This window comes from Polynucleobacter sp. JS-JIR-II-b4 (assembly GCF_018687815.1).
GTDB lineage: Bacteria > Pseudomonadota > Gammaproteobacteria > Burkholderiales > Burkholderiaceae > Polynucleobacter.
Genome location: NZ_CP061306.1, coordinates 1139971 through 1255313 on the forward strand (window position 1 = coordinate 1139971; position 115343 = coordinate 1255313).

At 46.1% G+C, this 115343-nt stretch carries 103 protein-coding genes and 4 tRNA genes (2 of these 107 only partly in view); 38 read left to right on the plus strand and 69 right to left on the minus strand.

The annotated features are described in order from the left end of the window. Positions 1-12, minus strand: the start of a protein-coding gene (locus tag ICV90_RS05805; protein ID WP_215356948.1) for a YicC/YloC family endoribonuclease. The gene continues 918 nt to the left of window position 1, outside the view; only the first 12 of its 930 coding nucleotides appear in the window; the start codon lies at positions 10-12; its stop codon lies off the left edge, out of view. Between the two features lie 57 nt (positions 13-69). Between ICV90_RS05805 and rph the strand changes: the two genes are divergently transcribed. The 3 genes from rph to hemW are packed head-to-tail and all read left to right on the plus strand — an operon-like array spanning position 70 to position 2589. Continuing rightward, complete coding sequence (gene rph, locus ICV90_RS05810) at positions 70-810, plus strand: ribonuclease PH (RefSeq protein ID WP_215356950.1); 741 nt, start codon at positions 70-72, stop codon at positions 808-810. 8 nt (positions 811-818) lie between these two features. Then, positions 819-1409: an RdgB/HAM1 family non-canonical purine NTP pyrophosphatase gene (gene rdgB / locus ICV90_RS05815; protein ID WP_215356952.1), complete on the plus strand. Its 591-nt coding sequence runs from the start codon at positions 819-821 to the stop codon at positions 1407-1409. Next, a complete protein-coding gene (gene hemW / locus ICV90_RS05820) occupies positions 1402-2589 on the plus strand; it encodes a radical SAM family heme chaperone HemW (RefSeq protein ID WP_215356954.1) in 1188 nt (395 codons plus the stop codon). Before rdgB ends, hemW begins: the two co-directional genes overlap by 8 nt. Positions 2590-2602: 13 nt before the next feature. On the opposite strand, the gene ICV90_RS05825 is transcribed toward hemW, so the two are convergent. Next, on the minus strand, positions 2603-3400 hold the full coding sequence (locus ICV90_RS05825) for an enoyl-CoA hydratase/isomerase family protein (RefSeq protein WP_215356956.1): 798 nt from the start codon (positions 3398-3400) through the stop codon (positions 2603-2605). A 7-nt stretch (positions 3401-3407) separates the two neighbouring features. Beyond that, positions 3408-4397, minus strand: coding sequence for a tripartite tricarboxylate transporter substrate binding protein (locus ICV90_RS05830; RefSeq protein ID WP_072582522.1), 990 nt, complete (start codon positions 4395-4397; stop codon positions 3408-3410). Positions 4398-4473: 76 nt separating this feature from the next. Here ICV90_RS05830 and ICV90_RS05835 point away from each other — a divergent pair, with 76 nt between their 5' ends. Further along, positions 4474-5721 carry a CaiB/BaiF CoA-transferase family protein gene (locus ICV90_RS05835; protein WP_215356965.1) on the plus strand — a complete coding sequence of 416 codons (1248 nt, stop codon included), beginning with the start codon at positions 4474-4476 and terminating at the stop codon, positions 5719-5721. 93 nt (positions 5722-5814) lie between these two features. On the opposite strand, the gene ICV90_RS05840 is transcribed toward ICV90_RS05835, so the two are convergent. Both ICV90_RS05840 and ICV90_RS05845 read right to left on the minus strand, forming a co-directional pair. Beyond that, on the minus strand, positions 5815-7920 hold the full coding sequence (locus ICV90_RS05840) for an alkyl/aryl-sulfatase (protein ID WP_215356967.1): 2106 nt from the start codon (positions 7918-7920) through the stop codon (positions 5815-5817). A gap of 97 nt (positions 7921-8017) precedes the next feature. Further along, the gene (locus tag ICV90_RS05845) at positions 8018-9466 is read right to left on the minus strand and encodes a sensor histidine kinase (RefSeq protein ID WP_215356969.1); all 1449 of its coding nucleotides are present in this window, start codon (positions 9464-9466) and stop codon (positions 8018-8020) included. Positions 9467-9512: 46 nt separating this feature from the next. Between ICV90_RS05845 and ICV90_RS05850 the strand changes: the two genes are divergently transcribed. Together ICV90_RS05850 and ICV90_RS05855 are read left to right on the plus strand one after the other, a co-directional pair. Then, positions 9513-10466 (plus strand): hypothetical protein, encoded by a 954-nt coding sequence (locus ICV90_RS05850; protein ID WP_251367698.1) that lies wholly within the window; start codon positions 9513-9515, stop codon positions 10464-10466. Positions 10467-10572: 106 nt separating this feature from the next. Next, the gene (locus ICV90_RS05855) at positions 10573-11151 is read left to right on the plus strand and encodes a hypothetical protein (RefSeq protein ID WP_215356971.1); all 579 of its coding nucleotides are present in this window, start codon (positions 10573-10575) and stop codon (positions 11149-11151) included. Between the two features lie 104 nt (positions 11152-11255). Here the strand turns inward: ICV90_RS05855 and ICV90_RS05860 are convergent. Both ICV90_RS05860 and ICV90_RS05865 read right to left on the minus strand, forming a co-directional pair. Continuing rightward, positions 11256-11345, minus strand: a tRNA-Ser gene (locus ICV90_RS05860). Positions 11346-11389: 44 nt separating this feature from the next. Further along, entirely contained in the window at positions 11390-12526 is a 1137-nt protein-coding gene (locus ICV90_RS05865) for an NAD(P)/FAD-dependent oxidoreductase (protein WP_215356973.1), read from the minus strand. 100 nt (positions 12527-12626) lie between these two features. Here ICV90_RS05865 and pgi point away from each other — a divergent pair, with 100 nt between their 5' ends. Further along, complete coding sequence (pgi, locus tag ICV90_RS05870; protein WP_215356981.1) at positions 12627-14117, plus strand: glucose-6-phosphate isomerase; 1491 nt, start codon at positions 12627-12629, stop codon at positions 14115-14117. A gap of 44 nt (positions 14118-14161) precedes the next feature. Beyond that, positions 14162-15547, plus strand: coding sequence for a phosphomannomutase/phosphoglucomutase (locus ICV90_RS05875; protein WP_215356983.1), 1386 nt, complete (start codon positions 14162-14164; stop codon positions 15545-15547). Between the two features lie 54 nt (positions 15548-15601). Here the strand turns inward: ICV90_RS05875 and ICV90_RS05880 are convergent, their stop codons facing one another. After that, positions 15602-21967 (minus strand): autotransporter-associated beta strand repeat-containing protein, encoded by a 6366-nt coding sequence (locus ICV90_RS05880; protein WP_215356985.1) that lies wholly within the window; start codon positions 21965-21967, stop codon positions 15602-15604. A gap of 120 nt (positions 21968-22087) precedes the next feature. On the opposite strand from ICV90_RS05880, the gene ICV90_RS05885 reads away from it, so the two are divergent. The 5 genes from ICV90_RS05885 to ICV90_RS05905 all read left to right on the plus strand — a co-directional run bounded on the left by ICV90_RS05885 (position 22088) and on the right by ICV90_RS05905 (position 26586). Continuing rightward, positions 22088-23229, plus strand: a protein-coding gene (locus ICV90_RS05885; RefSeq protein WP_215356987.1) for an IS3 family transposase whose coding sequence is annotated in 2 segments (ribosomal slippage) — positions 22088-22355 and positions 22355-23229 — 1143 coding nt in all. Because the reading frame shifts where the segments join, the coding sequence is not laid out codon by codon here. 657 nt (positions 23230-23886) lie between these two features. Further along, a complete protein-coding gene (gene nadA, locus ICV90_RS05890) occupies positions 23887-25014 on the plus strand; it encodes a quinolinate synthase NadA (protein WP_215356989.1) in 1128 nt (375 codons plus the stop codon). A 35-nt stretch (positions 25015-25049) separates the two neighbouring features. After that, positions 25050-25904: a carboxylating nicotinate-nucleotide diphosphorylase gene (gene nadC, locus ICV90_RS05895; RefSeq protein WP_215356991.1), complete on the plus strand. Its 855-nt coding sequence runs from the start codon at positions 25050-25052 to the stop codon at positions 25902-25904. Between the two features lie 74 nt (positions 25905-25978). Then, positions 25979-26269: a type II toxin-antitoxin system RelE/ParE family toxin gene (locus tag ICV90_RS05900; RefSeq protein ID WP_215356993.1), complete on the plus strand. Its 291-nt coding sequence runs from the start codon at positions 25979-25981 to the stop codon at positions 26267-26269. 8 nt (positions 26270-26277) lie between these two features. Then, positions 26278-26586: an addiction module antidote protein gene (locus tag ICV90_RS05905; protein ID WP_215356995.1), complete on the plus strand. Its 309-nt coding sequence runs from the start codon at positions 26278-26280 to the stop codon at positions 26584-26586. Positions 26587-26592: 6 nt separating this feature from the next. Here the strand turns inward: ICV90_RS05905 and ICV90_RS05910 are convergent, their stop codons facing one another. From ICV90_RS05910 to ICV90_RS05945, 8 genes are all read right to left on the minus strand, one after another. Further along, on the minus strand, positions 26593-27972 hold the full coding sequence (locus tag ICV90_RS05910; RefSeq protein ID WP_215356997.1) for a TAXI family TRAP transporter solute-binding subunit: 1380 nt from the start codon (positions 27970-27972) through the stop codon (positions 26593-26595). A gap of 67 nt (positions 27973-28039) precedes the next feature. Beyond that, positions 28040-29698: an L-aspartate oxidase gene (gene nadB, locus ICV90_RS05915; protein WP_215356999.1), complete on the minus strand. Its 1659-nt coding sequence runs from the start codon at positions 29696-29698 to the stop codon at positions 28040-28042. A 40-nt stretch (positions 29699-29738) separates the two neighbouring features. Continuing rightward, positions 29739-30017, minus strand: a complete 279-nt coding sequence (locus tag ICV90_RS05920; protein WP_215357009.1) for a type II toxin-antitoxin system RelE/ParE family toxin — start codon at positions 30015-30017, stop codon at positions 29739-29741. Continuing rightward, the gene (locus tag ICV90_RS05925) at positions 30017-30244 is read right to left on the minus strand and encodes a ParD-like family protein (protein WP_215357011.1); all 228 of its coding nucleotides are present in this window, start codon (positions 30242-30244) and stop codon (positions 30017-30019) included. The genes ICV90_RS05920 and ICV90_RS05925 overlap by 1 nt, the downstream gene beginning before the upstream one ends. A gap of 112 nt (positions 30245-30356) precedes the next feature. Next, positions 30357-33251 (minus strand): formate dehydrogenase subunit alpha, encoded by a 2895-nt coding sequence (gene fdhF / locus ICV90_RS05930; RefSeq protein ID WP_215357013.1) that lies wholly within the window; start codon positions 33249-33251, stop codon positions 30357-30359. 41 nt (positions 33252-33292) lie between these two features. Then, complete coding sequence (locus ICV90_RS05935; protein ID WP_215357015.1) at positions 33293-35095, minus strand: NAD(P)H-dependent oxidoreductase subunit E; 1803 nt, start codon at positions 35093-35095, stop codon at positions 33293-33295. Between the two features lie 203 nt (positions 35096-35298). Further along, positions 35299-35523 carry a hypothetical protein gene (locus ICV90_RS05940; protein ID WP_215357017.1) on the minus strand — a complete coding sequence of 75 codons (225 nt, stop codon included), beginning with the start codon at positions 35521-35523 and terminating at the stop codon, positions 35299-35301. Positions 35524-35533: 10 nt separating this feature from the next. Beyond that, positions 35534-37954 carry a DUF748 domain-containing protein gene (locus tag ICV90_RS05945; RefSeq protein ID WP_215357019.1) on the minus strand — a complete coding sequence of 807 codons (2421 nt, stop codon included), beginning with the start codon at positions 37952-37954 and terminating at the stop codon, positions 35534-35536. Positions 37955-38031: 77 nt separating this feature from the next. On the opposite strand from ICV90_RS05945, the gene ICV90_RS05950 reads away from it, so the two are divergent. Beyond that, complete coding sequence (locus ICV90_RS05950; protein WP_215357021.1) at positions 38032-38625, plus strand: DUF1080 domain-containing protein; 594 nt, start codon at positions 38032-38034, stop codon at positions 38623-38625. A gap of 1 nt (position 38626) precedes the next feature. Here ICV90_RS05950 and ICV90_RS05955 read toward each other — a convergent pair whose 3' ends face one another. From ICV90_RS05955 to acs, 5 genes are all read right to left on the minus strand, one after another. Beyond that, entirely contained in the window at positions 38627-38977 is a 351-nt protein-coding gene (locus tag ICV90_RS05955) for a helix-turn-helix domain-containing protein (RefSeq protein ID WP_072583575.1), read from the minus strand. After that, positions 38974-39330 (minus strand): DUF6516 family protein, encoded by a 357-nt coding sequence (locus ICV90_RS05960; protein WP_215319995.1) that lies wholly within the window; start codon positions 39328-39330, stop codon positions 38974-38976. The genes ICV90_RS05955 and ICV90_RS05960 overlap by 4 nt, the downstream gene beginning before the upstream one ends. A 60-nt stretch (positions 39331-39390) precedes the next feature. Next, positions 39391-39696 (minus strand): YciI family protein, encoded by a 306-nt coding sequence (locus tag ICV90_RS05965; protein ID WP_215319997.1) that lies wholly within the window; start codon positions 39694-39696, stop codon positions 39391-39393. 103 nt (positions 39697-39799) lie between these two features. Next, positions 39800-39890, minus strand: a tRNA-Ser gene (locus tag ICV90_RS05970). A gap of 57 nt (positions 39891-39947) precedes the next feature. Continuing rightward, positions 39948-41921, minus strand: a complete 1974-nt coding sequence (gene acs / locus ICV90_RS05975; protein WP_215357023.1) for an acetate--CoA ligase — start codon at positions 41919-41921, stop codon at positions 39948-39950. A 187-nt stretch (positions 41922-42108) separates the two neighbouring features. Between acs and ICV90_RS05980 the strand changes: the two genes are divergently transcribed. The 5 genes from ICV90_RS05980 to ICV90_RS06000 are packed head-to-tail and all read left to right on the plus strand — an operon-like array spanning position 42109 to position 46275. Next, positions 42109-43632, plus strand: a complete 1524-nt coding sequence (locus ICV90_RS05980) for a fumarate hydratase (RefSeq protein ID WP_215357025.1) — start codon at positions 42109-42111, stop codon at positions 43630-43632. Positions 43633-43671: 39 nt separating this feature from the next. Next, the gene (murI, locus tag ICV90_RS05985; protein WP_215357027.1) at positions 43672-44478 is read left to right on the plus strand and encodes a glutamate racemase; all 807 of its coding nucleotides are present in this window, start codon (positions 43672-43674) and stop codon (positions 44476-44478) included. Continuing rightward, positions 44475-45161 carry an energy transducer TonB gene (locus tag ICV90_RS05990; RefSeq protein ID WP_215357028.1) on the plus strand — a complete coding sequence of 229 codons (687 nt, stop codon included), beginning with the start codon at positions 44475-44477 and terminating at the stop codon, positions 45159-45161. The genes murI and ICV90_RS05990 overlap by 4 nt, the downstream gene beginning before the upstream one ends. A gap of 5 nt (positions 45162-45166) precedes the next feature. After that, positions 45167-45859 carry a MotA/TolQ/ExbB proton channel family protein gene (locus ICV90_RS05995; RefSeq protein WP_215357030.1) on the plus strand — a complete coding sequence of 231 codons (693 nt, stop codon included), beginning with the start codon at positions 45167-45169 and terminating at the stop codon, positions 45857-45859. 2 nt (positions 45860-45861) lie between these two features. Then, the gene (locus tag ICV90_RS06000; RefSeq protein ID WP_215357032.1) at positions 45862-46275 is read left to right on the plus strand and encodes a biopolymer transporter ExbD; all 414 of its coding nucleotides are present in this window, start codon (positions 45862-45864) and stop codon (positions 46273-46275) included. 3 nt (positions 46276-46278) lie between these two features. Here ICV90_RS06000 and ICV90_RS06005 read toward each other — a convergent pair whose 3' ends face one another. Both ICV90_RS06005 and ICV90_RS06010 read right to left on the minus strand, forming a co-directional pair. Next, a complete protein-coding gene (locus ICV90_RS06005) occupies positions 46279-46743 on the minus strand; it encodes a hypothetical protein (protein ID WP_251367699.1) in 465 nt (154 codons plus the stop codon). A gap of 20 nt (positions 46744-46763) precedes the next feature. Continuing rightward, positions 46764-46852 (minus strand) — tRNA-Leu (locus tag ICV90_RS06010). Positions 46853-46987: 135 nt separating this feature from the next. Here ICV90_RS06010 and ICV90_RS06015 point away from each other — a divergent pair. From ICV90_RS06015 to purU, 4 genes are all read left to right on the plus strand, one after another. Beyond that, positions 46988-49447, plus strand: coding sequence for a penicillin acylase family protein (locus tag ICV90_RS06015; protein ID WP_215357034.1), 2460 nt, complete (start codon positions 46988-46990; stop codon positions 49445-49447). 84 nt (positions 49448-49531) lie between these two features. Next, entirely contained in the window at positions 49532-49936 is a 405-nt protein-coding gene (locus ICV90_RS06020) for a surface-adhesin E family protein (RefSeq protein WP_215357036.1), read from the plus strand. Positions 49937-49997: 61 nt separating this feature from the next. Beyond that, positions 49998-50297, plus strand: a complete 300-nt coding sequence (locus ICV90_RS06025) for a hypothetical protein (protein ID WP_215357038.1) — start codon at positions 49998-50000, stop codon at positions 50295-50297. Positions 50298-50372: 75 nt separating this feature from the next. Then, positions 50373-51227 carry a formyltetrahydrofolate deformylase gene (gene purU / locus ICV90_RS06030; RefSeq protein ID WP_215357040.1) on the plus strand — a complete coding sequence of 285 codons (855 nt, stop codon included), beginning with the start codon at positions 50373-50375 and terminating at the stop codon, positions 51225-51227. Between the two features lie 17 nt (positions 51228-51244). Here the strand turns inward: purU and soxA are convergent, their stop codons facing one another. The 12 genes from soxA to ICV90_RS06090 all read right to left on the minus strand — a co-directional run bounded on the left by soxA (position 51245) and on the right by ICV90_RS06090 (position 62018). Further along, entirely contained in the window at positions 51245-51964 is a 720-nt protein-coding gene (gene soxA, locus ICV90_RS06035) for a sulfur oxidation c-type cytochrome SoxA (RefSeq protein WP_215357042.1), read from the minus strand. A gap of 59 nt (positions 51965-52023) precedes the next feature. Beyond that, positions 52024-52353, minus strand: coding sequence for a thiosulfate oxidation carrier complex protein SoxZ (locus tag ICV90_RS06040; RefSeq protein ID WP_215357044.1), 330 nt, complete (start codon positions 52351-52353; stop codon positions 52024-52026). Next, positions 52350-52826, minus strand: coding sequence for a SoxY-related AACIE arm protein (locus ICV90_RS06045; RefSeq protein WP_215357046.1), 477 nt, complete (start codon positions 52824-52826; stop codon positions 52350-52352). The genes ICV90_RS06040 and ICV90_RS06045 overlap by 4 nt, the downstream gene beginning before the upstream one ends. A gap of 11 nt (positions 52827-52837) precedes the next feature. Continuing rightward, on the minus strand, positions 52838-53278 hold the full coding sequence (soxX, locus tag ICV90_RS06050) for a sulfur oxidation c-type cytochrome SoxX (protein ID WP_215357048.1): 441 nt from the start codon (positions 53276-53278) through the stop codon (positions 52838-52840). Positions 53279-53305: 27 nt separating this feature from the next. Continuing rightward, a complete protein-coding gene (locus ICV90_RS06055) occupies positions 53306-55522 on the minus strand; it encodes a xanthine dehydrogenase family protein molybdopterin-binding subunit (protein WP_215357058.1) in 2217 nt (738 codons plus the stop codon). 10 nt (positions 55523-55532) lie between these two features. Further along, on the minus strand, positions 55533-55982 hold the full coding sequence (locus tag ICV90_RS06060) for a (2Fe-2S)-binding protein (protein ID WP_215357060.1): 450 nt from the start codon (positions 55980-55982) through the stop codon (positions 55533-55535). A gap of 122 nt (positions 55983-56104) precedes the next feature. After that, on the minus strand, positions 56105-57250 hold the full coding sequence (locus ICV90_RS06065; protein WP_215357062.1) for a M20 family metallopeptidase: 1146 nt from the start codon (positions 57248-57250) through the stop codon (positions 56105-56107). 6 nt (positions 57251-57256) lie between these two features. Continuing rightward, positions 57257-57964, minus strand: coding sequence for an ABC transporter ATP-binding protein (locus ICV90_RS06070; protein ID WP_215357064.1), 708 nt, complete (start codon positions 57962-57964; stop codon positions 57257-57259). A gap of 2 nt (positions 57965-57966) precedes the next feature. After that, positions 57967-58761, minus strand: coding sequence for an ABC transporter ATP-binding protein (locus ICV90_RS06075; RefSeq protein WP_215357066.1), 795 nt, complete (start codon positions 58759-58761; stop codon positions 57967-57969). Then, positions 58758-59900 carry a branched-chain amino acid ABC transporter permease gene (locus ICV90_RS06080; protein WP_215357068.1) on the minus strand — a complete coding sequence of 381 codons (1143 nt, stop codon included), beginning with the start codon at positions 59898-59900 and terminating at the stop codon, positions 58758-58760. Before ICV90_RS06080 ends, ICV90_RS06075 begins: the two co-directional genes overlap by 4 nt. 2 nt (positions 59901-59902) lie before the next feature. Continuing rightward, entirely contained in the window at positions 59903-60835 is a 933-nt protein-coding gene (locus tag ICV90_RS06085) for a branched-chain amino acid ABC transporter permease (RefSeq protein ID WP_215357070.1), read from the minus strand. Positions 60836-60866: 31 nt separating this feature from the next. Beyond that, complete coding sequence (locus tag ICV90_RS06090; RefSeq protein WP_215357072.1) at positions 60867-62018, minus strand: branched-chain amino acid ABC transporter substrate-binding protein; 1152 nt, start codon at positions 62016-62018, stop codon at positions 60867-60869. A gap of 217 nt (positions 62019-62235) precedes the next feature. Between ICV90_RS06090 and ICV90_RS06095 the strand changes: the two genes are divergently transcribed. Together ICV90_RS06095 and ICV90_RS06100 are read left to right on the plus strand one after the other, a co-directional pair. After that, on the plus strand, positions 62236-62583 hold the full coding sequence (locus ICV90_RS06095) for a CidA/LrgA family protein (RefSeq protein WP_215357074.1): 348 nt from the start codon (positions 62236-62238) through the stop codon (positions 62581-62583). Then, a complete protein-coding gene (locus tag ICV90_RS06100; RefSeq protein ID WP_215357076.1) occupies positions 62576-63304 on the plus strand; it encodes an LrgB family protein in 729 nt (242 codons plus the stop codon). The genes ICV90_RS06095 and ICV90_RS06100 overlap by 8 nt, the downstream gene beginning before the upstream one ends. Positions 63305-63319: 15 nt before the next feature. Here ICV90_RS06100 and ICV90_RS06105 read toward each other — a convergent pair whose 3' ends face one another. The 3 genes from ICV90_RS06105 to ICV90_RS06115 all read right to left on the minus strand — a co-directional run bounded on the left by ICV90_RS06105 (position 63320) and on the right by ICV90_RS06115 (position 65325). Then, on the minus strand, positions 63320-63634 hold the full coding sequence (locus tag ICV90_RS06105) for a HigA family addiction module antitoxin (protein ID WP_215357078.1): 315 nt from the start codon (positions 63632-63634) through the stop codon (positions 63320-63322). Positions 63635-63642: 8 nt separating this feature from the next. Then, on the minus strand, positions 63643-63921 hold the full coding sequence (locus ICV90_RS06110; RefSeq protein ID WP_215357080.1) for a type II toxin-antitoxin system RelE/ParE family toxin: 279 nt from the start codon (positions 63919-63921) through the stop codon (positions 63643-63645). Between the two features lie 63 nt (positions 63922-63984). Then, positions 63985-65325 carry an aspartate aminotransferase family protein gene (locus tag ICV90_RS06115; RefSeq protein WP_215360404.1) on the minus strand — a complete coding sequence of 447 codons (1341 nt, stop codon included), beginning with the start codon at positions 65323-65325 and terminating at the stop codon, positions 63985-63987. 89 nt (positions 65326-65414) lie between these two features. Here ICV90_RS06115 and ICV90_RS06120 point away from each other — a divergent pair, with 89 nt between their 5' ends. Continuing rightward, a complete protein-coding gene (locus ICV90_RS06120; protein WP_215357082.1) occupies positions 65415-66395 on the plus strand; it encodes a tripartite tricarboxylate transporter substrate binding protein in 981 nt (326 codons plus the stop codon). A 22-nt stretch (positions 66396-66417) separates the two neighbouring features. Then, positions 66418-68004: a gamma-glutamyltransferase family protein gene (locus ICV90_RS06125; RefSeq protein WP_215357084.1), complete on the plus strand. Its 1587-nt coding sequence runs from the start codon at positions 66418-66420 to the stop codon at positions 68002-68004. On the opposite strand, the gene ICV90_RS10340 is transcribed toward ICV90_RS06125, so the two are convergent. The 6 genes from ICV90_RS10340 to ICV90_RS06155 form a co-directional block, all read right to left on the minus strand. Next, positions 68001-69335 (minus strand): ATP-dependent RecD-like DNA helicase, encoded by a 1335-nt coding sequence (locus tag ICV90_RS10340; protein ID WP_215357086.1) that lies wholly within the window; start codon positions 69333-69335, stop codon positions 68001-68003. The two genes, ICV90_RS06125 and ICV90_RS10340, sit on opposite strands and share 4 nt — an antisense overlap. A gap of 3 nt (positions 69336-69338) precedes the next feature. Next, a complete protein-coding gene (locus ICV90_RS06135) occupies positions 69339-70124 on the minus strand; it encodes an SUMF1/EgtB/PvdO family nonheme iron enzyme (RefSeq protein ID WP_215357088.1) in 786 nt (261 codons plus the stop codon). 187 nt (positions 70125-70311) lie between these two features. Further along, positions 70312-70387: transfer RNA gene (locus tag ICV90_RS06140), tRNA-His, on the minus strand. Between the two features lie 66 nt (positions 70388-70453). Next, on the minus strand, positions 70454-71536 hold the full coding sequence (dusA, locus tag ICV90_RS06145; RefSeq protein ID WP_215357097.1) for a tRNA dihydrouridine(20/20a) synthase DusA: 1083 nt from the start codon (positions 71534-71536) through the stop codon (positions 70454-70456). An 87-nt stretch (positions 71537-71623) separates the two neighbouring features. Then, positions 71624-71887 (minus strand): hypothetical protein, encoded by a 264-nt coding sequence (locus tag ICV90_RS06150; RefSeq protein ID WP_215357099.1) that lies wholly within the window; start codon positions 71885-71887, stop codon positions 71624-71626. Between the two features lie 23 nt (positions 71888-71910). Further along, positions 71911-72294: a translational machinery protein gene (locus ICV90_RS06155; protein ID WP_215357101.1), complete on the minus strand. Its 384-nt coding sequence runs from the start codon at positions 72292-72294 to the stop codon at positions 71911-71913. A gap of 162 nt (positions 72295-72456) precedes the next feature. Here ICV90_RS06155 and ICV90_RS06160 point away from each other — a divergent pair, with 162 nt between their 5' ends. After that, positions 72457-74097: an FMN-binding glutamate synthase family protein gene (locus ICV90_RS06160; RefSeq protein ID WP_215357103.1), complete on the plus strand. Its 1641-nt coding sequence runs from the start codon at positions 72457-72459 to the stop codon at positions 74095-74097. On the opposite strand, the gene ICV90_RS06165 is transcribed toward ICV90_RS06160, so the two are convergent. From ICV90_RS06165 to ICV90_RS06195, 7 genes are read right to left on the minus strand one after another with little or no spacing between them, the layout of a single operon-like run. After that, entirely contained in the window at positions 74086-74988 is a 903-nt protein-coding gene (locus ICV90_RS06165) for a pseudouridine synthase (RefSeq protein WP_215357104.1), read from the minus strand. The two genes, ICV90_RS06160 and ICV90_RS06165, sit on opposite strands and share 12 nt — an antisense overlap. A gap of 59 nt (positions 74989-75047) precedes the next feature. Beyond that, complete coding sequence (gene scpB, locus ICV90_RS06170; protein ID WP_215357112.1) at positions 75048-75836, minus strand: methylmalonyl-CoA decarboxylase; 789 nt, start codon at positions 75834-75836, stop codon at positions 75048-75050. A 33-nt stretch (positions 75837-75869) separates the two neighbouring features. Continuing rightward, positions 75870-76085, minus strand: coding sequence for a hypothetical protein (locus ICV90_RS06175; RefSeq protein WP_215320092.1), 216 nt, complete (start codon positions 76083-76085; stop codon positions 75870-75872). Between the two features lie 12 nt (positions 76086-76097). Next, positions 76098-77315 carry a polyhydroxyalkanoate depolymerase gene (locus ICV90_RS06180; protein ID WP_215357114.1) on the minus strand — a complete coding sequence of 406 codons (1218 nt, stop codon included), beginning with the start codon at positions 77313-77315 and terminating at the stop codon, positions 76098-76100. Next, positions 77312-77650 (minus strand): hypothetical protein, encoded by a 339-nt coding sequence (locus ICV90_RS06185; protein WP_215357116.1) that lies wholly within the window; start codon positions 77648-77650, stop codon positions 77312-77314. The genes ICV90_RS06180 and ICV90_RS06185 overlap by 4 nt, the downstream gene beginning before the upstream one ends. After that, positions 77641-78078 (minus strand): cupin domain-containing protein, encoded by a 438-nt coding sequence (locus tag ICV90_RS06190; RefSeq protein ID WP_215357118.1) that lies wholly within the window; start codon positions 78076-78078, stop codon positions 77641-77643. Before ICV90_RS06190 ends, ICV90_RS06185 begins: the two co-directional genes overlap by 10 nt. A gap of 2 nt (positions 78079-78080) precedes the next feature. Continuing rightward, on the minus strand, positions 78081-78740 hold the full coding sequence (locus tag ICV90_RS06195; RefSeq protein ID WP_215357120.1) for a glutathione S-transferase family protein: 660 nt from the start codon (positions 78738-78740) through the stop codon (positions 78081-78083). A 173-nt stretch (positions 78741-78913) separates the two neighbouring features. Here ICV90_RS06195 and ICV90_RS06200 point away from each other — a divergent pair, with 173 nt between their 5' ends. The 3 genes from ICV90_RS06200 to ICV90_RS06210 are packed head-to-tail and all read left to right on the plus strand — an operon-like array spanning position 78914 to position 85864. Continuing rightward, complete coding sequence (locus ICV90_RS06200; RefSeq protein ID WP_215357122.1) at positions 78914-82309, plus strand: DUF2126 domain-containing protein; 3396 nt, start codon at positions 78914-78916, stop codon at positions 82307-82309. Positions 82310-82320: 11 nt separating this feature from the next. Next, positions 82321-84933: a circularly permuted type 2 ATP-grasp protein gene (locus ICV90_RS06205; RefSeq protein ID WP_215357124.1), complete on the plus strand. Its 2613-nt coding sequence runs from the start codon at positions 82321-82323 to the stop codon at positions 84931-84933. Next, entirely contained in the window at positions 84911-85864 is a 954-nt protein-coding gene (locus ICV90_RS06210; protein WP_251367700.1) for a transglutaminase family protein, read from the plus strand. Before ICV90_RS06205 ends, ICV90_RS06210 begins: the two co-directional genes overlap by 23 nt. A gap of 48 nt (positions 85865-85912) precedes the next feature. On the opposite strand, the gene ICV90_RS06215 is transcribed toward ICV90_RS06210, so the two are convergent. From ICV90_RS06215 to scpB (ICV90_RS06255), 9 genes are all read right to left on the minus strand, one after another. Next, entirely contained in the window at positions 85913-88276 is a 2364-nt protein-coding gene (locus ICV90_RS06215) for a Tex family protein (RefSeq protein WP_215357126.1), read from the minus strand. Positions 88277-88386: 110 nt separating this feature from the next. Continuing rightward, positions 88387-90204, minus strand: coding sequence for a translational GTPase TypA (gene typA / locus ICV90_RS06220; protein ID WP_072583488.1), 1818 nt, complete (start codon positions 90202-90204; stop codon positions 88387-88389). Positions 90205-90255: 51 nt separating this feature from the next. Continuing rightward, positions 90256-91167, minus strand: a complete 912-nt coding sequence (truB, locus tag ICV90_RS06225) for a tRNA pseudouridine(55) synthase TruB (RefSeq protein ID WP_215357128.1) — start codon at positions 91165-91167, stop codon at positions 90256-90258. Between the two features lie 3 nt (positions 91168-91170). After that, on the minus strand, positions 91171-91539 hold the full coding sequence (gene rbfA, locus ICV90_RS06230; protein ID WP_215346622.1) for a 30S ribosome-binding factor RbfA: 369 nt from the start codon (positions 91537-91539) through the stop codon (positions 91171-91173). Between the two features lie 5 nt (positions 91540-91544). Then, entirely contained in the window at positions 91545-94304 is a 2760-nt protein-coding gene (infB, locus tag ICV90_RS06235; protein WP_215357130.1) for a translation initiation factor IF-2, read from the minus strand. 13 nt (positions 94305-94317) lie between these two features. Continuing rightward, the gene (gene nusA, locus ICV90_RS06240; RefSeq protein ID WP_215320118.1) at positions 94318-95799 is read right to left on the minus strand and encodes a transcription termination factor NusA; all 1482 of its coding nucleotides are present in this window, start codon (positions 95797-95799) and stop codon (positions 94318-94320) included. After that, positions 95796-96287, minus strand: coding sequence for a ribosome maturation factor RimP (gene rimP, locus ICV90_RS06245; protein ID WP_072583483.1), 492 nt, complete (start codon positions 96285-96287; stop codon positions 95796-95798). The genes nusA and rimP overlap by 4 nt, the downstream gene beginning before the upstream one ends. 173 nt (positions 96288-96460) lie before the next feature. Continuing rightward, a complete protein-coding gene (locus ICV90_RS06250; RefSeq protein WP_215357140.1) occupies positions 96461-98263 on the minus strand; it encodes a pseudouridine synthase in 1803 nt (600 codons plus the stop codon). A gap of 6 nt (positions 98264-98269) precedes the next feature. After that, positions 98270-98998, minus strand: a complete 729-nt coding sequence (gene scpB, locus ICV90_RS06255) for an SMC-Scp complex subunit ScpB (protein ID WP_215357142.1) — start codon at positions 98996-98998, stop codon at positions 98270-98272. Positions 98999-99184: 186 nt separating this feature from the next. Here scpB (ICV90_RS06255) and ICV90_RS06260 point away from each other — a divergent pair, with 186 nt between their 5' ends. After that, positions 99185-100108, plus strand: a complete 924-nt coding sequence (locus tag ICV90_RS06260; RefSeq protein WP_215357151.1) for a patatin-like phospholipase family protein — start codon at positions 99185-99187, stop codon at positions 100106-100108. A 26-nt stretch (positions 100109-100134) separates the two neighbouring features. On the opposite strand, the gene ICV90_RS06265 is transcribed toward ICV90_RS06260, so the two are convergent. The 5 genes from ICV90_RS06265 to ICV90_RS06285 form a co-directional block, all read right to left on the minus strand. Next, entirely contained in the window at positions 100135-100782 is a 648-nt protein-coding gene (locus ICV90_RS06265; protein ID WP_215357160.1) for a C40 family peptidase, read from the minus strand. Positions 100783-100918: 136 nt separating this feature from the next. Further along, positions 100919-102556, minus strand: a complete 1638-nt coding sequence (locus ICV90_RS06270; RefSeq protein WP_215357162.1) for an ABC transporter ATP-binding protein — start codon at positions 102554-102556, stop codon at positions 100919-100921. Then, entirely contained in the window at positions 102553-103578 is a 1026-nt protein-coding gene (locus tag ICV90_RS06275; protein WP_215357164.1) for an ABC transporter permease, read from the minus strand. The genes ICV90_RS06270 and ICV90_RS06275 overlap by 4 nt, the downstream gene beginning before the upstream one ends. Then, positions 103575-104639 carry a microcin C ABC transporter permease YejB gene (locus tag ICV90_RS06280; RefSeq protein ID WP_215360407.1) on the minus strand — a complete coding sequence of 355 codons (1065 nt, stop codon included), beginning with the start codon at positions 104637-104639 and terminating at the stop codon, positions 103575-103577. Before ICV90_RS06280 ends, ICV90_RS06275 begins: the two co-directional genes overlap by 4 nt. An 11-nt stretch (positions 104640-104650) precedes the next feature. Next, positions 104651-106519: an extracellular solute-binding protein gene (locus ICV90_RS06285; protein ID WP_215357166.1), complete on the minus strand. Its 1869-nt coding sequence runs from the start codon at positions 106517-106519 to the stop codon at positions 104651-104653. A 50-nt stretch (positions 106520-106569) separates the two neighbouring features. Between ICV90_RS06285 and fabI the strand changes: the two genes are divergently transcribed. From fabI to ICV90_RS06315, 6 genes are all read left to right on the plus strand, one after another. Next, on the plus strand, positions 106570-107355 hold the full coding sequence (gene fabI / locus ICV90_RS06290; RefSeq protein WP_072583474.1) for an enoyl-ACP reductase FabI: 786 nt from the start codon (positions 106570-106572) through the stop codon (positions 107353-107355). Then, complete coding sequence (gene chrA / locus ICV90_RS06295) at positions 107352-108680, plus strand: chromate efflux transporter (protein WP_215357168.1); 1329 nt, start codon at positions 107352-107354, stop codon at positions 108678-108680. The genes fabI and chrA overlap by 4 nt, the downstream gene beginning before the upstream one ends. 22 nt (positions 108681-108702) lie before the next feature. Further along, positions 108703-109587 (plus strand): MaoC family dehydratase N-terminal domain-containing protein, encoded by an 885-nt coding sequence (locus ICV90_RS06300; protein ID WP_215357170.1) that lies wholly within the window; start codon positions 108703-108705, stop codon positions 109585-109587. Positions 109588-109605: 18 nt separating this feature from the next. After that, on the plus strand, positions 109606-110982 hold the full coding sequence (locus ICV90_RS06305; protein ID WP_215357173.1) for an MmgE/PrpD family protein: 1377 nt from the start codon (positions 109606-109608) through the stop codon (positions 110980-110982). A 38-nt stretch (positions 110983-111020) separates the two neighbouring features. Next, positions 111021-111866: a CoA ester lyase gene (locus tag ICV90_RS06310; RefSeq protein ID WP_215357175.1), complete on the plus strand. Its 846-nt coding sequence runs from the start codon at positions 111021-111023 to the stop codon at positions 111864-111866. 91 nt (positions 111867-111957) lie between these two features. Continuing rightward, positions 111958-112947, plus strand: a complete 990-nt coding sequence (locus tag ICV90_RS06315) for a tripartite tricarboxylate transporter substrate binding protein BugD (RefSeq protein WP_215357177.1) — start codon at positions 111958-111960, stop codon at positions 112945-112947. A 60-nt stretch (positions 112948-113007) separates the two neighbouring features. Here ICV90_RS06315 and ICV90_RS06320 read toward each other — a convergent pair whose 3' ends face one another. Beyond that, positions 113008-113376: a Rap1a/Tai family immunity protein gene (locus ICV90_RS06320; protein WP_215357188.1), complete on the minus strand. Its 369-nt coding sequence runs from the start codon at positions 113374-113376 to the stop codon at positions 113008-113010. Positions 113377-113398: 22 nt separating this feature from the next. Beyond that, positions 113399-114649 (minus strand): DUF3300 domain-containing protein, encoded by a 1251-nt coding sequence (locus ICV90_RS10330; RefSeq protein WP_215357190.1) that lies wholly within the window; start codon positions 114647-114649, stop codon positions 113399-113401. A 79-nt stretch (positions 114650-114728) separates the two neighbouring features. Then, entirely contained in the window at positions 114729-115343 is a 615-nt protein-coding gene (locus tag ICV90_RS06330) for a hypothetical protein (protein ID WP_215357192.1), read from the minus strand. Further along, positions 115340-115343: the 3' end of an exo-alpha-sialidase gene (locus tag ICV90_RS06335; protein ID WP_215357194.1), read on the minus strand. It continues 1235 nt past the right edge of the window; 4 of the gene's 1239 nt are visible here — the last part of the coding sequence; its start codon lies beyond the right edge, outside the window; its stop codon occupies positions 115340-115342. The genes ICV90_RS06330 and ICV90_RS06335 overlap by 4 nt, the downstream gene beginning before the upstream one ends.

Consider the following 115343-nt stretch of genomic DNA (forward strand, 5'->3'; position numbering starts at 1 on the left):
GCTCGATATCATATGGACATTGTAGATTCATTATTGAACTAGACCCCAACCCCACAGGACCCCCTTTCCATGAGCACAGCAAACCCAGTCAACATTGCCCGCCCTAGCGGCCGTAAGCCCACCGATTTGCGCCCAGTAACCATCTCTAGAGCCTTTACTAAGCATGCTGAAGGATCAGTATTGATCGCCTTTGGAGATACCAAGGTTCTGTGTACTGCCAGCATCCTGGAAAAAGTGCCTCCACATAAGAAAGGCTCCGGAGAAGGCTGGGTTACTGCTGAATACGGCATGCTGCCCCGCTCCACCCATACCCGCAGCGATCGTGAAGCTGCCCGCGGCAAACAATCTGGTCGCACTCAAGAAATTCAGCGCCTCATTGGCCGTGCCATGCGTAGCGTCTTTGATTTAAAAGTATTAGGTGAGAGAACCATTCACCTCGATTGCGACGTGCTGCAGGCTGATGGCGGAACACGTACTGCATCTATTACTGGCGCCTATGTTGCGGCTCGTGATGCAGTAAACCAACTTCTTAAAAGTGGCGTCCTCAGCAAGGATCCCATTATCGATAGCGTTGCTGCAATTTCCGTTGGCATTTATCAAGGCGTTCCAGTGTTGGACTTGGATTACCCAGAAGACTCTTCATGCGATACCGATATGAATGTGGTCATGACCGGCAAAGGCGGAATGATTGAAGTTCAAGGCACAGCAGAAGGTGCCGCTTTCTCTCGAGCAGAACTCAATGCACTCCTGGATCTGGCTGAGCAAGGTATTCAAGAGCTCACCCAAATGCAAAGTGATGCATTGAAATAAAGATCGCCATGCAAAAGCTCGTTCTCGCATCTAACAATGCCGGTAAGGTAAAAGAGTTTCAGGCGTTATTAGCGCCCTTGAGCTTTCAAGTGATCCCCCAAGGTGAATTGGGCATTCCTTCTGCAGAAGAGCCACACTTCACCTTTGTGGAGAATGCTCTTACTAAGGCAAGGCATGCAAGCGCTGCATCAGGCTTACCGGCGTTGGCCGATGATTCCGGTATATGTACACATGCATTAAACGGCCAGCCTGGCGTTTTGTCGGCGCGCTTTGCTGGTGAGCAAGGCGATGATGCAGCCAATAATCAAAAACTCATTCAAGATTTAAAAGATCAGGCAGATCGAAGTGCGCATTATGTGTGCGCATTGGTTTTTGTAAATAGCGCAAATGATCCTGAACCCATCATTGTGCAAACACGTTGGTATGGGCAGATTGTTGATGAAGCTGCTGGTAGCAATGGTTTTGGGTATGACCCCTATTTCTTTTTGCCAGATCAAAAATGTACTGCTGCTGAGCTAGAGCCAGAAAAAAAGAATTCAATCAGTCACCGGGGTCAAGCGCTACGTGAATTGATTGCACAACTCAAAAGCCGTGCTTAATTCCAGCCCCAACAAAGTAACGCTGACTACATTGCCTCCATTGGCTTTGTATATTCACTTTCCCTGGTGCGAAAAGAAATGCCCCTATTGCGATTTCAATTCACATCAAATTAAAGAGGGTATTACCAAGGCGGGCTTTGATGAGCAGCGCTATATCAATGCACTGATTGCTGACCTAGAAACTGAATTACCTAATATTTGGGGGCGTCAGGTCCATAGCATCTTTATTGGTGGTGGAACGCCAAGTCTGCTATCTGCCCAATGCATGGATCAATTACTTTGCGCTATCCGCGCTCGAGTAAATCTTGAGCCCGACGCTGAAATTACGATGGAAGCTAACCCAGGATCGATCGAAGCCGATAAATTTGCAGGATTTGCAAAGGCAGGCATTAATCGAGTGTCGATCGGAGTTCAGAGCTTTCAGGATGAACAGCTCAAAGCCTTGGGCCGCATACACAATGGCGAGGAAGCCAAGCGCGCAATAGCAATTGCCCTGAAACACTTCAAATCGGTGAATCTGGATTTGATGTACGGACTCCCAAAGCAGACTTTAGAGTTAGCCAAGGCAGATATTGAGACAGCCCTTTCTTTTAAAACGCCCCATCTGTCTTTTTATAATCTCACGCTAGAACCGAATACCTACTTTGCAAACTTTCCTCCGCAATTACCTAGCGATGATGAAGTGGATGCCATCTTTGAGCAGAATTTAGATTTGCTCACCAAGGCAGGCTACAAACGTTATGAAGTCTCTGCCTATGCGCAGAGAAACCAAGAGTGCAAACACAATTTGAACTATTGGCGCTTTGGTGATTACATTGGCATTGGAGCAGGCGCTCATGGAAAGATTTCTTTTCCAGACAAAATTACTCGCCAAGTAAGAGAGCGCCATCCAGAAAGTTATATGCAAGCAATGGAGTCCAAGGGAAATGCGTTGATTGAATCTCGGGTTCTTGAGGCTAAGGATCTGCCTTTCGAATTCATGCTCAATACCCTCAGACTGACAGATGGCGTTGCCACCAATACTTTCAGCGAGAGAACTGGTCTGCCTTTAAACGTGATTAGCAAAGGCTTGGCAGAAGCTAGTAATAAGCAATTACTAGATGAGAATCCCAGTCAGCTGAAAGCCACACCACTAGGAATGCGCTACCTCAACAATCTTCAAGAGATGTTTTTGGATTGACTTGCCTTGAGTGCTAGTTACCAGTCCAAATCGGTGGCTCGCCCTTTAAAAAAGCAGCAACTCCGTTTTTGAAATCATGACTGCCATAGGTTTCACTGATGAGATCATTGCAGTCAGGCAGATTATTTTTTATTAATCTTGCTAATACTAGCTTGCTTGATTTTTGGGTGATGGGAGCCAATTTACTCAATCGCTCTGCAAGAACATCGGCCTCATGCCCTAACTGATCTTGTTCGTATGTTGCCAATAGAAATCCCTGCTTTAGTAACTCTGGAGCTGAAATCATTTCTGCCAATAGCAACATCCGCTTCACAATATTGATATTCAGATGCACCACCAACCAAGCAACATTACCTGCGGATAAACAGTTGCCAAGTGTTTTAGCAATGGGTACGCCATACTTGGCATCAGGAGTTGAAATTCGGAAGTCGCAGCAACTAGCTATCGCTAATCCGCCACCAACAGCCATGCCATCAATCACGGCAATCGTCGGAATGGGCAAGGTAGCGAGCGGACTTAGGTAGTCATCAATCCCCTTTTCGTAGAGAACGCCATCTTGACCATCTTTAAAACTAGCAAATTGCGCTATATCGCTGCCGGATATAAAAGACTTACCGCCAGCGCCGCGCAAGATGGCTACTCGTATCTTTGGATTCTTGGCAATATCTTCACAGATGGACTTCAGGCTTTGATACATCCCTACTGTCATTGCGTTGCGTGCCGCTACATGATCAAAGGTAATGTGGGCAACATTGCCGCGTATCTCTAGCGAGACTTGTGCAATATTGCCCACCTTATTTTGTTGTGTCATAAAAAGCTTATTCAGCTTTGATATTTAAGCTCTTTACTAAACGCTGGTATTTAGCCAGCTCGCCAGCTAAGAACAAACTAAATGCTGCAGGTGTTGCAGGCCCTTCAGGTTGTAAGCCCTGAGAGTCAAGTGTCTTTTTAATTTGTGGGTCGGCCATGGCGGCTTTAACAGCCTGGTCAATCTTGTTGACTACCGCTGGATCCATACCCTTTGGACCCATGATGGAGTACCAGTTGGTCACATCAAATCCTGTAATGCCAACTTCGTTAAACGTTGGTACGTTTGGAAGTATGGATAAACGCTTTGGGGTAGAGATTGCCAAAGCCTTCAAACTGCCGTCTTTAATTTGCTGCAAGTTCGGCGGCAAGGTATCAAAGTTCATCGTAATTTGACCACCCAGCAAATCAATGATGGCCTGACCGCTACCTTTATAGGGCACATGGTTTAACTGAATGCCGGCAATCTTGGCAAACAATGCACCTGCTAAATGTTGAGTACTGCCAATGCCAGAGGATCCATAAGTCATCTGACCTGGATTTGCTTTAGCAAGAGAAATCAATTGTGAGACTGAGTTCACAGGCAACGAAGCTTTCACCACCAAAACGTTAGGAACGTATCCCAAATAAGTAATGGGTGTGAAATCCGTAGCGGGGTTGTATTGAACGTTAGTCAGCACAAATGGCGCAATTGCATTGGAGTTAGAGTGGCCTACTAACAAAGTGTAGCCATCTGGATTCGCCTTAGAAACTTGATCAGCTGCAATTGTCCCCGCCGCACCCGATTTATTTTCCACAATAACGCTTTGACCCAAAATCTCACCCATTTTTGGAGCAAGGGCTCGAGCAACAATATCGGTACCGCCGCCAGGTGCAAAACCCACGATCAGTCGAATGGGTTTAGTTGGATAAGACTGCTGTCCTAATGCAAAGAAAGAACTCGTGGCCAGCGTAATTGCAAGCAAACTACGAACGGCCCACTGAGGCGATTTAAGCAACATAAAGTCTCCAAAATTGTTTTTATTGTGTTTGATACTATTAAAGGCTAATTCTAAACATATAAAAACAAACGAGACAATGACGAAAACACCTATAAATGACGCTTTAAATGGTGCGCATGATGGATCTAGGCCATTACCTCTCTCAGGAGTGCGTGTACTTGACGTCAGCCAGGTCATGGCCGGCCCTTACTGCTGCATGCTGTTGGCGGACTTGGGTGCGGATGTTATCAAAATCGAGCCTCCGGGCACAGGCGATCAGACCCGTGGCGCAATGGGTTTCAAGATGAAAGGTTCAGATAGCATGGGCTTTCTGAACATGAACCGCAATAAACGTAGTCTCACCTTAAATCTCAAAACTGAGGCCGGCAAGAAAGTATTCTTCGAGTTAGTCAAAACAGCCGATATTTTGGTTGAGAACTACCGACCCGGCGTTATGAAAAAACTCGGGATTGATTACGCATCATTAAAAGATATCAATCCTGGTTTGGTCTATGCCAGCATCTCTGGCTTTGGCCAAACTGGTCCATGGGCAGATCGCCCTGGTTTTGATCTCATGGCTCAGGCAATGTCTGGCGTTATGAGCGTCACTGGCTACCCTGACGGACCTCCAGTCAAAGCTGGTGTCCCGGTAGCGGATATTGGTTGCGCACTCTTTGCGGTCTATGGAATATTGTCGGCATACATTGGTAAAACCAAAACTGGTGAAGGTCAATTTATTGACGCCTCACTCTTTGATTCTGCTTTGGCATTCTCCATCTGGGATACCGCTCAATACTGGGGTACTGGCGTTGAGCCCTATAAGCTTGGAACAGCGAATCATATGAGCGCGCCCTATCAAGCCATGAAAGCTGCCGATGGTTATTTTGTGATGGGCGCAACCAATCAAAAACTCTGGAAGTTACTTTGCGACAAGATTGAGCGCCCTGAATTATTTGAAGATGCCCGTTTTAAAACCAATCCACTGCGCTTAGCCAATCGCTTAGAGCTTGCTTCTGAACTTGAAAAAACATTTGTTACCAAAACTGCAGATGAATGGGTAGACACCTTATTGACCGCAGGCACCCCAGCCGGCCCGATTAATACCTACCCAGAAGCATTTGATAGTGAGCATGGCCGCCATCGCAAGATGCGGATGGACATTGATCATCCGGTAGAAGGCAAAGTTCCTAATATTGGCTTTGCCGTCAAAATGAATGGCACGCCACAGCAGGTCTATCGTCACCCTCCTTTGTTGGGTGAACATACCAATGAGCTTCTTGCCGAACTAGGTATTGCAGGTGATGAACTGAAGTCTCTTGAAGCGGGTGGCGCCTTTGCCCCCTAGTTTTTAGCTTAATAAACAAAAAGATTTAGTAATAAGATAGTTAAAAAGGACTCCGCAGGGTCCTTTTTAACTACTAAGAGGCGTACTCCTTAATTACTCACCAGCAGTAATTGCCATCTCCTGAGCTGAGAATGGATCCTTAGCGGGAGCGGCTGGTTTTGGAGCAGCCTTACCTTTGGTACCTGGCATTAGTTCAAAATCAGGTACAAAGACTGTCAGGGTGCCTCTAAGTTGGTCGAATGATTTGCGATCGCCATCGAACTTCACCTTACCTTCAGCTAGCAACTTTTCAAAAGTTAATTGTCCACCCATCACCTGCTCAAGATCACTCCGATTAAGTGTGATGGTCAGATTTGGGTTCTTGGCCTGCTGACCTTTAATGTTGGTTAAAGCAGAATTGCTCATCTCAATTACAAATTTTTCACCATTGTCTGGAGTAGAAAGATTGATCACAAAGTTCATGTCCGCAGCTTTTTTACTATCCATGCTGATTGCCAAAGCATTGAGCCAGAGTTCGGTTGTCATGCCTTTAATCATGTCAGGACCATTAGATTTTGGAGAAGCGCCTGTTGGCATGCCATGACGTAGTTCATAAGCAGCTCCCAAGAAACTATTGCGCATGCTTGGGCTTTCTTTTTGGTAGCCAATCTGCTCAAAAATATCAGCCAGTAAATCTTTGGCAGCCGTATTGTTTGGCTGTGCATAAACTAATTTATTGACGATCTCCATAGCTTCGCGGTATTTTCCTTGCCTATAGAGATCTTTGCCCTTAGCCATAATCTTGGCAGAGCCGCCCATCATCTCCACATATAAAGGTGCGGAATTTTTTGGTGACAACGGCGCTAATGTTGCTGGGTTGGCATCCCAGTAACCAAGGTAGCGATTAATCACAGCGCGGCTATTGTGCTCCTCAGAGCCATGATAGCTATGGGCAGCCCACTGCTTCTTCAAGCTCTCAGGCTGCTTGTAAACGTTCTGAATTTCATTAATAGTGACGCCATTGTTTGCTAGGTGGAGCACTTCGTTATGCAGGTGAGCATAACTATCGCGTTGTGTGCGCATTACTTCCTGAATGCGTTCATTACCCCAGCGTGGCCAGGTATGCGATGCAAACATCACTTCACTCTCATTGCCATAACGATATAAAGCGTTATTAATATTCTTAGACCATGCCAGCGAGTCGCGAACTAAGGCACCACGTAAGGTGTAGATGTTATGAATGGTGCCAGTGATATTTTCTGCCGCCCAGAATGCTTTAAATTGCGGGAAATAGGTATTCATCTCCGCAGGAGCTTCAGTGCCTGGTGTGTTTTGGAACTCCATTTCTACGCCATCAACCGTCATTTTTTCATACGGTTGGTTGATATAGACGTTAGGCTCGATCAACCCTAAATTACCAGCAGCGGTATTTTTACCGATGGATTGGTCGACGTGACCAAATGGGCTGCGAGGCAATAACACACCATACTGGAAGTACATTCTGCGGGTCATAGCATTGCCTGCATAGACGTTTTCAGCAATCGCATGATCCATAAAACCAGCCGGCGCAATGACCTTGACTTTTCCGCTCTTCACATCGGCCTCATCGACTACACCACGCACACCACCGAAGTGATCACCATGCGAATGCGAATACACCACCGCTACAACAGGACGCTTACCAAGCTTTTCATTTACAAGCTCTAGTGCAGCACGAGCTGTTTCTTTAGCAGTTAATGGATCGAAAACAATCCAGCCAGTATTCGTCCTGATAAAGCTAATGTTTGCTAAGTCAAAGCCGCGTACTTGATAAATTTTTCCTGGCACAACTTCATATAAGCCGTAGCCCATATTGAGGATAGCTTGACGTTGCAATGAAGGATGCACGCTATCAAAGTCTTTACCCTGCAGGAGAAATTCATAGCTACCCATATCCCAGGCAACGTTGCCGGCATCTGCCATGATTGTTTTATAAGGCGGGGCCGCTATGAAGCCCTTTTTAGATTCCTCAAAATCACGCTTATCCTCGAAAGGCAGCGTCTTACGCAATCCATTTTGCAGCTCAACCGTATAGCTTGATGGCGCCTTACCTTTTGGATCGAAATGCTTCCCCTGCATAGCGCCTGGATCCGCAACCACACCACCACCCCCTGCCGCCATTGCTAACCCAGAGGTCATTAATGTTGCTGCAACCGAAAACTGTGTGAGTTTGATTTTCATAAAAGCCCAAAGTAAGAGTGTTTTGATTACTTCAATGATATGTTTGAGCTAATCAATGGCAATTAGCCCCACAGCTAATGTCAGCCTATTCAGGATATTAAATTGCGTAGACTGCAACTACAGGTAAACCAACGAAAAAGGTAGTTCCCTTACCTGGGAATGACTCAAACCAGATAGATCCGCCGTGCCTCATCACAATATGCTTACACAACCAGAGACCAATTCCCATACCGGAGCTTTTGGTGGTTGAAAGCAGCTCAAACATGTGGGCCTGTACTTGTTCATCAATTCCTGAGCCTGTGTCTGCAATCGATATTTGAAAACCAGCACTACTGTGCTCGCCTCGAATCGTAATAGATTTATTTAAATTTTCAGTCGACTTCAATGCATCAATTGCGTTGATGACCAAATTCAATAGGACTTGTTGAAGTTCCCCCTTATTAGCAGTGATAAACAAGTTTTCCTCTAACTTGAGAATCATCTGAATATTCTGATTAACAATTTCTGGGCGGGCAATGGTGAGTACTAAATCAATTAATTCAGCAAGATCAACTTTAGCAGATGCCATCTTTTCATCAGCGAATACCGATCTAAGGGAGCGAATAATGCTTGCTGCACGCTGATTGTCTGCCAACAAAGAATCTAAAACTTCTTTCTGTAAGTCAGGATTTAATTCGCCTTCAGAAAGTTTCTTTTGCAAAAATTGAATATTCAGACTTGAGGCCCCCAAGGGCTGATTAAGCTCATGTGCAATAGAGGCCGATAAAGCTCCGGTACTGGCGGTCTTATTGGCCTTTAATAGCGATGCGATGAGGAGCTCTCGCTCATGTAAATGGGCTTTAGTAGCTTCACTTTCATTCGCTGTTTCGATATTCGCAATAGTAATTTGCTCGGCCCAGTATCCCCCAATCGCAATATATGACAAGGTATTCATCACGAGTTGGGAAATGGTAAACAGGATCAGCAGCTGTGGAATCTGATCAACTTGACGAATGGTAAAGGCCGAGGCAACCATGGTGACGAATCGTCCTAACGCAAAAAACATTTCAGCAAAATTGGCATATTGCATATAAACCAATTGCTTAGATGGGGAAGATTTTCTCTTCTTGCCTAGCTCATAGATTTGCCAGCAATAAAAAAGGCTAGCAAGCCCTGCCATTACTGCAGTACGACTTTCAAAAGATCCATGCAGACGCAGGGAATCAAATACAACAACAAAAATGAGGACAGAAACTGAAGCAGCTATCTTTACTCGTTTAGAAACTTCATGATTGAGAGACTGACAAAATAAAGCTTGCAACATCGTTGCCACATAGAAGAAGGTATTGGCTACCGTGAAATTAAATTCTGGATTTGCAATATTTTGAAGAGTAATAATTCCTGTCCCAAAAATAAATAACCCCACCACATTGACTAGCAGGGATGACATCCAATAAAAACTGGGTCTCAGGAGATTCTGAGAGCGGTAATAGTGATAGATTCCAAAAAATAGGCCCATCTGAATGACGGCCAGAATAAAGAAGTAGATAGAAATGAGCAGCTTCATATTTGCTATGGTACATCCACTGAATTGATTCGCTAAAATGGCTGTCATGCGGCCTTTTAGTAGATCCCAGCTCCTTTTCTTTGTCACCCTATTTGCCGCCGGGATTGGCTTTGCACATGCCCAATCGGCGTTTTATAACGCCGCTAACAATTACCTCAAAAAGCGCGCTGATGCTTTTATGACGATTACGGGTTATTCACTTACTCCAGATGTGACAACAGGCTCGTTATCGATCCGTAACAATGGCGGTGATAACTCCGACTTGCAAATGATTTCTCTAGGAGGTGGTGATCGAATTAGCGCAAACTTTCCACTCTATTTAGAGGGGACCTTGGCAGTTAATCGTTACAACCCAACTTTTAGCGATGGCATCGCCAACACATCTGTTACGGTACCAGTTCATTGGAATAGCGTTACGGGCACCGGCGGTATTGGTTGGGATTTTCCAATCACCAATGAACTCCGCTTTCGACCTATAGCTAATGTCATGCTCGGACATTTAGAGAGCGATATATCTATTGCCTCTAGAGTCATCCAGAATCAGAAAGGTATCGACTTGCAGTTCCTTAATGGCGGTCGCATGAATTCTTATGGTTTGGGTGGCTCGGTCATGCTGGATTATGAGAACTACAAACCCGATCAAGAAATTGATGTGGAGCTGCGTTACACCAATATCCCAGTACAAACATTTGACACCTCAACTGCAGTGCAAGGCTCTGCCGATTCGCAAAGTCTGGCGCTTTGGGCTCGCAGTCGCATTCCAACACCCATCACATTATTAGATAGGCCACTAAGAGCGGTATTTGAAGTGGCGCATACCGAGTTCCTGGGCGACTTACGAGGAGCCCTGGGGTTTAACTCCCTCTCCTCCGTAGGCACCGGCATAGAATTAGACCGAAGCGCATCTGACCCTATATTTACTCGCATTAGAGTCGTATTTAGGTATCAGTTTGGTCAAAACGTGCATGGCACCTCTATTGGCCTAGCTGCCAGCTTCTAATATGGGCAATACAATAGCCACAAATGCTAAATTGCTAGGATTTACTATTTTCCGCATTACCACTCAGTGGTGATGCTCTTTCAACATCCATAAGGATCAAACTATTATGAAAAAAATTATCATTGCTGTCGTCATTGCTGCAATCGCAGTTGGCGGCTACTTATTCCTCACTAAACCAAAGGCTCCTATTGCTGGCGTAACTGCTCAAGAATCCGCGCTTATCTATGATGGTGAAGTAACCAAAATTGATGCTGCAACTCGCACAGTTACCCTCAAAAACCAAGACGGCGAAACTTCTATCGTTGCGGGCCCTGAAGTGAAGAACTTTGCTGAAATTAAAGTGGGCGACCATTTTGATGTTGTGTATGAACTTGCTGTAGCTATTGAATTAGTTAAGGTAAAAAATCCAGGCACAACCAGTGAGCAAGTTAGCACCAGCACTACGACTGCTCCGCAAGGCGATAAGCCAGGCATGATCACTACCAACACTGTTACTGCTACAGCCAATGTTGAAGCAATTGATGCAGCTAAAAATATCGTTTCTTTAAAAGGTCCACAAGGAAATATTTTCAAGGTTAAGGTTCAGAATCCTGACTTGATGAAAGATATTGCCGTAAACGATCAAGTAAAAGTGGTTTACACAGAAGCGATTGCTGCAGTGGTAACTGCACCAGCTAAGAAGTAATCAAGAAATGCAGTAGTTCTTCAGCAGTTCTTTAGTAGCTCTTTTCTAGGAGCTAGAAAGATAAAAGCCCAGCAAGTAGTTGCTGGGCTTTTTCACATTTAACTTGGCGGAAGAGGTGAGATTCGAACTCACGGAGGACTTTCATCCTCGCCAGTTTTCAAGACTGGTGCATTCAACCGCTCTGCCACTCTTCCTTTAATTCTGCTTACTGTGAATCACGGTTGATTCAAGCATCAGATTATAAAGAACTTTTGATTTGCCCTTCTAAATGCTTGGCAATCGCAAGGCTGGAGGTTAATCCGGGGGACTCAAAGCCATATAGATTAAAGAGGCCTTGAAGCCCATGTTCTTTAGGGGTGTTAAAACAAAAGTCGCCTGCCGGGGCATTAGGCGGGACTATTTTAGCCCTAACACCTGAATAATCGGGTTGTAATGCCTGGTCTTTTAGACCGGGCCAATAACGCCTTACTGCCTCATAAAAGCCATCACCCCTTGTGGGATTAACCGTGTAATCAATTTGATTTTCCTCGTGGATTTCAAGCCATTCCACATCGGGACCAAATTTAGCCTGTCCTCCCATGTCTAAAGTGAGATGCACCCCTAGACCACCAGGCTCGGGAATCGGATAAATCAAGTGATTGAATGGTGATTTTCCTGAAAGAGAAAAATAATTGCCTTTAGCAAAATAGGCTCTGGGAATTTGATCTTTACTTAATGATTGAATTTTTTGTGCCACTGCTGGTGCACTCATGCCCGCGCAATTAATCAGTAACTTTGTTTGAATGTGCATTCCATCCGTGCCACCAATTTCTAATTCAAAGCCATCTTTGGCATTGTCACCAATAGGCTTTGCGCTGATCAGCGGCGATTGATAAGCCACCATGCCGCCCGCATCCTCGAAGCCACCCAATAAGGAAAGCATAAATCCATGGCTATCCACAATGCCTGTACTTGATGACAGAATGGCTGCTACACAATGAAGCTGTGGCTCTAACTGTTTAGCTTCTTCACCAGAAATCATCTTGATCTCGGGCACACCATTATTTTGAGCTTTATATAAAAGGGCCTGCAGATCATCAATTTGGTTTGAATCAGTAGCCACGATAAGTTTGCCGTAAGGCTGCGTAGCTACTTGATGGCTCCGGCAGTACTCGTACAACATGCGATTGCCCTCAACACAGAGCTTTGCCTTTAGGGAATCTTTGGGGTAATAGATGCCAGCGTGAATAACCTCGCTATTGCGCGCGCTGCTGATCGTGCCAAAAGCGCTTTCTCGCTCTAGCAAAATCGTTTCTCGACCCTGCAGGGCCATTTCTCTCGCAACGGCCAGACCTACAACCCCGGCACCGATGACAACACAGTCGACTTGATCCATTTATCTGCCCAAGCCTTGAATTTTTGCTATTTGCATCCCGAAATCGTAACATTTTCAGTGTTTTAGTGGGTTTTGGGGTACTTCTTGATAAAATCTATAGATGTCTTCAAAACCAGCTGCAGATAACCCAAAAACCCTATTTAGCGCCCAAGATATCGTTTTAGATAGCGCTTATCAAGGCATTGATGCTGCCGGTTGGAAATCCCTCTTTAAGCAGGCTAAAGATGCGCATTTAGAGCAGTTTATTGCCGACCTATTCGCTGGCAAGCCAGTGAACAACTCTGAAAATCGTCCTGCCCTGCACTCTGCTCTGCGCAACCTTGACCAATCTCCCGTATTGGTAAATGGCAAAGATGTCATGCCAGACGTTGCTCAAGTTTGGCATCGTATTGAAGCCCTATGCAATAAGTGGGTTGGCGTCACTGATGTCATTCACATTGGTATTGGTGGATCTGATTTTGGCCCGCGCCTCGCCATTGAAGCCTTAGCCCATGTTCCCGATATTGAAAGTCGTGGCATGCGGATGCATTTCTTGGCGAATATCGATACCGCTGATTTAGCCCGCATATTGCAACGCGCTTTACCGCACAGCACCAAGGTCATTATTGTCTCCAAGTCCTTCACAACGCTTGAGACGACCATGAATGCACAGGCTGTGGTGAGGTGGCTTAAAAATAATGGTCTTACCGATAGTCAAGTAAGTAAATCACTCTTTGCTGTAACAGCAAACGTTCCTGCCGCAGAAGCATTTGGCATTGACCAAGACCACATCTATCCTTTTTGGGACTGGGTCGGAGGCCGTTACTCCGTATGGTCTGCCGTAGGTTTGCCAATTGCCCTGCAATATGGCTTTGATACCTTCAAGCAGCTCCTAGCTGGTGCTCAAGCAATGGATCAGCACTTTAAGTCTGCCCCTCTTGAGGAAAACATTCCGGTAATCATGGCGCTGAGCCTGCTTTATCAGCAAGAGAAACACAACATTAAATCTTATGCGGTTATTCCATATGCGGATGCATTGGATTGGTTTCCGAAGTGGTTGCAGCAACTTGATATGGAAAGTAATGGCAAGAGCGTCGATCGTGATGGCAAACCAGTCAAGTTCTCATGCCCAGTAGTCTTTGGTAGCTCTGGTAGCAATGCACAGCATTCCTACTTCCAGTTACTACATCAAGGCACCGAAGTCATTCCGATTGATTTCATTGCCGTACGTGAACCGATGAGTCATTTGCCAGAGGCCAAAGAACATCACCGCATCCTGTTGTCTAACTGCTTAGCTCAATCTCAGGCGTTGGCTAATGGCAAGAAGACTAATAATCCAAATAACACTTACCCTGGTAAACGCCCTAGCAACCTGCTGATCTTGCCTAAGCTCAATGCCTTCTATTTAGGGGCGCTTTTAGCGCTGTATGAAAATCGCACTGCTGTACTCGGTTCTTTGTGGAACATCAATAGCTTTGATCAACCGGGTGTGGAGCTTGGTAAAGTCCTTGCCAAGCCAATCGAGGCTGCCTTAAATAATGGTGGCTCTGCTCAGGCGGATTCCGGCATTGATGAAGTAACGGCCGCCCGCATTAATTTATTTAATCAATAGTTTTTAATAGTTCTAGCCTCAGTCTAGACATCGAAAGAACGCTCATGGAACTCTCTCCTTCAATTTTCAAAGCTTATGACATTCGGGGCATTATTGATGAAACCTTAGATCCATCGATAGCCAAACTTATTGGTCAAGCGTTTGGAACGGGGATGCGTGAGCTAGGTGAAACCGAAATTGTGATTGGTCGCGATGGTCGCCTATCTGGCCCTAGCTTAATTGAGGCCTTGACTGAAGGATTGCTTTCTACCGGCATTAATGTCATTGATTTAGGAATGGTTGCAACACCAATGGTTTACTTTGGCGCCAATCAAACACTAAATGGCAAGAAACCAAAATCCGGAATCATGATTACCGGTAGCCATAACCCACCAAATTACAACGGATTCAAGATGGTTCTGGGTGGTGCCGCAATTTATGGCGATCAAATTCAGGCATTGCGCAAACGCATTGAAGCTAAGCAATTTGCTATTGGTCAAGGTGCACGCAGCACATTTGATATTTTTCCAATGTACCTAGAGCGCATTGTGAGCGACGTTAAGTTAGCTCGTCCCATGAAGATTGTTATCGATTGCGGTAATGGTGTTGGTGGCGCATTTGCTGGCAAACTCTTTAGAGCCCTAGGATGTGAAGTACAAGAGCTCTTTTGCGAAGTGGACGGTCATTTTCCAAACCACCATCCAGATCCAGCCCATGTTGAGAACCTGCAGGACTTAATTAAGAACTTACAAACTACCGATAACGAATTGGGTCTTGCCTTTGATGGTGATGCAGACCGCTTAGGCGTGGTAACCAAAGACGGTCAAATCATCTTCCCAGATCGCCAAATGATGCTATTTGCCAAGGATGTACTTTCACGCAATCCTGGTGAGAAGATTATTTATGACGTGAAGTGCACACGCAACCTAGCCACCTGGGTTAAGCAACATGGTGGTGAGCCACTCATGTGGAAAACGGGGCACTCCTTAGTTAAGGCCAAACTTAAAGAAACGGGGGCTCCTCTTGCAGGTGAAATGAGCGGTCACATATTCTTCAAAGATCGTTGGTTTGGTTTTGATGATGGACTTTATACTGGTGCGCGTTTACTTGAGATCCTAAGCAAAGAGAAAGATCCAAACAAAACCCTCAATGATTTGCCGAATGCAATTTGCACCCCAGAGCTACAGCTTACCTGCATAGAAGGTGAACCGTTTACCATTCTTAAACAAATCAAAGCCAATGCCAAATTCCCAACATCTGAGTCCATTAATACTATTGATGGTGTACGGGTTGAATATGCCGATGGTTTTGGTTTAGCTAGACCCTCCAATACCACCCCGGTTGTAGTCATGCGCTTTGAGGCTGATAGCGAAGATGCGATTAAACGCATTCAAGGCGAATTTAAGGCGGCCCTTTTAGCGGCTAAGCCTAGTGCAAATCTGCCATTTTAATTAGCCTCAATACTCGAGAAAAAAATAACTTACTGCGCCACTTGGTGCAGTAAGTTACCTAGGTGATTGATCGCAGTTTGTTGTTGAATTGTTGCAATTCTGCTCTTTGGTGCTCTTATCTGCTGGTTTATCAGACTTGGATGCATTAGAACTGCCGGCCTCTGCTGATGCGCCGCTTGCTCTCTGGGCCGATTGCTCATCGCCTGAAGCATTTGTAACATCAGATGCTCCAGAAGTGGTATTCCGAAGAGCCTTTTCATCCTTTGCCACCTCAGTGAGTGATCCAGCCTTATTGGATAGCTTCTCACCCACCTTATCGTCCTTGACTACTTCAGAGTAGCTTGCAGCACGAGTTGAGCCGCCCATAGCAACCTCTACAGTGCCAGCAGAGCCAGCTTTAGGAACCTCAAAGTTTGTATTGTTCATAATGCCTGAGAGAGCCTTGGCCACATCTGCAATACCCGAAGAAGCATTATTGCTAGCTTTTTTCGCAATGGCAGCTGGTGGAGCAACTGCTACTTTCTGCTCTGCTAATTGTGCCGCCGCCAGTTGATCTGCTGCCATCTGCGCTGATAACTGTGCCGCTGCCAGCTGATCTGCTGCCAACTGCGTTGCAATTTTCACAGCAGTCAAAGAGTTTGCAAATGCGACTGACGTCCATTTTCCTGCGGGCAATAAGGGGGATGCTGTACTTCCATTAAAGAGTGCTGGCCCATTAAAGATCAATGTATCCAAACCATTGCCATTGGTGAGAGAGTACGTGCCATTAGTTGCCTTAAACAGATCAAATGAAATTTTTGCGTTGACATCATCAACTGTAAATGTCATTACATTAGAAGGCGCATTTGGGTCCGCAGTGAGAGTTGCTGAGCGATAGTCTTGATTAGAGAAGGTGTTGACCTCCCCCTTAAGATTAATGGCGCCGATGTAAACACTTGGATTTGTACTCTGCATAGTTAATAGGTTAATCGAATAGAGCGGCTTGATTTTTCCGATTGCAGCACTAAATGTAATCTCAGGTGCAGTAAATCCAGCATCTGCAGGTGCGAGTTGTGTAATTGCGGCTGTATATAGAGAGTGAGTATTTAGAACTAAATCATCTACGGTACCAGTAAAGGTTATGCTCGGATCAATAGAGATAAATGTTCTGGCAAAAATTGGATTTAGAAGAATTGGCGCAGGCTTTAGCGGATCAATAGCAACGAATCGAGACAGATAATATTCATATAGAGCGCCTTTGACTCCATTGTCGCCAATACTTACCGCTCCATTATAAGTTTGAGTTGAGCGTGTTAAAGCATCAGCAAGCATGTAGATCTTTCCTGCATTGATAGTTAAATTATCGAGCGCAGAAGTTAATGGCAAACCAGAGACTGCAGTGGTGATAGTGGTTATACCGACGCTACCATTGATCGTAACAAGGCCCGTACCAGCATTAATAGTCAATGAAGCAGGTGTTGCAGCGGAGCTGATAATCATTCCATTGAAGGTAATTGGACTATTTGTTGTGGTGATCGTAATTGTTCCTGGGACAATGACGTTACCCGTAGGATTCAGGCTTACGGTATTGTTAAAAAGCTGTGAGCCTATAGAACGAATATCACCTACAAGGGTGATGGCGCCATTTACAGTCAAATTATTCAGCGCCACTGTTAGATCCGCAGTCATACCAAGAGATCCACCAGCAGTATTTAACACACCACTACCTAGTGCAGAAGCGTTGCCCAAAATCAAGGTGGCTCCAGTTGCAAGTGTTGTATTACCTTGGTATGTATTGACGCCAGATAAGGTTTGTACGCCACCGTTAATAAGAACGCCCCCCGTTCCAGAAATAACGCCGCTAAAGGTATCTAGCGCATTAGTGAGGGTTAAATTTTTAGCGCCTAAGACGAGTCTACCGATATTAGCACCCGACAAACTGACAAGTGAAGCGCCAGATGTTGCAGAGATATCTAGCACAGCATTCAGAGATAGCTTGCTTGAATTAGCAATGCTTCCAGCGCTTCCTAATATTAAAGATCCCGCAGAGACTATAGTTACACCAGAGTAAGTATTTGCGGAGGTCAATGTGAGGCTGCCAAGTCCTAGCTTGGTTAAAGAGCCTCCAACGCTATTTAAACTTGTAACAAAAGTAATGTTTTGACTATTTGTGTCGATCTTGTATTGCTGATTGGCGGTAGTGCTAAAACGCAATGAGTAATCGATAGTATTTTGAAGTGTGTACTGCAATGTGCCACCATTGAAGCTAATAATACCAACTGAGCCAATTGCACCTAACGATCCTAAAGAAAGCGTACCACCGTTAATAGTTGTTGTACCAGTGTAGGTATTAGCACCAGACAGAGTCTGAGTGCCTGTTGTTAATACGAGGTTGCCAGTGCCAGAGATGATGCCGCTAAAGGTATCAGCAGCATTGCTGATGGTGAGAGTCTTGGTACCCAATACGACTGAGCCGGCATTGCTACCCGCTAGGCTAATGATTGAAGCCCCGCTCGTTGTAGCGCTGATATTGAAGATGGCGTTATCAATGATGCTAGACGATGCTGCGATGGCGCCTGAACCACTTAAGGCCAAGGTACCACCGTTAATAGTTGTTGTACCAGTGTAGGTATTAGCACCAGACAGAGTCTGAGTACCAGTAGTTAATACGAGGTTGCCAGTGCCAGAGATCACGCCGCTGTAAGTGCCGGCTGCGTTACTAATGGTTAAGGTGTTGGCGCCTAAGATGGTATTGCCACTGCCAGTCAGAGCGGTAACGGTAGCACCACCGCCAGTAGAGTTGGTGATATCAAAAGTAGCATTATTGATCACACCACTAGAGCTGGCAATCGAACCTGAACCACTTAAGGCCAAGGTACCTGCTGAGATAGTGGTAGTACCAGTGTAAGTATTAGCGCCTGTGAGTACAACAGTACCAGCACCAGTCTTGGTAATGTTAAAGCCACCAGAGATCACACCTGATAAGGTGAGCGTATCACCAGCATTAGTCAAGAAGATGCTGTCTGCAGTTAAGGTGATATTGCCTGCTAAGGAGCTGGTGACATCTTTGAGTGTTCCGCCATTGAGCGTAATGGCTTTAGCGCCGACTGTGACACCTTGTAGATCCAAGGTAGCGCCATTAGCAACCGTTACCGCCCCGCCACTCACGCTACCTAAGCCAGTGTTATTGGTGATGATTAAAGTACCACCGTTAATAGTTGTTGTACCAGTGTAGGTATTAGCACCAGACAGAGTCTGAGTGCCTGTTGTTAATACGAGGCTGCCAGTGCCAGAGATGATGCCGCTAAAGGTATCAGCAGCATTGCTGATGGTTAGGGTGTTACCGCCCAAAGCCAAGGAGCCAGCACCAGTTAAGCTAGCTAAGGTAATTGCATTACCAGTACCGCCTAGGTTATAGCTAGCACCTGATGCCACAGTGACAGCAGTACTGGTTGATAAGCTACCAGAGACCGTTAAAGTGCCGCCATTGATTGCAGTAGCACCAGTGTATGTATTGTTACCCGATAATGTGTAAGTGCCAGCGGAGATGGTCAAGCCGCCAGTACCGGAAATCACGCCACTAAAGGTACCTGCGGCATTAGCTAACGTTAAGGTATTTGCGTTTAGTGTGACATTACCAGCACCAGTTAAAGCAGCAATTGCATTACTTGCAGCTAAGTTATAAATAGCGCCATTGGCTACGGCTACGGTGGTGCTATTCGATAAGCTACCGGAGACAGTAAGCGTACCGCCATTGATATTGGTGTTACCAGTAGCGGTATTGGCGCCTGATAAAGTCAGAACTCCGGTGTTAACTCCGGCATACCCAATAGCACCGTTGTAGTTCAGAGCAGCAGATCCACCAATGACGCCAGTGATGCTGCTGGAGGCGGATTTGGAGTTGATGGAGAGAGTAGTTGCAACAACTGATCCGCCGATATTGACTGCGCCGTTACCAGTAGTAATCGTAACAGCGGTTGCTCCAACTCCACCGCCAGTCAAAATAAAGGCAGAACCTTGATTGCTGCTCAATGTATATAGCTGCGCACTTGAGCTAGCATTTGTGAACGTGTTAATCACTGAACTACCAACGCCATCTTGGTAAACCGTGGTGGAAGCGCCAGCAGAAAGTAGTAAGGAAGTCGCCTGATCATTGAAGCCATTGGAATACAACAAGGCCCAGGTTGGACTAGACGAATTGCTTGAATTAGCAAATGTCACTACACCGGTATAGGTAAATGTTCCACCGCCTGCATTGTAGAAAGTCACGGATGGAGGTGTTGAGCTGCCACCAACAGCTCCTGCAATAGTGATTGCTCCGTTAGCTATTGTTCTAAGGTTGGTATCTTGATTTAAGGTGAGGTTCCCGCCGAAGGATTGAGCACCCGCCGTTGTGACGTTGCCGGTCAATGTTGTAGTTTGTGCTGTAGCTAGGGCGGCACCAGTAATAGTGAGTGAGCCCAATGCGGTTGAGCCGCCCACGTTATTAGCAAAAGTAACTGCGCCACTGCCGTTGGTAATAGTCAAACTCTCGGCACCAGTTGTTCCATCAACAGTGGAATTGAATATCACCGCAGCATTAGTATTAGCTCCGCCAGCATTTAAAGTGCTTAAGGCGGTGTTAGCGCCTAAGGTCAATGCTCCGTTATAAGTTTGGTTACCAGCAGTATTAATAGCTCCATTTAAGGCACTAGTTCCCGTGACATAGAGGTTCGATGTATTGGCACTATTAGTAATAGCTGCACCAGTAGCCATGCTTAGGCTTGAGCCCAAGGTGACGGTTCCGTTAAAGGCTAGATCAAGAGTTCCAGATGAACCAATACCAACCGCACCTGTACCTAGCGCATTGCCACTACCGGCACTAATTGTTCCGGCAGTAATCGTAGTACCGCCGGTATAGGTATTGTTACCGGAGAGTGTTTGTGTGCCTGCTCCATTTTGGATCAAGGCAACAGTACCAGATCCATTTTGAATTACACCGCCATAATTGGTTGCAGCATTACCGCTACCTACAGTAATGATCTGTGTGCCAGCAACTGAAGTAGTAATTGTGCCGCTTGTGCCGGCCAATGAAGCTAAGCTTGGTGAATAGCCATTAAGATCTAAACTACCATTTATAGTAGCTGCAGAGCTTATACCTACAGCGCCTGCATTTCCTAGCTTCAGGCTTGAACCAGAATTAATCGTGGTAGCACCACTATAAGAATTAGCCGCGCCGAGGGTCAAGCTACCACCACTACCGCTAATCGTGATGGCACCAGTACCCGAAATTGGGGTCGAGAACGTCACAGCATTGGTATTAGTAAAGTTGATAGTGCCGTTATCGGTAATCGCAACAGCGGCAATTGGAGTAAGACCAGACATAGCATTGCTATAGGCAACGGTAGCGCCAACCGGAATAACGATGGTTGCTACGTTACCCAAGGTTGGTGTAGCACCAGTGATATTGGTTATTCCTAGCGTGCTTGTAGTTGTCCAGTTTGAACCTATAGACCATAAACCCCCTGCACTACCGGTGTAAGTAACTGAAGAGAGCTGCCCAATGGTTACTGGTGCATTAGTAGCATTTAGAGTTGGCAACTGATAGTTGCTTGCAGTACCAACACAGCCGATACCAGAGCAATTACCCAAAGTGATAGCTGTGATGTATTTATTAGCAGTAACCACATTGATATCGCTAACGGTCGCAGAGCTATAAGTTAATGTTTGGCCAGCGATGCCAGTATTAATAGTGACAGCACCTGCACCAAGAGTGTTGTTGCCGTCATAGGTTTTAGTGGCAGATAAAGATACTGTTAAAGCATTAATAGTAGCCGGCGCATTAGTTGCATTTAAAGTTGGTAACTGGTAGTTGCTTGCTAAACCTACGCAACTTACACCGGTACAGTTGCCTAATGTAATAGCGCTAATATATTTATTAGCTGTTGCAACGTTAGAGTCGCTTGCAGTAGCTGAGCTATAAGTTAATGTTTGGCCTGCGATACCAGTATTAACAGTGACAGCACCTGCACCAAGAGTGTTGTTGCCGTCATAGGTCTTCGTGGCAGATAAGGTCACTGTTGCAGCGTTAATAGTCAGGCCGTCATTCGCGCTAAAGCTAGAGCCTGGTAATACATAGTTACTTGCTGCTGTTGTGCCAGTACCACCAGTCAGGGCCAAGGTACCTAGGCTCACATACTTATTGGCAGTAGCGACGTTGGCATCACTAGCTGCTGCAGTACCTAAAGTAAAGTCGATCACTGCCCCACCGACACCAGTAATACTAATTTGTGGTTTAGTCAGTGTGGTGGTGCCATCGTAGGTCTTGGTTGCAGCGACTGTAGCAGTAGCAGCGTTAATAGTCAGGCCGTCATTCGCGCTAAAGCTAGAGCCTGGTAATACATAGTTACTTGCTGCTGTTGTGCCAGTACCACCAGTCAGGGCCAAGGTACCTAGGCTCACATACTTATTGGCAGTAGCGACGTTGGCATCACTAGCTGCTGCAGTGAACTGACCTGATTTTTAGTACCACTCCAGAAGAGAGGATTGTTGATAATCTCTCACCTTAAAGGAGTGCTAAATATGGCAAAAGGTCAACGTCTTAAACCCGAACAAATCGTCACCTTATTGCGTCAAATCGATGTTTTAACCACCAATGGCAAAACCTTAGCTCAAGCTTGTAAAGAAGTGGGAACGGTTGAGCAAAGCTACTATCGCTGGCGCAAGATCTATGGTGGTATGAAGGTCGATCAGGCAAAGAAGTACAAAGATCTGGAACTGGAAAATACCCGGCTTAAGAAGCTCGTAGCGGACTTATCACTACGAGAGGTGATGCTCAAGGAAGTCATTAAGGGAAACTTCTAAGCCCTACTAGGCGTAAAAATGCAGCGCAGCTGCTCATGGACCAGCATTCTATCTCTGAGCGGACTGCCTGCAGTTTAGTGGGGCTATCCAGAGCAGCTTATCGCTATATGCCACTGCCTAAAGATGACGAAGAGCCGCTGAGAGCCGAAGTCATCCGCATGGCTAGCACCTATGGCCGGTATGGCTATCGATTTATTGCTGGGATGATGCGTAATAGCGGCTGGGGACAAGCGACTACTGCAAAGGTCGCTCGCATCTGGCGGCAAGAAGGCCTAAAGATCCCACAAAAGCAAGCTCCTAGAGGCAGACTCTGGTTTAACGATGGCAGTTGCATGAGGCTAAGAGCTACTGCCCCCAATCATGTTTGGAGTTACGATTTTGTCTTTATTAGAGATGCCTATGGGGGCAAGATCCGCATGCTCACGATGATTGATGAATACACCCGAAAGTGCCTAACGATCCACTGCGCTAGAAGGATTGGATCGGTCCAAGTGATTGAACAACTGGCAAACGCCATGATGATCCATGGTATCCCGCAATATATTCGATCGGACAATGGCCCAGAATTTATTGCTAAAGAGCTGCGGAGTTGGTTATCTGGTATTGGAGTGAAAACCGCTTACATTGAACCAGGGAGCCCTTGGGAGAATGGCTTTTGTGAAAGCTTTAACGGCACCTTCAGAGACAACCTTTTGGATGGGGAGATCTTTTACAACCTTAAAGAAGCCCAGATCATCGTGGGGGAGTGGGTCAAGCACTACAACCATGTCAGGCCGCATAGTGCATTAGGTTACAGGCCACCAGCACCCCAAACCCAAGTACCCAAACTATTGCAGAATCAACCCATGTTGCTGCAATGATTTACTATAGAAAAACTCTCTTTGGTAGTGGATCTAAATTGACAGCAGTTCAAAAATATATGCGCAATATATGTGAAGATAGTTTTTAACTCATCATTTCAACGCAATAAATTAGTGTGAAAAATTTCATGATTTCTCAATCAAATTAGAGCGTATTTTTTGTTGAAATTTAATTCATTTTTCTGTATCGAAAAAAGGGGATATGAGACATCTCATTGGGTGAATTTTTCATCTTTTATTAGCGAAAATTTAGATACGAAAATAAGATAAATTTACCTTCAAATTAATATGAATTTTTTTGTAATTTTTTGATGAAAAATGGATCAATATTGAGATGAAATGAAGTCATCATTTTTTACAATTTATTGATGTAATTTAGGGTCTTTTTTCCAGGTCATTATTTATGTTTAATTAGCAAATAATTTCGTACTATTTATTGATATTTTTTGAAGAAGTAATCCACAAAAATTTTGGTTTTTATAAACGCAAAGCTAAGATTTATGGCTAATAAAAACTATGTGTTTAGCATTAATTGTTTGCTTAATATCTGAAATGAATTCCAACTCATTCATATCCCACCCTCGATGGATTCTGGTGGTGAAATTACCTCTAAATAAGAGTTTGAGAGAAAACTGAGCAGACAGGTTAAGATTTCGTATGAATTCAACTGTCAGCACCCCAATTGCCTTTGATTACCCACAGCAAAATGCTGCTGGAGCTACATGCACTGCCCAAGCTTGGGCTAAGACACCCCCTCAACTGCACGGAGACGAAAAAGCGGCTGTCATTGCTCGCATTAAAAAGCTCTTAGTTGAAAAAGACGCCACCTTAGTTGCCCACTATTACGTAGATGGTGACATTCAAGATTTAGCCTTGGAGACTGGTGGTTACGTTGCGGACTCTCTAGAAATGGCTCGCTTTGGCAAGAATCACCCTGCCAAGAACTTAGTAGTAGCGGGCGTGCGCTTTATGGGTGAATCCGCCAAGATTCTAAGTCCTGAAAAGCGCGTGTTCATGCCAGACTTAGATGCAACCTGCTCTCTGGATTTAGGTTGTGATGCCACTGACTTTGCTGCATTTAGAGCTCTACACCCTGATCGAACAGTTGTGGTCTATGCCAATACTAGTGCTGCAGTAAAGGCTCAAGCCGATTGGATGGTAACGAGCTCCTGCGCTTTGGCGATCGTCCACCAACTGAAGTTAGAGGGTAAAAAGATTCTCTGGGCACCTGATCGTCACCTAGGTCGCTATATACAAGACCAAACTGGTGCAGATATGCTCCTCTGGAATGGCGCATGCATTGTTCATGATGAATTCAAGGCCGTGGAGCTCGAAATGCTCAAAGCAGCCCATCCAAATGCCATGATTTTGGTTCACCCTGAATCGCCACAAGCAGTAGTTGACCTTGCGGACGTTGTAGGCTCAACCTCTGCCATGATTAAGGCGGTAGTAGAGGGCACTGCGAGGGAATATATTGTTGCAACGGATAACGGTATCTTGCATCGCATGCGTCAACTAGCTCCCGATAAGAAACTGATTGAAGCTCCTACCGCTGGCAATAGTGCAACCTGTAAGAGCTGCGCTCACTGCCCTTGGATGGCTATGAATGGCTTACAAGGAATCTTAAGTTGTCTAGAGAATGCTTCCGGGGAAATTTTAATTGATGAGTCTATTCGGGTAGAAGCATTGGGCTGCATTGACCGCATGCTCGACTTCACCAAAAATCATCCTGACCTCTTAGCCAAAGCGCAGCATGGTTTCGTGAAGAATATTGGTGCAGCTTAGTTTTTTAAATTCTTTTCATTTTTTGATCGATCTTCATGTTTGAATACAACGAAACCTTAGAGCAAGCACGTCAACGCAATATTCATGACGCACTCATGGAAGATATCGGCACAGGAGATTGGACTGCTAAGCTGGTACCAAGCAAACCTGTTCATGCACAGTTAATTGTTCGCCAAGAAGCAGTCCTTTGTGGTGTAGATTGGTTTGAAGGCACACTCAAAAAGCTTGACCCTAAGGCAAAGGTAACTTGGCATTACCTTGAGGGCGATTTAATGAGGCCCGACACCAAGGTCTGTGACATTGAAGCCGATTCTCAAGCCCTACTCTCTGCTGAGCGCACCTGTATTAATTTTTTACAAACCCTTTCTTGGACTGCCAGCATTACGCGACAGCACGTTGATGCAATTGCGGGGGCTAGCCCCAATCCTAAAGGCTGCGCTGTACTGGATACACGCAAGACGGTTCCGGGATTACGCCAGGCTCAGAAGTATGCAGTACTAGTGGGTGGTGGTAAGAATCAACGTTTAGCTCTCTGGCACGGCATTCTCATTAAAGAGAACCACATTGCTGCTGCTGGTAGCGTTACTGCAGCATTAAAGAATGCACAAGCATTAAATGCCGGGGTGGATATTCAGATTGAAGTGGAAAATTTTGCTGAGCTTGAAGAGGCCTTAGCTGCCGGGGCTAAGAGCATCTTGGTCGATAATTTCAAAACCGATCAAATGAAGCAGGCTGTTGCGATTACTGCTGGTCGCGCTTTACTTGAAGCCTCCGGCGGCATCAATTTAGATCAAATGCGCGCCATTGCCAGCACTGGCGTTGATCGCATCTCTCTTGGTAAGTTAACCAAGGATGTGCATGCGGTTGATTTCTCGATGCGTATTCTTTAATTTTTTCAGTAAATTGACAACTAAATTATAGATTTTCCTACAGAGTTAATGTATCCTATGGGCTACATTAATGCATGCATGAAATAAGGAAAACAGAAGAATTTAAGTCCTGGTTAGATTCCCTTAATGATTTGATGGGGAGGGCAAAAATTCAAGCCAGAATTAAACGTTTGGCTGAAGGCAATTCAGGAAATACAAAATCCGTTGGCAGCAAAGTCTTTGAGATGAAGATTGATTTTGGACCCGGCTATAGGATTTATTACACAAAACACCAGAGCGCGATATATCTATTACTTATCGGTGGCGATAAAAGAACTCAGAGCAAAGATATTCAGATAGCAAAATATTTGGCAAAACACATATAGTGAATGAGATGAAAAAAACAGTTACCAGCCCTTATGATGTAGCAGAACATTTGCGCACCCCCAAAGAAATGTCTCTTTATCTACAGGCGTGTATTGAGGAATCCAACGGAGACGCAGCGTTTATAGCAAAAGCGCTTGGTGACATAGCGCGTGCTAAAGGAATGGCCCAAGTCGCCAAGGAATCTGGACTCTCAAGAGAAAGCTTATACAAAGCCCTATCTGGTGATCGCATCCCGGGCTTTGATACGGTATTAAAGGTACTTACAGCCCTTGGCCTTAGCCTGCACACAAAACCAATTAGTAAGATTCGTGCTTAACTTACCTTAACCTTCTCTGCCCCTGTATATCAACTGCTTCTCGAGCGCATTACGAATAAATTCAATATTGTTTCTCAGACTATAGCATTCAGCAGTTGCTAGCTTTGCTGCTTTTGATTTGAGAATCCTGCGTTCCATCTCATTGAGCACCTCAATATATTCGCCACGGCGAGTTGGATCAAAACTTTCAATCGTATTTTTCTCAAATTTATCCAGCTCTTTATAGATTGAATTAATTTGCTTCTTGGCAAGATTGGTTCTGTAAGTAGGAATCGATTTGATAATGGGATAAGCAAAAGCAGCAAAAGGAAGTAGCAGGAAGAACATACGCTCCAAGAACTCTGCTAGCCAAAATGGCAAATACTTCATCAAAGTCGGAGTGCCCTTTTCATAGAAAAAATTTGCCTCATCACTTAAAGGGGCTTCAGTATTCATATAAGCTGGAAATTCTCCTGTTTTAGCAAAATAGGATTTATTGCCGTTAATTTCTCGAGCAGCCTCTAGAAATAAAACTTGAATCGCCGGATGCATGCGGTTATCAATTAAGAGATTAGTTGTAGTAGAGATCAGCTCAATAGGATGATCCGGTATATTTTTCCCGAGATCAAAACCGCCCATGGGCACGGTTACCTCCTCAAAGTAAGGCAATAAACGTGTGTAGGCGTCAGCACGCGTGAATGAAGCTAGTTTAATTCCTGGATTTTTAATGAGTCTTTGCACATTTGGTGAATCAAAACCATCCACCAAAATCACAGCATCAATTTCGCCACGCTCTAAGGCACTAACGCCTTCAGCATTCCCAAGGCTAAGCAAATTAGGGGCATCACCTTTTAGGCCATTGAGTTTAAATATTCCGAGAGCCTGCGTACGTGTTCCACTCCCCACCGGGCCAATATTGATTTTGAGCTTAGCGATATCTCTATCGGAAACATGAATACTTTCGTTGAAAGCATTCTTTCGGTAAAACATCCAAACTGGCTCATAGTCAACACTACCAAGGGATTCCACGCCAGAGAGATTATCAACGGCAATCATTCCACCCTGAACAAGGGCTGCTTGAATTGGATCTTTTCGATCAATAAGATGTTGAAGATTTTCTTTCGAGCCGTGGGTCTCCACTAATTTAAGTTCAATCCCTTTTTTCTCAAAGTAGGCCTTATATTTTTCACCCAATACTTTGTAGGAGCCACCGGTACCGGTTGCCATTAATACTTTATTGGGTGGCGCAGGCTTTGCAAACCAAATCAGAACAGAAAGAGCAAGAATTAATAAGATAACAAGTGGCCAGACCTCTCGCAAAGCGCCGAACCAATTCTTGATTTCATCTGCCGCCGTTTGATAAACGGCAGAGATATGTTCGCTGACTTCTTCTTTAAAACTGGCCATATCATTCCTCTGGAGATGTGGCTAGCTTATCACCAAAAACTCTGCTTAGAGGAATTAGAGCAGCCTTTTAGGCTTGTGAATCGCCCTCAGCGCCCTCTGCTTGAGGGGTTAAGATGGTTGGATAGGACACCGCCCAAGTACCAGGGTAGTCGCGGCTGTAATGTAGTCCGCGACTTTCTCTGCGCATCAAGGCTGAGCGCACGATTAGCTCAGCACATTCCAGTAGGTTTCTGAGCTCGATCAGGTCACGTGTTACTTTAAAGTTAGCGTAGTACTCTTGGACCTCGTAGCGTAGTAGCTTGATCCGATGTAGTGCTCGCTCTAAGCGACGATTCGTTCTCACGATACCAACGTAATTCCACATCAGAGAGCGCAGCTCATCCCAGTTATGGGCAATAACGACTTGTTCATCGGCATCCTCAACCTGGCTCTCATCCCATAAAGGTAGGGGCGGCATCACCGGGGTCTTAAGATTGGAGATGTCTTCTGCGGCAGCCTTGCCAATGACTACGCACTCTAACAATGAGTTGCTTGCCAAACGATTGGCGCCATGCAACCCAGTGTAGGTTGCCTCACCAACTGCATAGAGTCCTGGTAGATCGGTGCGGCCCTTAAGGTCGGTCACTACACCACCACAGGTGTAGTGTGCAGCAGGCACCACTGGAATAGGTTCTTTAGTGATATCTAAACCAAGACTCATACAACGTGCATAAATCATCGGGAAATGCTCTTTAATAAATGCTTCACCCAGATGTGTGGCATCTAGATGAACATAGTCCAAGCCGTGCTTCTTCATTTCAAAGTCGATGGCTCGGGCAACGATATCGCGCGGAGCCAACTCATTTCGGTCATCATGCTCTGGCATAAAGCGGGTGCCATCAGGCAACTTCAGCAAACCACCCTCTCCACGCATTGCTTCGGTTATCAGGAAGGTGCGATCGCTTGGGTGGTACAGGCAAGTCGGATGAAATTGAATGAATTCCATATTGCCTACGCGACAACCCGCTCGCCAAGCCATGGCAATACCATCGCCAGTAGCAGTATCTGGATTACTGGTGTAGCGATAAACCTTTCCAACGCCACCTGTAGCCAATACTACTGACTTTGCTTCAATGGTTTCAACGCGATTATTTTTGATATCGAGTGCATATACACCATAGCAACGATTGGGTTTAGTGCGTTGCGTCTTAACATCTAACTGACGATTGGTAATGAGATCGAGTGCAATCCAATGCTCCAAGATCTGGATATTTTTATGGGCTCTCGCTTTATCCAAGAGCACTTCATGAATGGCTTTACCGGTTGCATCTGCAGCATGCGCAATACGGCGATGACTGTGTCCGCCCTCACGCGTTAAATGTAAACCCATAGGTCCAGATTTATCCTCTGTGAATGGAACACCCTGCTCGACCAACCAACGAATCGCATCAGCGCTTTCTTCAGCGATATAGCGCGCAGTAGACTCGACCACGAGACCGGCACCCGCATCCAAAGTGTCGGCCACATGAGAATCAATGCTGTCATGCTCTTTGTCGACAACGCCAACAATGCCACCTTGTGCCCAAGCTGTAGCAGCCTCACCTAAGCCTCGTTTGGCCATCAGAATGACCGGCTGAGATTCGGCCATATGTAAGGCGACAGTCAGTCCAGCTAATCCAGCCCCAATAATCAGGACAGGAAGCTCAGGGTTTGCAGTGGTGTTTTGGGAGGGTTTAGAACTTGCCATAGGGGGTTCATTCTAAAGGTCGTCAGGGATATTCGCTTATTTATCGCTTAATGTCTCGGTAGAAGTTTTCATGGGAGCCTATGGACTCCAAGTAAATTAGCCTTAGACCGTCATCTATTGAATATCCAAGTAAATAAAGCTGATTGCTACTTCTAAACTTAAATACCCATAATTCAGACAAGTCGCCCTTCTTTTTTTCCCCTATCGTGGGTTTTTTAGCCACCTGGACTACAGCGTCATCAACATCCTTAGCGGTTTTGTCATTTAATTTTTTGTATTGTCTTAGGAATCGGCGTGTTTGATAAACGTCATACGCCATTAAAGCTTCCTGGTGCGAGGGATAAATGGGGTTGATTGCTCCCTAGGCTCAGCCAATGACGCAAGCGACTCCATAATGAAAGCAACCGGCAAGTCTGGATTATCAATTGCTGCCCTACCCACTTTTGCCCAAAACTCGATTTGCCCAGCAATAGTTCGATGCTCTACCTTGGCCTCAACCTTGGCCATCTCATAAAGATCATCATCAATTCTTACTGGCATACCCATTTTGACCCCCTTTCCTCAATTTTACTACAAAAGTAGTAAATAAGAAAGTAGGGTCTAAATACAAAAAGGCTTCTTGTGGAAGCCCTTTTATGATTTAGTAGAACCGTAGTCGCTATACGTTAGACGTTACCTTGGATCCACCTGGGGCATTCGTGCCGTATCCCATAATCTTTGCTGCTTCACCGCCTTTGGCCAGCTTCACAGCGCAATACTTAAACTCTGGAATCTTGCCAAATGGATCTAATGCTGAATTGGTGATCAAGTTAGCCGCCGCCTCGTAGTAAGCAAACGGAATAAAGATCACGCCCCTTGGTGTGCCGTCATCTCTTCTCACGTGGATGCCCACATCACCACGACGGGACTGAACGGTGATCACATCGCCAGCCGTAACGCCTAACTGGGTCATATCCTCGCCATTCATCGATACAGTAGCCATAGGCTCAATCGCATCGAGCACTGTAGCGCGGCGTGTCATGCTGCCAGTGTGCCAATGCTCCAACTGACGACCAGTAATCAATACAAATGGGTACTCAGCATCAGGACGTTCATTCGCTGGAATGATGTCAGCAGGAACCAGTTTTACCTTGCCATCTTTGGTATCAAACTTGTCATCAAACACGATCGGACGACCTGGATCTTCAGCAGATAAGCATGGATAAGTAACGCTGGATTCTTTTTCTAGGCGATCCCAGGTAATACCGTTGATGGCACCATGCATTGCTTGACGCATTTCGTCATAAACCTCAGCAACACCGGCATCAGGACCTTGGTAATTCCAGTTCAAGCCCATGCCTTTAGCGATTTGCTGAATAATCCACAAGTCAGGCTTTGCATCGCCAGGGGGATTAATGGCTTTCTTGCCCATTTGGACCATACGGTCAGTATTGCTTGCGGTACCAACCTTCTCTGGCCAAGCGCTAGCTGGCAATACGACGTCAGCGAGCAATGCTGTTTCCGTCATGAAAATATCCTGTACAACTAAGTGCTCTAAAGCTGCCAACGCATGACGTGCGTGATTCAAATCTGGATCACTCATCGCAGGATTTTCACCTTCGACATACATTCCACGAATCTTATCCGGATCGGAATCGGGTGCAGTGATCTTATGCATGATCTCCACCACGGTATAGCCAGGTTTTTTATCTAATGGCGTACCCCAGAATTTCTCAAACCAAGCATGTGCTTCTGGATTATCAACACGCTGATAATTCGGGAACATCATCGGAATCAAACCAGCATCACTGGCACCCTGTACGTTGTTCTGACCACGCAATGGGTGCAATCCAGAACCAGGCTTACCAATTTGACCGGTGATGCTAACCAAGGCGATTAAGCAGCGGGCATTATCGGTACCGTGCACGTGTTGACTTACGCCCATGCCCCACAAGATCATCGCAGATTTGGTGGTGGCGAACTCTTTGGCCACTTCACGCAGGGTTTCTGCTGGAATACCGCAGATTGGCGCCATTGCTTCAGGGCTATAGCCTTTGATATTTTCTTTTAACGCTTCAAAATTGTTTGAACGATTTTGAATAAAGTCTTTATCAACCAAGCCCTCTTCAATAATCGTGTAGATCATGGCATTGAGCATCGCCACATCAGTGTCTGGCTTAAATTGCATTGTGCGCCATGCGTGCTTGCTAATTTCTGTCGCGCGAGGATCGCACAAGACGATTTTGGCACCACGTTTGGCAGCATTCTTAAACCAAGTAGCTGCAACTGGATGATTTGCAGTTGGATTGGAGCCAATCAAGAAAATTAAGCTGGAATGCTCAACATCATTAACCTGATTACTTACCGCACCAGAGCCAACACCTTCGAGAAGTGCTGCTACAGATGATGCATGACAAAGACGTGTGCAGTGATCTACGTTATTGCTACCAAAACCGGTACGAACCAACTTTTGGAAGAGATAAGCCTCTTCATTACTGCCCTTGGCAGAACCAAAGCCCGCCAATACTTTTAAGCCGTGTTGATCTTTTAACTTCTTGAGGCCTCCAGCAGCAAACTCCAAAGCCTCCTCCCAAGTAGCCTCGCGGAAGATGTCGGACCAGTCTTGTTTGCCTTCAAGGATAGACTCATCCTTTGGAACACCCGCTTTACGAATTAATGGTTTGGTGAGGCGTTGTGGGTTGTGGATGTAGTCCATGCCAAAACGGCCTTTAACGCAAAGGCGATTGTGATTGGCTGGGCCATCGCGACCTTCAACGCTGACAATTTTTTCATCTTTAACGTTGTAAGTAATTTGACAACCAACACCACAGAATGGGCAAACGGAGTCTACTTTGCGATCAACCGTTTGGGAACCAATCAAGCCTTTTGGCATCAATGCGCCAGTTGGGCAAGCTTGTACACACTCGCCACAGGCAACGCAAGTACTGTCGCCCATCGGATCGTTTAAGTCGAACACGATTTCACTATGACCGCCACGCATAGCGTAACCGATCACATCATTTACTTGCTCTTCACGACATGCGCGTACACAACGATTACATTGAATACATGCATCCAAATTCACAGCCATCGCTGGATGTGAAATATCGTTACTCACTTTGTCACGACGCAACACCTTGAGTTCTGGGCGAACAGTGACATCCATTCGGGCAGCCCAAGTACTAAGCTCACCATGTTGGTTCTTTTGCTCTTCTTCTTTGCTATCGCCCACCCACTTAAAACCTTCATCAGGCATATCGGAGAGCAACATCTCGAGAACTAACTTTTGACTCTTTACAGCACGCTCACTATTGGCCTTAACTTCCATTCCTGGTGTGGCACTTCTGCAGCAGCTTGGCGCTAAAGTACGTTCGCCATTAATCTCCACTACGCAAGCACGGCAGTTACCGTCTGGACGATAGCCATCTTTAAAACACAGATGCGGAATATCAATCCCGTGTCGCTTAGCAGCTTTGAGAATCGTTTCGCCTTCATACGAAATGATGGTCTTGCCATCGAGCTTGAACTCAACGGTTTGTAATTCGAGTTCTTTTGGATTTGTTGGTGCGTTCATGTTTGTCTCGTTATTCCCTGAATATTGTTTAAGCGACTTCCTTATGCAACTTCTTCAGGGAAATATTTATGAATACAACGAATAGGATTTGGGGCAGCCTGACCTAGGCCGCAAATAGACGCATCTACCATCACAGTTGCCAAGTCTTCTAAAGTTTCTTGATCCCACGACTTTGCTTGCATCAACTTAGCTGCCTTACCAGTACCTACGCGGCAAGGCGTACATTGACCGCAGCTCTCATGCTCAAAGAAATGCATGACGTTGAGCGCCATATCGCGCGCCTTGTCTTTATCACTAAACACCATGACAGCGGCAGAGCCAATAAAGCATCCGTATGGCTGCAAAGTATCAAAGTCCAGAGGAATATCATTCATGGTCGCAGGCAAAATACCGCCTGATGCACCACCAGGCAAATAGCCGTAGAACTTGTGACCATCTTGCATGCCGCCACAGTACTCATCAATCAATTCTTGAATCGTGATACCGGCAGGTGCCAACTTCACGCCAGGCTTGTTCACGCGTCCGCTAACGCTAAAGCTACGCAAGCCCTTGCGATCATGACGACCGAATGAACTGAACCATTCTGGTCCGCGCTGAACAATGTCACGCACCCAGTACAGAGTTTCAAAGTTGTGCTCGAGCGTCGGTCTACCAAATAAGCCGACTTGAGCGATGTACGGTGGACGCATACGCGGCTCACCGCGTTTACCTTCAATACTTTCAATCATCGCGGATTCTTCACCGCAGATGTAGGCGCCAGCGCCACGACGTAGTTCAATGCTCGGTAATTTGAATGGCGGATTGGCTTTGAGTTTTACTAATTCAGCTTCAAGCAACTCACGGCAGCCGTGGTACTCATCACGCAAATAGATGTAGCAAGCATCAATACCAACCACGCTTGCGGCAATGAGAAGCCCCTCTAAAAAACGATGTGGATCGCGTTCTAAGTAAGTGCGGTCTTTAAATGTTCCTGGCTCACCTTCGTCGATGTTCACTGCCATCAATTTAGGGGCAATCTGATCTTTAACAATGCGCCACTTACGACCCGCTGGGAAACCTGCGCCACCTAAACCACGTAAGCCAGAGCTTTCCATCGCCTTGATGATGCTTTCAGCATCTTTCTTGCCTTCGAAAATCTCTTTGGCCAAAGCGTAACCGCCTTGAGCACGATAAGACTCGTAACCAACATAGTCAGGAGAAACAGCCTGCATCTCACCCTGGGGAGATATGCCCTGCTCCGCTAAAGCAGCAGGATCAAAGACGGCATCATCTTTAGCCATTGGCTGAGTGGTCAACTTGTTATTAACGGCTGCTTGTACTTTGTCTGTAGTTGCAAACAGAACTGGATATTGATGAACTACTGCAACAGGGGCTTGCTCGCAACGCCCTACACAAGGAGCTGCAGCAACTTTGATATTAGGATTACCTAAAATGCTTGGCAACTTGGCTAATAGATTTTGTGCTCCAGCTAACTCACAGGCAATGCCATCACAAACACGAATAAGAATGTCTGCTACTGGATCATTGCCACGCACTACTTCAAAGTGATGATAGAAAGTTGCTACTTCATACACCTCTGCCATCGGCAGATTCATTTCCTTAGCTAATGCCACTAAATGACGATCATGCAAAGCGCGATACTCATCATTAAGCTTGTGAAGATTTTCAATTAATAGATCACGACGATGTGGCGCGTTACCAATAAGCTGACGAACTTCAGCAACGGAAATATCATCAGCCTGGCGACCTTTTAACTTACTTTTACGGCGAATGGTTTCCCTCAAATCATCTGCGGTTGCAACGGCAACTGCTTTGACTTCTCCAGAAGGCTTTGGATGATTCATAGTTCGTAGTCTCTAATTTTCTATTTATTGCTATTTTGTACTCAGCACCAATGCAGAGCCTTATCCCACTTTGCGCATCAAAAAACCCTGCTAAGCCAAATACTTAGCCGGTCATCAATACGCAAAATAACGCATAATTTTGGGTTATTTAAGGTCCTATGTCCTTGACGGCGCTCAAGGACTTTAACTAAGGGTTTACCCTACTATAGGAGGGATGGTGAAGGCTTATCGCCAGGAGGCATTGAGTAGTCCAACTTGCGCTCATACAGTCGGGCTTTGTAGCAATCCTGGTAGCCCTTACTACCGATTTGCCAGCCAATCGAAGTACAGTCGTCCTGAGCAGCTGATTCAATGGAGCCGCAGCCTACTAGGCCAAGGCTAGCAATCAATGAGATGACGGAAATAATGCGCAATTTTGTTGAATTCATGACCTCAAGTCTACTTGATTCTGATCTCAACATCGAGAGGTATACCCTCTTTTCCTGCCTCTACAGTCTTCACGTCTCCCAGCTGAATACGCTCCTTAAGGCTGGGGTCAGCCTTAACCATGAATCCAAAGGCCGTCTTCGCCCTACTTTTTGCCAATTCTTTAAGCTCGGCATCAGTGATCTCTATTCCAGCAATCAACTCCTCATGCAGTTGCTCATTGCGCTTCTCGCCATCTGGGAGTGTCAAAAGACGTTGGCCAAGCTTAATGCGCCCTATGTATTGGGCATATGCCGCCTTCAGGCCTGACTGTACTTTCGGATCTGTAAATGATGGGGTGGGTACTGGCTCACCGGGGGCCAACTTAAATCCAGCATCAATCAATATCGCTGCATCGGCTTTAGCCCGGGCAAGCGCCTGTTTATCTTGTACGGGGTCGTAAGTGCCGATGATCTCTAAGCTCGAATTCGGGCGCTTTACTAGATACTCGCCAAATTTTTCTAGGCGATCTTGATCTGCAACCAGAAAGACTGCTTCTCCAGGCACTGCATTAACACCCTCTTCGCCACCCATTCCTAAAATAGATGCAAGGGCTCTAAACGGTGCTGTTGCTACGTTTGTTAGAACATTACTAATGGCCTGCCAAACCAACCCACTGGCACTAAATTCTGGGGAGTCAACATTGCCTGCGATGCGAACCGTGACGTCAATCGTGTCATCAGAGTCTTCTAACAAAGCAATTGCTAAGCCTAGTGGTAATTTTTTGCCAGTAAAGTCCGTCACCTCATCACCCAGCACCACCTTCTTAATAATGATCTGATTACTTCCGTTGAGTTCGCCATCTTTGGATTTGTAATTGAGATTGAGGTTTAGTCTTCCACTGGTAATTTGATAGCCTGCGAATGTCATGACTGCAGGATTGAAGGCAGTCAGCGGAAGGTTTCTAAAACTCATCAAGATGTCATGATTACGTCGTGGGTCATCAAATGATGCCTGACCTTTTACTCGCATACTTCCCGAGCCAGCAACAACGCCATCCATCGCCACAGTGGCAAATCGACCAGGAGTATTGCTGACCCCCAAAAGGGTGGCATTGAATTTCTTCACATCCACCTTAAAATTAGGACGCATCGCCATATCCGAAAAGTACACTTCCCCATTTTTCAGAAGAGTAGATCGAATATCTAAATTAAATGTGGAGGGAGTACTTACCTTAGACCCAGCTACAGGCTCGGACTTTAATTCTGTTGTTGGCTTAGCAAATAACCTTCTAAAGTTTGAGAAGCCTTCTTCATTAATTTCAAATTGCAGGGTTGGCGCATCAATGGCCAACTCATCTATCGCGAGACTATTTTTGGAACCTTGTTTTGACTTAACGGATTGATATTCAAATTGATGAATATCTGCCATCTTCCAAACAATCAGTGGATTTTTTTGCCCTTTTTCTAGTATTGCTAAGTCTGCAATATGAATATCGCCCGCAACCGAATCAGTCTCACCGCCTATCTTCACGATTAGATCGCCATTCATCAAGCCACTGGTACCGATGAGCTCTTTATTAGCTGGCAATAGAGCGACGATTGGCGAGGTTGCAAGACTGTGAATCTCTAACTTGCCATTAACTGACTTCGAGCTGGTATTGAAATCCCAGTGTGAGCGTATCTCACCCTCATCTAGCCTCAAGTTGAGCTGCGCACCTAAGTTATCTGGCTGAGGATTATCTAATCCACCTGTAATAGCAACATGGCGATACGCAATATTTTTATTGATTCCAGGTATTAATAACTGCAAGGCACCAAGATTAAAGTCGTATTGACCACGGACCCCGGTTACCAAACCATTCTTATCGTAATTTGCTACATCAAGCAACCTCATCGTAAACGGGTTGAGTGATTCTTTTAATTTGCTCGAATCATCCACCAAACTTAAAGAAGCTGAGCTGACGATAAATTCATCGATCGATATTTTGAGAGGCTTCTTGAGCTCCTTGGGATCTGTAGGAGGCATCGCCTTTTCAATGGCAGCAATTAATTCCTGCCAATTCCAGGACCCTGCGTGCATGCCCTTAGGTAGATTCTTCTCGACCAACACTTTAGGCTCTTCCAGCAAAATCTCATCAAAGCCCAGCTCCCCTATAGCCAGCTTTGTCCACTTGAGGGTAATTGCTAGCTTTTTAAATTCCAGTAATTTAGAACCACCCTCTTTTGCCAAGTGGAGGCCATCAAGCTCCACCCTCAGCCGCAATGGAGAAAGACTGAGGTCTTGATAGGAGATCTCATAACCAATCGTGTTGCCATATTCAGTTAGGGACTTTTTAATCAACCCAGGCAACAACAATTGGCTTCCCAACCAAAATAAGGCGGCTATCAGAATAAAAAGCCCCACTAGACGCAGAGACCATCGCTTTATTCGGGGGTTTGTGAGGGAAAGCATCTACTTGTCTTTATAGGCCAATATCAGTAACAATTAAAATGAACGCAGAATAATAAATATACCCCCTCAGGAGACCCATGAAAACATTCCTCAAAAAACTGGCCTTATCTATTGCGTGCCTTGCCGCCCTATCAATCGGTGGTGTTGCTAACGCCCAAAATGCAGACGGGTTTACTGATCTGATTGATGGCGTGAGTTTGAGTGGGTGGAACATTATTGGAAGTGCCAACTGGGTCATTGGTAACGGCATTGTCGAAGGCAATAAGCCCAATGGTTTTTTAGTCAGCACTAAGACCTACAAAAACTTTGTCATCAAGGCTGAGTTTTATGCTGAGTCTAATACGAATAGCGGTATTTTCATTCGCTGCCAAGACCCTAACAAGGTGAGTCAATCCACTTGTTATGAAATCAATATTTGGGATACCCGCCCTGAACAAGCGTACGCAACCGGCGCAATTGTGGATGTTGCTAAAGTTGACCCGGTACCTAAGGCCGGTGGACGCTGGAACACCATGGAGATTGTTGCAAATGGCTCCAACTTTAAGGTCTTGATGAATGGTGTAGTCACGGTAGCTAATGGCCAAGATAGCAAATATTCTGAAGGCCCCATCGCACTGCAATCTGCTGGTGGCGTCATTAAATTTAGAAAGCTACAGATAAAGCCGCTTTAAATTATTGAATACTGATTTCGTAGCGATCGCCACATGCCACGGGCCTCAGGGCCTTGGCCTCTTGGAGCATTTTGACTAAGCCGTAATGAGACATTGTTTTTAGCGTGCGTGATAAGTTCCCCTGCTTTCTTCCGGTAAGCTCTGCCAACTCAGAAATCGATACAGGCTTAGTTGCTCTAATGACATGTAAAAGAGCCCTGTTTTCGTCGCTCAATACCTGCGCCAGTGAACGCATCGAGGTAAACCATATCTTCGGATCAGATGCTTTTGGTTTTAGATCGCCTTTAGCAATGGCCAAGACGCGTGCCCTAATATCTTTTTGTGATGCAATCCCTATTTTGATGACTTTCATATATCTTTATCTACCTTTAAGACTTTATCAACATCGACAAAAAAATCACTTAGGAGTTGGTGCGCATCCCTAAACTCATAGACAACGCCTGGGTCACTTGAACTACGATGCCTGTGATCGAATGCCAATTTTCTACCTGAATAGCCTGCTCTAAGCCTTACCGCATGAGCATTGTCATAACCCAAAATTCGCAAGCCTTTGGGGTTGTGTAAGGTTAATGAATAGCGCACCCCGTGCGGTACTGCCTCGCTAACAGCTACCTCCCAAGCCTCAATCTTTACCCAGTAACCATCGCCTTGATCAATGACCTCTTGGTGCAGATCTAAAAGAGTGATAACTCCACGATTTCCCATCACTCATGATATATCACCAGATGATATACCAAAAGTAACAGCCCCGCTTAAATTATGGGTTTATTTTGCTGGCGGAAAGCCTGCTTTTTGCTCCCACATATTATTAAATACATGGATGATTGGCTTTTCATAAACACCCGCCTTGGTATAGGGCTCATCCTTTAACCAAGCTTCCACATCTGCCCTGCTAGGAAAGTCGATTGCGAGCAAGCTACCAACTGTAGTCTTACCGTCATCAGAAGTCATCGGTCCAGCAAAAGCCATGCGGTCAGAAAGTTGCGCCAAGTAAGCGCGATGCTCTGGTCGGATTTGCACTCGCAAGTCAGCAGTACCAGGCTTATCCATCAACAAAATTGCATAGATCATGTTTTCTCCATCTTTTAATTGGTTTTATTTTTGAATCTCAATTAGGAAGATATTACGGTAAGTTCCAAAGAAAAAACCACCCGAAGGTGGTTTTCTTGATGCTTGGCGGAAGAGGCGGGATTCGAACCCGCGGTAGGCTATTAACCTACGCACGCTTTCCAGGCGTGTGACTTAAACCGCTCATCCACCCTTCCGGAACCGATGATTATACGATTCCCGAAGGGGTTTGGTCTAAATCATGATTTAGCTTATTACAGAGACTCTTTGAGCTGGTCCAAGATATGTGGATTTTCCAGGGTTGAGGTGTCTTGAGTCACTTCTTCCCCTTTAGCGATTACACGCAAGAGACGGCGCATGATCTTACCGGAACGGGTCTTAGGCAAGTTATCACCGAAACGAACATCTTTAGGCTTAGCGATCGGACCGATCTCCTTACCTACCCAGTTACGTAACTCAGTAGCAAGTTTCTTGGCCTCATCACCAGTTGGGCGACCACCCTTCAGAACGACGAAGACGCAAATGGCTTCACCAGTCAGCTCGTCAGGACGACCCACAACTGCTGCTTCAGCAACCAATGGGTTAGCCACTAAGCAAGATTCAATCTCCATGGTTCCCATGCGGTGACCAGAAACGTTCAATACGTCATCGATACGACCAGTAATGGTGAAGTAGCCAGTATCTTTATTACGAATTGCGCCGTCACCAGCAAGATACAAGGTGCCACCCAACTCTTCTGGGAAATAAGACTTCACGAAACGATCTGCATCATTCCAAATCGTACGAATCATGGAAGGCCATGGACGCTTCACAACCAGAATACCGCCTTGACCATTAGGAACGTCTACACCAGCCTCATCCACAATCGCCGCCTGAATACCTGGCAATGGCAATGTGCATGAACCTGGAATCATTGGGGTTGCGCCTGGCAATGGTGAAATCATGTGACCACCAGTTTCTGTTTGCCAGAACGTATCTGCGATTGGGCACTTTGAATTACCAACATGCTCGTAGTACCACATCCATGCTTCAGGATTGATTGGCTCACCAACAGAACCCAAGAGACGCAGTGATGATAAATCGTAGCTCTTTGGATGCACTGCTTCGTCATTGCTTGATGCTTTGATCAATGAACGAATTGCAGTCGGTGCAGTGTAGAAAATGGAGGCTTTGTGTTTTTGGATCATGTCCCAGAAACGGCCAGCATTTGGATAGGTTGGCACGCCTTCAAATACGATCTCAGTGGCGCCAACTGCGAGTGGGCCATAAGTAATATAAGAGTGACCCGTTACCCAACCAATGTCGGCAGTACACCAGAACACGTCATTAGGCTTGATGTCGAAAGTCCACTTCATTGTGAGAATGGCCCACAAAAGGTAGCCACCTGTTGAGTGCTGTACACCCTTTGGCTTACCGGTTGAACCAGATGTGTACAAAATGAACAATGGATGTTCAGCGCTTACCCACTCTGGCTCACAAGTTGTCGCTTCATTGGCTACGATCTCTTGCATCCAAACGTCACGCCCTGCTTGCATCGTGATATCAGTACCAGTACGCTTGCTCACGATGACATGCTTAACTTTAGGGCATTCGCCTGTGGAAAGCGCTTCGTCACAAATTGCTTTGAGTGGCAATGCTTTGCCACCGCGGAACTGGCCATCAGCAGTAATCACTGCAACCGCACCCACGTCCATAATGCGGTCACGCAACGCTTGGGCAGAGAAACCACCAAACACTACAGAATGAATTGCGCCAATACGCGCACATGCCTGCATAGCAACAATGCCTTCAATCGTCATTGCCATGTAAATGATGACGCTGTCGCCAGACTTAACGCCCATCTTGCGCAATGCGTTTGCCATTTTGCAAACACGCTCGAGCATCTCTTTGTAAGTTACTTTAGTAACTGTGCCGTCATCTGCTTCAAAAATAATGGCTGTCTTATCACCTAAGCCAGCTTCAACTTGGCGATCCAAACAGTTGTATGAAGCATTAGTGGTGCCATCTTCAAACCATTTGTAGAAAGGCGCCTTGGATTCATCTAAAACCTTGGTAAAGGGCTTTTTCCAATAGAGGTTCTCTTTTGCAAGACGACCCCAAAAACCATCGTAATCTGAATTGGCTTCAGCACAGAGCTTGTTATAAGCCTCCATACCTGGAATTGCCGCACCCTTTACAAAGTCTGCAGGTGGGTTAAAAACGCGGTTTTCTTGCTTTAATGGTTCCATGCTTCACAGCCCTCTATCTAATAATCAATAATCTAAAATCAACAACAAATGCGAGAAAATGTCGCAAAATGGCATATTTAGAGTCTCAAGACCTTAGAAGATAAGTGAAAACACTTGGGATTTGCTCTATGGCAAACCCTTAAAATAGGGCAAACCTTACTAATAATGTGGAAATAAGCAGATAACCATGACCAATATCAAACAAAACGACCTGATTCAAAGCGTTGCGGACGCATTTCAATTCATTTCCTACTACCATCCCAAGGACTTTATTACCGCCATGGGCAAGGCTTATGAATTGGAACAAGGTCATGGTGCCAAAGATGCGATTGCCCAAATTTTGACCAACAGCCGTATGTGCGCCGAAGGTCACAGGCCAATGTGCCAAGACACCGGGATTGCTGTGGTCTTTCTCAAAATCGGCATGAATGTTCAATGGCCTGATGCGACCATGAGCGTCACCGATATGGTGAATGAAGGCGTGCGTCGCGCGTACCTCAACCCTGACAATATGTTGCGCGCTTCTGTGTTGACAGATCCGGCAGGTAAACGCAAAAATACTGGGGATAACACTCCTGCTGTCATCCACTATGAAATCGTCCCGGGTGATGATGTTGAAGTGATTTGTGCGGCTAAAGGTGGTGGCTCAGAAAACAAAGCCAAGATGGTCATGCTCAACCCTTCCGATTCCATTGTGGATTGGGTTTTAAAGACCGTTCCTACGATGGGCGCAGGTTGGTGCCCTCCAGGCATCCTCGGCATTGGTATTGGCGGCACACCAGAAAAAGCGATGCTCATGGCTAAAGAAGCCTTAATGGGTCCCGTTGATATTCAAGAACTCATTGAGCGAGGACCTAAAAATCGCGTTGATGAACTACGTCTCGAGCTCTATGAAAAAGTAAACAAACTCGGCATCGGCGCTCAAGGCCTAGGTGGTTTAGCCACTGTGCTCGACATCAAAATCTTGGATTACCCAACGCATGCTGCTTCATTACCAGTAGCCATGATTCCGAATTGCGCAGCGACTCGTCACATTCATTTCCATTTGCATGGAGATGGCCCTGCAAAACTCGAAGCTCCTTCACTCTCAGACTGGCCAGATGTAACTTGGACGCCCGATGTTCAAAAATCCAAGCGCGTAAATTTAGACACCCTCACTGCTGAAGAAGTGGCTGGTTGGAAGCTAGGTGAAACACTATTGCTGAACGGCAAGATTTTGACTGGTCGTGATGCCGCTCATAAGCGCATTCAAGACATGCTCGCTAAAGGCGAAGAGTTGCCAGTAAGCTTTAAAAATCGCGTGATCTATTACGTTGGCCCAGTTGATCCAGTACGTGATGAGGCAGTTGGCCCAGCAGGCCCTACTACTGCAACTCGTATGGATAAATTTACTGAGATGATGCTTGCCAAAACTGGCTTGATCTCGATGATTGGTAAAGCTGAGCGCGGACCAGAGGCGATTGAAGCCATCAAGAAACATAAGTCAGCTTACTTAATGGCTGTTGGCGGCGCTGCATACTTGGTATCTAAAGCCATTCAAACTTCTAAAGTAGTTGGCTTTGCCGATTTAGGCATGGAAGCCATTTATGAGTTTGATGTCAAAGACATGCCAGTCACTGTTGCGGTAAATTCAGAAGGCATCTCGATGCACAATGAAGGTCCACGTGAATGGCAAGCGAAGATTGCTGGTATTCCAGTGAAGATTGCTTAACACCCTAACAACTTCATTACAGAGTAAGCATAGTCCACATTGGCACTCATCGGGGTTTTTGATTCTGGCGTTGGAGGCTTGTCCGTATTGGATGAGGCTCTGCGTCAGCTGCCCCAGCATGACTATATTTATCTTGCCGATTCAGCCAACGCGCCTTACGGCGAAAAATCAAGTGACTGGATTGCAAGGCGCAGCCTCGTCCTTTGCAACTATCTAGCCAGCAAAGGATGTAACGCCATCGTAGTTGCCTGCAACACCGCAACTGCTGAAGCGATTAAACAAATTCGGGAGTCAATTTCTGTTCCGATCATTGGGGTTGAGCCGGGCATTAAGCCAGCAGCCATGCAATCGCAAAATAATATTGTAGGCGTCCTCGCTACTGAGGCGACTCTCAAGAGCGATAAGTTCAACGCTTTATTAAATACCCTACCAGTTGATTGTCAGTTCATCAAACAAGCTGGCGCAGGATTGGTACCGTTGATAGAGTCTGGTAAAGCGGATAACGAAGAAACCTTAGAGTTGCTAGCAAAACATCTTGAGCCCATTCAGGATGCCGGCGCCGATACCTTGGTGCTAGGCTGCACGCATTACCCCTTCTTGAGAAAAGCCATTCGTAAACTGCTAGGCGAATCTATTACGCTGATTGATACCAGTGATGCTGTGGTTAGGCAGCTCAAAAGACAACTTGAGAATCTTAAAGTTACAAGCTCTAGTAATGAACATGGAGCAATACTATTCCTGAGCAGCAAGAATGAAGAGTCACTATTGCTCATGGCGCAAGATTTAATGTCTGCCGATTTAACTTCGCATGCTGTTGAAGCGCGCATCTTGGGTGAAATAAGATGAGCGCCTTTCTGAAAAAGATAGACGATTTTCTACCGTTCAATAAATCTGAACGCATCATTATTGGCATCGTAGTGCTACTACATGCGCTTCCTGCGCTCGAGTTTTTGCACTTTAGTCAGCGACCGCCTCAAATGGATGATGAGCGCGTCATGGCCAATTTGGTTAGTCCAGAAGCTTCTAAAACCCAGCAACCTCCTGCTGCTACCCCGCCCAAACCAAAAGAAGAAAAGAAAGCAGTTCAGGAGAAACCCAAAGAAAAGCCCGTAGAAAAGCCTAGCCCTACCCAGGCACCACAACAAACACAGCAAAACCAGGCTCAAAGCAAATCTGACGCCCAACAACAAAATGCATCTGTAGCCCCTGCTACTAGTGGGGGTGCTAGCGGTACACCTATTCAGACTGACATTGGTAAACTGGTTGTGGTTTATCAACCTGATGCAGATGCCTATTACCCATCATTCTCAAAGCGTTCTGGGGAACAAGGTGCAGTGGTAGTGCGCTTAATTATTGATGAAAGTGGCAACGTAGAAGATGTAGCATTACTTCAATCGAGCACCTTCCCTAGACTAGATCGCGCTGCAACCGATATCGGCAAACGTTATCGCTTTAAACCTTTTTTAGTAAATGGTTCACCCCAAAGAATTTCCACCAATCTTTTAATCAAATTTAACCTCAAGAATTAATCAATATGAATACACCATTTGGCATAGCAAATCTCTGGCTTGAAGGCGATGCGATTACTCGATTTGTAGCAATTGCCCTGCTCATCTGCTCTATTGTGACTTGGGTCATTTTGCTCACTCGACTTTGGGATTTACGTAATCTACGCAAACTCAAACCTGAACTTGAGCAATTCTGGCGTGCCACTTCATTTGATCAAGGCTTACAAGCATTTAGCAATCATGCCGTCAATCCTTACTATCAAATTGCCAAGTCTGCGACTAAAGCATCTGCGCATCATCAAAGTCAATCGACCAACCACCGTGAATTACTGCAAACACTGAACTACTCTGAGTGGATGGCAAGAAGCCTTAAAAATAGCGTTGACAGCATTGCAGCGGGATTGCAGAAGGGCTTAACCTTCTTAGGATCTACAGGCGCTATCGCTCCATTTATTGGTTTGTTTGGCACCGTCTGGGGTATCTATCACGCCCTGATCGCGATCAGTAGCTCTGGAAGTGCTCAACTGGATCAAGTGGCTGGCCCCATTGGCGAGGCACTCATCATGACCGCCCTTGGCTTGGCTGTAGCGATTCCTGCGGTTCTTGCCTTTAACGCCATTAATCGCGCCAATAAATTGTTTGTAGCTGACCTTAATCGCTTTGGCAATGATCTATTAGCCTACTTTGTTACTGGTGCCCGCGTTAATTCCGGAGAATAGTCATGTCTTTTCATATACAAGACGACCAAAACGACGACAACATTATGTCGGAAATCAACATGACACCGATGGTGGATGTCATGTTGGTGCTATTGATTATTTTCATCATCACACTGCCCGTCATTCAACAAGCAGTGAAGATTGAGCTTCCAAAGGCCAATAGCGTTCGCAATGAAGTAAAGCCAGAGTCAGTTCAACTCTCGATTGATGCTAATGGTCAGATCTTCTGGAATAGCACCCCGATTGATTTGAAGACCTTCGATGGCTATGCAGAAAAAGCTGCCCAGAAAGAGCCTCAACCAGAGATTAATCTGCGCGCTGATAAATCCGTGAAGTATGAATATGTTGCGCAGGTCTTGGCTGCATCGCGCCGCGCTGGCTTAACTAAGCTTGGGTTTGTGACAGAGCCAAACTAAGCTTTACTTAGTCCTGTATGGCGCTTTCGAGGGAAAACAAGTTTCTTCACTAGTGTGCGTGCCGTTTCCAATAGTTGCGCCCAAGATACCACCCTGTATTTTCTCGACCTTCCTGAACTTGCCAGTTACTGGGTCAAGGGTAATGTTGGTGATGACATTACCTGCAGGATAAGAAACCCCCATAATTTCTTCAGGCTGAAAATTTGCCTCTATCAATATCAAAATATTGGGTCGCGCCAAGGTGATGCTCTTGACGACTTGTGCTCCATACATATCTGACTGATCTAGGTCGCGATCATCTAAAAAGATCTTGGCCTTTTGGGCGCCCGAAGCAAGAGTCATTTTCATCTCATACTCTTCGGTGTAGCCTTTTTCTGTGCGCTTGCAATTAAATTCCAGAACGTCTACGCCCCATGCGAGAGATGAAAAGATCAAGCTTGAGCAAATGAGAAGTTTGGGTAAATTCATAAACGAGGTAGAAGTGTCTTTGGTGCCCGAGGCCGGAATCGAACCGGCACGACTTTTTTGAGTCGGCAGATTTTAAATCTGCTGTGTCTACCGATTTCACCACTCGGGCTCGCATCAACAATAAAGCCGTGCTAAATAAATCAAGACAAGCGAAATTTTAGCACGCAAGCCCCATATAGGGCCCTGGAGCCCTATATGCCCCGCCACCCAAGGGTAAGATGAATAAAACATCTAGAATATATCCATGAATTTACCGGCAAAATCATCGGGGCTTAGGAAACTTGTACGGGCTGGCCTATGGCTAATAGGACCCTGCCTCATCATTGGTTTAGCAGTCACTCTTGCCTATTTATATTCTGCCCAATCCAATATCTCCGGCAAACGCGCAATTAAAAGTCTGGGTGATTCTGTTGCCATTACCTTTGATGCGTCTGACATTCCGCATATCAATGCAAAAAGCCAAGCAGATGCCTACTTTGCTTTAGGCTACCTACATGCTAGTGAACGCTCCTGGCAAATGGAAATGAATCGACGCATTGCGAGCGGTCGACTTTCAGAAATCTTGGGTAATGACACCGTAAAAATTGATCGCTTTGTACGCACCCTCGGCATTAAGCGTGCAGCTGAACGCCAATTCGATCGTTATCCTGTTTCTGCCAAGCGTCTACTACAAGCCTATGCCGATGGCGTCAATGCTGGTAATGCGCAATTGGGTTGGGCGCTCCCAGTTGAGTATTTCCTAACAGGTTCAAAACCAGGTCATTGGTCACCAACAGATAGCGTCGCCTGGATGCTCATGATGGCGTATGACTTAGGTGGAAATTGGCAGAAAGAATTACAAAGGCTTGAGTTATCCCAATACCTCACAACCAAACAAGTTTGGGAGGTGGTGCCGCCATATGAGGCAGATGAACCCGTCAGCAATGTAGATTTTTCTAAGTTGTATAGACAGTTGAGTGTTTTTCACACCTCTCCCGGTCCAGCAGAAAGCAAGCCTCAGAATTTGCCTGCAACCGAGTTGAGCCAGTTAGATCAAATGGGAGCAAGGGATGGTATCGGCTCGAATAACTGGGCTTTGAGTGGCAAGCTAAGCACTTCTGGCAAGCCATTATTAGCTAACGACCCCCATCTAGGGCTGTCTGCTCCTGCTGTCTGGTACTTTGCTCATCTAGAGGCCCCCGGTTTAAATGTAATCGGCGGAACCCTTCCCGGAATACCTGCAGTAGTTTTGGGTAGAACAGATAAGTTTGCATGGAGCTTTACCAATACCGGGCCTGATGTTCAAGATTTATACATTGAGCAAATTGACTTGAAGAATCCGGGCATGTATCGGGGTCCTGATGGACCACTTCCATTCAAAGTACATCAAGAGATTATTGATATCAAGGGATCTCCATCGCTGACTTTCTTAGTAAAAGAAACTCGACATGGTCCTGTCATCTCTGATTCCTATGCAAAAGCCAAGCGTACGATTGATACGGATCGCTTTGCTCTTGCTTTCCGCTGGACGGCGCTCGATATTGAAAACCAATCTGTTGCTGGATTATTGGATATGAATCGCGCAGCCGATCTAGATCAATTCAAGCAAGCACTAAGAAAAAATTACGCTCCGATGCAAAACGTGGTCATGGCGGATATCGAAGGTAATATTGCCTATCAAGCAGCGGGAATGGCTCCCAAAAGAATTCTGCACCATGGTCTTTATGGTGTAGCGCCAGCGCCTGGCTGGGAACGGCAGTATGACTGGAACGGCTATGTGCCTTTTGAACAGCTTCCTGCCAGCAATAACCCAGAGCAAGACTGGATAGCAACAGCCAATCAAAAAATTATCGCAGCCAATGATCCCAATCCTTTAACGGGTGATTGGGACTTGCCAACACGTTATAACCGTATTGTTGATCTCATTAAATCTAAAAATATTCACTCCGCTGATGATATGAAAACTATGCAGGGCGATACCCTATCGCTTGGGGCAACACCATTATTAGAATTATTCAAAACCAGCCAGAGCCCCCATCCATTGAGCGCGCAAGCAATGGAAATTGGCAGAAGTTTTGATGGTGATATGAAAAAAAATAGCGCAGGCGCACTGATTTTTAATGCCTGGGCAGACCAGTTAACACGCAATCTTTTCTCCAGATTAAGTTATCTATTTACCGAAACTTATGGTTCGCGCAATTACCGGGCACCACTCATTAATCAAATCAAGAATCCCAATAGCCCCTGGTGTGACGATCCTAAAACGCAGCAGGTTGAATCTTGCCAGGACTCTTCCAACAATGCACTTGGTAAAGCTTTGGAATATTTAAATAAGGAATATGGTGACGACCCCAAATCTTGGGTTTGGGGCAAAGCGCACATTGCCATCTCCGAGCATCGTCCATTTAGCAAGGTGCCTTTACTGGGCGAACTATTTAATATCAGAACCCCCTTCGCTGGAGATAGCTTTTCTATCAACGTGGGGCGACTTGAGCTGATGCAGTCCGAGAATCCCTATGAAACACTACAGGCGCCAAGCTTACGGACAATCTATGATTTAGCGGATCTGGAGAAATCACTCTTTGTTTATCAGACAGGCCAATCTGGATGGGTACAAAGCAAGCTATATCGCAATATGAACTCGTTGTGGGCGAACAATGAATACCTTCCCTTGCAGATGAAACCCGAAAAGTCTAGTCGCCAGTTGGAATTAACCAATAAGTAAACCATTACTACAATGGCACATGGTGGCATAGGCGCTTAAAATAGCATGTATATCTCAAAAGCAATTAATAAGGACTGAATTCTCATGAAATCCATCACAACCCTACTCGCAATTTCAGCCACATTATTGACAAGTGGAAATGTCATGGCTGCCTGGCAAGAAATTGGTACGGTCGATTCATTCACTGTTTTTGTAGATCCAGCAACAATTCAAAAACAGGATGACAAAACTCAAATTTTGTCGATGCTAGATTTTAAAAAGCCAGGTCAAAATCCACAAACCAAAGAAATTGTAAATTCGATTATTGGTCTTAATGAATTTGATTGCAGCACCGCCAAATATCGCCCAATTGAATTTAAAGCATTTGCTGGCAATGGCGGCAAAGGTAAGGTGGTTGAGGAGCAGAAAACTCCAGATAGCCCTTTTGAGGCTATTGAAAACAAAACATGGGCTGCAGGCGTGTTCAATGTTGCCTGTCGCAGCAAATAATTTTTCCTATTTGCGATTCACCCTTTTTCGCTGGCTTGGCTTAAGTTGCCTAATAGGATTATTGAGTGCTTGCGTCGCACCATTAGCAACCCTTAGTAGCTCTGGTACAGCAGCTGCCAGTACTATTGGAACCGCTGCTGTAGCAAACCCTGGCACAGCAGTAAGCCTTGCATCTTCTGCGGCGACAGGTAAATCTCCCTTAGAGCATATGGCATCTGCCGCCACCAAAAAAGAGTGCAGCTTCTTTAATGTGATTGACTCAAAACCTATCTGTATTGAGGTTGTTCTACCCACCGTTACGGATAAAAGTGAGCCCTTATTGGGGCCTGGAGATACGACTAAGAGTTCTGCCAAGCAATAACTCGGGCACTTAGCCCCAAGCAGGGGGATAAGCGACTAAAATTAGTGCTTATAAGCAATCTACTAACGAATTAATATGGCCACTGAAAACTATTACCTTACTCTTACCTGCCCGAATAAACCCGGCATTGTTGCTGCGGTCTCTACTTATATATTTGAACTAGGCGGTGACATTGAAGAAGCTCAACAGTTTGATGATAAAGCGTCAAAGCGCTTTTTTATGCGCGTCAGCTTTAGCTGTCCTGCGAATGTAGAGTCACTCAGAGCGGGCTTTGTCGAAATTGCAAAGCGTTTTGAGCTCACTTGGGAATTGCGTGCAGTAAAGGATCTTAAACGCGTATTAATCATGGCTTCCAAGTTAGACCATTGCCTGGTTGACCTTCTCTATCGCTGGCGCATTGGTGAGTTACCGATGATTATCTGTGGCATCGTCTCCAACCATCCTCGTGACGTCTATGCCAGCATTGATTTTGCGGATATCCCGTTCTACCACCTACCAGTCACACCTGAAACCAAGCCAGCCCAGGAAGCGAGACTTCTCGAAATCGTTGCAGATTCTAAGGTAGACATGGTGATTTTGGCGCGCTACATGCAAATCTTGTCAGATGATTTATCGACTAAGCTATCTGGCCGCTGCATTAACGTGCACCACTCATTCTTGCCTAGCTTTAAGGGTGCTAAACCATACCATCAAGCGCATGCTCGCGGTATCAAGCTCATCGGTGCAACTGCCCATTTTGTGACTAGTGATCTGGATGAAGGTCCGATCATCGAGCAAGATGTGACTCGCGTTACGCATGGCGATACACCAGAAGACTTGGTGCGTAAGGGTCGAGATTTAGAGCGCGCAGTTCTCTCAAGAGCTTTGCGTTACTACCTACACGATCGCGTCCTCATAAATGGAGCAACTTCAGTAGTCTTTTCTGATTAACTGAAGAAAGACCCTTGCTAAGGCCTCACCCCTGGAGATTCTAGGGGTAGGCCTCTAGCTCGCCACATCAGAAACAGCTCTAACTGCGCCATCTCTGGCGAGCCATATTCAAATTGTTGCGCCCTCACACCGCTCATGCAGTTGCGTAGCCGTCTTTGCAATGAACCCAAGGTTTGCCACTCTAAGCGATAGATGGGATAGGCATTGGGATGTCCTTGAGGTATTGGGCTACCGCCAAGCTTTAGGCCCGCCCTATCCTCGTGACATTGCGCACAAGATAAATTAAGCTGTCCCATACGCTCATTAAATGACTGCCTGCCCTTTTTTAAGAAGGGTGCGTTAGCAGAATTTTCATTCACCGCAATTGGCATGCCCTTGGACTGAAATGCGATGAAGGCAGTTAAGGCTAAGAGATCTTTGCTCTCGTAGAGCAAGGCGGGGGCTGATTGAGTGCCGATTCGACACTGATTGATTTGGCCTTCCAGCGTTTGGAGTTTGCCTTTAATCACCTTAGGATATTGAGTAGCTACACCGCGCATGGATTTTTTTGCATCCCCATGACAAGTGCTACAAGCATTATTTTGTGGACCAAGCTTCTGTTGCCATAAACTTTCACCATCACCAACCCAAAACATTGCTGGATTGAGTGAAGGGTCATCTTGCATTGCCTTGTTCTCGGCAGACATCAACTCATAACTCGACTGCTGCAATGGCGGTACTGCTTTTGGAGCCCCCATGAATATAAGGCTAGCAAGTATTAGATAAATGCCACTCAGAAAAAAAGAAGTTTTCTTTTTCACGAAACAGTAATGTGAGACTGGTTGACTGCCTCATACCCATCATCCCCAGCCCATCTGAACTCGAGGGTTCCGGACTCAACAGCGATAGTGGTGAAGATGATTAAGGGATTAGCCCCTATTCCTGAATAGAAATCCGCTTTAAACACTTCCACAGTGTTGTAGGTGCAGGTAAAGGTACGAATAATATCGCGGGGAATGAGCTTGCCGCCCTCGGTATAGCGAAAACCTGACTCCATATCATGCTGCGCAATAGCGCGAATCTCAATAATGGAATCTTTTTTGGCCGTAGCTGGCATTGTGATGGATGTACGGGAAGTTTTACTCATACCATCTCCGTGCACGCTGAAAGGGTTACCAAAGTTTCGGCGGAGCCTTGCCAAAAACTACCATTACTCATTTGTGCAATAGCCCATACCTTCTGGCTATCAGCCAAACGGACACGCGTCGTAATGTTTGCAGTGCCCGAACGTGGAGTAAGGTAAACAGTAAAGATATTAGGCAAAGGATTGCCCTCGGCAATCACATGTATGGTCTTGACATAATCATTGGCTGTCATCGGACTATCTACACTAACCTTGAGCACGACTAAATTACCATTTTCCACTAGCGGTGGAATAACCAGAGTGACTTTACCCTCCCGAATAGCAGCGCCACCGGTAATTTTTTTAATCGCTTCATCTGCCTCTTCTTTTTTAGCAAGGGCAGCTATCGGATTTAAACAAAAACCCAAGGCCAAAAGCCCAAGACCCTGGACTTGCTTTAGCCATTGCCTGCGATGGTTATGAATGATTTTCTTCATCTCGATTTCAGTTAATTTGTATTATTCAAAGTCACCAAGAAAGCAATAACATCTTCGATCTCTTGTCCGCTTAGTATTGTCTGCCCCGAAAACTTAGGGGCTACACGATTGAGGTGTTTAGTTTCATAATAAGCCGGCATGATCGTTTGTGGATTGAAGTGTGCTGCATTCACAATACGCGCCCTTAGTTGTGGGGCATTTAAGCGAGCCACGCTCATCTTCAGTTCAGGAGCTAAGTTCCCCTGAAAGCGCTCTTCTGGAAACGGGCCGCTGTGACATAGCAAACATAAACCTGTTTGACGACTTGCCACAATCACTCTACCACGCACCGGATTGCCAGCCTCAGAAGAAAGGGATTCGAAAATCGAATCACCCACGATTACTTGAGCGTGCACAGCATTGAGATTGAGGATGACTAGCAATGAAAATGCTAGTGCAATCCTCTTTCTCATCGACACAATGTCACTGTGAACTAACGCTTAAACTAGCTTGATACCGCTGTTTTTCAAAGGCACTGTGCGCAAGCGTTTGCCTGTTGCACGATAAATGGCATTGAGAACAGCTGGTGCAGCTACCGCAATCGTTGGTTCACCTACGCCACCCCACTCTTTACCGCCACCTTGAATGATGATGGTTTCGACTTTTGGCATCTGATAGAGACGAATCGAGTTAAAGGTATCAAAGTTCTTCTGAACAACAGCACCTTTTTCAATCGTGATCTCTTCTTCGAATAAAGCGGATAAGCCATAAACAAAGGAGCCGGAGACCTGACGTGCAATTTGCGCAGGGTTAACTGCATAACCAGGATCGGTAGCGGCAACAATGCGATGAATCTTCACTTCATTGCCGTTAGTTACTGATAACTCGCAAGCTGCTGCTACGTAACTACCAAAGGAGCGCATTTGCGCAATGCCACGGTATACACCTGGTTTAGCTGGCTTAGTCCAGCCAATGCCATCAGCGACTGCATTGAGAACCGCTACAGCACGCGGGAAATTTTCCATATGCTTGCGACGGAACTCTACAGCATCCATACCAGTTGCTTCAGCCAACTCATCCATAAAGGTTTCAATAAAGATCGCATTTTGGTTTACGTTCACACCACGCCAAAATCCGGGTGGTACATGGGTGTTACGCATTGCATGATCGATATTTAAATTTGGGAAGCTATAAGTAATGCCATGCTCACCTGTAGGCTCAACCCCTTGGAATGCCAACGGATCTTTACCTTTGTTCGCAGCGACTACAGCTGGACGCACCGCAGCCAGGATGGATTGACCTGACAAACGCATGTTAATACCAGTGACGTTTTTCTTGTCATCAATCGCTGCAGTCATCTTACACATCATTACGGGATGGTAACGACCCTGGGTCATATCCTCTTCACGGGTCCAAATCAGCTTGATAGGAGTGCCCGGCATTTGCTTAGCAATATTGACCGCTTGTGTTGTGTAATCCTGGAAGGCTCCACGGCGACCAAATCCACCGCCAAGGTTCACCTTGTAGACATTACATTTTTCTGCAGGAAGTCCAGATGCAGCAATTACCGCTGCTAATGAAGCTTCACCGTCTTGGGTTGGAACCCAAGCCTCACAAGAGTCAGCAGTCCACTTCGCAGTCGCCGTTTGCGGCTCCAAAGTGGCGTGATTTAAAAATGGGTAGAAATATGTGGCCTCTAATTTCTTAGATGCGCCAGACATTGCCGCTTTAACATCACCATTAGTGTTGTGAACAAAAGCATCATCTGCATTTAAGCCCTCTTCCAACATCTTCTTAATGGAAGCACTGGAAACATTGCCATTAGTACCGCTATCCCAAACGATATTCACTTGGTCTAAAGCGGTTTTAGCTTGCCAGAAGGTATCTGCTACAACTGCTACCGCTGAGTCACCTACCTGAACTACTTTCTTTACGCCTTTCATGCTTTGCGCTTTAGCCGCGTCGTAGCTCTTTACTTTGCCGCCAAACACTGGAGACTCTTTAATATTCGCCACCAACATACCTGGCATCTTCAAGTCAATTGCATAGACCTGTCGCCCAGTGACCTTGTCGGAAACGCCATCAATACGATTGACAGGCTTACCAATTAATGTCCACTCCCTTGGATCCTTCAATGGCACTTCTTTTGGCACTTCCAACTGTGATGCCGCTACAGATACCTTACCGAAAGTTGTCTTTTTGCCAGACGGAGTATGAGTAATCACGCTATCTTTTGCTACGCATTCAGAAGCGGGAACGCCCCATTGATTTGCCGCAGCCTGAATCAACATCATGCGCGCAGCAGCTCCGCCCTTACGCACATATTGCTCAGAAGTACGAATGCCACGGCTACCGCCAGTGGAATAGCTACCCCATGCCAGCTTACGCTTTAAATTCTCACCAGGTGATGGATAGTCATAAGAGACTTTTTTCCAATCACATTGCAATTCTTCTGCAACCATCTGAGCTAAGCCAGTAATAGTGCCTTGACCCATTTCTGAGCGGACAATACGCACAACAACATCATCATTCGGCTTAACTACAACCCAGATACCAATTTCTGGTGTGGCTAATGGAGTCATGGCAGTAGTGCCAGTACCCATAGCCGCATTTGCAGCAGACATAAAAGAAAGATCGAGGCCAATGGCTAAGCCAGTAGCAATGGCACTAGAGCCAATGACAAAATGGCGGCGGGAAGTATTTGTATTTGTAGTCATGTTTTTCCCCTTAAGCCTTGCTAGCTGCATGAATCGCTGCACGCACTTGCTGGAATGTGCCGCAGCGGCAGATATTAGTAATGGACTCGTCGATTTGTGCATCAGTAGGCTTTGGATTGTTTCTTAACAAAGCGGTGGTTGCCATCACCATGCCGGACTGACAGTAACCACACTGAGGCACTTGATTGTCGACCCACGCTTTTTGAACTTTAGAAAGCTGACCACTCTTCTCTAAACTTTCAATAGTCTCGATTTTTTTTCCTTCAGCTGCAGCTACTGGAATAGAGCAGCTACGAATGGCCTGACCCTCAAACAACACTGTGCACGCACCGCATTGACCAACTCCACATCCATACTTAGTGCCGGTTAAACCGACCTGTTCGCGGATTACCCAAAGCAATGGGGTTTCTGGATCAACGTCCACCTTGTATTTTTTACCATTGACATTCAATTCAGCCATGAGTGCTCTCCTAAAAATTCTTTTTATGGTGTCAGGGGCAACTTCATTACCCCCACTTATCGTGTGCTTATCTTAACTAAGAATTAATATATTGCAATGCAACATTTATTGGGGGCGAAGAACTAGTGAGCCTGCCAATCAAGAATTAGCTCAGAAAATAACTGAGTCGCGTCTGTAATTTTGTCGACGTAACAAAATTCGTCAGTTTGATGAGCCATTTCTGGCTGGCCTGGCCCCAGAATCACGGTGGGTGGATTGCCAATTGCGGGCTTTAATGCTGATGCATCGGTAAAGTAAGACACCGTCTTTTCGACCGGACGAACCCCATTAATCTTTTCACAAAAATCAAATACGCTTGCCATCCAGGGATCTGTAGCGGGCGTGAACACCCCTTCAATATCAATAATGGTGTCCAGGCGAACCGTAGGGCCCAGCGCTTTACATAGGCAGCCATAAATATGTTGATGGCTTTGCCCTGCAACCGTACGAATATCCAGCGTCATTTCCGCCGCATCAGGAACTGAGTTGATATTGATGCCTGATTTGGCAGTACCCACATTAAGAGTGCCTTGACCCATCAACTCATGGACAGGAGTATCAAAAGCAAATTTTTCTAAAGTTAATGCGGCCTTAGCCAACTTATAAAACGCGTTGTCGCCACGCTCAGGCATCGAGCCATGAGCGGTAACGCCATCAGTAGAGGCTTTCAACCAGTAGGCCCCCTTGTGACCTAGCAAAGGTTCATTGGCGGTAGGTTCAGCCACAATAAAGCATCCAGCAGGACCCAGAAAATCCAATATTTCCTGGTTAGCTGCCAAATGAAATGCGCCCTCGCAGCCCGTCTCTTCTCCTGCGGTAATGATCATGCTCACGCCAGCGCCTTGCTTTGCGGAGTCAGCCATTTTCATAGCTGCAACAACAAAAGCAGCGACGCCACTCTTCATATCACTAGAGCCGCGCCCATATAGCTTGCCATCTTCAATAATGCCGGCAAAGGGTTCATATTTCCAAGTGCGAGCACCCAAAGGAACAACGTCTACATGCCCAGTAAAGCAGATACTAGGCTTTTGATCGGAACAGGCGCCAATTTTGGCAACTAAACTCATTCGATGTGGGGCAAATTCAATCTTGCGACATTCATAGCCTACAGACTCTAAGAGTTTCGCTAGATATTCACAGACTTGATCTTCATTGCCCGGGGGATTAATCGTATTAAAACGAATCAGCTCTTGAGTTAATGCAATTGGATCAGGAATGTTGGTTGTCATCTGTATTTATCCAAAATAAGCTGCTTGTACTTCCGCATTCTCAGCCAATGCTGTGGCGCTTCCCTCAGCCACCACTTGGCCTTTGGTAATGACATATCCACGATGGGCGATTGCCAAGGTTTGACGAACATTCTGCTCAACCAATAAGACAGTGGTACCCATTTGATTGATTTCTTTAATGATCTTAAAGTTTTCTTTTACAAACAAAGGTGACAGGCCCAGTGAAGGCTCATCAAATATCAGCAACTCAGGCGAACTCATGAGGCTGCGACTAATCGCCAGCATCGCCTGTTCACCACCGGACATAGTCCCCGCTAACTGATTAGAGCGCTCGGCAAGGCGCGGAAATAAATGCTTTACATGCTCACGACGCTCTTCAATCACTTTTTTATCAGTTACCAGATAAGCTCCAGCAGATAGATTTTCATCCACCGTCATACGCGGAAACACGCGACGTCCTTCTGGAACACATGCAATTCCTGCTTCAATAATGCGATGTGTTGGCAAATGGGCAATATCTACGCCATTAAAAATGATTTTTCCACGATTAGCCGGGGTCAATCCTAGGACGGATCGAATTAAGGTAGATTTACCGGCGCCATTGGCACCAAGAATGCAGGTAATTTCACCCTTCTCGACTTTGATGGAGACGTCTTCCAAAACATCAATGCGATCGTATGCGGTATAGATGTGTTCAATCTCTAATAAGGCCATGATTATTCCTGCCCCAAATAAGCGACTTGTACTTCGGGATTGTTCACGATCTCATCGTAAGTGCCCTCAGCAATTTTCTTGCCATAGTTCAGAACAATGCAACGCTCAGTCATTCTTTGAATCAAACCCATTTCATGCTCAATCAAAATAATAGTGAATGGCTTAATCTTGCTACGTACCTGCAAAATGTCATCCATTACTTCAGCGGTCTCATCGTGAGTCATGCCGGCTGAAGGCTCATCTAGAAGAAGTAAATCAGGTTGACTAATCAAGGCTCTGCAGATTTCAATGCGGCGGCGATCAATCATTGGCAAGCTTGCCACTGGCTCAAATATTTTGTCAGCTAACTTAGGATTAAATGTAAGGAGCAGCTGCCTTACCTGCTCAACCAAGCCTTCGTATTCTTGCTTAAATTTCTCTCTTTGAAACAAATTAAAGAAAAGCCCAGTATTTAATCGACGGTTATCTCCAATCGCGATGTTATCGAAGACCGTTAGAGGCAAAGACAAACGCGAGCGTTGAAACGTACGAGTAATTGCATGCAGATACACTTGCTGAGCAGCAGCATCAGTTAAATCCTCACCACGAAATAAAACACTGCCTGAGCTGGCCCGATACAAACCGGTAATGACGTTAAAGAAAGTGGTCTTGCCTGAACCATTTGGACCTAGCAATCCCAATACTTCGCCCTCATTCACATGAAGGTCCAACGAATCTAATGCTGTTACACCACCAAAACGCATGGTGAGTTTTTCTGCGACTAGGATTTGCTTCTTGGATGATGTCAATGAACTCATTTTTGACCTCCCGCTTTGTTGCCCGGGAAATACTCTCGAATCCGCCTTGGCAACAAACCATCAGGACGGAATAGCAAGATCAAGATCACCACAATGGCATAGAGCAAGAAACGATATTCCTGAATGAATTGAAGCTTCTCAGGAAGAATCACCACAATGGCTGCTGCAGGAATGATTCCCCATGGGTTGCCAATACCACCCAAAATCACAATTGATACCAATATCAAGGAGTCAGCAAAGGTAAAGTTATTTGGGGCAACATAGGCCGTCATCATTCCGTAGAGTGCTCCTGCCATACCAGCAATGAAGTTGCCTAATGTGAATGCCACTACCTTCCAGTGCGCAATATTCACACCAAAAGTAGAGGCTGCAATTTCATCGGTACGGACCATATCCATACTCAATCCAATCCATGAGCGCTCTAAATTGCGGGTGATTCTAAAACTAGCAATTAGCAGAACTAATGCGATCAGGAGGTATGGGATGTAGAAAGACAATTCAAAACCACCTATGTCCAAACCATCCGATAAATTCCAGCCAAAAATAGTGAGCGGAGGAATCTTTAACCCCTGCGGACCACCCAAGGTGTCATTCACCTCCAAGAAGTTGCGGAACAAGATACCGAAAGCGATGGTGACTAAAGCCGCATAGTGCCCACGTGTTCTCAACACTGGGTAGATCAATATGGAACCAATCAGGGCAGAGATACCTGCGGCTATAAATAGAACCAGCAAATGCGGGATCGCGGTGTGGGTCGACAATATTGCAGCGGTATAACTGCCGATACCAAAGAAAGCGGCACCTGCAAAGTTCACGATGCCGACATAACCAAATTGAATGTTTAAACCAAGGCAAACAATGGAATAGATCAGCACTGTAGCGAGCATCAAGAGTGCAAAGTGTGAATTATGGAACACCAGCATGGTTATGAGCACACCTGCAATCGAGGCGTAAGCGGGAAACTGAGGATGTTCTCTCACGGCATTTGCTAGCTTATCCATCAACCCTAATTTTTTACCAACCAAACTGGTTACAAACGCGAGGATTACAAGAGCGCCAACTTCTAACTGGTTTTCAGAGCCCAACAATAGAATGCAATAGACCAGGCAGGCAATGAAGGCAGATATTAATAACTTCATACTTAAACTCGCTCGCTGGATTTTTCAGAAATCAAGCCTGTAGGCTTCAATCCCATGATGATGATGATTACCGCAAAGGCAAAGACGTCTTTGTATGCACTAGGAACACTGGGCAATATGGCTGGCAGCAAAACAGCGCCAATCGTTTGGAGTCCTGCAAATAAGAACCCTCCAACAATCGCACCATAGAAATTTCCCAAGCCGCCTACTACCGCAGCAGAGAAGCCAATCACACCTAGTAATAAACCCATGCTGAAATTGACTTCGTTGTAATACAGGCCGTTCATCAAGCCAGCTAGCGCAGCCAAGGCCGAACCCAACATGAATGTAATCAAGACAATTCGATGGAAGTTAATGCCCATAATGCGTGCTGTCTCGCTATCTTGTGCAACCGCACGAATAGCTAAGCCAATCTTGCTTTTGGTGATCAGGCGTTGAACCGCAACAATGATTAAGACTCCAGTAATGAGCAGGATGAGACTATCAGCGCGCAAAGTAAATTCGCCAAGAGCAATGCCATCAACAGGCAGTAACTTTGGAAAAGGTTTGGGATTGGATCCATTTGGATAAAACAAACGGACCAATTCACGCAGTGCAAGACCCAACATCAAGGTTACCAATAAGGTATTGATTGGGGGCGCTTTCTGCAAAGGCAGGATGAGGTAGCGAGCAATGACTGCACCAAGAAAGGCTGCAACAGCCAGACTTACTACTATTAATACTAAAAGCTGTAGCCAAGGAGAAGTAAAAGTCTCGGCTATACCAATATAGGCGGTGAGGCCAGCAAAGGCCCCCACCATGAGGATGTCACCGTGAGAAAACTTAATGACATCCAAAACACCGAAGTAGAGGGTAAATCCAACTGCCACGATTGCATAAATTACACCCAACATCAAACCATTGAGCAAGTACTGCAAAAAAATATCAAATGACATGCAAAAATACCCTCTTCTACTACGATTTCAATTACTGCCCTAACTTACGCTGCTTCTTAGCATAGAGACTGTCTTCCCAGAGAACCCATTTGCCATCTTGCGCAACATACTTAGAGATCAAGGGAACAATGTTTTGGCGATGATCATCAAAACTGACCTTCCCAATAATCGTTTCTACGTTTTGGGTGTTATTTAAAAGATCCATGACTTTCTTGCGATTAGGCCCTGCCTTTTCAATTGCAGCCATGATCAGATTAGTCGCGGTATAGGCAAAAGGACCATAGGCTTCAGGCGCATCTGGATACTTTTGTTGTGAATACTTGGCAATGAACTCAAGTCCACCTGGGAGTTTTTCCCATGGCGCACCCTCGATGAAAGACAAAGAGCCTTCAGACAATTTACCCAAGCCCTCGATGTATGCATCAGACTTAATTCCAGAAGTTCCTTCAAATACCGCCTTGATACCCAAGCGATCCATTTGTGTGCGGATACGAATACCGATTGGTGTGAGGCCGCCAAAGTAAACCACTTCAGGGTTCAACTGCTTGATTTTGGTTAATTCGGCTGTGAAGTCTTGCTGATCAGCGGTGACACCAAAGGTGCCCAAGATCTGGCCGCCATTTTTAGTCAGGAACTGAGAAAAATACTTATTGTGACCTTTGCCGTAATCGGTAGTGTCATGAATGATGACCCACTTCTTATAGCCTAAGCCAGTTAAGAATTTAGCTGCTACTTCATTTTGATTAATCATCGTACCGTTTACACGATGAATCTCTTTATAGTCATTGCCATAAGTGATTTCAGGAAGAACGGCACCCCACACCATCACTGGCAATCCAAACTTGTGATAAACATCGACAGTACTCATTGCGACTGCTGAACAGTAATGGGTTACACCTGCGATGATGGAACTATCTGACGCAATTTTGGTAGCGACTTGAACGCCTACGTTTGGCTTGCACTCATCATCTGCAGTAACCAATTCATACTTATATTTAGCATTCGGGTCTTGATTTTTGAGGCGAACTGCTAGATCAGCAGAGTTACGACCACCAATACCATTTGCAGAAACACCTCCGGTCAATGGCCCAATGTAGGCAATCTTGACCGTATCTTTAGCCGATACAGAAAAAGAAAGGCTGGAACACAAAGCAAGAAGCAAGCCAGATACGAGTGACTTCATGTTGAATCTCCTATTTATTAATATGAACTGCTATTTTCAGACCAGTGTAGCAAGGTTTTGTATACAAGATATTGACTGGAATCCTCAGGGCATCCCTGAATAACTCAAATCTAACTTAGAAAGTCATGGTGAAGCTTTAGAAAACCCCTCCTTTGGTGCCTCTGGCACTGGGATGGCTATCTGGGCACTCTATTCACGCAGGCGGTAAGATAGCTACATGATTTTTGGCCTTGTACAAATCCTTCTCTTTCAAAGCCTGGGTGAACTCGTTTCTAAGTTCCTTTTGCCGACGCTCCCTGGACCGGTCATTGGATTGGTTCTCTTGGTGCTGTGGCTGGTTTTGCGCAAAGGGATTAATTCCGACTTAGCCATGGTGGGCGATGGCTTTAGTCAGTACCTCGGACTTCTCTTTGTTCCAGCCGCTGTTGGCGTGGTGCTTTTCTTACCCCAGCTCAAAGCAAATGCATGGGCCATTATTAGCGCCCTCATTGGTAGCGTCATCCTCACTATTGCCTCTAGCGCGTTAGTCGCCCGTTTATTGAGCAGGAAAGAATCTCATGAGTGAAAAGCACTCTATCGTCGAGATTTGGGTTTACTTATCGGGTAGCCCGCTTTTTGCCTTATTTATTACGCTAGCAGCCTATCAAATTGGGCTCAGCATTTATAAAGCCAGTCATCAGAATCCATTGGCCAATCCAGTAGCAATTGCCATTTTGATTGTGGCAAGCACGATTCAATTTATTGAAATGCCCTACTCAACCTATTTTGAGGGAGCTCAGTTTATTCACTTTTTATTAGGTTCCGCGACAGTTTCTTTAGCTATCCCCATCTACAGAGGATTAAATAGCCTTAAAGGGAGATCACTCCCTTTAATTGCTTCGCTATGCACGGGTGGATTGGTATCAATCATTAGTGCGGTAGGTATTGCTACTGTACTTGGGGCAGACTCCAGCATCACTGGTGCCATGTATCCCAAATCTGTTACCGCACCAATTGCGATGGGTATTGCAGAACGTATTGGCGTCTCACCAACTCTAACAGCCATCTTTGCCGTGAGTACCGGAATACTAGGGGCTATTTTGGCACCCTTTGTATTGAACGCATTGGGTATGAAAGCGTGGTGGCAAAGAGGTTTTGCTATTGGTATTGGCGCTCATGGCATCGGCACATCACGTGCATTTAGCATTCATCCTGAAGCAGGAACATACGCTAGTCTAGCGATGGGCATGAATGGCGTTGTCAGTGCAGTAGCAATACCCGTGATTTACCACTTATTTAATCGCTAATTGAGTCGCCAATAATTAGGCAGCCAGTAAATCCGGTATTTGTATGTGCTTCACTTTAGGTTTAATAGTCTTTCTAGCTTTCCACAAATCATAAGCAGACTGTTGGGCCAACCAAATACTTGCACTGCCACCATTTTCAACGCCTAACCATGCCTCAATTCTCAATGCCATCTCAGGCGAAATTCCAGCTTTAGCATTTAATACTCGAGATAAAGCAGCTCTAGTCACACCAAGCTGATCAGCTGCGGCTGTAACAGTAATCCCTAGGGCAGGAAGAATATCATCACGCAAGGTGAGTCCTGGATGCGGGGGGTTGTGCATTTTTCTCATTTTTATCATCAATGGTAGTCCTGATAATTTACCAACACTACGTCTTCACCTTCAAACCTAAAAGTAATTCTCCAGTTTCCACTAACTGAAATTGAAAAGTGGCCAACCAGTTTTCCACCTAAGGAATGTAATCGCCAGCCAGGAATATTCACATCCTCCCAATTACGGGCCTCATTCAATCTGGATAATTGTCTTGAAAGACGAGGAGCATGAGAACTTTGAATGCCAGCACGGCTTCCAGTTTCAAAAAATAACTGCAATCCTTTATGCCTAAACGATTTAATCATACCATATTGTATAGCGTAGCTATACAATAATTCAAGCCAATTAAAAGCCTAATATTTACGCGGTTAATTAACCTTCATCGCCTCATCAATAGCATCACCTAAAACGCTACACAGAAATTCCACTTCTTCAGGCTTGGATATAAATGGGGGGCCTACGGCAATAGCGTCACCAGCCACCCTTACTAATGCACCTCTTTCGATACAGGCCTCGAGCACCTTCATTGAGCGCAAACCTGGCTTTCCTGGCACAGGATCAAGCTCAATAGCGCCAGATAAACCAAAGTTACGAATATCCAAAATGCCAGACTTACCCTTTAGGGCATGAAGTCCATTTTCTAAAACAGGTTCTAGTGCTCGAGCCCGATTGACCAAATCATCAGACTCAAAAATATCAAGCACTGCATGGCCTGCAGCCGCAGGTATCGGATGACCTGAGTAGGTATAGCCATGGAAAAATTCAATCACTTGCTCTTGCCCACCATTCGAAATAATATTGTCGTAAATATCTCCACGCACAATCACGCCACCCATTGGAATCACGCCATTCGTAATCCCTTTTGCAAACGTAATCATGTCGGGTGTTACACCAAAACGATCGGCACCGAAGTTTGCGCCTAAGCGACCAAAGCCGGTAATCACCTCATCAAAGATCAGCAAAATACCGTGCTTAGTACAGATCTCACGAATCTTTTGTAAATAGCCATCGGGTGGAACTATGACTCCGGTCGATCCCTGCACAGGCTCCATGATGACAGCGGCAATCGTATTGGCATCATGAAGAGCAACAATCTTTTCTAACTCTTCTGCCAAATGCGCCCCCCACTTTGGTTGCCCTTTTGAGAAAGCCATCTGTGAGAGATTTAATGTATGAGGCAAATGATCCACACCGGGCATCATCATGCTGGCAAACATTTTGCGATTGGCGACCATACCACCCACCGATATTCCAGCGATACCAACGCCGTGATAAGCGCGATCTCGTCCAATTAGTCGAATACGGGATGCATTGCCCATTACTCGGTGGTAACCAATGGCGATCTTCAATGCAGTATCAACCGCCTCAGAACCAGAGTTGGTAAAAAATACCTTATCCAATCCCTCCGGCGCCATCTTCGCAATTCGACTAGCCAAGCTAAAAGTTGTCTCACTGGCCATCTGAAATGCAGGGCAATAATCCATCGTTTCAAACTGCTTTTGAATCGCTGCACCAATACGTGGATCAGCATGCCCCAATGGAGAGCACCACAGCCCAGATAAACCATCAAATAGCTTACGACCCTGATCATCAAAGTAGTAAGCTCCCTTTGCTGACTGCATGATCTTCGGATGGTGCTGAAAGTAGCGGTTAGGTGTGAATGGCAGCCAATAAGCTGACATATCAATTCCGCCGCTTGTTTTGTTCATTGTTGTCATGCGTCTCTCTATTTGATCTTTTTAAAACTAGATTCTGAATTTCCAATACTATATTACTCATCTCACTATCGGATCATTAAATGCACTATTTCAAATCTCTCATCCTTGGCTCATTAGGACTGTTGACTTTAAGTAACTTGGCTCTTGCCGCCTCCGATACAGATTGGCCTAAAAAACCGATTGTTGCGATTGTGTCCTTTCCTGCAGGCGGATCTACTGATATTTTTGCGCGTAGTGTGACCGCGCCTTTAGCTGAAGCATTGGGTCAATCCATCGTTGTCGAAAATAAACCTGGCGCTGGTGGAATGATTGGCTTACAAGCCGCTGCTAAAGCCGCCCCTGATGGCTACACCATCAACATTAGTGCGCTGACAAATCAATCGATTTCTTCAGCCCTATTTAAAAATCCTCCGGCTGACTTACAGAAAGATTTTGTTCCAGTTGCATTAATTGGAACAATTCCGCATTTAATTGTGGTGAACCCAAGTGTTCCAGCAAAAAATCTTCCTGAACTCATTGCATTCATCAAGTCTAAAAAGGGTGACTTTAATTACGCATCCCAAGGTAATGGCAGCCTCTCCCACTTGGAATCCACTTTGTTTATGCAGCGTATTGGAGCAACGGGAACGCATATCCCTTATAAGGGCAGCAGCTTTGCTTTGCCTGATTTGATTGCAGGCAATACTCTCATGATGTTTGATAGCGTGACCGCTTCATTGCCCCATATTCAGAGTGGCAAGCTACGTCCGATTGCTATCGCCGCAGCAGAACGCTCTCCTTTAATGCCCAATGTTCCCACTCTCGGACAAGATGGCATGAAGCAGTTTGATGTAGAAAACTTTTATGCGGTTTACGTTCCTAAAGGAACTTCTCCAGTAATCATTTCAAAATTAGAAAAAGAAATTCGTAAGATTCTCACGAATCCCGATTTCAAAGCACGTATGGCAGCCCAAGGTATTCACCCTCAGTTTGCAAACTCTGAAAAGTTATCTGAAATTACTGCAAGCGAAGCTAGTAAATGGGAGAAGGTAGTAAAGTCAGCGAATGTTAAAGTTGATTAAGTCGTTAAATAGATAAGTCCTTATGTTGATATCCCCTCCTTTTGGTAGTCGCGCCCCTGTTCTGGCTAAAAATACGGTTGCGAGTTCTCAACCACTGGCCACTCAGGCAGGCATTGAAGCTCTACAGAGTGGCGGCAACGCAGTAGATGCAGCACTTGCAACTGCAATCACGCTCACCGTTGTTGAACCTACGATGAATGGCATAGGTGGAGATGGCTTTGCAATTCTTTGGGATGGTAAGAAGATACATGGCTTAAATGCTTCTGGTCGCGCTCCTTCAGCTTGGAAGCCAGAGTATTTTGCCGGCAAAGAAGGTATGGATTTAATTGGTTGGAATACAGTCACTGTCCCTGGCATGGTTGCCGGCTGGATCGAACTTTCCAGAAAATTTGGCAAGCTGCCCTTTGCGCAATTGTTTAAACGAGCTATCGACTATGCGGAAAATGGTTTTCCGGTTTCACCTGTTATCGCTCGTCAATGGCGTGAAGCCATTCCAATCCTGAAGAACCAACCTGGTTTTGTAGAGTCATTTTTAATTGATGGCAAGGCACCTCAAGCGGGACAAATCTGGAAATATCCTGCGCAAGCTAAGACTCTAAGAGAAATTGCTGCCACGGAAGGCGATTCTTTTTATAAAGGTCCACTTGCACAGAGTATGGTGGACTTTGCTCGGGCTACTGGTGGTTGTTTCACCATGCAAGACTTTGCTGATAACCAGCCAGAATGGGTTGAGCCTTTAGCCTTCGATTATGGTGATTACACTCTCCATGAAATTCCGCCAAATGGATCTGGTATTGCCGCTCAAATTGCCTTAGGTATTTTGCAGGCAGCCAATGTGAAGCAATACCCCGCTAACTCAGCGCAACGTATTCATTTACAAATTGAAGCTATGCGGATGGCGTTTGCTGATGTTTATGCCTACGTTTCCGATGCACGCTCTATGCAAATGCCAGTGAGCTCTCTTTTAAATAGAGATTACTTGGCCAGTCGCGCAGCCATGATTGATCACAACAAGGCTGGTAGCTATGGTCCAGGAGATCCACATTCAGGCGGCACTGTTTACTTATGCGCCGCCGATGAATCCGGCATGATGATTTCTTATATTCAATCTAACTTCAAAGGCTTTGGTTCTGGTGTAGTCGCCCCAGGCGGCATTGCTTTTCATAATCGTGGCATGAGCTTTAGATTAGAAGCTGGGCACCCCAATCAAGTTGCTCCGGGTAAGCGCCCTTTCCACACCATTCTTCCCGCCTTCCTCACCAAGGATGGCAAACCTACTATGGCATTTGGTGTGATGGGCGGCAATATGCAGCCGCAGGGTCATATTCAATTCGTGATGCGCTTTGTGGATGAATACCTCAATCCACAAGCCTGTTCTGATGCGCCCCGTTGGCGTATCGATGATGTAGGCAAACTCACTGTGGAAGCGGCGATGCCCCAGGGTGTGGTTGATGGATTGAAAGCAATCGGACATGAGGTTGCCGTACAACCAGCAAACAGCTTGGACTTTGGCAGTGCGCAAGCAATTGCCACGCTCTCAGAAGATGCCGATTCTGCTTATATTGCTGGCAGCGATCACCGTAGAGATGGATTAGCGGCCGGGTTTTAATTATTTGAATTGGGCAAGCAATTCAGATAGAAACGCTTGATCTCTTGATCGCAGCTCACATCTCTGGGCTCAATCGGCCTCTGTAGAGAAATGCCTTCAATTGTTTTACAACGGCTTAGGGCAACATAAACCTGTCCCGAGGCAAATGCACCTGACGATAGGTCAACCTTAACTTTATCGAGGGTTTTGCCCTGGCTCTTATGAATCGTTACGGCCCAAGCCAGCATGAGCGGTATCTGAACATAAGTGCCGATGATGCTTGGGGAGATCTTTCCTGACATCATGTCGTGATCATAGCGATAAGATTCCCACTGATGGCCTGTGACTTCAACAGTATTTGAATACGGCCCGTTTTGCACCATCACCTTCACCTTATCTGGCAGTAACTCACGCACTACGCCAATAGTGCCATTGACCCAGCGCTTAGGAAATCCTGGATCCGTTGCAGTAAACATCACTTTGGCACCCACCTTAAGCACTAAATTATTGGGTGATGGCAAGTTGCGCTCATCAATATTAAATTTTCCAGTAGATGTACCTGCGTAGACTTTGCCCTCAACGGTAATTGCGCGCAAGCCAGCGCCATTAATTTGATCTGCTCGTGCATTTGTAGTGGTAAGGGTAATGGTCTGCTCATCCATCTCAGCATCTTTGCGATAGCACTGTGCATTAAGAGTATCGAGAACTTCATCAACATCATGGTTAATGCGAATGCGATTTAATAAGCCTGCGAAGTACTCATCCTTTTGACGGAAGATCTTAGAGAGCTCAACCATTGTGACGTCTTTGCGATGTAAGGCCATGGCACAAAAGAAATAAGGCCCCTCGTAACCACGCTCCGATAGGACTTGCATATCAGATCCAGAAACTACTGGTGGTAGCTGAAATAAATCTCCTACAAACATTACCTGAATGCCACCAAAGGGTTTACCTTTTTGCGGACCGTTCTCGCGCAGAAATAAATCCATTGCATCTATGAGATCTGCACGCACCATCGAGATCTCATCAATGATGAGTAATCGGATATCTTTATAAAGACGTTTATCGCGCAGCGGCTTGATATCTTCCTCAGGAAAAATGAGCCGCGGAGGTAATCTAAAGAAAGAATGAATTGTCACCCCTTTAACCTGGAGCGCGGCAACTCCTGTTGGGGCGACTACTACGACGTTACCGGGTATGGTTTCTCGTAAGAAGCCGATTAGAGTCGTTTTGCCGGTGCCAGCTTTACCGCTAACGAAGATGTAAGGATCGTGACGCTCAATAGCCTCAATTACCGCTTGGTAATCAGGGGTGATTTCAATTTCAGAAGAATCTACTGCGGAATTAGTCATTCCCTATTGTTTCACGGCATCGGCTACACAACGAAATCCGATATAAACCACGGCAATATCACTAGGCTTGGATTCCACATCGCCTTCCTGCTGTCTATCGGGACCATACCACCATGATGCTCCACGATTAATGTAGCCGCCATTACGCTCTGTAGCAGTCCACTCCCAAACGTTACCACCCATGTCATACATGCCATTAACGCCAGGTTTAGTTGAGCCAGTGATTACGTGCCCAGTACCTCGGTTCAGAGTGCCGGCCGGTGCAAGGCCTTTGTAGTCACCACAACCACTTAGACAATGAGATGCCGCAGGAGTGCTGCCACCTGGGTATGGGTAACGCTGACCCTTGATATATCCAGTCGGCGGATTGCCTCTTTGCTCCAAGAATGCGGCGCTCGTCCATTCTGTATCTGTTGGCAAACGTTTACCGTAATAGCGACAAATAGATTCAGCCTCTTTATGGTTTAGATGAACTGCAGGCTCAGCATTTTTTGCTAGTACACCGTATGGCGCCTTCCAAGTCCACCCTGGCTTTTGAACAAAGCCGGACTCATAAGACAATCCGCCCCCCATCTTTTCAGCAGCACTTACAAACTCCGTAGATGACGCATACATCTTCACATCAGCAATATTCATCTCGGTTTGATCCCAAATCAAATTTCCAATCTGTACCGTAGGAATAGTTGAAATAGAAGCGCCTTGACTTAGGGTAGATCTGAGCATGAAATACGATGCCACAAAACTAAGCAAGACACCAAAGATAATTGGAAAGACATCAAATTTTTTCATATGCAGTAAAGATTTTTTAAGCACACAATAATGCGAAAACTATACTTAGGTCAGATTTTGATAATGGCACTAAATTATCAAAAGTTTTGCTGTCAGGGGCAAAAGGATGATCCATAAAAGTCGCGATTGGTAAGCAGGATTGAAAAGTAAATAGCCCCTATTTCAGGGGCTATTTACTCGAATACTATGGGGCGAACGACGGGGCTCGAACCCGCGACAACCAGAATCACAATCTGGGACTCTACCAACTGAGCTACGTCCGCCACTGAAGAGTCCAAATTATAGCTTTTCAGCTAAAAACCTGTCAAAAACACAGTATTTCCAGGTTCTTAGGCTGTTTCGAACTCAAAAGCGGCCCAATCTCCAAGGCACAGACTAGCATCGATAAAGAAATCCAATATGGCTGCCTTACTCTGAACCTTGGCTAAAGCATGGTGATCTGAGAGACGCTGGCGCCAATATCGCGACCCTGCCCTGCCATGAGCTAAGCCCAAAATATGCCGTGTAAATGCGCCAATATAAAAAAGTTTTCCTTTGGCTTGACATTCATCAAACCAAGCCTGAACTTGCCTCACTAGGGCAATCTGAATGCGGTGCCACTCAGTTTCACTAAAGAGATAGCCGGCAGCATCACCATCGGTATTGATCATGTCATCCCAACCTAGAAGCAATGCAGGAAAATGATATGCCGCCCTTCCCACCATGAAGCCATCAAAATCATTCCAATGGCCAGCGATTTGCTCATTGGTTTCCAGGCCGCCATTGAGCAGTACTTTGAGATTCGGAAATTGCTTTTGCGCATCCAATCTAAGCTGGGCAGCAACTTCATAACGCAATGGTGGCTTACTGCGATTCTCTTTAGGCGATAAACCTTTTAATACGGCATTGCGCGCATGAATAGTGACTTGACTTGTACCTGCATCAGCCACTGCCAGAATGAAGTTCAATGCAAATTGATAATCGGCTTCAGAATTTGCTGCATCCATCGTATCTAAACCCAAGCGATGCTTGACAGAGATTGGGATATCGACTGCACTCTTCATCGAGCGCACACAGTCTGCAACTAAATTAGGCTCGGCCATTAAACAAGCGCCAAAGGCTCCGCGTTGAACGCGCTCCGATGGGCAACCACAATTGAGGTCTATCTCATCGTAGCCCCACTGTTGTGCCAATTCAGCAGACCTTGCCAAATCAGTTGGCTCCGATCCTCCAAGCTGAAGAACAACAGGATGTTGCTCTTGTGAATAATCTAAATGGCGTGGGACATCACCATGCATCAGCGCACCAGTAGTCACCATCTCGGTATAGAGAACGGCCTCCTTGGTAAGCGTGCGATGAAAAGAACGGCAATGGCGGTCTGTCCATTCCATCATGGGAGCGACTGCTAACCGTTTCTTTGGGGTATTCGTCATGAACTTCAATTAAATTGCGAGTGATCGCTATTTTAAATGCATTAGGGCAACCTAAGTTGCCCTTGCAGTAAAACAAATAATTCTTGATTAACGCAATTTTTCGAGCCTAGCTTCTAACTCCACCGCAAGATCCAAAGCCCCCATATAGCCAGACTTTAGATGATTCGGTAAATCGGGGTCGCCCACCATTGCACCTAGAGTTTCCACTAAGCTGAAAATAATTCCTTTAGCAGCGCCAGGTGCAATCGTATTGTTTTCCACAGCTTCATCAATATGATTTACTGCATCTAAAAAATAGTCATGCCCTGGAAGGCCATCAGACCCTAAGGGTTCTTGAGTTTCATTCTTCATTTTTCGTTTCCTTAAATGACTCTTTAAATCATCTGATCTACTTTATAGAAAAACTTGCGTGCATATGCAAGAATTTCTTTATCAGTAGGATGATCAACCGTTTCTACGCCAACAATTTTTTCTGCGATATTGGCATCATGCTTATGCGCATGCTTGATGAGTTCTAGTTTTGCAGAGCCTGGGCCAAGAATCAAAATCTCTTTAGATTCATTCACGGCATTAATAACTGAATGCAAGTATTTGGAATCTAAAGCCAGTTTGCCGCTACCGACTTCATTGGCTTTGTGATGCAGATGCGTATGAGTACTCTTGCTACGAATCACTTCGGCTTCGCTAGCCCCTTCGCTCAAGAACATTACGTGAGCTTCTTTATGGTCGATCCAGATTACTGCATGATTTAATGACATATTCTTCCTATGATTAGTATTAACTACCCCTTCAGAATACTCCTGCAATGCTTGAGGATTAGTGAAAAATCACTGAGGAATCGCTATTAGGCTTAATTTATATCAAATTGTTTCTATTAGTATTAAATTCGTATACTCAGACCATTCACATTTAAGCTCATTATGGCCATGTCCCCCAATAAATACCTACCTATTCGATATATTCCATTTTGCCTTTGCATCCTAGGGGCTATTGTCAGTTTTTCCTCTTTGCCACTACACCCACAAGCTTGGAATTTTTTCCTACTATTTGGTTTTTTATCATTCGTGGGTATGTATGACGTCTCGCAAACTAAAGCAGCCATTCTTCGCAACTATCCCGTTATCGGTCACTTGCGTTTCATGCTCGAATTTATTCGCCCTGAAATTCGCCAGTACTTTATCGAGGGCGACAATGATGAGACCCCTTTCTCAAAAGAACAGCGCACACTAGTCTATTCACGTGCTAAGGCTGTACCGGATCAAATTCCTTTCGGCACCACTCTGGATGTCATGGCCCCTGGCTATCAATGGATTAATCAATCATTGGCACCTACCCGCTTACCTAGCCACGATTTCCGGGTCGAGATTGGCGGCAAAGATTGCACACAGAAATATTCAGCCAGTATTTTCAATATCTCGGCAATGAGCTTTGGGTCACTTAGTGCCAATGCTATATTGGCTTTAAATCTTGGCGCTAAAAAAGGTGGCTTTGCTCATGACACCGGCGAAGGCTCAATCTCTCAATACCATCGCGTGCATGGTGGCGATCTTATCTGGGAAATTGGTTCGGGCTACTTTGGCTGCCGTAATTCCGATGGTACTTTTAATGAAAGTAAATACGCGGAGAATGCTTTAGACCCTCAGGTCAAAATGATTGAGATTAAACTCAGTCAAGGCGCTAAGCCTGGTCATGGCGGCATCTTGCCAGGCTCTAAGGTAACGGCTGAGATTGCTGCTGCACGTGGCGTCAAGGAGGGTGAAGCCTGCATCTCGCCTGCCTCACATAGCGCATTCTCAACCCCGCTTGAGCTCATTCACTTTGTGAAGAAATTACGCGATCTGTCTGGCGGTAAGCCAGTTGGTTTCAAGTTTTGTGTTGGCCACCCATGGGAATGGTTTGGCATTGTTAAGGCTATGCTGGAAACTGGTATTTATCCAGACTTTATTGTGGTCGATGGCTCTGAAGGTGGAACCGGTGCATCACCGGTTGAGTTCACCAATCATGTGGGTACACCGCTTCAAGAAGGTCTACGTCTTGTGCATAACACCCTAGTAGGAGTTAACCTACGGGATCAAATTAAGATTGGCTGCGCTGGAAAGATCATTAGCGCGTTTGATATGGCCGTAGTTTTTGCCCTAGGTACTGACTGGTGCAATAGTGCACGTGGCTTTATGTTCTCAATTGGGTGCATCCAGGCTCAGGTATGCAATACGGGCAACTGCCCTACTGGCGTCACCACACAGAATGCATTGCGCCAGAAAGCTTTAGTGGTGCCCAACAAGGCAGAACGAGTATATAACTTTCATAATGAAACCTTGAAGACCTTGAAAGAACTTGTCGAGGCGGCCGGCTTACATCACCCTAGTGAAATTGATGCCCCTCATATCATTCGACGCATTAACAAGCATGAAGTGCGCCTTCTATCTTTCCTATTGCCAGAGATGCCTGCCGGCTTGTTACTCAAGGCAGAACACATAGATCCAAGTCTGAATCTGCCCAGGGTATTTGAGCTGTATTGGCACAAGTCCCAAGCTCAAAGCTTTGCTGCCTTAAAGAATTAATTCTTGAAGGCTCTTGAAGGCTCTTAGATCTCCAGTTATTGGATCTTTAAATGTAATTTCTTTGGCCAATAGCTGTAATGGTTTAGAGAAATCTAAATCGTATTCTTGATACGGCGTGAGAACAGGGTAAATCTGGTCATGCTTTATTGGAATACTTAGAGCATTGAGATGACAACGCAATTGATGCTTTTTACCGCTACCTGGTGTTAATCGGTATTTAGCCCATGACTTATTTTTTTCTATGAGCTCGATAAATGTGTCTGCGTTTGACTCACCTGCCGCCTCCCGCATCTGCAGAAAATGTTCTGATTCTTCAAGGCGGCTTTGATAAGTCAAGGGGAGTTTTTTCTCCAGGTCCTCGGAGTATGGTGCTATTGCCTCATAAACTTTGTTGACCGCCCTATCCCTGAACAAATTTTGGTATTGAGCTCTTTCATCAGGCTTTACAGAAAAAATGACCAAGCCAGCAGTGTCGCGATCAATGCGATGTATTGGACTGAGTGTTTGGATGCCCGCTCTTTTCTTAAGTCTATTTAATAAGGTTTGATGCAGGTAAAGTCCACTTGGCGTTACTGGCAGGAAATGAGGCTTATCTGCAACCAGAATATGCTCATCCTGAAAAAGAATCCGTTCCTCAAAAGGAATGTTAGGCTCACGAGCGAGGCGCCGGAAGTACAGTAGATGAGTATTTGGCAGGTAAGGACTATTTGCGGCCAGGGCTTGGCCGTCTTGATCTAAGATGAGGCCTTCATCGAAACGTTGCTCCCACTCATCTCCTGGAATATGGGGGAATTGCTCTATAAAGAATTGCAGCAAATTCAGGTGAGCTTGATCAGCAGGCAAATACACCCGCGATGCTGAGACTCCTTCTGAATTAACTTTTGTGCTCATAGCGCCCCATAGATAGAGGCCCTATTTTATGCTTTTCCCTGAGCGTTATTAGCGTTGCTTTATTTGGCCTGACCAAATACTGGGTCGCGTTTTTCCAGGAAAGCAGTAATACCCTCTCGGTAGTCACTCCCCATATACACATTCTTGCGCAAGGATTGTAGGTGTTCAAATACGGCGGGATTCATTACAGCAGCATCTGATAGCATTTGCGCCTGAGCTTTAAGTACTGAGTTAGCCTGAGGCGAACGTGAAGCAATGGTTCGGGCCATTTGGTAGGTTTTGGACTCTAGTTCGCCAGAGACATATAGATGGTTGAGAATGCCAATCTGCAAGGCACGATCCGCGCCAATAGGATCAGCAGTCAGAAACATTTCTTTGACAACATTCAAGGGCATGCGGGACATGAAGTGCAAAATGCCGCTCGCGGTATAAGGTAGGCCCAACTTGGCTGGTGTAATCGCAAAGGTGGAGTCATGATCGCCAATAGCAATATCGCAACTCATAATCAAATCAGTTGAAGCGCCCCATACCGAACCATCTACCATGGCTATCACCGGCGCTCTAAAGGCTCTGATGGATTGCAGCAAAACCATGACAGGGTCATCAGCGGGCAAGGGATCCCGCTCTGATCTAGGCAATTCCATCACATCATGACCTGCAGACCAAACTTTATTCTTTTGATCCGACCTCAAAACCAAGACCCGCACATCTTGCTTGCCAAACTCTTCTAGCGCGTGGTGCATCTCTTCTATTAAGCACTCACTTAATGCATTACGCTTGTCGTAGTGATTAAACCGAATTGTGGCGATTAAATCAGCTTGCTCTGTTTTGATATATTGATAGTTCAAAATACTGTCTCTAATTTTATATTTACGTCGTTGTTAGGCTGCAATCAAAATATCACCCAGCTCCATCTTTTCCCACCAGATAAAGGGCAAAAGATAGACTGGCTCACCAGCATCCTGAAGAATTTCCAGCGCACCATCATTGGTCTTGTTGGCCTCATACTTTCCAGGGTTTAGAGGTCTGCAGCCATTATCCGTACCATCATTACGACGCATTCTGGCAATGATATTTCGAGTGATATAGACGACCATATTTCCTCCTAATTAAAGTGCTGACTGAATGTGGTTGCGAACTACTGGATAAATCTGGCTTTCCCAGCGTTTCCCATTAAATACCCCGTAATGGCCGACGCCCGCTTGTAAGTGATGTGACTTCCTGTATCCAGGGAGACCAGAACAGAGATCTTGCGCTGCTAAAGTTTGTCCAATACCACAGATATCATCTCGCTCACCTTCAACGGTGAGCAGAAATGTTTTCTTAATCAGTTTTGGATTCACTAGCCTACCTTGGTATGTCAAAGTTCCATTAGCTAGATCGCGATCCATAAATACTTTCTTAATAGTTTCTAAATAGAAAGGCCCTGACAAATCCATAATTGCAAAATATTCTTCATAAAAATCATGAATCACATCCGCCTTCTCATCGTCACCATTAACACGATACTCATATAGCTTTCTGAAGGACTCTGCGTGGCGATCGGGATTCATACTCATAAATGCCATCAGCTGCAAGAAGCCCGGATAGACTTTGCGCCCAGTACCATTGAATTGATTTGGAATAACCCCGATGAGCTTTTCTTCAAACCAAGACATGGGTTTGCTGGTAGCTAATTCATTGACCTTTGTTGGGCTTTGACTGACATCAATCGGCCCAGCCATCAAGGTCAAGCTTGCCGGGACATAGGGACTCTTGTCTTCAGACATGATGGCTGTGGCTGCTAAGCAGGCTACTGTTGGCTGACATACCGCCATCAGGTGGGTTTGAGGTCCGATCACCTGCAAGAAGTTAATGATGTGCTCGACATAAGCATCAAAGTCAAAGTCGCCACAACTCAATGGAATGTCACGAATGTTCAACCAATCAGTTACATAAACTTCATGATCAGTTAAAAGTGTCTTAATGGTTCCAGCCAACAAAGTAGCAAAGTGTCCTGACATTGGAGCAACTAAGAGGATTTTAGGTTGACCAGAAATGTTGGGCTTTGAAAATCGAATCAAGTTACAAAAATGCGTTGAGTAAATTAATTCCTCTGTAACAGGCTGCTCCACCCCAAATGAATCCATAACAGATTGAATTTTAAAGTCAGGTCTTGTATGCGTAAACCCAAGCAAAGAAATTTGCTCATAGTGCGCAGCCAATCGCTGCATAGGGTTAAGAGAAAAGTTTCCAAACCAATTAGTAGAGACGCGCTCTGACGCTTTTGCAAACATCCGAACCGGATTATGCAAATTAGCAAAGGTTTGATAAGCTTTGTACATCATCTATGGGCACCGCTTTCTATATGACGCAATGCTCGTTCTGTAGTTTTGAGTGCTGGGTCAAATACCCTACTCAAAGACACATCATTGGCAATAATGGCTGCGGTTTGTGCTGCACGTGCTGCAACGATGGATAAATTCACGAAACCAGCAACATTAAAAGTTTTGAGAAGGTCGGGTAACTCTTCGTCGTCTGAAGCAACTTCGCCAGCCTCTATCTTTTGATAAAGCTCGCGGTAGTAACTCTTCATACCATCGAGCTCCTCAGCAATCGTCATAATCCGCTGAAACAAGACCGCAAAGTCTGATGCCAGCGCATTGTTTTTGACTACTTCCATGGAGTTACTCCTGGGACCTCGGCTGGAGCAACAGAAACTGGGATGGTTCCAAAGTCCGCAGGGCCCACTATCTCGAGATATTCCATGTCGGGTGAATAGTCAAAAAGGAAATGGGTGATGCCCGGCATTTGATGAACAACATCGCCCGCCTCAACTAAGGTGACCTTATCTTCATACATAAACTTGGCCCAGCCTTTAGTCATAATGACAATCTGGAACTCTGCTACGTGATAGTGCCAACCAGTACCATTCTCTGGTGGCTTATTGGCCTTCACGAGATGAGCGATGACCTTACCCTTGGTGGCCTTCGCTACACCCAAGTCTTTGTAGAGAAAAAAATCTCTCAGACCGCCTGGTAAAAACTGAGTATCGGCAGGTTTTACATGAGAAAACTCGGTATCACTTTTAAATTTTACGGGTGCGTTCATTTTTAAAACTCCACTTCAAGTTCTTCAATGTCATCGGGTTCTTCGAGGGCGCCCATCACCCATTCCTTCATCTCAGGCATCGCCATGATGTGCGTGCAGTAATCCCTGCTCGCCTTGTCCAGCTCTACGTGATACGTCAAGAATCTTGTGACCACTGGCGCAAACATGGCGTCAGCTAATGTGGGCTCCTTGCCAAATAAGAAAGGTCCACCGTATGTTGTTAAGCAGTCCTGCCAGATGACTAGAACGCGATTAATATCAATTTGCGCTTTTGACCAAACCTTGAATGACTCAAACTTTGCTTTGACATTCATAGGCAAAGAAGCGCGCAAGGCAGAGAAGCCGGAATGCATCTCGCCACAGATAGACCGACAATGCGCTCTTGCTACCGGATCCTTGGGTAGCAAATGGGCTTTAGGGTTTAATTCATTAAGATACTCGCCAATGGCCATGGTGTCCCATACTTTGCAGCCGTCATGATCTAAACGAGGAACAAGAATGGATGGTGACAAGAGTAAGAGTTCAGCCCGGTTATCCACATCATCCGGATGCACCTGCACTTCCTGGAAAGGGAGGCCAGAAAGCTTGAGCATCAACCAACCGCGTAATGACCATGAAGAGTAATTTTTGCTACTAATCGTCAAGGTAGTCTGCTTAGGCATAAGAGCTTTCAAATGAGGTACAACTACAACTTATTCCTCCTCAAACAGCGATAGTTAGCTAAATGCCCTGTTTTTGACGTGTTCTGCCCAAATCTGGGCATACCTCACCTTTACGCACCCATCTTGTGCGTCGTAATAATGCACCCTTGTGGTGAACTTATAGACTTTGAGTCATGTCTATACACGCCGCCCTACACCACGTCACCGAATACATATATGACCGCCCAGTAAAACTGGGACCGCAGGTAATACGTCTGCGACCGGCACCTCATTGCCGTAGCCATATTCTTTCTTACTCTCTCAAGATTGAGCCTGAAGGTCATTTCATTAACTGGCAACAGGATCCATTTTCAAACTATCAAGCGCGTTTGGTTTTTCCTGAACCAACGACACGCTTTAAAGTAACGGTCGATCTTGTTACGGAGATGGCCGTATACAACCCATTTGATTTCTTTTTAGAGCCAGATGCTGAAGACTACCCCTTTACCTACGGCCAAGATCTGAAGAAAGAGTTGCGCCCTTACCTAGGTAAAAAGCGAAATGACGGCATCAACAAATACTTTAAAACGGTTGATCGCAGCAAGATGCGCACTATCGATTTTTTGGTTGCGCTCAATCAAAAAGTTCATAAGGATATTAGCTACACCATTCGAATGGAGCCTGGAGTACAGACCCCAGATGAGACTTTAAAACTTCGCAGTGGTTCTTGTCGTGATTCTGCTTGGTTAATGGTGAATCTCTTGCGTCTTTGCGGACTCGCGTCGCGCTTTGTTTCAGGCTATCTCATTCAGCTCAAGCCAGATGTGAAAGCGCTGGATGGGCCGAGTGGAACAGAGGTAGATTTCACCGACTTGCACGCCTGGTGTGAGGTGTATTTGCCAGGTGCAGGATGGATTGGTTTAGACCCGACTTCGGGCCTATTTGCTGGCGAAGGCCATATTCCTGTTGCCTGCACACCTGAACCTTCAGGTGCAGCCCCGATTGAAGGTGGTGTTGACGAATGTGAAGTGCAATTTGCTCACTCCATGGAAGTCACTCGCATTTATGAAGCACCCCGAGTAACCAAACCGTACACCGAAGAACAGTGGCAAGCGATTGTCGATCTGGGTCATCAAGTTGATAAGCAATTGGTTGCGGGCGACGTTCGCTTGACCATGGGTGGTGAGCCTACTTTTGTATCCGTTAATGGGCGCGATGAACGTGAATGGAATGTAGATGCATTAGGACCAACAAAGCGGGGTTACGCAACCGATTTAGTAGAAAAACTGCGCAAAGAATATGGCGATGGTGGCTTCCTTCATTTTGGTCAAGGCAAATGGTATCCAGGAGAGCAACTCCCTCGTTGGGCTTTGTCAATCTACTGGAGGGCTGATGGACAGCCTATCTGGAAAAACCCAAAACTATTTGCCGATGAACGCCACCCTACGAACTACACCAGCAAAGATGCTGAGAAATTTGTCTACACACTTTCCAAAAAATTAGGTTTAGCGGATAAATTTATCGAACCCGCTTATGAGGATGTTTTCTATTACCTCTGGCGGGAATCCAAGTTACCTGTCAACGTTGACCCCTTCAAATCAAACCTAGACGATGAGATGGAGCGCACTCGCTTAAAGCGGGTCTTCACGCAGAAATTAGATTCCGTGGTGGGCTACGTCCTCCCTATCGAAGCGAATGAAGGAAAGAACTATCTAGACACCGCTTGGAAAACGGGTCCCTGGGAATATCGTGATGATCGTCTCTATCTGCTACCAGGTGACTCCCCCATGGGCTATCGACTCCCCCTGGAGTCCCTACCCTGGGTTAGTAAAGCCGACTACCCTTATCTCATTGAGCAAGATCCATTTGCTCCTAGACCGCCATTAAATAGTCAAGCGTCAATTGTTCACCAACAACAACCCGCTCGTAAAGAATTTCCAGCGTCTGGCAAAACGATTTGGAGTCAGTCGCAAGAAGTAAGGCATCCTAAACGTCAAGAATCAGCTGCATGGGTTACTAGAACAGCGATGTGCGTAGAAGCGCGTGACCCAATGCGCTCCAATGGACCTAAGGCTGAGAATGAGCATGGCGGTAAGTCAGGCGTGCTGTATGTCTTTATGCCCCCACTTGCTCGTCTTGAAGACTATCTCAATTTACTGGAGGCGGTAGAAGCAACTGCTGAAGAACTTCAGTTTCAAATTGTGCTGGAGGGATACACCCCACCACGCGACCCACGCTTGAAGTTATTACAGGTGACACCAGATCCAGGCGTTATTGAAGTCAATATTCATCCAGCCCATAACTGGGGGGAGCTAGTTGAGCATACGGAATTCTTATATCAAGCCGCTTTTGAATCTCGCCTTTCTGCTGAGAAATTTATGGCAGATGGCCGTCATACCGGCACAGGTGGTGGCAATCATTTTGTGATGGGTGGTGCAACACCGATTGATAGTCCGTTCTTACGCAAACCTGAGCTCTTGGCCAGCCTGATTTTATATTGGCACAACCACCCGAGCTTGAGCTATCTCTTTAGTGGCATGTTTATTGGACCAACCAGTCAAGCACCTCGCGTGGATGAAGCACGCAATGACCAAATCTACGAATTAGAAATCGCACTGAAAGAAATTCGTGAGAATCGCAAGAAGTTTGGCCAAAGCATGCCGCCGTGGCTGGTCGATAGAACTCTACGCAATATCCTGATTGACGTCACCGGCAATACGCATCGCAGCGAGTTCTGTATTGATAAGATGTATTCACCAGATAGTCAAACGGGTCGCTTAGGCCTACTAGAATTACGTGCTTTTGAGATGCCTCCACATGCGCATATGAGCATTGTTCAGCAATTACTCATTCGTGCTTTGATAGCTCGTTTTTGGGATAAGCCTTATGAAGCACCAATGACGCGCTGGGGAACTGAACTCCATGACCGCTGTCTCTTACCAACATTTATCAAAATGGACTTTGATGATGTCATTCAAGAGATGCAAAAGCATGGTTATGACTTTAAGCCGGAGTGGTTTGCGCCTCACCTCGAGTTCCGCTTCCCACTCATTGGACAAGTACAAACAATGGGCACAGAAATTACCTTACGCAATGCGCTTGAACCATGGCATGTTATGGGTGAAGAAAATGCAGCAGGCGGAACTGCACGCTATGTTGACTCCTCATTAGAGAGAATTGAATTACGTGTTACTGGCTTAAATCAAAGCCGCTACACCATCACCTGCAATGGCGAGCCTTTGCCACTCCAGCCAACAGGTGTTGCGGGAGAGTATGTAGCAGGCGTTCGTTATAAGGCCTGGAATCCTCCATCTAGTCTGCATCCGAGTATTGGTATCCATGTTCCATTGATTTTTGATGTGATCGATACCTGGAATAAACGCTCCGTGGGAGGTTGCCAATATCACGTTGCCCACCCTGGGGGCCGAAACTACGACAACTTCCCTATCAATGCCTATGAGGCAGAGAGTCGCCGTCTTTCCCGCTTCTTTAGGATGGGTCATACCCCAGGAACTATTGAAGGGGCTCTGGCGAATATTGACCTCCCGGCTAGTAAGGAATTTCCATTTACGCTGGATATGCGGCGGTGAGACAATAGTTTGTGGATAACGCTCAGACCCATTCTTTGAAAGACGCCAGCAACCCTTCGCTGTTGGAGGATATCAACCGCCTATCACCCACACCCAAAGAGGGACACTTTGATGAGTTACGAGGGAAATCGGCGGCGCTACTGCCCGAATGGCAAACTTTTTTTGAATCTCTTGGCCCCTCTGGGTTAAGCGATCTTGATCAACGCACCCAAGAACTCAACAGGCAGATTCGGGATAACGGCATTACGTATAACGTCTATGCCGACGAGTTTGGTCCGCAGCGCCCTTGGTCAGTAGATTTATTCCCGCTCCTCATTAGCCCTGATTCTTGGCAAAAAATTCAGTCTGGAGTTTTGCAGCGAGCGCGTTTACTCGAAGCCATTATGGCGGATGTGTATGGGCCGCAAAATTTGTTGAAGGAAGGATGGATTCCACCAGCATTAATTCATGGGCATCCTGGTTACTTGCGCTCAATGCATGGTGTCGATCTTAAGGATAGAAAATATCTTCACATCATGGCTTTTGATTTAGCCAGAGCGCCTGATGGATCATGGTCAGTTCTGTCGCAACGCACCCAAGCACCTTCTGGTCTTGGGTATCTTTTGGAAAATCGCAATCTGATTGCAAGACAATTTCCCAAAGCATATGAGCTCATGCAGATTGCTCCACTAGCCAATGCCTATAGAGACTTAATCGATGCATTGAAGCTTGAAAGTCCGGCTGGTGCTAATGCCCATATTGCACTTCTTACCCCGGGACCTTATAACGAGACCTACTTTGAGCACGCCTATCTAGCTCGTTATCTCGGCCTAACTCTGGTTGAAGGTGGTGATTTAACGGTACGCGATCAACATTTATTTTTGAAAACAGTACGCGGTTTAGAGCCTGTACATATTTTGCTAAAACGTTTGGATGATGAGTTTTTAGATCCATTAGAACTGCGCTCTGATTCCACCCTAGGCGTCCCCGGTCTATTACAAGTGATACGTGCCGGTAATGTTGTATTAGCAAACGCTCCTGGCTCAGCCTTCCTAGAATCACCTGCACTATTGGGATTCTTGCCGTCGATTAGTGAGAGGCTTTTAAATGAAAAAGTTCAACTTCCAGCAATGGATACTTGGTGGTGCGGTGAACGCGCTGCACTAGAGGCTGCCATTCCGAATTTAGGGCATAGCGCCATTAAGCCAACCTTTCCGAATGGCACAGGTCATCAAAGTTATGAATCCACTTTAGGTTGCGATCTAAATCAGGCTCAGCTAGATGAATGGGTTGGACGCATTACCAGGCAGCCCGATGAGCACACTGTGCAAACCTACATTCCATTGGCACAAATGCCAACCTGGTTAAATGCCTTCAACCTCAATGATGCTTCTTTGATTGAGCCCCACTCATATATGTTGCGAGTCTTTGCCCTGAGTGATGGTTCTAATAGCTGGCAAGTATTGCCTGGTGGACTTGCCCGTATCGCAAGCACTGATTCAGGCATTGCTTCTATGCAACGAGGCGGTAGTAGTGCAGATGTTTGGGTTCAAAGCCCGCAGCCCTCCCAAGAGCAAGGGCAACAACCACAGCATCCAATGCAAATCCCAGAAAAAGTGATGCGTAAGCGCTTAGTTACCAGCCGTGCAGCTGAGAATCTCTATTGGTTTGGGCGCTATACCGAGCGCAGTGAAAATATTCTGCGTTTGGCCAAGCTTTATCTTGAAAATATTAATAGCGAATACACCCCTTCCCGTTCTTTGTGGTCTTGGCTAGAAAACCTATGCCACTACTACGGGCTTGTGCCTGAAGGTGTACCAAGTAATTTTGATCAGAGTGATATGCGTCACCGAATTTTTGAGCGCACTTTAATTGACTCTCTCAATGCCAGCGACAGCGTCACCAGCGTGGGCTACAACCTGAACGCCATGAAACGCACGGCTTCTAATGTGAGAGAACGACTCTCCCCGGAGCAATGGAGCACTATCAATCATTGCATTGAGCAATTTCAATCTGATTGCCATAAAGCTAATACCTTTAATGATTTTTCTGCCTCGCTCGCTATCGACGCTTTAAATGGTGCGAGTAGTTGCTTAGCGGCGATCACTGGCGCTCAAACTGACCGTATGACACGTGATGATGGTTGGCAACTACTTTCCATTGGAAGGCATATCGAGAGACTTGCCTTTCTAACAAACGCATTAGATTCAGCCATTGTTTCTGGCTTACTTAATAATCCAAATGCAGACAGCTCAGGTTATACCGCTCTACTCAATTTATTTGATAGCACGATCACCTTTCATGCGCAGCATCAACAAAGTCGCGAGATAGCTCCTTTAATTAGCTTACTAGTGATGGATGATGAAAACCCACGCTCCCTAGCCTGGGTTAGCAAAGCGCTCCGCGCCAGACTCTCTAAACTTGCGGGCACCGAGCGAAATAACCCGGATGAGTTAACTCGTAGTGTCATTAATCTACTAGATTACGACCAATATACCTTATCGACTGCCGATGGGTTTGGCAATCTCTCCAACTTGAGAAATTGTTTGAGCAATTGCTCTCAATCCGCTTGGAATGTTTCAGATGCAATTAGCGCACGCTATTTCAATCTGATTCACTCCAATGAATACAGTTTCCAAATGTAATGCGCCAATTATGTTGCTAGAAATTACTCACGACACCCGCTACGCTTACGATCCTGATGTTGAGATTGCGCAGCATTTTGCCCACCTCAAGCCGGCAGATCTAGAAACACAACGGGTATTAAAGTCCGAAGTTCAGGTGAGCCCAAGGCCCTCTTGGAGCGAAGAGAACATAGATAGCCATGGAAATGTTTGCACCTTCTTTTCTTTGCAGAATAGGCACAGTGAATTACTCATCACAGCCAAGTCACTAATCGAGACTACAGCTACTGAATATGGCCCTAAGCCCCAGGAAACTGCACCCTGGGAGCTGGTACGTGAATACTTCCGCTATCACTCCAATACTCAATGGGATGCTGCCTCAGAATTTCTATTTACATCTCCATTCATTACTTTGAGACCAGAGTTCGCAGAATTTGCGAGGGCTAATTTCACGGCTGGTAGGCCTATATTAGATGCGGCAATTGATTTGATGAAACGCATCTATAGTGAATTTCATTACGTTAGTAAAAGTACCGATATCAACACCCCTGCACTAGAGGCGCTAAATAAGCGTGAAGGTGTTTGCCAGGACTTTGCACATATTTTGATTGCGTCGCTCCGCAGTATCGGCATTCCAGCAAAATATATGAGCGGCTATATTCTGACGAACCCTGCGCCTGGTCAAGCAAGACTGATTGGCGGCGATGCTTCGCATGCTTGGGTCTCAGTTTATGTTCCCAGCATGGATGAAAACGGTATTTTAGGTAAGGGCATTTGGTGTGATCTAGACCCAACTAATAATCGCTGGGGCTACGGAACTCCTGGGGAAGATTATGTTCACTTGGCCCAGGGAAGAGATTACTCCGATGTCTCTCCTATCCGTGGAGTGATTCATGGCGGAGCAGACCATACGCTTGATGTAGCTGTAACGGTAATGCCTATCAATCCCTAAGGATCGATGTAACTTTAAGGATTTTCCACTCATACATAAAGTAAGCTGCTATTTTTTTAACTTAGCTAATGCCATAGCCATGGCGTTATTAATAGGTGCAGCCGACCTTCTATCTTCCTGTGGTTTTCTGTTTTCTGTTGACCTAGGGCGATTGGGGGCTCTTTGCTCAGTTTTGGCTGCCGCCTTAGTGCTTTCCTTTGGGGCTTCATCACTTAAGCGCATCGTTAATGCAATACGCTTACGCTTTTCGTCCACCTCTAGCACTTTGACTTTCACAACCTGCCCTGCTTTAACAACGCTATGAGGATCTTTTACGAAGGTATTGGATAAAGCGGAGATATGCACCAAGCCATCTTGATGTACACCAATATCCACAAAGGCACCAAAGGCGGCAACGTTAGTCACTACACCTTCTAAAATCATATCCGCCTTAAGATCGCTAATTTTCTCGACACCATCTTTAAAGGTGGCGGTAGTAAATTCTGGACGCGGATCGCGACCTGGCTTTTCTAATTCTTTAATGATGTCAGTAACAGTAGGCAAGCCAAATTGACCATCAGCATACTTTTCTGGTGAAAGCGACTTCAGCAAGCTGGCATCACCAATCACTTCTTTCACGCCTTTCTTGATATCCTTCAGAATCTTTTCTACCAAAGGGTAAGATTCGGGATGCACTGCAGAAGCATCTAATGGATCATCGCCATTCATGATGCGCAAGAATCCAGCCGCTTGCTCGTACGTTTTATCGCCAAGTCGCGGAACGCTCTTGAGATCGGCTCTCGATTTAAATGCACCCTTGCTATCGCGATAGGCCACTATTCCCTCAGCGACTGTTGAGCTTAAACCGGAAACCCTTGCTAGCAATGGGGCCGAGGCGGTATTCACATCGACACCGACGGCATTCACGCAATCCTCAACTACTGCGACTAATGATTTAGCCAACTGGGTTTGCATCACATCATGCTGGTACTGACCCACACCAATCGATTTAGGATCAATCTTCACTAACTCAGCCAAGGGATCTTGCAGGCGACGTGCAATCGATACTGCGCCGCGAAGCGATACATCCATCCCTGGTAATTCTTTTGAGGCATATTCAGATGCAGAGTAAACAGAGGCACCCGCTTCAGAAACAACAATCTTGGTGAGTTTGAGTTCTGGCTTAGCCTTAATCAGTTCTTGGGCTAATTTATCAGTCTCGCGAGATGCAGTACCGTTACCAATCGAGATTAAGGTGGCATTGTGCTTCTCAGCTAATTTAGCCAAGGCATACAATGAACCAGCCCAATCATTTTTTGGTTGATGCGGGTAAATTACTTCGGTGTCCACTACTTTTCCAGTGGCATCCACTACGGCCACTTTCACACCAGTGCGCATGCCGGGGTCGAGACCGATAGTTACCCTTGGGCCAGCAGGCGCTGCCAGCAAGAGGGCTTTAAGGTTGCGAGCAAATATATTAATTGCTTCAGTTTCTGAGCGCTCACGTAACGCTGTCATCAGCTCAGACTCCAAATGGAGTGAACACTTAATGCGCCAAGTCCAGCGAACAGTATCGGCTAACCAAGCATCGGCAGGTCGCCCCTCGTTTTTGATCTTGAAGTGATTGGCGATCCGGTTTTCACAAGGATTGTGGGGAGAATCCCATTTGGGCTTTTCTTCTTCAGTATCTAGGCGCAGGTTGACCATTAACATCTGTTCCCGACGACCCCTGAATAAAGCTAAGGCACGATGAGATGGAATGGCTTTAATCGGCTCAGAGTAATCAAAGTAATCAGCGAACTTCTCTCCCTCTTGCTCTTTACCAGCAATCACTTTGGATTCGACTACACCGTGATCTTGTAAGTACTCTCTAAGAGATTGCACTAATGATGCATCTTCTGCAAAGCGCTCCATCAAAATTTGACGCGCACCTTCAAGCGCAGCCTTGGTATCTGCAACACCAGGATTATCTGTCCCGTCGACCTGAAACGCATCCTTCAGATACCTTGCAGCCTCTGTTTCAGGATCAAGCTTGGGGTTATTGAGCAGATCATTTGCCAATGGCTCTAAGCCGGCCTCTAAGGCAATTTGCGCCTTAGTCCTTCTCTTAGGTTTATATGGCAGGTAGAGATCCTCCAAGCGAGTCTTATCCTCTGCCAACATGATGGCCTTCAGCAACTCTGGCGTCATCTTGCCCTGCTCCTCAATGGAGGCAACGATTGTCTTGCGGCGATCCTCTAGCTCACGAAGATAGCTAAGACGTTCCTCTAATAAACGTAACTGCGTATCATCCAAGCCACCGGTAGCTTCTTTACGATAACGAGCGATAAATGGCACTGTAGCGCCCTCATCCATCAGGGCTATAGCAGCAGCTACTTGAGCAGGTTTAGCAGCAAGTTCTTGGGCAAGGCGTTGTTCAATCGATGGCAGCATGTATATCTAGTTTTATTTATTTAACTTACAAATGGTTAATTTATAGTTTTGATTTCAATGAAGAACAAAAGCCACCCGGAGGTGACTTTTGTTGTGTAGCTGGAAAGAGCTTACTCGCGAGATGCTTTCTTACGATCATGCTCTTTCAGGTGACGCTTACGGATACGTACGCTTTTCGGCGTTACTTCAACCAACTCATCATCACTAATGAATTCAACCGCATACTCCAAGGTCAAATCAATTGGTGTTACCAAGCGAACTGCTTCGTCAGTACCTGAAGAGCGAACGTTGGTTAATTGCTTACCCTTAATTGGGTTAACAACCAAGTCATTGTCACGACTATGGATACCAATAACCATTCCCTCGTATACAGGATCACCATGGCTAACAAACATACGACCACGATCTTGTAACTTCCAAATAGCGTAGGCAACTGCTTCGCCATCATCTTGACTAATCAATACGCCATTATGACGTTCACCCAAGATGCCATCTTTCGCTGGAGCATAAGAATCAAATGTGTGACTCATCAAACCATTGCCGCGAGTCATGGTCATGAAGTCACCTTGGAAGCCAATCAGACCACGTGCAGGAATGCGGTACTCAAGACGGGTGCGGCCTTTGCCATCACTCACCATATCTTGCAACTCACCCTTACGCTTACCCAAGTCTTCCATCACAGAACCTTGAGTGGCATCTTCAACGTCCACCGTTAAATTCTCATACGGCTCCATTTTGACGCCATTCTCTTCATGAAAGACAACGCGTGGACGGGAAACTGCCATCTCATAACCTTCACGACGCATAGTCTCCACCAAGATGGTGAGATGCAACTCGCCACGACCTGATACTTCAAATACGGTGTCATCATCAGTTTCTTTTACGCGCAGAGCCATATTGGCCTTTAATTCGCGGTCTAAACGCTCACGAATTTGACGGCTAGTTACAAACTTACCTTCACGACCAGCTAATGGACTAGTGTTCACCATAAAGTTCATGGTCAAGGTCGGCTCATCAATCTTGAGCATTGGTAATGGATCTGGCTTATCAACCGCACATACTGTTGTGCCGATGGCCAAATCTTCAATACCATTGATTAGGGCGATATCGCCAGCAACTGCCTCGTCAACGATTTCTCGCTCGAGACCTTTAAATTTCAATACTTGGTTAATACGGCCTTTGAATGGCGTGCCATCGGGACCATTCATACAGACCACTTCCATGCCTGACTTCACGCGGCCCCGGCTAATACGACCAACACCGATCTTGCCAACATAGCTGTTGTAGTCAATTGAAGAAATCTGGAATTGCAATGGGCCTTCTGCATCGTCATCACGCACAGGAACGTGCTTCAGAACAGCATCAAACAAGGGGCGCATAGTACCTTCACGCACATCTTCTGACTCTCCTGCATAACCATTCAAGCCGGATGCATAGATCACCGGGAAATCTAACTGCTCTTCTGTAGCACCTAGTTTGTCAAACAATTCAAAAGTTGCGTTGATCACGTAGTCGCAACGTGCGCCTGGACGGTCAACCTTATTAATCACAACGATTGGCTTCAAACCTAATGCCAAGGCTTTCTTGGTAACGAAGCGGGTCTGCGGCATTGGACCTTCAACCGCATCAACCAAGAGCAATACACCGTCAACCATCGAGAGAACGCGCTCTACTTCACCACCGAAGTCCGCGTGTCCTGGAGTATCAACGATATTAATATGTGTACCGTCATATTCCACTGCACAGTTCTTGGACAAAATAGTAATGCCACGCTCTTTTTCCAAGTCGTTTGAGTCCATGACGCGTTCGGTCATTTTTTCATTTGAACGGAATGTGCCAGACTGGCGCAAGAGTTGGTCAACCAAGGTAGTTTTTCCGTGGTCAACGTGGGCGATGATGGCGATGTTACGAAGTGCGCGTTTAGTCATGTGAAGCTTCTTGAGTTAAAGATAAGTAAAAGGGTTATAAATAATGATTAATTAATGAGCCTGCGAAATCAAACGCTTTGGATGCAACACACCAGAGCGCCAATCAGCAGTACCAATAAAGTTATGAGGAGCAGCGGTAGCGCGATAAATGCGTACCAATGCTTCAATGGAAGGTAAATTGAGTGGCACACGTTGCCCCATCTCAAGACGTTTAGCCTGTTGCTCATCCACCGTTAAATGGGGCAAAGTTTGTAAGAGCGCGTCAACCGGCAAAATATACTCAGCAGTATTTTTCAAGCCGCTCTGAATCGATTCAATCGTAAAAGATTGCTCTAGATTTAGGTGCCCTACTTCGGTGCGGCGCAAACCAACTAAGTGAGCACCACAACCTAAAGCATTGCCAATATCTTCAGCCAGAACTCGAATATAGGTTCCTTTACTGCAGCTAACTTCTAATGTAGCTTCTGGCCAAGCAATATTCGTCCAACGAATGGAATGAATAGTGATATCCCGCGCAGTGCGCTCTAACTCAACCCCTGCACGAGCATATTCATACAACGGCTTACCGTCACGTTTGAGTGCAGAATACATTGGCGGCACTTGAGAAATCGGACCCGTAAATTTTGGGAGCAAAGCATCTAATGCAGATTTGAGGTCAACTTCACTGGCAAATACTGGCAAAGGTAACTCTTCAATAGTGAGACCCTCAGCATCACCGGTATCAGTACGAGAGCCAAACTTTACTTGCGCGATATAGGTCTTATCAGCCTCAAGTAGGTCTTGTGAATACTTAGTTGCTTCACCTAAGCAAATAGGTAATAGGCCTGTAGCCATTGGATCCAAAGTACCGGTATGACCCGCCTTGTCGGCATTAAAGGCGCGCTTGACAGCGGTAACCGCACCCTGTGAACTCATTCCAGCAGGTTTATCTAGCAGCACTACGCCGTCGATCCGTATAGACATGAATTACTTAGTCTCGTCTTTATGATCGCTCTCTACTGCTTGATCGATCAATCGAGACATCTCTATACCATGCTCTACTGAGCTGTCATAGTGAAAATGTAAAGTAGGAACAGTATGAATATGCAAACGCTTAAACAAGAGTGAGTGCAAATATCCTGCTTTTTCTTGAAGCGCTTTTAAAGCATGCTCAGGCTCAGCACCCAAAACCGTAAAGAACACTTTGGCATGGGCCAGATCCGGTGTGAGCTCAATACTTTGTAAGGTGATTAAACCCAAACTCGGACTACGCAATTCACGAGGAATAAGTTCGGCCAGGTCTCGCTGAATTTGATCGGCGAGACGCTGGTTACGATGCGGGCTAGTTTTATGCATATTGCTTAGAGTGAACGTGCAACTTCAGTAACTTCAAATACCTCAAGCTGGTCACCTTCTTTGATGTCGTTGTAGCCTTTTAATGACAGGCCGCACTCGACACCGGCACGAACTTCTTTAGCATCATCTTTGAAGCGCTTGAGAGAGTCCAATTCACCAGTCCAAACAACGACGTTGTCACGCAAGAGACGAACGCTAGATGTGCGTTTAATGATTCCATCAACCACTAAGCAACCTGCAATTGCACCAACCTTAGATACCAAGAAGACCTGACGAATCTCAACGAGACCAGTGATTTCTTCTTTCTTATCTGGAGTCAACATGCCGCTCAGAGCCAACTTCACTTCATCCACTGCGTCATAAATAATGTTGTGATAGCGAATATCCACACCATTGTTCTCGGCTAGCTTACGAGCTGCTGCATCTGCGCGGGAGTTAAATCCAAAAATAACTGCTTTAGAAGCAACAGCCAAATTAACGTCAGTTTCAGTAATACCACCAACGCCTGCGTGAACAATTTGAACTTTAACCTCTGGTGTAGATAGCTTCATTAATGACTGTGCCAAAGCTTCTTGAGAACCTTGTACGTCAGCCTTAATAATCAGCGGCAACAACTTCGCTTCAACCGCACCCTCTTCCATGTTTTCCATCATGGTTTCAAGCTTGAATGCCTGCTGTTTCGCTAACTTCACATCACGGAACTTGCCTTGACGGAACAATGCGATTTCACGAGCTTTACGCTCATCAGGAACAACCTGCACTGACTCACCAGCTGCAGGAACATCGGCTAAACCTTGAATTTCTACCGGAATAGATGGGCCTGCTTCGTTACATGGCTTGCCGTTTTCATCCAACATAGCGCGTACGCGTCCGTAGGTTGAACCCGCCAACAACATATCCCCACGTTTGAGCGTGCCTGATTGAACCAATACGGTCGCAACTGGGCCCTTACCTTTATCCAAACGAGCTTCAATGACTAAGCCTTGAGCTGGCGCGTCTTTAGGCGCTTTCAATTCCAAGATTTCAGCTTGTAAGAGCACATTCTCTAGCAAGGCATCAATGCCCTCACCAGTTTTTGCGGATACCGGAATAAATGGCACATCGCCACCGTATTCTTCGGGAACCACTTGCTCTGCCACCAACTCAGTTTTGACGCGCTCAGAATTGGCTTCTGGCTTATCAATCTTGTTAATTGCCACCACAATTGGAACGCCACCTGCAAGTGCATGGTGAATCGCTTCTTTTGTTTGCGGCATCACGCCGTCATCTGCCGCAACAACCAAGATCACAATGTCCGTTGCCTTAGCACCGCGAGCACGCATTGCCGTAAAGGCTTCGTGACCCGGAGTATCTAAGAAGGTAATCATGCCGCGTGGAGTTTCCACATGGTATGCACCAATATGCTGAGTAATGCCACCAGCTTCACCGGTAGCTACTTTAGCTGCACGAATCTTATCAAGCAAAGAAGTTTTACCATGGTCAACGTGGCCCATCACTGTAACGACTGGAGGACGTGGCAATAACTCTGCATCATGACCATCAGTACCAAGATCTAAATCTGGATCATCCAGTTTTGCAGCATGAGCTGTATGGCCCATTTCTTCTACAAGAATCATTGCGGTATCTTGATCAAGTACTTGATTGATGGTGACCATCTGGCCCATACCCATCAACAACTTAATCACTTCAGCACTCTTCACCGCCATTGCATGGGCTAACTCAGCAACAGTAATCGTTTCTGGAACATGAACGTCACGTACCACTGGCTCTGTTGGAACTTGGAAATTCGTATCAACGTTCGCTTCAGCGATTTGACGCTGTTTCTTGCGTCCACCGCCTGAACGCCATCCACCAACACCACCAGAAGAATCGCCACGAGTCTTTAGGCCGCCAGGCTTCTTAGCGCCTTCTTCTTGCCAAGTGGATGATGTCTCAGAAGATTTAATAGTCTTGCCGCCAACTTTAGCAGCGGCCTTCTTTTTATCGTCAGCACCTTCAACTTTTGCAGGTTTGTGCAAAGTACCTTTTTTCGCTTCTTCAGCAGCAATTTCACTTGGTGCTTTGAGAACACGTGCAGGAGCGCTCATCATGTCGCGAATCGCCAAAGCCTCAGCTTCAGCGGCAGCACGACGGACACGAATATCCGCTAATTCTTTTTCTTTGCTAGCAGCTAAATCTTTAGCTGCTTTATCTGCTGCCGCCTTTTTCTCTGCTACTGCTGCAGCAGCAGCCGGCGCTGCATCTACAGGCGCCTCTTCTTTAGCAATTACTGGAGCTGCAACTTCTTTTTGACGCGCTTCTTCAGCGGCCTTCATTTCTGCTTCTTGACGAGCCAATAACTCAGCCTGGCGTGTTGCTTCAGCTGCGCGCTTCTCTAATTCTTCTTCAGAAATAACCGGCTTTGCCGGTGCTACTGGAGCAACTTCTTTAGCCGCTGGAACTGGAGTCTCTTCAGGCGCCTTATCACCGGCCTTAACGAGCACACGCTTTTTGCGAACTTCAACCTGCACAGTACGAGTGCGTCCAGCAGAATCCGCTTGACGAATTTCTGAGCTCTCGCGCTTGATTAGAGTAATCTTTTTGCGCGCGCCAGTATCTGCGCTGCCATGCTCTTTTTGCAAATGCTCAAGCAGGACAGTTTTGTCCTTTTCGGTAATGCTATCGTCCTCAGAACCTTTTTCGATACCGGCCGCCTTCAACTGCTCCAAGAGGTCTGGCGCGGTACGTTTTAATTCTTTAGCGAGTACTTTTACTGTTGTTGCCATGCACTACTTCCTCTCATGAAGTAAACCAATGTTCGCGCGCTTTCATGATGAGCGTTTTCGCAGTTTCTTCGTCAATTTGTGTCGCCTCAACCAGCTCATCAACAGCTAGTTCAGCAAGGTCGTCACGGGTATGTACCTGATTGTCAGCAAGCTTAGCAATCAGTTCTGTAGTCATTCCCTCTAAGGAACGTAAGTCTTGTGACACTTCGCCAATACGCTCTTCTTTTGCCAACTCCATGGTTAACAAAGAATCACGAGCGCGTGTACGCAACTCATTCACAGTATCTTCATCGAATGAATCAATCTCTAACATTTCAGACAATGGTACGTAGGCCACCTCTTCTAATGTGTTGAAACCTTCTTCAATCAAAATATCAGCCACTTCCTGGTCTACGTCCAACTTGTCCATAAACAATTGACGTACAGAAGAAGCTTCTTTTTCTGTTTTCTCAGCAGACTCTTCAGGAGTCATGATGTTGATCTGCCAACCAGTCAAATCACTCGCCAAACGAACGTTCTGTCCACTGCGGCCAATGGCGATTGCTAAATTCTCTTCGTCAACCACTACATCCATTGCATGACGCTCTTCATCAACCACGATTGATGAAACTTGCGCTGGAGCCAAAGCACCAATTACAAATTGGGCTGGATCTTCTGACCACAATACGATATCCACTGCTTCGCCAGCAACTTCGTTACGAACCGCAGTCACACGGGTACCACGTACGCCAACGCAAGTGCCAATTGGATCGATGCGCTTGTCATAAGTAATCACCGCAATTTTTGCGCGGATACCAGGATCACGGGCAGCGCCTTTGATCTCCAATAAACCCTGCTCCATCTCAGGAACTTCGTTCTCAAACAACTTGATCAAGAAATCTGGGCAAGTACGGGAGAGTTCGATTTGTGGACCACGTGCTTCACGATCCACTTTAAGGATATATGCGCGAACACGGTCGCCAGAACGTAAGTTCTCTTTCGGAATCATTTGATCGCGGCGGAGCAATGCTTCAACACGACCAGATTCAATAATCAGGCCATTCTTGTCTGCACGTTTGACGGTACCGGTCATGACTTTTTCGCCACGCTCAAGGTAGTCGTTCAAAATCTGTTCACGTTCAGCGTCACGAATGCGTTGCAAGATCACTTGCTTAGCAGCTTGTGCACCGATACGACCAAACGCTAAAGATTCGATTTGCTCTTCGATGTAGTCGCCAACTTCCATGTCAGCGAGTTGCTCTTGGGCTTCAAATTGCAGAATCTCTTTGTCCGGCTCTTGCAAACCAGCTTCATTGGGCACAACCAACCAGCGACGGAAGGTTTCGTATTCACCAGTTTCACGATCAATCGCAACGCGGATATCCACATCTTCTGTAGCGTAGCGCTTCTTAGTCGCAGAGGCTAAAGCCATCTCCAACGCTTCGAATACGATAGCTTGATCAACGTTCTTTTCACGCGCTAACGCGTCTGCCAACATGAGAACTTCTCGGCTCATGACTTTCTTCCTTTGAAATCAATAACAGGGACCAACCGAGTCTTATCGACCTCGGCTAAAGAGAACTCCAATTGAGAGGGCTGACCATCAGCACCCTCAAATACCAAACCAAACTTTGCATCCGGTGAATTCAACTCACCACTCAGCAAACCTTGCAACTCACCACGAAAATTCTTGCGACCGCCAACTGCCACGCGCAACTTCAAATCTACTTGCATTCCAGCAAAGCGCTCATAATCAGCGGCACTTTTCACTGGACGATCCAATCCTGGAGATGAAATCTCTAAACGCTCATAAGGAATGTTTTCAACTGGCAAGGTGTAGCTCAACTGATGGCTTACCTTCTCGCAATCCAAAACAGAAATCAAGCGTTCGTAATCTGGGTTTTCAATCGTGACGCGCAGCAATCCTCCGGCTTCACGCTCTATCTCCACTAGCGTGTAACCCAAGTTTTCCAGCTCTGCAGAGATAACCTGCTGATCCTTCACGACACCCCTTCATACCAAAATGGCAAAAAAAAATGGGCTTCAAAGCCCATATTCTCGAAATTCAGAACAGGCCGACTTACGTTGATCGCAACATCAGTCGGTAACTACTAAAAACAGCAGAATCCTGCTGTAAGACCGAAATTATAGCCTATTTGGCAGAAAACTGATACAAATCAGAAGCTTTCGCCCGGATTACGGGGTTTTCTAGGTCCTTTATTGAAGGGTTTGCGCCCTTTTGGTGCGCTACGTTTAGGCCCATTTCCAGGACTCTGGGGGTTACCCGTCACAAAAGCAGACTGCCCGTGGTGAACTTTGCCACCTTTACTGCGGTTTTGGCCCTGACCACCTTGACCACCCTGTCCGCTTTGCCCGCCTCGACCGCCTTGACCACCCTGCCCAGGTCTGCCACCTTGAGTGCGACCACGGAAAGGTCCGCGCCCTTCGCCAGAACTACTGCCGCCACCAGGTTTTCCACCTCTACCCTGATGCGTTAAGCCATTATGGCCGCTAGCAAGGGTTAAAGCATCACGGGATCCCCAGTAAGAAACGGAGGTTTGCATTGGATCCGGCTGGAAATCTTCTCCAACTGGACGACGATCACGGTTATTCGAATTAGCGTTAGGGTTGCGACCCTTATCTTGAGGCTGTGGCATTTTTAAGCCAGCAGACTTCATCAAGTTATAGATGCCGCCGGCCTCAATCTCTTCCCATTTGCCACGACGTAAGCGTGGAGGTAATAAGAAAATGCCATAACGAGTTCGGATTAAGCGAGATACCGTATGACCAACAGCTTCAAACATACGACGCACTTCGCGATTACGACCTTCACTTAATGCAACGTGATACCAACGGTTAGCGCCTTCGCCGCCGCCCATCGCTAGGCGCAAGAATTTAGCTTGACCATCATCGAGCGTAATGCCACTCTTTAAGAGCGAAGTATTTTCTTGACTCAAGTCACCTAAGATACGCACGGCGTATTCACGCTCGACACCGTAACGTGGATGCATCAAACGATTGGCTAATTCACCAGAAGTGGTGAATAACAAAAGACCTTCGGTATTAAAGTCCAAGCGACCTACCGCAATCCAACGCCCTTGACGCGGTTTAGGTAAACGATCAAATACAGTTGGACGACCTTCAGGATCAGACTGACTCACGATCTCCCCAGCTGGCTTGTGATACATGATCACGCGTGGCGGCTTAGTCTGAATCTTGCGATGTACTGGCTTGCCATTGATGCGTACTTGATCTGTTGGTCCAATACGTTGACCAATGTGGGCTGGCAATCCATTAACTGATACTCGCCCTTGAATAATCAAGTCTTCCATATCGCGACGGGATCCCATACCAACATCAGCCAATACCTTGTGCAACTTAACGGTATCTTCATCATCAGCATCATCATCTAAACCATCGAGGTCAGACCAAACTTCATCACGCAAACTGAGCGGGAGGTCATCAACGTTCGCAAACTGCAGACTACTCATTTCCTCATCGGTTGGCACATCTGAATCTTCATCTTCGCGTGAGCGTTGTGCACGTTGCGCGCGACGCTCTGCACCAGTTTGATGAGATACCTCGTTCTCATTCACGCCATCGGGATTTTTTAATTCCTCAACTTCTGGAGCATCTAAAGCCGCGTCAAACTCACCAGAGACAACTGAAGCAAACAAAGCCTCACTCTCAGCTGGATTGGGGGCTAATTTAGAAGATTGGTTATTGCCTTGATTGTTACCACCTTCGCGCGGACCATTGGCATCACCACCTTCACGGCGTGGTCGATCTTTATTGAATGGGCGCTTCTTATTAAACGGGTGTTTACTGCCTCCGGCACCTTGGCGGCGCGGGCGACGTTCACCACGCTCTCCACCTTCAGACTTTTGGCCATCGGAGTTCGATGGTGCAGCATCTGCATTAGAAGGGGTTGCCGATGGATTTACTACCGGGGATGAATCGTTTTCGTTAGAGCTTGTCATTAATTATTATTTTGTTTCGTCTGGGTTGTCTTCAGACTCAGGGGTAACTTCTTTAGCCTCTTCTTCAGAAACCTCAATACTGGTTTCTTCTAAAGTTGCTTCGGTTGTGTCTTCGTCAATCTCGCTCACCTCTTGAGCATCTGCATCAATCACTACTGTCTCAACAGTGGCAGATGGATCAAACTCCATCACCGCTTGACCTAATTGCGCTGCAGCAGCCATTGGCGCCGCATCTTCCAAAATCGGCAAGCTTTGCAAATTGGTCAGACTGAGATCATCTAAAAATTGTTTCGTGGTGGCATATAAGCCTGGGCGACCAATGGTTTCTTTATGACCAATTACCTCAACCCAACCACGATCTTCTAATTGCTTCATTACGTTACTACTCACAGCAACACCACGAATTTCTTCGATCTCACCACGGGTTACAGGTTGGCGGTAAGCGATGATGGCTAAAGTTTCCATAACAGCACGTGAATACTTCGGCGGCTTTTCTGGAGTCAGGCGATCAAGGTACTCACGCATCGAAAGACGGCTTTGAAAACGCCAGCCAGTTGCGATATGCACTAATTCCATACCCTTGTCATCCCAAGCGCGTTGCAGCTCGACTAATGCTTCATCGATATCTGCCGTAGTGATGTCTTCTATAAATAAGCGAGACAAATCAGCAACGGTGAGTGGTTCCTGTGCGCACAGGAGGGCTGTTTCAATAACGCGCTTATTGTGATCGTCCATAAAATTCGGGCTACCAGGAGTGATCCTGACTAGGCTTTAAAAGGTATTTAGTAATGGGTTTTGGTGTTCTCAAGCTACTACGGGCAATCCATCTCATCAATTCTTCTTGGGATATGCCCGCGCTGAAACGAAGTACTTTTCGTTCACCTTGCGCCCATTATAAGGTAGGCTCAATACAATAGCCACATGCACAAGAATTCCACCAAACCCCCTTTATCCCTGCCTGAGGCCATCCATTCCTTGGAGCGCCGTCGACTCCTCAGCCTCGGAATTGGCATGGGCGCCCTCCTTGGGGGTGCAGGTTTGAGCTCTTGTAGCCTTGTTGGGGCTAAAAAGCCTGTAGTTGGCTTAGTTCTAGGCGCTGGAGCAGCTCGAGGTTTTGCTCACGTGGGTGTCATCAAGGCATTAGAAGCCCAAGGCATCAGACCCGATATTGTTGTTGGTAGTAGCGCTGGCAGCGTGATTGCCACCCTACTCGCATCAGGCGCTACTGGGAATGATCTCAATCGCTTAGCCCTCAATCTAGATGAGGCCACGATTGCCGACTGGGGCCTCCCATTTGCCGGCCGATTTGGCGGACTCATCAAGGGAGATGCCCTGCAAAATATGGTGAATCGAGAAGTGCAAAATAAATCGATTGAACAAATGCGCATCCCCTTAGGAATTGTTGCTACTGAATTGCAATCTGGCCAAGGGGTTCTATTTAGAACAGGCAATACCGGTTTAGCCGTTCGCGCATCTTGCAGCGTACCCGGAGTATTTCAGCCGGCAGTGATCAGTGGCAAAGAATATGTCGATGGTGGTTTGGTGGCGCCAGTACCAGTCAGTTATGCAAGACAGATGGGGGCAACCTTAGTCATTGCAGTAAATATTTCTTCCGAACCGGTTCATCAAGACGCCAGCGGAACCTTAGGCGTCTTGCAACAAACCATCTCTATCATGCAGAGAAGCATCAATCAGTACGAACTCAAAAGCGCTGATATCGTGATTCAGCCGCAGTTAAAACAAATGGGTAGCGGTGATTTCAAATCCAGAAATGCCGCCATACTCGCCGGTGAAGCTGCGGCGCAAGAGCAAATGGGTTTGATTAAAGAGAAGCTGAAAGGCTAGCAACCATTAAGCTGCAGAGCACTTGATTAAAGACTGCGTGATTTGCGCTTGAGATTTTTGACTTCGTTGAGAAGCTCTTGACGCTCAGAGTCATCCAGATTATCACTGCCATCTAAACGACGTGCTCCGTCAAAACGTTTATCCCAATAGAGACTGCCGAGATCATCCACACGGACATTGGTACCTTTAGAAGGTGAGTGAATGAATTTGTTATCGCCCACATAAATTCCGACGTGAGAAAAAGTGAGTCGCATCGTATTAAAAAATACAAGATCTCCTGGCTGCAATTCTTCACGGGTAATCGGCTTACCAACACGACTCATTTGCGTTGACTTGCGTGGCAATAAGAATCCCAGCTTATCTTTAAAGACATAGCCAACAAAGCTACTGCCATCTAATCCAGACTGCGGTAATTCTGTATCCCAGCGATAGCGCACGCCAATAACTTCCATAGCGCGGTTAATTAATTCCTCTGATTTGCCAGTCACGGTATCGGCCAAGCGGTCTGATACTCGGGCGATATAAGAGCGCCCTGCTTGGAACATACTTTCCTTAGGAACTGCCGTATCGGAGGATGCCTCTACCGCCGTATCAACCGCATAGGCAGATACAGAGATGATGGCGCCTAAACCTAGGCCCAGCAGTTTCAAAAGAAGTGCTTTTTTCAATGACATCGGATCAGTTTAACAAAGAACCCTCAATTAACCAAGTCTTCACTCTATGCTTAAGTCTTTGTTTATAAAGATAAAATTGCTTTATATCAGGGCAAATGCACCAAATTAGCCCATTCAAGGGGGGTTGATCCACTATCTAAGTCAGCTCTGCAGCCGCAAATAGCTCTTTCGTATAGGTCTGACGAGGATGCTTAATCAGGGTTTCGGTATCACCAAATTCCACCACCTTGCCCCCTTTGAGAACCATCACCTCGTGAGACATTGCTCTAATCACTGCCAGATCATGACTAATCATGAGGTAGGCTAAGTTGTACTTTTTTTGCAGCTCGGTCAATAAGGCAAGTACCTGTTTTTGAATCGAGACATCCAATGCCGAGGTGGGCTCATCTAATACCAAAATTTGTGGGCGCAAAATTAAGGCGCGCGCAATCGCAATTCTTTGGCGCTGCCCTCCAGAAAATTCATGGGGGTAGCGCAGAAGCGCAGAACGATCTAAACCCACTTCTTTGAGCATATCCACTACACGTGTCTCACGTTCTGCAGTAGACAGTTTCGGAAAATGCACATCCAAGCCCTCAGAAATAATCTGCAATACGTTCATGCGCGGTGAAAGCGAGCCAAAGGGATCCTGAAAGATCACCTGCAAGCTAGAACGCATCGCACGTCGCTCAATAGGCTTGAGTGTTTGCCAATCGCTGCCAAGTACATCAACATTGCCAGTCACTTCTGCCATTGAATCACCCAGCAAACCGAGCACAGCCATACCCAGTGTGGTTTTGCCAGAGCCTGATTCGCCAATGACACCGATAGTCTGACCTTGCTTTAATGCAAAGCTGACTTTTTTCAATACTTTATGTGATGGCGCTTTTTTAAACCAAGAGACCGACTCTGCGCTCGGGTAAGCAACCGAGAGGTCCTCTGTTTTCAACAACACTGGAGCTAATGGCATCAGAGGTGCAAGGTCGCGTACCGGCTCACTATTGACCAAGGCGCGCGTATAAGGATCCTCTGGGTGTTCAAATACTTGTTTGGTTGGCCCAGTCTCCATCAAGTTACCTTGATTGAGCACAGCGACACGTTGTGCAAAATGCTTCACCAAATTGAGATCATGGGTAATCAACAAAATGCCCATACCACCATGATCTTTGGATTCCTCTTGGAGCTCTTTGAGTAAATCCAAGATTTGCAAACGCAAACTCACATCTAAGGCTGTCGTAGGCTCATCTGCAATCAGTAGTCGTGGCTTACACGCCAAAGCCATCGCAATCATGGCACGCTGTCTTTGGCCGCCTGAGAGTTGATGTGGATAAGAATGAAAGCGGCGCTCAGGCTCAGGTATTCCCGTCTTACGAAGCAAATCAATCGCGGCATCAATCGAATCCGCTTTAGATATCAAAGGTTGATAGATTTGTACTGCCTCGATGATTTGATTGCCCACAGTAAAGAGCGGGTTCAAGGCCGTCATCGGCTCCTGAAACACCATCGCAATTTCGCGACCACGAATCTCCCGAATATCTTGGATAGACATCGAGAGCAAATCTACCGTGCCCTTCCCATCTTTTTTATTCCACAGAATCTTTCCAGAGACTTTGGCGCCCTCGGGCTCTAAACGTAATGGCGCCAATGCAGTCAGCGTCTTACCTGAGCCGGATTCCCCAACCAATGCCACACGCTCACCAATGCCGATTTCTAAATCAAGATGATTGACCGCAAACTTTTCACGGCGACCCGTTCCAAATGAAATGCACAAATCCTCATAACGAAGCAAACTCATGAGCGACCTCCACTCATTACGCCAGCCTTACGAGAATCAAAAGCATTACGCAATGCTTCACCCATAAACGTTAATAGCAACAGAGTGGCGACCAAGACAACAAAGGTTGATAGAGAGATCCACCAGGCATCAAGATTACTTTTGCCTTGAGAGAGTAGTTCGCCCAAGCTTGGAGTGCCCGGGGGTACACCTAAGCCTAGAAAGTCCAAACTGGTTAAGGACAAAATGGCGGCACTCATGCGAAATGGCAAAAAGGTAATCACTGGGGTCAAGCTATTAGGCAGGATGTGACGCCACATGATTTGTAAATTGGTTAAACCCAATGCTCTTGCTGCACGCACATATTCCAGAGCTCGATTACGAAAAAACTCAGCCCGGACGTAATCCGATAGGCCCATCCAACCAAAAGCGGCTAACAAAATAATCAGCAGAGAAACGCTAGGATTAAAGATCGAGGCAAAAATGATGAGCAAGTACAACTCTGGCATAGCTGACCAGATTTCTATGAGGCGCTGCGAGACTAAATCAAACTTACCCCCAAAGAAACCCATTAAGGATCCGGTGATGATGCCCACACTCACACCAACGATTGTTAGTGCAAGACCAAAAAGAATGGATAAGCGGAAACCATAGATCAGGCGCGCCAAAACATCGCGCCCACGATCATCGGTCCCTAACCAGTTCTCCCATGAAGGTGGTGCTGGATTAGGCGCTTGTGAAAAATAATTGAGCGTCTCATAGCTATAGTGAATCGGCGGGTAGATTGCCCAGTTTCCATTACTGGTAATGTTCTGACGAATATCGGGATCTAAGAAATCAGTTGGAGTCGCAAAGTCACCACCAAAGACAGTTTCTGGCTGACTCTTCACAATCGGAAAATAGAAATGACCTTCATAGCGAACCACTAAAGGCTTGTCATTCGCAATCAATTCGGCACACATTGATAAGCCAAATAGGACCATGAAGATCCATAAGCTTGCATACCCCATGCGACTATTCTTGAAGCGCTGCCAACGACTCATGAGCCGCCTCCTGCACCAAACTGAATACGTGGGTCCACATAAACATAGCAAAGATCAGAGATTAACTTGGTGAATAAGCCAATCAGGGTGAATAAATACAGAGTGCCAAAGACTACTGGGTAGTCACGTCGCATCACTGATTCATATGAAAGCAAGCCAAGTCCGTCTAATGAGAACAGCGTTTCAATTAATAGTGAGCCAGTAAAGAATGCGCCGATAAATGCGGCCGGGAAACCCGTCACTAAGGGCAAGAGTGCGTTACGGAATACATGCTTCCATAGCACCTGCTTTTCGGTAAGACCCTTTGCGCGCGCAGTCAAAACATACTGCTTACGAATTTCTTCCAAAAAGGAGTTTTTAGTCAACATCGTGACTACGGCAAAGCTACCTAAAACAGAGGCGGTAATCGGCAGCACTAAATGCCACAAGTAATCAGTGATCTTGCCAAGCAAACTCAGATCACTCCAATTATCCGAAGTAAGGCCTCGTAGCGGGAATAGCTGTAAGAAACTGCCTCCGCCAAACAGCACCAACAATAAAACGCCCAGTACAAAACCAGGAATCGCATAACCCACCAAGATCATGCTGCTGGTGACGGCATCAAAACGCGAACCATCACGTACCGCTTTGGCTATACCTAAGGGTATGGAAACTAAATACGTAATGAAGAAGGTCCATAGTCCAATGCTGATCGAGACTGGCAACTTAGAAACCACTAATGTCCAAACGCTTTCGTGCTGGTAATAGCTTTCACCTAAGTCAAATCTGGCAAAGCGGCCCAACATCATGAAATAGCGTTCAAGAGGTGGCTTATCGAAACCGTATAAAGCCTTTACTTCCTCTAAACGCTGTGCATCGACACCTTGACGGCCGCGATAGGTTGATCCGGACCCGGAGGACTCGGAACCGCCTGTTGCAGCGCCGCCCTTCCCTTTTAACTCCAATACCATTTGCTCTACTGGACCGCCTGGAACAAATTGCACTACCGCGAAGGTAAGCGTTAATACACCCAAGATGGTAGGAATCATCAAGAGCAAACGTTTAAAAATATAGGCGCGCATTTGACCTTGCATTATTTAGCCTCTTCTTTCCACCAGTTTTGCATGATCCATGCCTCGGCTGAGTAATACAAAGGAGGTTCTGGATAACGCATCTCGTGGCGGAAGGCAACGCGATGGGTTGGGTTGTACCACTGCGGCACAACGTAATAACTATTCCACAGAACTCTATCTAGGGCTCTCGTTGCAGTTCTTAACTGCTCCCGATTTTGAGCTTTGGTAATTTCATCAATCAGAGCATCAACCACAGGCGATTGCACACCAATCACATTATCAGAGCCTTTTTCTTTAGCGGCCTGACTGCCAAAGCGATCCCAGAGTTCATTGCCTGGATTTTGAGAGTCCTGAAATCTGACGGTGGTCATATCAAAGTCGTATTCATTCATACGCTTTTGATGCAAAGCAAAATCGCTGGTCCGAATATCTACTTGCACTCCCAGCTTTTCTAAGTTGCGTACATAAGCAGAAATCACTCTTAAGAAGAATCCGCCGTCTTCCACAATCTCAAAACGAAATGGCTCACCCTTTTCATTGCGCAATGCACCGTCACGATATTGCCAGCCCGCATGAAGAAGGAGCTCACGGGCTTTCTTTAAATTCTGGCGTAGGCTGCCAGGCGGCTTAGTTGATGGCGCCGCAGGCATTGGGCCAAAGACGGCATCCGGAACCCACTGTGGGTATTTTGCTTTTAAGGGCTTGAGTAGCTTTAACTCTGACTCTGTAGGTTTGCGAGGGCCATCAAAGTTGGCACTCAAATCACTGTTAGTGAAATAACTATTGATACGGCTGTACTGATCAAAAAATATTTGGCGATTGAGCCATTCAAAGTCAAGCGCATAACCTAAGGCTTCGCGCACACGCGCATCTTTAAAAATAGGACGTCGTACATTCATGGCAAAACCTTGCATGCCAGCGCCATTGTGATTTAGGAATGCTTTCTTTAAAAGAATGCCTTGATCAAACTTGGAACCCACATACCCTTTAGCCCAGATCTTGGCGCGATACTCAACCAGAGCATCAAACTCCCCTGCCTTAAAGGCTTCCAGCCTAACAGCATCATCGCTGTAAAGCTTATAAAGGACTCGATCAAAGTTATAAAAGCCAACGCGGACATTTAAGGGTTTACCGAGTTGATCAGCCCAATAGTTTGGGTTCTTTTTAAAAACAATCGATTTACCTGCTTTGAAAGATTCAATCAAATAAGGCCCACTACCGATTGGCGTTTCAAAGGCAAGCTTCTCAAATGGAATCACCGTTCCATCTGCTTGCTTACCCCAGTTCCGTGAGAACACTGGGAATGTTCCTGCCAGGATGGGCAGTTCAGCATTGTCATTCTTAAAGTCGAAGCGAATAGACCGATCAGACAAAACAACTGCCTCTTTAATATCGGCAAATGTAGTTTTATAGCGCGGGTGCGCTTTACCGCTCATCAAGGTATCAAAACTATGTTTAACGTCAGCAGCCAAGACTGGGCTGCCATCTGAAAATTTTGCCTCAGATCGAAGATGGAAGGTGACCGATTTGTGATCTTTGGCTACCTGAATATCGTCTGCTAATAAACCGTAAATACTAGAGACCTCATCAGCACTCCCTTCGGCCAATGACTCAAACATCAATTCAATACCAGGAGCGGTGATACCCCTTAGGGTAAATGGATTGAATTTATCAAAGCTCGTTCTTTGCCCTGGGTTTGGCAAGACCAGGGTTCCACCCCGGGGAGCATTGGGATTAACGTAATCAAAATGGGCAAATCCATCGGGATATTTAGGCTTGCCGTATTGTGCAATCCCTTGTCCTGCCAGAGCTATATTGGCCCCTAGCCCCGCTAGCAGGGCTAGCAGCAATAAATAGGCAATTTGTCGAATGGGCTTTAAGGTGGGCATATATGCAACAATTGTAGATAGCTAATCATATTTGAAGTAAAGGACACAACATGGGCTTTCTCACCGGCAAAAAAATCCTCATTACCGGCCTCCTCTCTAACCGTTCTATTGCCTATGGCATAGCCAAGGCTTGCCACCGCGAAGGTGCCGAACTAGCCTTTACCTATGTAGGTGAGCGCTTTAAGGACCGTATCGTTGATTTTGCAAAAGAATTCAATACCGAACTCATTTTTGACTGCGATGTGGGCAGCGACGAACAAATCAGCGCCCTTTTTAAGGATTTAGCTAAATCCTGGCCCCAGTTTGATGGTTTTGTACATGCCATTGGCTTTGCGCCACGCGAAGCAATTGCTGGCGATTTCTTAGAAGGTCTTTCTCGTGAAGGCTTCAAGATTGCTCACGATATTTCTGCTTACAGCTTCCCAGCAATGGCAAAAGAAGCGCTCCCGATGTTGCGTGACAAATCTTCATTGCTCACATTGACTTATTTAGGATCCATGAAGAATGTTCCTAACTACAACACTATGGGTTTAGCAAAAGCATCGCTTGAAGCATCCGTTCGCTACCTCGCAGGCTCAGTTGGTCCTAAAGGCATTCGCGCTAACGGCATCTCTGCTGGCCCAATTAAAACTTTAGCGGCTTCTGGCATCAAAGGCTTTGGCAAGATTTTGCAAGCGGTTGAGGAAACTGCTCCACTGCGCCGTAATGTGACGATTGATGATGTAGGCAATACTGCTGCATTCTTATTATCTGACTTAGCCAATGGCATCACCGCTGAAATCATTTACGTTGACAACGGCTTTAGTCAAGTAGTTGGCGGAATGGATGAAGTTTGAGCATTCCACTGCGCGAGGCCCTGAAGTTTTGGGCTAAGCTAGGCTTCATCAGTTTTGGTGGGCCCGCAGGACAGATTGCCGTTCTACACCAAGAGTTAGTTGAAAAGCGTCGCTGGATTTCTGAGCGGCGCTTTTTACATGCGCTGAACTACTGCATGCTATTACCAGGGCCAGAGGCCCAACAGCTAGTAACCTATATTGGCTGGCTCATGCACCGCAGTTGGGGCGGTATCCTAGCGGGTACGCTCTTTGTGCTGCCTTCCTTGTTCATTTTGATTGGGTTGTCATGGGTATATCTCACCTTCGGACAAGTTCCCTGGATTGCAGCTATCTTTTTTGGCATCAAACCTGCAGTGACTGCAATCGTGTTGCACGCTGCCGTGCGAATTGGTAAACGCACAATTCATAACCAAGCACTCCAATGGATCGCTCTTGGATCTTTTCTAGCCATCTTTATTCTGAATCTTGCTTTTCCCATCATCGTGCTAATTGCAGCAGCAATCGGATACTGGGGTGGTAAACGCTATCCAGAATATTTCCAACAAGCTGGTGGGCACAGCACAAAAGAAGCAAAGCAATTTGGTAGCGCCATCATTGATGACGACACCCCTACTCCCGAGCACGCCAAATTTACTTATTCAAAAGCGGTGCGTCATAGCCTTGTAGCATTTACTTGCTGGCTACTTCCTATTGGCGCATTGATAGCCATCTTTGACTGGAAGACCTTGTACCCAAATATCGCGTGGTTCTTTACCAAAGCCGCCTTGATGACTTTTGGTGGCGCTTATGCTGTACTTCCATATGTATATCAAGGAGCAGTCGAGCACTTTCATTGGCTCAGCGCCAATCAAATGATTGATGGTTTGGCACTGGGTGAAGCAACGCCAGGCCCACTGATCATGGTGGTCGCTTTTGTTGGCTACCTTGCTGGACATATCCAACACCTCATTGGCAATACCAATCCATTTTGGTTTGGGGTGTTGGGTGCTTGTGTTGCTACTTGGTTTACTTTTTTACCATCCTTCTTTTTTATCTTAGTAGGCGGTCCGTTAATTGAATCAACGCATGGCAAGCTAGGCTTTACGGCACCGCTAACAGCAATCACAGCAGCAGTCGTTGGTGTCATTGCTAATCTAGGCCTCTTCTTTGCTTATCACGTCTTTTTACCAAGAGGCTTTGGCGGCTCGATCTCTTGGATCTCGATTTTGATCTGCGCTCTAGCTGGTTTAGCTTTATTTAAGTATCAAAAGGGTGTTCTTTCGGTATTGGGCGGGTCAGCCTTGGCTGGATTGCTCTTCTATTACATCTCTATTTTGATAGGGTGAGTTTTTTCACAAGATTGGCATAATGGAACTTATGCGAATCGAACCTCAAACTATCACTCACCTGCAAGAATGGCTTGGTAAAACCGAGTCTCTGCAAGATACCGTCACAGCAGCCCCCGTGCGCGCATTATCCGCAACCTTGGATCGCGATGATGCCGCCCCAGGTAAGGGTACTTTCTTGCCTGAGCTGTGGCACTGGCTGTATTTTCTGCCCCACGCCCGCGAATCCGAAATCGGACCTGATGGTCATCCAAAACGTGGTGGCTTTCTTCCGCCGGTTCCATTACCTCGTCGCATGTGGGCAGGTAGTCGCATTGAATGGTTAAAACCACTTAGCGTTGGTGACGAAATTGAACGCGTTTCCACAATTGAGTCAGTAACCCATAAAGCAGGTCGCACCGGTGATTTAATTTTCGTATTGGTCAATCACAAAATCTCTAACCAGAACGGTCTGGCGATTATTGAAGAGCATGACATTGTGTATCGTGATGCTCCAGGGCCAGACGATAAACCTGTTGCCCCTACTGCTGCGCCTACCGATGCTAAGTGGAGTAAAACAATTACACCTGATGACGTGCTTCTCTTTCGTTATTCAGCATTAACTTTTAATGGCCATCGTATTCACTATGATCGCAAATATGTCACTGAAGTTGAAGGCTATCCAGGTCTCATTGTTCACGGCCCTTTGATTGCGACTCTACTAGTTGATCTAGTGCGTCAAAGTATTCCAGGATGTAAGCTTAAGAGTTTTGAGTTCCGCGCTATACGCCCTACTTTTGATATCAATATCTTTAAAGTGAATGCCAAACCGGATCTAGAAAAAGATCCGAGTGGAAAAACTATTTCCATTTGGGCCCAAGATCATGAGGGCTGGCTCACTATGCAAGCCACTGCTGTTCTAGCCTAAACACAAGAAGGTTTACTGATGACCACTCAACACCTTTCTCGCGAGCTAGCTAGCTTTGCGGCCAATTTACAAGCTGCAGATATTCCAAGTGACGTCATGAGCCGCGCCGAAGACCTATTAGTCGATTGGTTTGGTTCAGCTATTGCTGGTAAGGGCTCGCGCCCGGTAGAGCTCATTACTCAGTTTGCACAAAATATGGGTGGGTTTGATGCAACACACGCTGGCCCCTCTGAAGTTTTCGTTTCTCGCAAAACCTCTAGCCCGTTTTTAGCGGCAATGGCTAATGCCGCAGCATCACATGTTGCAGAACAAGACGACGTCCACAATGGATCAGTCTTTCATCCTGCCACGGTAGTATTTCCACCTGTACTTGCTTGTGCACAAGCCATTGGTGCATCTGGTGAAGATTTATTGGTTGCTGCAGTCGCAGGCTACGAGGTAGGTATTCGGGTCGGTGAATTTTTAGGACGCTCTCATTACAAAGTATTTCATACCACCGGAACGGCTGGCACATTAGCTGCAGCTGCGGCAGTTGGTCGGCTACTCAAACTCAATTCAGAACAAATGCTCCATGCCTTTGGCTCTGCAGGCACGCAATCAGCTGGGCTTTGGGAGTTTCTGCGTGATGCTGCAGACTCCAAGCAATTACACACCGCCCATGCAGCCTCCACTGGCTTAATGTCCGCCTATATTGCGCAAGCTGGCTTTACTGGCGCTGAACATATTCTGGAAGGCAAGCAGGGATTAGCGGCAGGTATGTCAAGCGATAGTGACCCCAGTAAATTGGTTGATCGTTTGGGTACTCGCTGGGCTTTAGCAGAAACAAGCTTTAAATATTACGCCTCCTGTCGTCACACTCACCCCGCTGCTGACGCTCTACTGCAAGTCATGCTGGCAAATAAACTATCACCTACTGATATTGCGAAAGTAGAAACCTTGGTTCACCAAGGCGCTATTGATGTGTTGGGCCCGGTAACTGACCCTGCTACCGTGCATCAATCCAAGTTTTCTATGGGAACGGTGCTAGCTTTGGTTGCACATTACCAATTTGCTGGCCTGCAGGAATTTGATCAGCACTTTCATGATGATGCAATCTGCGCCTTCCGTGAGCGCGTCTCGATGACGCTCGATCCAGAGGTGGATGGTGCTTATCCGCAACGTTGGATTGGTAAAGTCAAAGTTCATCTGAACAATGGACAAATTTTGGAGGGGCGCGTAGACGAACCTAAAGGCGACCCTGGTAATACTCTATCTCGCGCAGAGATTACCGATAAAGCAATGCGCTTAGCCGAATTTAGCGGGGGTGCAAGCCCAACGGAGATGAGCAAAGCAATTGATCTCTTGTGGAATATCCGCAAACAAGCCAAGATAGGCTTTCTACTGCCGTCCACATAAGTAAACCCACTATTAGCCCCCTTATTTTCTAGATTGATATGAACCCACTTGATACGCCACTAGGCTTTAGCACTAACTTTCTATTTGTACCAGGCACTCGTCCTGAACGTTTTATGAAAGCCCTCGATAGTGGTGCTAGCGGCGTTGTCTTGGATCTAGAAGATGCCGTTGCCGAGGAAGACAAAGAGGGTGCGCGTGACGCCATTCGCACTGCATGGCCTAGCTTTAGTCCTGAGCAAAAGAAGCGTCTAGTCATTCGTACAAACTCACCCGGTAGCAAGTTTTATTCAGGCGATTTAATTCTTGCACAACAACTTCAAGTTGCCTGCCTATTAATTCCTAAGAGTGAATCGCTCGACCAAATTAATGGAGCCGCCCTCATACTCCCCAATACTGCAATTATTCCCATGATTGAAACGGCAATTGGCCTGGATAAACTAAAAGAAATTGCAAACTCCAATCAAGTCATTCGCCTTGCTTTGGGTAATTTAGATTTACAAGCGGATCTGGGCATGGCCTGCGACCGCCAAGAGACCGAACTGCAAACTGCGCGTTTTCAGATCGTTTTAGCATCACGACTTGCACAGATTGCCCCTCCTATTGATGGGGTTACACCCTCCACTGACGACATTGAGCGCATTACCGACGACGCAGAACGCGCAAAGCGTATGGGTTTTGGCGGAAAACTCTGTATTCACCCAAAACAAGTGGCTATCGTCATCAAAGCATTTACACCAACTGAAGAAGAACTAGCCTGGGCCCAACGGGTGGTTGAGGCAGACATGGCCTCCAAGGGTAGCGCTGTAAAGCTAGATGGCCGTATGATTGATCGACCCGTGGTGCTACTAGCCAAAAGAACCCTGGCAATTGCTGGTAAACACTAAGAGTTTCCTCTGTCTAAAGAGCTGCAAAACTGGCAAAATAACCCTGAGTTGTTTTGCACTCATATAATTTTTATAACTACTAGAGACTAAAATGAAATTACGTCAATCGCTATTTGCCGGTTTCTATGCAATCGCCACCCTGGGATTTATTGCAGGTAATGCGTTAGCTGCAGATCCTTATCCAAATAAGCCCGTCACCTTGGTTGTGCCATTTGCTGCTGGCGGACCTACAGACGCTGTTGCTCGTCTGATTGCCGTGCCTATGGGTAAAGAATTGGGCCAAACCGTTATTGTTGAAAATACTGTTGGTGCTGGTGGCACCATTGCGGCTACCCGTGTTGCGCGCTCCGCTCCAGATGGCTACATGATTTTTATTCATCACATGGGCATGGCTACTGCGCCGGCTTTGTATAAAAAATTGAACTTTGACCCGATGAAAGACTTTGAATACATCGGCCAAGTCGTGGATGTGCCAATGGTGCTTTTGGGTCGCAAGAATTTCCCACCAAACAACTTTAAAGAATTAGAGACTTACATCAAGGCCAATAAAGATAAAGTGACACTAGCAAACGCTGGTCCTGGTGCGGTATCTCAGTTATGTGGCCTTTTATTTATGTCGCGTGAAGGCGTGGAATTAACAACCGTTCCCTACAAAGGAACTGGCCCTGCATTAACCGACTTGCTTGGTGGTCAGGTTGACCTACTCTGCGATCAGACCACGCAGACTGTTCCTTATATTAAAGATGGCTTAGTAAAGGCCTATGGTGTTACCACTCCAAAACGCCTACCAGCCTTACCAAACATACCCACCTTGGATGAGCAAGGCTTGAAAGGTTTTGAAGTAAAAGTTTGGCACGGTATGTATGTCTCTAAAGGCACACCTCCGGCAGTTGTCAATAAAATCAATAAGGCGCTTAACGTTGCTTTGAATGATCCTGAAGTCAAGACTCGTTTAGCGGAGTCCAATATTGAAATTGTTTCACCAGCCAAGAGAACTCCAAAAGGCTTGCAAGAACATCTTGAAGCTGAGATTAATAAATGGGGTCCTGTAATTCGTAAGGCTGGAGCCTACGCTGATTAAGGGCTTGCTTTAACAATAAAAAAGCCAGCATCTCGCTGGCTTTTTTATTATGCTGAGTGCTTATTTACAGGGGTAGTCATCAGTAAAGAAACGCATTAAAGTTTTGGCTGCTTTCTCTTTATTAAACTGAGGGTTTGTCTTGGTCCATGCCAGGAACTTTTGCAAGACCTCGTTGCGAGTCTCACTCTTATTTACAAAGCATATGGCTGGCTTGGCGTCTGGACGACGATTCGCCAAGTACCCTTGATACACGCCCTCTCCAAAGCCAAAACAAAAACTCCGGCCTTGCTCATCAGACGGATTTTTGCAGAGCTCAACAAATGCAGCAGTACTAGCATCATCCGCCGGGAGATCCTTCTGCGCAAATGCACTTGGAGCAAAGGAAAGGATGGATGCAATAAGTACGAATGTTGCTATGAATGTTTTCATGATTCTCTTCTTTAAATAAAGGTTAACGCCTAAAACCGCTCATGTGCCCACCGCCAAAGCCACCCATATGGCCACCACCGCCACCGCCGGCAAATCCACCCATATGACCACCGCCAAATCCACCCTCTCGCCCACCCTCATCAAAGCTACGTGAGCGATCTTGATTGCCATCAAAGCGCGCTTGATCTCGCAAAGCGTTTTCTTGAGCAGCCTCGCGATAGGTGTTGGGATTCGATCTATCCATCTGGGCATCATTGCGCGCCTCTTGATTTAAACGCGCTGCTTGATTTCTTTCTTCAGGAGTTGCATCTTTCTGAAAAGCATTATTAGCACGCTGACCATCCATTTTGGCCACCTGCCTCTCCTCTGGAGTGGCTTTATTTTTCCAGTCGTTCAGCAAGCGCTGCTGGTTAGCAACATTTGCTGGTCCGATAATTGCACGAGAAGGTATGCGCCCAGATGCATTGATGTTCGTAGAGTTAATCGTGCCATCATTCCAATTGGGCTGGGTCCAAAAATCGTCACCGATCATAAAGCCCACACCAAAAGTCATGAGACCCCATGCAGGGTTATAGATAGGGTATGGCGGGTACTCTGGATATGGCCATGGCCCATAAACAACTGTGGGGTTATAAGTGGGGATATAAACCACTTTTGTATTGGCTGGGCTGATCAAGACGTTGCCATCTGCATCAGTAGTTACGGTAATTTGTTTATTAGACTTTAGGGTGCCAGCCTTAAGGGCCATTTTTCTGAGGGCTTGAACTGCTCTCATGGTATCTGCGGCTTGGAGCTTATAAGCATTGCCTAAATTCTGGGTCCACTGCAATTTATTGCCCATCATATTGAATGCTTTTGGAAACGACATTAAAGATTTCACACTGTCGTTCCAAGATTGGGCCTTGAGTGCATTTTGCAGATCGTCGCCTTTCAATGAAGCATTGCTAGCTCGCCAGTTATGGGCTTCTGCAACTTCTAGGGGATAAGTTGAGGCCAGCAGCATCAATGAAAGCAAAGAATCGGGATACAGCGCAATTGGCGAGACCAATGACTGTAATTGCTCTGAAGAAATCGTTTGCGGGCCCGGGTTGTAGCCTGCACCAGCGTATCCCCCGCCTTGTACATAACCTTGAGGGTAATATCCACTTTCTTGATATGGACCAGGATTCATAACGCATCCATTGAGAAGGGATCCGAAAGTAATCATTGCTAGCGTTAGCAAACCTACCTTCTTACTCAGCGCAGGAATACTTTGTTGACTTGTCTGCCTCATATCTGCCTCAGCATTGATCTATCTAAATTCAATAATCTACGAGATTCCCATTACTTTACAACCTTGCATTTGATGAGCCCTAACCTGGTCTAAATAAATATCCAGATCGGGCTTTGTCCCTTTTCCTTCTATACATCATGCCAATACAGGCGCATATCGCCCAGATGGCCAAGAATGGATCTAGTAAGTAATCCCAAAGATTGGCAGACTCATGCCAATGGGCTGTCCAAGCCAGAATGGCGATAGCAATAATCCATACGCCCTTCGTCCAACTTGCCAAGCCGCACACTAAGGCAAAAAATAGGACCGCAACTAAAAATGCAATAGATCCGTAACCCCATGCATAAGGATCGACCATTCCCAAGCCCAAGGCAAATGGATAAAAACATAATGCGACGATTGCTACGGCAAATTTGAAAACAATCGGTGCGGGCTTATTGGCTGGTAGCAATGAGGTCCACAACAATAAAGTCAGCACGATGCTCAGATCACCAGTCAAGCCACGCACATAGGCAACCAAGGGTAAGTTCATACCTAATGGCCAAAATAGAATGTTTCCCATCAGAAGGACTAAAAATACTTTGATAGCGAATGGAAAAGTATTTGGAGAAAACTTTTGCAAGATCCAAACACCCACTACCGCACAAGAAATAGACAATTCAATCAAAGCTATGATTTGTATAAACTGATTCAT

Excerpts from the sequence above, each read along its gene's own strand:
- rph (WP_215356950.1), top strand. The coding sequence starts at position 70 with ATGAGCACAGCAAACCCAGTCAACATTGCCCGCCCTAGCGGCCGTAAG.
- rdgB (WP_215356952.1), top strand. The coding sequence starts at position 819 with ATGCAAAAGCTCGTTCTCGCATCTAACAATGCCGGTAAGGTAAAAGAG.
- ICV90_RS05825 (WP_215356956.1), bottom strand. The coding sequence starts at position 3,400 with ATGACACAACAAAATAAGGTGGGCAATATTGCACAAGTCTCGCTAGAG.
- ICV90_RS05830 (WP_072582522.1), bottom strand. The coding sequence starts at position 4,397 with ATGTTGCTTAAATCGCCTCAGTGGGCCGTTCGTAGTTTGCTTGCAATT.
- ICV90_RS05835 (WP_215356965.1), top strand. The coding sequence starts at position 4,474 with ATGACGAAAACACCTATAAATGACGCTTTAAATGGTGCGCATGATGGA.
- ICV90_RS05840 (WP_215356967.1), bottom strand. The coding sequence starts at position 7,920 with ATGAAAATCAAACTCACACAGTTTTCGGTTGCAGCAACATTAATGACC.
- ICV90_RS05845 (WP_215356969.1), bottom strand. The coding sequence starts at position 9,466 with ATGAAGCTGCTCATTTCTATCTACTTCTTTATTCTGGCCGTCATTCAG.
- ICV90_RS05850 (WP_251367698.1), top strand. The coding sequence starts at position 9,513 with ATGCGGCCTTTTAGTAGATCCCAGCTCCTTTTCTTTGTCACCCTATTT.
- ICV90_RS05855 (WP_215356971.1), top strand. The coding sequence starts at position 10,573 with ATGAAAAAAATTATCATTGCTGTCGTCATTGCTGCAATCGCAGTTGGC.
- ICV90_RS05865 (WP_215356973.1), bottom strand. The coding sequence starts at position 12,526 with ATGGATCAAGTCGACTGTGTTGTCATCGGTGCCGGGGTTGTAGGTCTG.
- pgi (WP_215356981.1), top strand. The coding sequence starts at position 12,627 with ATGTCTTCAAAACCAGCTGCAGATAACCCAAAAACCCTATTTAGCGCC.
- ICV90_RS05875 (WP_215356983.1), top strand. The coding sequence starts at position 14,162 with ATGGAACTCTCTCCTTCAATTTTCAAAGCTTATGACATTCGGGGCATT.
- nadA (WP_215356989.1), top strand. The coding sequence starts at position 23,887 with ATGAATTCAACTGTCAGCACCCCAATTGCCTTTGATTACCCACAGCAA.
- nadC (WP_215356991.1), top strand. The coding sequence starts at position 25,050 with ATGTTTGAATACAACGAAACCTTAGAGCAAGCACGTCAACGCAATATT.
- ICV90_RS05900 (WP_215356993.1), top strand. The coding sequence starts at position 25,979 with ATGCATGAAATAAGGAAAACAGAAGAATTTAAGTCCTGGTTAGATTCC.
- ICV90_RS05905 (WP_215356995.1), top strand. The coding sequence starts at position 26,278 with ATGAAAAAAACAGTTACCAGCCCTTATGATGTAGCAGAACATTTGCGC.
- ICV90_RS05910 (WP_215356997.1), bottom strand. The coding sequence starts at position 27,972 with ATGGCCAGTTTTAAAGAAGAAGTCAGCGAACATATCTCTGCCGTTTAT.
- nadB (WP_215356999.1), bottom strand. The coding sequence starts at position 29,698 with ATGGCAAGTTCTAAACCCTCCCAAAACACCACTGCAAACCCTGAGCTT.
- ICV90_RS05920 (WP_215357009.1), bottom strand. The coding sequence starts at position 30,017 with ATGGCGTATGACGTTTATCAAACACGCCGATTCCTAAGACAATACAAA.
- ICV90_RS05925 (WP_215357011.1), bottom strand. The coding sequence starts at position 30,244 with ATGGGTATGCCAGTAAGAATTGATGATGATCTTTATGAGATGGCCAAG.
- fdhF (WP_215357013.1), bottom strand. The coding sequence starts at position 33,251 with ATGAACGCACCAACAAATCCAAAAGAACTCGAATTACAAACCGTTGAG.
- ICV90_RS05935 (WP_215357015.1), bottom strand. The coding sequence starts at position 35,095 with ATGAATCATCCAAAGCCTTCTGGAGAAGTCAAAGCAGTTGCCGTTGCA.
- ICV90_RS05940 (WP_215357017.1), bottom strand. The coding sequence starts at position 35,523 with ATGAATTCAACAAAATTGCGCATTATTTCCGTCATCTCATTGATTGCT.
- ICV90_RS05945 (WP_215357019.1), bottom strand. The coding sequence starts at position 37,954 with ATGCTTTCCCTCACAAACCCCCGAATAAAGCGATGGTCTCTGCGTCTA.
- ICV90_RS05950 (WP_215357021.1), top strand. The coding sequence starts at position 38,032 with ATGAAAACATTCCTCAAAAAACTGGCCTTATCTATTGCGTGCCTTGCC.
- ICV90_RS05955 (WP_072583575.1), bottom strand. The coding sequence starts at position 38,977 with ATGAAAGTCATCAAAATAGGGATTGCATCACAAAAAGATATTAGGGCA.
- ICV90_RS05960 (WP_215319995.1), bottom strand. The coding sequence starts at position 39,330 with ATGGGAAATCGTGGAGTTATCACTCTTTTAGATCTGCACCAAGAGGTC.
- ICV90_RS05965 (WP_215319997.1), bottom strand. The coding sequence starts at position 39,696 with ATGATCTATGCAATTTTGTTGATGGATAAGCCTGGTACTGCTGACTTG.
- acs (WP_215357023.1), bottom strand. The coding sequence starts at position 41,921 with ATGGAACCATTAAAGCAAGAAAACCGCGTTTTTAACCCACCTGCAGAC.
- ICV90_RS05980 (WP_215357025.1), top strand. The coding sequence starts at position 42,109 with ATGACCAATATCAAACAAAACGACCTGATTCAAAGCGTTGCGGACGCA.
- ICV90_RS05990 (WP_215357028.1), top strand. The coding sequence starts at position 44,475 with ATGAGCGCCTTTCTGAAAAAGATAGACGATTTTCTACCGTTCAATAAA.
- ICV90_RS05995 (WP_215357030.1), top strand. The coding sequence starts at position 45,167 with ATGAATACACCATTTGGCATAGCAAATCTCTGGCTTGAAGGCGATGCG.
- ICV90_RS06000 (WP_215357032.1), top strand. The coding sequence starts at position 45,862 with ATGTCTTTTCATATACAAGACGACCAAAACGACGACAACATTATGTCG.
- ICV90_RS06005 (WP_251367699.1), bottom strand. The coding sequence starts at position 46,743 with ATGAATTTACCCAAACTTCTCATTTGCTCAAGCTTGATCTTTTCATCT.
- ICV90_RS06015 (WP_215357034.1), top strand. The coding sequence starts at position 46,988 with ATGAATTTACCGGCAAAATCATCGGGGCTTAGGAAACTTGTACGGGCT.
- ICV90_RS06020 (WP_215357036.1), top strand. The coding sequence starts at position 49,532 with ATGAAATCCATCACAACCCTACTCGCAATTTCAGCCACATTATTGACA.
- purU (WP_215357040.1), top strand. The coding sequence starts at position 50,373 with ATGGCCACTGAAAACTATTACCTTACTCTTACCTGCCCGAATAAACCC.
- soxA (WP_215357042.1), bottom strand. The coding sequence starts at position 51,964 with ATGGGGGCTCCAAAAGCAGTACCGCCATTGCAGCAGTCGAGTTATGAG.
- ICV90_RS06040 (WP_215357044.1), bottom strand. The coding sequence starts at position 52,353 with ATGAGTAAAACTTCCCGTACATCCATCACAATGCCAGCTACGGCCAAA.
- ICV90_RS06045 (WP_215357046.1), bottom strand. The coding sequence starts at position 52,826 with ATGAAGAAAATCATTCATAACCATCGCAGGCAATGGCTAAAGCAAGTC.
- soxX (WP_215357048.1), bottom strand. The coding sequence starts at position 53,278 with ATGAGAAAGAGGATTGCACTAGCATTTTCATTGCTAGTCATCCTCAAT.
- ICV90_RS06055 (WP_215357058.1), bottom strand. The coding sequence starts at position 55,522 with ATGACTACAAATACAAATACTTCCCGCCGCCATTTTGTCATTGGCTCT.
- ICV90_RS06060 (WP_215357060.1), bottom strand. The coding sequence starts at position 55,982 with ATGGCTGAATTGAATGTCAATGGTAAAAAATACAAGGTGGACGTTGAT.
- ICV90_RS06065 (WP_215357062.1), bottom strand. The coding sequence starts at position 57,250 with ATGACAACCAACATTCCTGATCCAATTGCATTAACTCAAGAGCTGATT.
- ICV90_RS06070 (WP_215357064.1), bottom strand. The coding sequence starts at position 57,964 with ATGGCCTTATTAGAGATTGAACACATCTATACCGCATACGATCGCATT.
- ICV90_RS06075 (WP_215357066.1), bottom strand. The coding sequence starts at position 58,761 with ATGAGTTCATTGACATCATCCAAGAAGCAAATCCTAGTCGCAGAAAAA.
- ICV90_RS06080 (WP_215357068.1), bottom strand. The coding sequence starts at position 59,900 with ATGAAGTTATTAATATCTGCCTTCATTGCCTGCCTGGTCTATTGCATT.
- ICV90_RS06085 (WP_215357070.1), bottom strand. The coding sequence starts at position 60,835 with ATGTCATTTGATATTTTTTTGCAGTACTTGCTCAATGGTTTGATGTTG.
- ICV90_RS06090 (WP_215357072.1), bottom strand. The coding sequence starts at position 62,018 with ATGAAGTCACTCGTATCTGGCTTGCTTCTTGCTTTGTGTTCCAGCCTT.
- ICV90_RS06095 (WP_215357074.1), top strand. The coding sequence starts at position 62,236 with ATGATTTTTGGCCTTGTACAAATCCTTCTCTTTCAAAGCCTGGGTGAA.
- ICV90_RS06100 (WP_215357076.1), top strand. The coding sequence starts at position 62,576 with ATGAGTGAAAAGCACTCTATCGTCGAGATTTGGGTTTACTTATCGGGT.
- ICV90_RS06105 (WP_215357078.1), bottom strand. The coding sequence starts at position 63,634 with ATGAGAAAAATGCACAACCCCCCGCATCCAGGACTCACCTTGCGTGAT.
- ICV90_RS06110 (WP_215357080.1), bottom strand. The coding sequence starts at position 63,921 with ATGATTAAATCGTTTAGGCATAAAGGATTGCAGTTATTTTTTGAAACT.
- ICV90_RS06115 (WP_215360404.1), bottom strand. The coding sequence starts at position 65,325 with ATGAACAAAACAAGCGGCGGAATTGATATGTCAGCTTATTGGCTGCCA.
- ICV90_RS06120 (WP_215357082.1), top strand. The coding sequence starts at position 65,415 with ATGCACTATTTCAAATCTCTCATCCTTGGCTCATTAGGACTGTTGACT.
- ICV90_RS06125 (WP_215357084.1), top strand. The coding sequence starts at position 66,418 with ATGTTGATATCCCCTCCTTTTGGTAGTCGCGCCCCTGTTCTGGCTAAA.
- ICV90_RS10340 (WP_215357086.1), bottom strand. The coding sequence starts at position 69,335 with ATGACTAATTCCGCAGTAGATTCTTCTGAAATTGAAATCACCCCTGAT.
- ICV90_RS06135 (WP_215357088.1), bottom strand. The coding sequence starts at position 70,124 with ATGAAAAAATTTGATGTCTTTCCAATTATCTTTGGTGTCTTGCTTAGT.
- dusA (WP_215357097.1), bottom strand. The coding sequence starts at position 71,536 with ATGACGAATACCCCAAAGAAACGGTTAGCAGTCGCTCCCATGATGGAA.
- ICV90_RS06150 (WP_215357099.1), bottom strand. The coding sequence starts at position 71,887 with ATGAAGAATGAAACTCAAGAACCCTTAGGGTCTGATGGCCTTCCAGGG.
- ICV90_RS06155 (WP_215357101.1), bottom strand. The coding sequence starts at position 72,294 with ATGTCATTAAATCATGCAGTAATCTGGATCGACCATAAAGAAGCTCAC.
- ICV90_RS06160 (WP_215357103.1), top strand. The coding sequence starts at position 72,457 with ATGGCCATGTCCCCCAATAAATACCTACCTATTCGATATATTCCATTT.
- ICV90_RS06165 (WP_215357104.1), bottom strand. The coding sequence starts at position 74,988 with ATGAGCACAAAAGTTAATTCAGAAGGAGTCTCAGCATCGCGGGTGTAT.
- ICV90_RS06175 (WP_215320092.1), bottom strand. The coding sequence starts at position 76,085 with ATGGTCGTCTATATCACTCGAAATATCATTGCCAGAATGCGTCGTAAT.
- ICV90_RS06180 (WP_215357114.1), bottom strand. The coding sequence starts at position 77,315 with ATGATGTACAAAGCTTATCAAACCTTTGCTAATTTGCATAATCCGGTT.
- ICV90_RS06185 (WP_215357116.1), bottom strand. The coding sequence starts at position 77,650 with ATGGAAGTAGTCAAAAACAATGCGCTGGCATCAGACTTTGCGGTCTTG.
- ICV90_RS06190 (WP_215357118.1), bottom strand. The coding sequence starts at position 78,078 with ATGAACGCACCCGTAAAATTTAAAAGTGATACCGAGTTTTCTCATGTA.
- ICV90_RS06195 (WP_215357120.1), bottom strand. The coding sequence starts at position 78,740 with ATGCCTAAGCAGACTACCTTGACGATTAGTAGCAAAAATTACTCTTCA.
- ICV90_RS06200 (WP_215357122.1), top strand. The coding sequence starts at position 78,914 with ATGTCTATACACGCCGCCCTACACCACGTCACCGAATACATATATGAC.
- ICV90_RS06210 (WP_251367700.1), top strand. The coding sequence starts at position 84,911 with ATGAATACAGTTTCCAAATGTAATGCGCCAATTATGTTGCTAGAAATT.
- ICV90_RS06215 (WP_215357126.1), bottom strand. The coding sequence starts at position 88,276 with ATGCTGCCATCGATTGAACAACGCCTTGCCCAAGAACTTGCTGCTAAA.
- typA (WP_072583488.1), bottom strand. The coding sequence starts at position 90,204 with ATGACTAAACGCGCACTTCGTAACATCGCCATCATCGCCCACGTTGAC.
- truB (WP_215357128.1), bottom strand. The coding sequence starts at position 91,167 with ATGTCTATACGGATCGACGGCGTAGTGCTGCTAGATAAACCTGCTGGA.
- rbfA (WP_215346622.1), bottom strand. The coding sequence starts at position 91,539 with ATGCATAAAACTAGCCCGCATCGTAACCAGCGTCTCGCCGATCAAATT.
- infB (WP_215357130.1), bottom strand. The coding sequence starts at position 94,304 with ATGGCAACAACAGTAAAAGTACTCGCTAAAGAATTAAAACGTACCGCG.
- nusA (WP_215320118.1), bottom strand. The coding sequence starts at position 95,799 with ATGAGCCGAGAAGTTCTCATGTTGGCAGACGCGTTAGCGCGTGAAAAG.
- ICV90_RS06250 (WP_215357140.1), bottom strand. The coding sequence starts at position 98,263 with ATGACAAGCTCTAACGAAAACGATTCATCCCCGGTAGTAAATCCATCG.
- scpB (WP_215357142.1), bottom strand. The coding sequence starts at position 98,998 with ATGGACGATCACAATAAGCGCGTTATTGAAACAGCCCTCCTGTGCGCA.
- ICV90_RS06260 (WP_215357151.1), top strand. The coding sequence starts at position 99,185 with ATGCACAAGAATTCCACCAAACCCCCTTTATCCCTGCCTGAGGCCATC.
- ICV90_RS06265 (WP_215357160.1), bottom strand. The coding sequence starts at position 100,782 with ATGTCATTGAAAAAAGCACTTCTTTTGAAACTGCTGGGCCTAGGTTTA.
- ICV90_RS06270 (WP_215357162.1), bottom strand. The coding sequence starts at position 102,556 with ATGAGTTTGCTTCGTTATGAGGATTTGTGCATTTCATTTGGAACGGGT.
- ICV90_RS06275 (WP_215357164.1), bottom strand. The coding sequence starts at position 103,578 with ATGAGTCGTTGGCAGCGCTTCAAGAATAGTCGCATGGGGTATGCAAGC.
- ICV90_RS06280 (WP_215360407.1), bottom strand. The coding sequence starts at position 104,639 with ATGCGCGCCTATATTTTTAAACGTTTGCTCTTGATGATTCCTACCATC.
- ICV90_RS06285 (WP_215357166.1), bottom strand. The coding sequence starts at position 106,519 with ATGCCCACCTTAAAGCCCATTCGACAAATTGCCTATTTATTGCTGCTA.
- fabI (WP_072583474.1), top strand. The coding sequence starts at position 106,570 with ATGGGCTTTCTCACCGGCAAAAAAATCCTCATTACCGGCCTCCTCTCT.
- ICV90_RS06300 (WP_215357170.1), top strand. The coding sequence starts at position 108,703 with ATGGAACTTATGCGAATCGAACCTCAAACTATCACTCACCTGCAAGAA.
- ICV90_RS06305 (WP_215357173.1), top strand. The coding sequence starts at position 109,606 with ATGACCACTCAACACCTTTCTCGCGAGCTAGCTAGCTTTGCGGCCAAT.
- ICV90_RS06310 (WP_215357175.1), top strand. The coding sequence starts at position 111,021 with ATGAACCCACTTGATACGCCACTAGGCTTTAGCACTAACTTTCTATTT.
- ICV90_RS06315 (WP_215357177.1), top strand. The coding sequence starts at position 111,958 with ATGAAATTACGTCAATCGCTATTTGCCGGTTTCTATGCAATCGCCACC.
- ICV90_RS06320 (WP_215357188.1), bottom strand. The coding sequence starts at position 113,376 with ATGAAAACATTCATAGCAACATTCGTACTTATTGCATCCATCCTTTCC.
- ICV90_RS10330 (WP_215357190.1), bottom strand. The coding sequence starts at position 114,649 with ATGAGGCAGACAAGTCAACAAAGTATTCCTGCGCTGAGTAAGAAGGTA.
- ICV90_RS06330 (WP_215357192.1), bottom strand. The coding sequence starts at position 115,343 with ATGAATCAGTTTATACAAATCATAGCTTTGATTGAATTGTCTATTTCT.